This window comes from Candidatus Vallotia laricis (genome assembly GCF_020541325.1).
Lineage (GTDB): Bacteria > Pseudomonadota > Gammaproteobacteria > Burkholderiales > Burkholderiaceae > Mycetohabitans > Mycetohabitans laricis.
Genome location: NZ_CP047399.1, coordinates 115,344 through 230,686, shown reverse-complemented (window position 1 = coordinate 230,686; position 115,343 = coordinate 115,344). Strand labels below are relative to the sequence as shown.

The 115,343-nt window shown below is 43.7% G+C and carries 68 protein-coding genes, 4 tRNA genes, 3 rRNA genes and 8 pseudogenes (2 of these 83 cut by a window edge); 26 read left to right on the top strand and 57 right to left on the bottom strand.

Annotated elements, in window-relative coordinates:
* The 6 genes and pseudogenes from edd to GKR41_RS01000 form a co-directional block, all read right to left on the bottom strand.
* Positions 1-443, bottom strand: partial view of a phosphogluconate dehydratase gene (gene edd, locus GKR41_RS01025; RefSeq protein ID WP_226809994.1) — the 5' portion only. It extends 1,375 nt beyond the left edge of the window; 443 of the gene's 1,818 nt are visible here — the first part of the coding sequence; it begins with the start codon at positions 441-443; the stop codon falls past the left edge of the window.
* Between the two features lie 1,062 nt (positions 444-1,505).
* Positions 1,506-2,777 (bottom strand): glutamate-5-semialdehyde dehydrogenase, encoded by a 1,272-nt coding sequence (locus GKR41_RS01020; RefSeq protein ID WP_226809992.1) that lies wholly within the window; start codon positions 2,775-2,777, stop codon positions 1,506-1,508.
* 134 nt (positions 2,778-2,911) lie between these two features.
* Positions 2,912-4,024, bottom strand: a complete 1,113-nt coding sequence (gene holA / locus GKR41_RS01015) for a DNA polymerase III subunit delta (RefSeq protein WP_226809990.1) — start codon at positions 4,022-4,024, stop codon at positions 2,912-2,914.
* 531 nt (positions 4,025-4,555) lie between these two features.
* On the bottom strand, positions 4,556-7,144 hold the full coding sequence (gene leuS / locus GKR41_RS01010) for a leucine--tRNA ligase (RefSeq protein ID WP_226809988.1): 2,589 nt from the start codon (positions 7,142-7,144) through the stop codon (positions 4,556-4,558).
* Positions 7,145-7,639: 495 nt separating this feature from the next.
* Positions 7,640-8,437 carry a 4-hydroxy-tetrahydrodipicolinate reductase gene (gene dapB, locus GKR41_RS01005; protein WP_226810209.1) on the bottom strand — a complete coding sequence of 266 codons (798 nt, stop codon included), beginning with the start codon at positions 8,435-8,437 and terminating at the stop codon, positions 7,640-7,642.
* Positions 8,438-8,550: 113 nt separating this feature from the next.
* Positions 8,551-9,012 (bottom strand): annotated as a pseudogene (locus GKR41_RS01000) (outer membrane protein assembly factor BamE); the annotation flags it as partial.
* A gap of 121 nt (positions 9,013-9,133) precedes the next feature.
* Between GKR41_RS01000 and fur the strand changes: the two are divergent.
* A complete protein-coding gene (gene fur / locus GKR41_RS00995) occupies positions 9,134-9,634 on the top strand; it encodes a ferric iron uptake transcriptional regulator (protein ID WP_226809986.1) in 501 nt (166 codons plus the stop codon).
* A gap of 936 nt (positions 9,635-10,570) precedes the next feature.
* Here fur and gap read toward each other — a convergent pair.
* The 4 genes and pseudogenes from gap to GKR41_RS00975 form a co-directional block, all read right to left on the bottom strand.
* On the bottom strand, positions 10,571-11,581 hold the full coding sequence (gene gap / locus GKR41_RS00990) for a type I glyceraldehyde-3-phosphate dehydrogenase (protein ID WP_226809984.1): 1,011 nt from the start codon (positions 11,579-11,581) through the stop codon (positions 10,571-10,573).
* A 56-nt stretch (positions 11,582-11,637) separates the two neighbouring features.
* Positions 11,638-13,671 carry a transketolase gene (tkt, locus tag GKR41_RS00985; RefSeq protein WP_226809983.1) on the bottom strand — a complete coding sequence of 678 codons (2,034 nt, stop codon included), beginning with the start codon at positions 13,669-13,671 and terminating at the stop codon, positions 11,638-11,640.
* 596 nt (positions 13,672-14,267) lie between these two features.
* Positions 14,268-14,678, bottom strand: a pseudogene (locus tag GKR41_RS00980) (barstar family protein); the annotation flags it as partial.
* A gap of 864 nt (positions 14,679-15,542) precedes the next feature.
* Positions 15,543-17,867 (bottom strand): NADP-dependent malic enzyme, encoded by a 2,325-nt coding sequence (locus GKR41_RS00975; RefSeq protein ID WP_226809981.1) that lies wholly within the window; start codon positions 17,865-17,867, stop codon positions 15,543-15,545.
* Positions 17,868-18,030: 163 nt separating this feature from the next.
* Between GKR41_RS00975 and thiL the strand changes: the two genes are divergently transcribed.
* Together thiL and GKR41_RS00965 are read left to right on the top strand one after the other, a co-directional pair.
* Complete coding sequence (thiL, locus tag GKR41_RS00970; protein ID WP_226810208.1) at positions 18,031-19,056, top strand: thiamine-phosphate kinase; 1,026 nt, start codon at positions 18,031-18,033, stop codon at positions 19,054-19,056.
* The gene (locus tag GKR41_RS00965; protein ID WP_226809979.1) at positions 19,046-19,615 is read left to right on the top strand and encodes a phosphatidylglycerophosphatase A family protein; all 570 of its coding nucleotides are present in this window, start codon (positions 19,046-19,048) and stop codon (positions 19,613-19,615) included. Before thiL ends, GKR41_RS00965 begins: the two co-directional genes overlap by 11 nt.
* A gap of 193 nt (positions 19,616-19,808) precedes the next feature.
* Here GKR41_RS00965 and pyrF read toward each other — a convergent pair whose 3' ends face one another.
* Positions 19,809-20,624 carry an orotidine-5'-phosphate decarboxylase gene (pyrF, locus tag GKR41_RS00960; RefSeq protein WP_226810207.1) on the bottom strand — a complete coding sequence of 272 codons (816 nt, stop codon included), beginning with the start codon at positions 20,622-20,624 and terminating at the stop codon, positions 19,809-19,811.
* Positions 20,625-21,108: 484 nt separating this feature from the next.
* Positions 21,109-23,091, bottom strand: coding sequence for a ribonuclease catalytic domain-containing protein (locus GKR41_RS00955; RefSeq protein WP_226809978.1), 1,983 nt, complete (start codon positions 23,089-23,091; stop codon positions 21,109-21,111).
* Positions 23,092-25,506: 2,415 nt separating this feature from the next.
* Here GKR41_RS00955 and accB point away from each other — a divergent pair.
* The 4 genes from accB to GKR41_RS00935 all read left to right on the top strand — a co-directional run bounded on the left by accB (position 25,507) and on the right by GKR41_RS00935 (position 30,140).
* A complete protein-coding gene (gene accB, locus GKR41_RS00950; RefSeq protein WP_226809976.1) occupies positions 25,507-25,974 on the top strand; it encodes an acetyl-CoA carboxylase biotin carboxyl carrier protein in 468 nt (155 codons plus the stop codon).
* Between the two features lie 15 nt (positions 25,975-25,989).
* Positions 25,990-27,336 carry an acetyl-CoA carboxylase biotin carboxylase subunit gene (accC, locus tag GKR41_RS00945; RefSeq protein ID WP_226809974.1) on the top strand — a complete coding sequence of 449 codons (1,347 nt, stop codon included), beginning with the start codon at positions 25,990-25,992 and terminating at the stop codon, positions 27,334-27,336.
* 24 nt (positions 27,337-27,360) lie between these two features.
* Complete coding sequence (gene prmA / locus GKR41_RS00940; protein WP_226809972.1) at positions 27,361-28,293, top strand: 50S ribosomal protein L11 methyltransferase; 933 nt, start codon at positions 27,361-27,363, stop codon at positions 28,291-28,293.
* Positions 28,294-29,201: 908 nt separating this feature from the next.
* A complete protein-coding gene (locus GKR41_RS00935; RefSeq protein WP_226809971.1) occupies positions 29,202-30,140 on the top strand; it encodes a carbohydrate kinase family protein in 939 nt (312 codons plus the stop codon).
* A gap of 451 nt (positions 30,141-30,591) precedes the next feature.
* Here GKR41_RS00935 and GKR41_RS00930 read toward each other — a convergent pair whose 3' ends face one another.
* From GKR41_RS00930 to GKR41_RS00920, 3 genes are all read right to left on the bottom strand, one after another.
* On the bottom strand, positions 30,592-30,798 hold the full coding sequence (locus GKR41_RS00930) for a hypothetical protein (protein WP_226809969.1): 207 nt from the start codon (positions 30,796-30,798) through the stop codon (positions 30,592-30,594).
* 359 nt (positions 30,799-31,157) lie between these two features.
* Entirely contained in the window at positions 31,158-32,246 is a 1,089-nt protein-coding gene (locus GKR41_RS00925; RefSeq protein WP_226810206.1) for a ribonucleotide-diphosphate reductase subunit beta, read from the bottom strand.
* Positions 32,247-32,681: 435 nt separating this feature from the next.
* Positions 32,682-35,591, bottom strand: a complete 2,910-nt coding sequence (locus GKR41_RS00920; RefSeq protein WP_420885660.1) for a ribonucleoside-diphosphate reductase subunit alpha — start codon at positions 35,589-35,591, stop codon at positions 32,682-32,684.
* Positions 35,592-37,181: 1,590 nt separating this feature from the next.
* Here GKR41_RS00920 and ffh point away from each other — a divergent pair.
* Entirely contained in the window at positions 37,182-38,549 is a 1,368-nt protein-coding gene (ffh, locus tag GKR41_RS00915; RefSeq protein ID WP_226809967.1) for a signal recognition particle protein, read from the top strand.
* Positions 38,550-38,714: 165 nt separating this feature from the next.
* Here ffh and GKR41_RS00910 read toward each other — a convergent pair whose 3' ends face one another.
* Both GKR41_RS00910 and GKR41_RS00905 read right to left on the bottom strand, forming a co-directional pair.
* The gene (locus GKR41_RS00910; RefSeq protein WP_226809966.1) at positions 38,715-39,311 is read right to left on the bottom strand and encodes a MarC family protein; all 597 of its coding nucleotides are present in this window, start codon (positions 39,309-39,311) and stop codon (positions 38,715-38,717) included.
* 11 nt (positions 39,312-39,322) lie between these two features.
* On the bottom strand, positions 39,323-41,059 hold the full coding sequence (locus tag GKR41_RS00905) for a proline--tRNA ligase (RefSeq protein WP_226809965.1): 1,737 nt from the start codon (positions 41,057-41,059) through the stop codon (positions 39,323-39,325).
* A 114-nt stretch (positions 41,060-41,173) separates the two neighbouring features.
* Between GKR41_RS00905 and GKR41_RS00900 the strand changes: the two are divergent.
* Positions 41,174-41,644, top strand: a pseudogene (locus tag GKR41_RS00900) (RNA pyrophosphohydrolase); the annotation flags it as partial.
* 618 nt (positions 41,645-42,262) lie between these two features.
* On the opposite strand, the pseudogene proB reads toward GKR41_RS00900, so the two are convergent.
* From proB to rplU, 4 genes and pseudogenes are all read right to left on the bottom strand, one after another.
* Positions 42,263-43,382, bottom strand: a pseudogene (gene proB / locus GKR41_RS00895) (glutamate 5-kinase).
* An 89-nt stretch (positions 43,383-43,471) separates the two neighbouring features.
* Positions 43,472-44,557: an Obg family GTPase CgtA gene (cgtA, locus tag GKR41_RS00890; RefSeq protein ID WP_226809964.1), complete on the bottom strand. Its 1,086-nt coding sequence runs from the start codon at positions 44,555-44,557 to the stop codon at positions 43,472-43,474.
* Between the two features lie 187 nt (positions 44,558-44,744).
* Positions 44,745-45,005, bottom strand: a complete 261-nt coding sequence (gene rpmA, locus GKR41_RS00885; RefSeq protein WP_226809963.1) for a 50S ribosomal protein L27 — start codon at positions 45,003-45,005, stop codon at positions 44,745-44,747.
* Between the two features lie 19 nt (positions 45,006-45,024).
* Positions 45,025-45,336 carry a 50S ribosomal protein L21 gene (gene rplU / locus GKR41_RS00880; protein WP_226809962.1) on the bottom strand — a complete coding sequence of 104 codons (312 nt, stop codon included), beginning with the start codon at positions 45,334-45,336 and terminating at the stop codon, positions 45,025-45,027.
* Positions 45,337-46,595: 1,259 nt separating this feature from the next.
* On the opposite strand from rplU, the gene GKR41_RS00875 reads away from it, so the two are divergent.
* The 5 genes from GKR41_RS00875 (at position 46,596) to GKR41_RS00855 (ending at position 51,625) form a co-directional block, all read left to right on the top strand.
* Positions 46,596-46,672, top strand: a tRNA-Pro gene (locus GKR41_RS00875).
* 623 nt (positions 46,673-47,295) lie between these two features.
* Positions 47,296-48,609 carry an HlyC/CorC family transporter gene (locus GKR41_RS00870; RefSeq protein ID WP_226809961.1) on the top strand — a complete coding sequence of 438 codons (1,314 nt, stop codon included), beginning with the start codon at positions 47,296-47,298 and terminating at the stop codon, positions 48,607-48,609.
* A gap of 1,319 nt (positions 48,610-49,928) precedes the next feature.
* Positions 49,929-50,531, top strand: coding sequence for a dephospho-CoA kinase (coaE, locus tag GKR41_RS00865; protein ID WP_226809960.1), 603 nt, complete (start codon positions 49,929-49,931; stop codon positions 50,529-50,531).
* A 145-nt stretch (positions 50,532-50,676) separates the two neighbouring features.
* Positions 50,677-51,432 (top strand): cell division protein ZapD, encoded by a 756-nt coding sequence (gene zapD / locus GKR41_RS00860; protein ID WP_226809958.1) that lies wholly within the window; start codon positions 50,677-50,679, stop codon positions 51,430-51,432.
* Positions 51,433-51,457: 25 nt separating this feature from the next.
* A complete protein-coding gene (locus tag GKR41_RS00855) occupies positions 51,458-51,625 on the top strand; it encodes a DNA gyrase inhibitor YacG (protein ID WP_226810205.1) in 168 nt (55 codons plus the stop codon).
* Positions 51,626-51,655: 30 nt separating this feature from the next.
* On the opposite strand, the gene GKR41_RS00850 is transcribed toward GKR41_RS00855, so the two are convergent.
* On the bottom strand, positions 51,656-52,126 hold the full coding sequence (locus GKR41_RS00850) for an NUDIX domain-containing protein (protein WP_226809957.1): 471 nt from the start codon (positions 52,124-52,126) through the stop codon (positions 51,656-51,658).
* A 921-nt stretch (positions 52,127-53,047) separates the two neighbouring features.
* Between GKR41_RS00850 and GKR41_RS00845 the strand changes: the two genes are divergently transcribed.
* Entirely contained in the window at positions 53,048-53,281 is a 234-nt protein-coding gene (locus tag GKR41_RS00845) for a hypothetical protein (RefSeq protein WP_226809956.1), read from the top strand.
* Positions 53,282-53,449: 168 nt separating this feature from the next.
* Here GKR41_RS00845 and secA read toward each other — a convergent pair whose 3' ends face one another.
* Positions 53,450-56,242, bottom strand: coding sequence for a preprotein translocase subunit SecA (gene secA / locus GKR41_RS00840; RefSeq protein ID WP_226809955.1), 2,793 nt, complete (start codon positions 56,240-56,242; stop codon positions 53,450-53,452).
* A 263-nt stretch (positions 56,243-56,505) separates the two neighbouring features.
* On the opposite strand from secA, the gene GKR41_RS00835 reads away from it, so the two are divergent.
* Positions 56,506-57,006 (top strand): DciA family protein, encoded by a 501-nt coding sequence (locus GKR41_RS00835; RefSeq protein WP_226809954.1) that lies wholly within the window; start codon positions 56,506-56,508, stop codon positions 57,004-57,006.
* Positions 57,007-57,143: 137 nt separating this feature from the next.
* On the opposite strand, the pseudogene lpxC reads toward GKR41_RS00835, so the two are convergent.
* The 21 genes and pseudogenes from lpxC to GKR41_RS00730 form a co-directional block, all read right to left on the bottom strand.
* A pseudogene (lpxC, locus tag GKR41_RS00830) lies at positions 57,144-57,821 on the bottom strand (UDP-3-O-acyl-N-acetylglucosamine deacetylase); the annotation flags it as partial.
* Between the two features lie 307 nt (positions 57,822-58,128).
* A complete protein-coding gene (gene ftsZ / locus GKR41_RS00825) occupies positions 58,129-59,301 on the bottom strand; it encodes a cell division protein FtsZ (protein WP_226809953.1) in 1,173 nt (390 codons plus the stop codon).
* 105 nt (positions 59,302-59,406) lie between these two features.
* A complete protein-coding gene (ftsA, locus tag GKR41_RS00820; protein ID WP_226809952.1) occupies positions 59,407-60,639 on the bottom strand; it encodes a cell division protein FtsA in 1,233 nt (410 codons plus the stop codon).
* Positions 60,640-60,677: 38 nt separating this feature from the next.
* Positions 60,678-61,433: a cell division protein FtsQ/DivIB gene (locus GKR41_RS00815; protein ID WP_226809951.1), complete on the bottom strand. Its 756-nt coding sequence runs from the start codon at positions 61,431-61,433 to the stop codon at positions 60,678-60,680.
* Positions 61,434-61,449: 16 nt separating this feature from the next.
* Complete coding sequence (locus tag GKR41_RS00810) at positions 61,450-62,391, bottom strand: D-alanine--D-alanine ligase (protein WP_226810204.1); 942 nt, start codon at positions 62,389-62,391, stop codon at positions 61,450-61,452.
* Between the two features lie 2 nt (positions 62,392-62,393).
* On the bottom strand, positions 62,394-63,785 hold the full coding sequence (gene murC, locus GKR41_RS00805; protein ID WP_226810203.1) for a UDP-N-acetylmuramate--L-alanine ligase: 1,392 nt from the start codon (positions 63,783-63,785) through the stop codon (positions 62,394-62,396).
* A gap of 50 nt (positions 63,786-63,835) precedes the next feature.
* Entirely contained in the window at positions 63,836-64,912 is a 1,077-nt protein-coding gene (gene murG, locus GKR41_RS00800) for an undecaprenyldiphospho-muramoylpentapeptide beta-N-acetylglucosaminyltransferase (protein ID WP_226809950.1), read from the bottom strand.
* Positions 64,888-66,084: pseudogene (ftsW, locus tag GKR41_RS00795) on the bottom strand (putative lipid II flippase FtsW); the annotation flags it as partial. The gene murG and the pseudogene ftsW, both read right to left, overlap by 25 nt.
* Positions 66,085-66,133: 49 nt before the next feature.
* Positions 66,134-67,642 carry a UDP-N-acetylmuramoyl-L-alanine--D-glutamate ligase gene (murD, locus tag GKR41_RS00790; protein WP_226810202.1) on the bottom strand — a complete coding sequence of 503 codons (1,509 nt, stop codon included), beginning with the start codon at positions 67,640-67,642 and terminating at the stop codon, positions 66,134-66,136.
* Between the two features lie 14 nt (positions 67,643-67,656).
* Positions 67,657-68,829, bottom strand: coding sequence for a phospho-N-acetylmuramoyl-pentapeptide-transferase (mraY, locus tag GKR41_RS00785; RefSeq protein ID WP_226809949.1), 1,173 nt, complete (start codon positions 68,827-68,829; stop codon positions 67,657-67,659).
* Positions 68,830-68,841: 12 nt separating this feature from the next.
* The gene (locus GKR41_RS00780; protein ID WP_226809948.1) at positions 68,842-70,266 is read right to left on the bottom strand and encodes a UDP-N-acetylmuramoyl-tripeptide--D-alanyl-D-alanine ligase; all 1,425 of its coding nucleotides are present in this window, start codon (positions 70,264-70,266) and stop codon (positions 68,842-68,844) included.
* On the bottom strand, positions 70,263-71,795 hold the full coding sequence (locus GKR41_RS00775) for a UDP-N-acetylmuramoyl-L-alanyl-D-glutamate--2,6-diaminopimelate ligase (protein WP_226809947.1): 1,533 nt from the start codon (positions 71,793-71,795) through the stop codon (positions 70,263-70,265). Before GKR41_RS00775 ends, GKR41_RS00780 begins: the two co-directional genes overlap by 4 nt.
* Positions 71,792-73,564: a peptidoglycan D,D-transpeptidase FtsI family protein gene (locus GKR41_RS00770; protein WP_226809946.1), complete on the bottom strand. Its 1,773-nt coding sequence runs from the start codon at positions 73,562-73,564 to the stop codon at positions 71,792-71,794. Before GKR41_RS00770 ends, GKR41_RS00775 begins: the two co-directional genes overlap by 4 nt.
* Positions 73,564-73,932, bottom strand: coding sequence for a cell division protein FtsL (ftsL, locus tag GKR41_RS00765; RefSeq protein WP_226809945.1), 369 nt, complete (start codon positions 73,930-73,932; stop codon positions 73,564-73,566). Before ftsL ends, GKR41_RS00770 begins: the two co-directional genes overlap by 1 nt.
* 1 nt (position 73,933) lies before the next feature.
* Positions 73,934-74,881 carry a 16S rRNA (cytosine(1402)-N(4))-methyltransferase RsmH gene (gene rsmH, locus GKR41_RS00760; protein ID WP_226809944.1) on the bottom strand — a complete coding sequence of 316 codons (948 nt, stop codon included), beginning with the start codon at positions 74,879-74,881 and terminating at the stop codon, positions 73,934-73,936.
* A gap of 461 nt (positions 74,882-75,342) precedes the next feature.
* Positions 75,343-75,516, bottom strand: a pseudogene (locus GKR41_RS00755) (YihY family inner membrane protein); the annotation flags it as partial.
* A gap of 362 nt (positions 75,517-75,878) precedes the next feature.
* A 5S ribosomal RNA gene (gene rrf / locus GKR41_RS00750) occupies positions 75,879-75,992 on the bottom strand.
* A gap of 90 nt (positions 75,993-76,082) precedes the next feature.
* A 23S ribosomal RNA gene (locus GKR41_RS00745) occupies positions 76,083-78,964 on the bottom strand.
* A 246-nt stretch (positions 78,965-79,210) separates the two neighbouring features.
* Positions 79,211-79,286 (bottom strand) — tRNA-Ala (locus tag GKR41_RS00740).
* A gap of 38 nt (positions 79,287-79,324) precedes the next feature.
* A tRNA-Ile gene (locus tag GKR41_RS00735) sits at positions 79,325-79,401 on the bottom strand.
* Positions 79,402-79,467: 66 nt separating this feature from the next.
* Positions 79,468-80,998, bottom strand: a 16S ribosomal RNA gene (locus GKR41_RS00730).
* Together the 16S, 23S and 5S rRNA genes with 2 tRNA genes alongside form the textbook arrangement of a ribosomal RNA operon.
* A gap of 1,605 nt (positions 80,999-82,603) precedes the next feature.
* Between GKR41_RS00730 and rpe the strand changes: the two genes are divergently transcribed.
* The 5 genes from rpe to ychF all read left to right on the top strand — a co-directional run bounded on the left by rpe (position 82,604) and on the right by ychF (position 91,060).
* Positions 82,604-83,287 carry a ribulose-phosphate 3-epimerase gene (gene rpe / locus GKR41_RS00725; protein WP_226809943.1) on the top strand — a complete coding sequence of 228 codons (684 nt, stop codon included), beginning with the start codon at positions 82,604-82,606 and terminating at the stop codon, positions 83,285-83,287.
* A gap of 1,736 nt (positions 83,288-85,023) precedes the next feature.
* Positions 85,024-86,055 (top strand): anthranilate phosphoribosyltransferase, encoded by a 1,032-nt coding sequence (gene trpD / locus GKR41_RS00720; protein ID WP_226809942.1) that lies wholly within the window; start codon positions 85,024-85,026, stop codon positions 86,053-86,055.
* 16 nt (positions 86,056-86,071) lie between these two features.
* The gene (gene trpC / locus GKR41_RS00715) at positions 86,072-86,869 is read left to right on the top strand and encodes an indole-3-glycerol phosphate synthase TrpC (protein ID WP_226809941.1); all 798 of its coding nucleotides are present in this window, start codon (positions 86,072-86,074) and stop codon (positions 86,867-86,869) included.
* A gap of 482 nt (positions 86,870-87,351) precedes the next feature.
* A complete protein-coding gene (locus GKR41_RS00710) occupies positions 87,352-88,053 on the top strand; it encodes a uracil-DNA glycosylase (RefSeq protein ID WP_226809939.1) in 702 nt (233 codons plus the stop codon).
* 1,912 nt (positions 88,054-89,965) lie between these two features.
* Positions 89,966-91,060, top strand: coding sequence for a redox-regulated ATPase YchF (ychF, locus tag GKR41_RS00705; protein WP_226809938.1), 1,095 nt, complete (start codon positions 89,966-89,968; stop codon positions 91,058-91,060).
* A gap of 719 nt (positions 91,061-91,779) precedes the next feature.
* On the opposite strand, the gene GKR41_RS00700 is transcribed toward ychF, so the two are convergent.
* Complete coding sequence (locus GKR41_RS00700; protein WP_420885667.1) at positions 91,780-93,600, bottom strand: aminopeptidase P family protein; 1,821 nt, start codon at positions 93,598-93,600, stop codon at positions 91,780-91,782.
* Between the two features lie 1,968 nt (positions 93,601-95,568).
* Between GKR41_RS00700 and prfA the strand changes: the two genes are divergently transcribed.
* The 3 genes from prfA to grxD are packed head-to-tail and all read left to right on the top strand — an operon-like array spanning position 95,569 to position 97,960.
* The gene (gene prfA, locus GKR41_RS00695) at positions 95,569-96,651 is read left to right on the top strand and encodes a peptide chain release factor 1 (RefSeq protein ID WP_226810201.1); all 1,083 of its coding nucleotides are present in this window, start codon (positions 95,569-95,571) and stop codon (positions 96,649-96,651) included.
* A 7-nt stretch (positions 96,652-96,658) separates the two neighbouring features.
* Positions 96,659-97,582, top strand: a complete 924-nt coding sequence (locus GKR41_RS00690; protein ID WP_226809935.1) for a HemK/PrmC family methyltransferase — start codon at positions 96,659-96,661, stop codon at positions 97,580-97,582.
* A 42-nt stretch (positions 97,583-97,624) separates the two neighbouring features.
* Positions 97,625-97,960 (top strand): Grx4 family monothiol glutaredoxin, encoded by a 336-nt coding sequence (gene grxD, locus GKR41_RS00685; RefSeq protein WP_226809933.1) that lies wholly within the window; start codon positions 97,625-97,627, stop codon positions 97,958-97,960.
* Between the two features lie 1,209 nt (positions 97,961-99,169).
* On the opposite strand, the gene GKR41_RS00680 is transcribed toward grxD, so the two are convergent.
* Positions 99,170-100,768, bottom strand: a complete 1,599-nt coding sequence (locus GKR41_RS00680; RefSeq protein WP_226809932.1) for an APC family permease — start codon at positions 100,766-100,768, stop codon at positions 99,170-99,172.
* 538 nt (positions 100,769-101,306) lie between these two features.
* Here GKR41_RS00680 and GKR41_RS00675 point away from each other — a divergent pair.
* Positions 101,307-101,510 (top strand): cold-shock protein, encoded by a 204-nt coding sequence (locus GKR41_RS00675; RefSeq protein WP_226809931.1) that lies wholly within the window; start codon positions 101,307-101,309, stop codon positions 101,508-101,510.
* A gap of 1,991 nt (positions 101,511-103,501) precedes the next feature.
* Here the strand turns inward: GKR41_RS00675 and GKR41_RS00670 are convergent.
* The 3 genes from GKR41_RS00670 to GKR41_RS00660 all read right to left on the bottom strand — a co-directional run bounded on the left by GKR41_RS00670 (position 103,502) and on the right by GKR41_RS00660 (position 104,893).
* A tRNA-Thr gene (locus GKR41_RS00670) sits at positions 103,502-103,577 on the bottom strand.
* A gap of 41 nt (positions 103,578-103,618) precedes the next feature.
* Positions 103,619-104,197, bottom strand: coding sequence for a ClpXP protease specificity-enhancing factor (locus GKR41_RS00665; protein ID WP_226809930.1), 579 nt, complete (start codon positions 104,195-104,197; stop codon positions 103,619-103,621).
* A gap of 84 nt (positions 104,198-104,281) precedes the next feature.
* Positions 104,282-104,893, bottom strand: coding sequence for a glutathione S-transferase N-terminal domain-containing protein (locus GKR41_RS00660; protein ID WP_226809929.1), 612 nt, complete (start codon positions 104,891-104,893; stop codon positions 104,282-104,284).
* A 2,552-nt stretch (positions 104,894-107,445) separates the two neighbouring features.
* Between GKR41_RS00660 and GKR41_RS00655 the strand changes: the two are divergent.
* A pseudogene (locus GKR41_RS00655) lies at positions 107,446-108,441 on the top strand (trypsin-like peptidase domain-containing protein); the annotation flags it as partial.
* A 750-nt stretch (positions 108,442-109,191) separates the two neighbouring features.
* Here the strand turns inward: GKR41_RS00655 and GKR41_RS00650 are convergent.
* The 8 genes from GKR41_RS00650 to hisD form a co-directional block, all read right to left on the bottom strand.
* Positions 109,192-109,569, bottom strand: coding sequence for a phosphoribosyl-ATP diphosphatase (locus GKR41_RS00650; RefSeq protein ID WP_226809927.1), 378 nt, complete (start codon positions 109,567-109,569; stop codon positions 109,192-109,194).
* A gap of 17 nt (positions 109,570-109,586) precedes the next feature.
* Positions 109,587-109,988 (bottom strand): phosphoribosyl-AMP cyclohydrolase, encoded by a 402-nt coding sequence (gene hisI, locus GKR41_RS00645; protein ID WP_226809926.1) that lies wholly within the window; start codon positions 109,986-109,988, stop codon positions 109,587-109,589.
* Complete coding sequence (gene hisF, locus GKR41_RS00640) at positions 109,988-110,761, bottom strand: imidazole glycerol phosphate synthase subunit HisF (RefSeq protein WP_226809925.1); 774 nt, start codon at positions 110,759-110,761, stop codon at positions 109,988-109,990. The genes hisI and hisF overlap by 1 nt, the downstream gene beginning before the upstream one ends.
* 50 nt (positions 110,762-110,811) lie before the next feature.
* Positions 110,812-111,588, bottom strand: coding sequence for a 1-(5-phosphoribosyl)-5-[(5-phosphoribosylamino)methylideneamino]imidazole-4-carboxamide isomerase (gene hisA / locus GKR41_RS00635; protein ID WP_226809924.1), 777 nt, complete (start codon positions 111,586-111,588; stop codon positions 110,812-110,814).
* A 139-nt stretch (positions 111,589-111,727) separates the two neighbouring features.
* On the bottom strand, positions 111,728-112,369 hold the full coding sequence (gene hisH / locus GKR41_RS00630) for an imidazole glycerol phosphate synthase subunit HisH (RefSeq protein WP_226809923.1): 642 nt from the start codon (positions 112,367-112,369) through the stop codon (positions 111,728-111,730).
* 330 nt (positions 112,370-112,699) lie between these two features.
* Positions 112,700-113,290 carry an imidazoleglycerol-phosphate dehydratase HisB gene (hisB, locus tag GKR41_RS00625; protein ID WP_226809922.1) on the bottom strand — a complete coding sequence of 197 codons (591 nt, stop codon included), beginning with the start codon at positions 113,288-113,290 and terminating at the stop codon, positions 112,700-112,702.
* 58 nt (positions 113,291-113,348) lie between these two features.
* Positions 113,349-114,419, bottom strand: a complete 1,071-nt coding sequence (gene hisC / locus GKR41_RS00620; RefSeq protein WP_226809921.1) for a histidinol-phosphate transaminase — start codon at positions 114,417-114,419, stop codon at positions 113,349-113,351.
* Positions 114,420-114,456: 37 nt separating this feature from the next.
* Positions 114,457-115,343, bottom strand: the 3' portion of a protein-coding gene (gene hisD / locus GKR41_RS00615; RefSeq protein WP_226809920.1) for a histidinol dehydrogenase. 436 nt of this gene lie beyond the right edge of the window; the window shows 887 of its 1,323 coding nt (coding positions 437-1,323); its start codon lies off the right edge, out of view; it ends in the stop codon at positions 114,457-114,459.

Here is a 115,343-nt window from a genome sequence, read left to right as displayed (position 1 = left end):
AACATATTATGCGTTAATGCAATCGCTGTCGACATCGCAATTGTCTCGCGAGAGAATAATGATAGCTCCATTCCTGCGTTACCTTGCGTGATGCCATCGCACATCGCTGGTACACCACCAGCAAATTGAGCAACCCCCCCCGCTTCGCGGGCAGCTTGTTTTATAACGTCAGCAAAGTTACGGTACGGCGCATGCGCTGATAGCATCTCATTGTAGGCTGACACAATTCCAATATTTGGATGCTGCATTGCTCGGATAGCGATTTTATCTTGTCCCTCAAATCCGGCAGTACCATGAGCTAAATTGGCACAAGATAATACACTACGTGCGGGAAACTGTCCCTGTGCATCTTCGATCCGAGTTAAATAAGCATGCCGCGTTGCCTTACTACGCTCGATGATTCGATCAGTTACATTTGTCAGCCGGGTGTGTAACGAAGTCATGAAAATCGCTCCTGGAAACGGGCAGAACACGCAATGAAGCCAGATAGTCTGTGTCGCTAGATAGACCAGAAGCTTAGACTAGTATTTAGTGTTATTGAGTTTAATGGAAAGTCTAAATAAACTCAATTAGGTTGATTAAAGTTTTCTCATATTTATCGATCTTAGGGCGAATTATAATAGCAATTAGCATTGCTATTATATAATTTTGGTGGATGAGTGTAGTGTCAGCATACACACCTCTAAATAATTCTCGATTTTTCTATATATCTTATTAAGAGAAACTAGCTTATAATTTTGTGCCTCTGCTATGAGCTCTACTACAGAAGATTTCGATAATTTGAAATTAGGATTTCGAAAAATGGCATACAGGCATGTATCTTATTTAATAAGCAATCATTACACACGTTTTAAAGATTCTTAATCGTATCCAACTGTCTTTCGGCTTATAATTGAGTATTCATCAGCATAGACTACATAGAATTCCGAAAAACTGTGTATGAATCTAGTATAAATACCTAAACATTTCTAATACACTATGTGTAAATACAGCCACGTCTATAGATAGCATAGTAGCAACTATGTAATGGAAGTAAGTGTTAAACACTAGCTGCACTTAGATATAAGATAATCTAAGTAGTATAATTCTGATGTCGAGTTTACTAATATTTAGTAAACAGCTAAGCAATGCTACAAGTCCTTACACAAGATTACAACAATCACGCCAAAAAACGACCGCACCAAACAACTCTAAATACTAGAAATTTTCTAAATATTTTATACTGCTGATCAGGGTAACAGTTCGCATATTGCTCTAATATAGAAAACAATATATTATACATTGTACTTTTATACATATATATTATCGTAGATACGATATGTGTATAAAAGCTCTAGAGTAGAAATTAGGTATTATAAATTGCGCTACCAACAGCTACTACCAATAAATATTCGACTACGCAGGCTTGCTTAGAGCGCTATATTTACGACAATCAATAGAAGACCGTATAGTTCTGCAAACTATGAAGCGATTCATATGATATTAAAAATACTCATAGTGCTTTTTTATTGTCGCACTTCACCGTGGCCCAACACGATATATTTTAGTGAAGTTAGCCCTTCAAGTCCGACTGGACCGCGCGCATGTAATTTGTCGTTAGAAATTCCGATTTCTGTACCTAGCCCGTATTCGAAGCCATCAGCGAAGCGTGTTGATGCATTAACTATCACACTTGCTGAATCGACCTCCCTTAGGAACTGCATTGCACGATCATAGTGCTCAGTTACGATCGCATCAGTATGCGCGGAGCCATATACATTAATATGATTAATCGCCGCGTCGATACCATCTACGACTCTAATGGCAAGCACTGGTGCTAAGTATTCTGTGTGCCAATCGGCTTCAGTCGCATCTACAATGGGCCTGATACCGGCATCAGTTAGAATTATACGTGCATCTCTATCCACGCGTAGTTCGACCCCCTTATCCCGATATATCTTGCCAAGCATTGGCAGTATAGTTGGGGCGATCTTCCATCCAATAAGCAGCGTTTCCATCGTATTGCAAGTAGCATACCGATGCGTTTTTGCGTTATCGCATATTTCCAGCGCTTTGCTAATATTAGCGCTCTCGTCCACATAGACGTGGCATATGCCGTCTAGATGCTTAATCATCGGTATTCGGGCTTCATTAATTAATTTTTGGATCAAGCGCTTTCCACCACGTGGTACAATCACGTCGATATAGTCAGTCATTGTAATCAGCTTACTTACTGCTGCCCGATCCGGTGTACAGACTACTTGTACTGCATCTCGAGGTAGACTGCTCATGTGCAGCACTTCGGAGATTAGCATGGAAAGTGCTGTATTAGATGCGATTGCCTCCGATCCACCACGCAGGATTACTGCATTACCAGATTTGAGACATAGTGCGGCCGAATCAATCGTAACATTCGGCCGAGACTCATAAATTATACCAATCACACCTAGCGGTACCCTCATCTGACCAACTTGTATACCCGTGGGACGAGTTCTTATGCCGATAATTTCGCCAATTGGATCAGGAAGCGCCGCAACCTGCCGAACGCTCTCAATCATCGTTGTTAGCACTTTATCCGACAGCGTGAGTCTGTCGATGAAAGCCTCGTCGCGCCCGTGAGCTCGCGCCCGATCGACATCACGCGCATTTGCTTGTTGCAGAGCACTGGATTGTTCCTGGATTGCTAGCGCAATTCGTTCAAGCGTTGCATTCTTAGCGGCTCTCGATATACTAGCGATTGCCCTTGATGCTGCACGTGCTCGCTGACCTAAATCGGTCATGTAGCAGTCAATATTCATTTTTGTGTTCTCGCAGGGCTATATACAATTAGAATTGTAATTGCCTAGTCTACATAAATTTAACCGTTGTGCGGCCTTACGATCAGCTAATCAGCTAATCAGCTATCGTAGCAATGGAATGAGTTCCCGTAGGCTTACGAGCCTATCTTTCGCACAGCGGCAGTATCTATAGCGCCGGGCTGTGCAATCATCATCGCTAGATCAAATAAACCATCCCACGGATCCGCTGGTGGCAGTAATGTATCAGCAGGTTCGATGCTCAGATGCATTGCCCTCGCCACGCTGCACAGCCCTTTAATCTGTCGATCTAGACGTACCGCCAACCACAGTGCCCGCTCAAGCAAAGATTCATTAACGCGTTGCAATGCGAGAGGCATGAGCTTTTCGCACATCTTACAAACGCGATTCTCACGCATCAAGATTGCTAATGATTTTCCGGCAGTCAGCCCCCGCTTAATTCTTATCAGCGCACGAATTTCTTCTACAATAGCCCAAAGAACTAACACCGGCGTCTCACCTGCCCCACGCAATCCATCAAGCATCCGTGATAAGCGGAGCACATTGCCAGAGAGCATTGTCTCGTTGAGACTAAACACATCATAGCGAGCGACGTTAAGCATTACATCCCTCACTTGCTTGAGCGTTAATTCACCGGCTGGATATAGCCAGCCCAGTTTTTGAATTTCTTGATGGGCGGCAAGCAGGTTACCCTCAACCCGCTCGGTGATAAAGTGCAATGTTTGCAGACCTTCATCACCCGGGACAAAGCTTTGTTGCTGTGCTGCGAGCCGTTTAGTAATCCAGTTTGGTAGCTGTGTGCGCTCGATTGTGTCGATACGTACCGCTATGCCAGCTTGAAGTAATGCAGCAAACCATGAGGTCTTTTGCGTTACGACATCTAGCCTCGGTAATGTAATCAATACTAGCGCATCGGGATTGTCTAATGCCGCCAACGTCTTTAATGCCTCACCACTATTTTTGTCTAGCTTTTGAGTCGGAATGCGCAATTCGACTATCTGCCGCTCGCCAAATAACGACATCGATTGCATAGCACCAAGCAGCAAGCTCCAATCAAAACCACGATCGACAGAGAGTATACTTCGCTCAGTAAAAGCGGCCGCGCGGGCTGCGCTACGGATATGTGCTACAGCCTCTTGAACGAGCAACAACTCATCGCCATACACGATGTACAAGCGACCTAACATCTTAGCGAGATGTGACTCTAGAGCATCTATACGAAGTTGCATTAGCCCATATCCAGTTTACCACGGTAAGATCCTATAAGAACTCCTAGTCTAGGTTGGCTAGAGATTATGCTTATGCATTGTAATAGTTAACTCACCAAATCGGTTAGTCACCATATAGTAAATCGCACTTGTATGACTTAGCTAAAACATACTGGTTGGAAGAGCTTATTAGCGATTAAGATAAGCACGGTAGGTATGCACTAACATTATGCTATCCGTTCTTACTAGTTGGTAGGGCGGAGCATGGTTCAGCGCATACGCATTGCGCTGCTCGTCTATATTACGTTGGACTAAGCTAGTGTTGCACTATCCTGAAATCAATAAGATTGCCCGTACCGTCTATACCCTTAACACTCTGTGTTTGACTGTAACTCTTGACAATTTGCTGAATTGAGCTCATCAGCGTAAGTCGCTTAAATGGGCAGCCCCAGTTACTACGCAGCTGGAAAGTATATCGACAAAACAACACTGCTGCTACAAACACGCTGCAGCAACGTGCTAATCTGTATTTAGTTATGTTATAGCATCTCTTCAAAAGACTACATTTACAAGCCGCCCCGGCACGATCACTACTTTCTTTGGCGTTTTTCCTCTAGAAAACTTATTCAGTATCTCATGCGAAAGTACTACCCGCTCTATGATCTCGCGTGGCATGCTGCGCGTTACCTTTAACATACCACGCGTTTTACCGTTAATCTGTAGTACTAGTTTTACTTCGCTTTGTTCTAGTGCCAGTTCATTCACTTTCGGCCATGTTGCGTCTAGTAGCGTACCAAATTGCGTTTCATAACCAAGTTCGTACCACAGTGTAAACGTGACGTGCGGTACTATAGGATATAGTATACGCAACAAAATACCATATCCTTCGTATAGGACATCGGCGCTGATCTCTTTAGCTACCTCCATCGCATTCAGCATTTTCATCGCCGCAGACACGACAGTATTATATTGAAGTCGCTGATAGTCAAAGTCAGCCTGTTTGAGCATGGAATGAATCTCACAGCGCAGTGCTTTGCTCGAGTCTTTCGGGGCTATAGTGTCTAGTACTGGCTGTGTCGTAAACATTGCGTAGTGCACATAGCCGAACGTCCATAATCGATGCAGGAAACGTCGCGCGCCTTCAAGGCCGGCACTAGACCATTCAAGCGACTGCTCTGGCGACGCCGCGAACATTGTAAATAATCGCACGGCATCGGCTCCGTGTAAATCGATTAGCTGCTGCGGATCAACGCCGTTATTCTTCGACTTTGACATTTTTTCAAGGCCGCCCATCTTAACCGGCTGGCCATCGGTATGTAGAACCGCGCTAATCGGACGTCTTTTATCATCATATGACAACGTCACATCTGAGGAATTAAACCATATTTTCTTACCAGACGAATCCTTACGATAGTACGTCTGATCAAGCACCATACCTTGCGTGACTAAATTAGTAGCCGGCTCGGAGAAGTCAGTCAGACCAAGTCCTTGCATTACCTTGGCCCAGAATCGTGAATATAGTAAGTGCAAAATCGCATGCTCAATGCCACCGATATATTGATCCATAGGCATCCAATAGTCGGTACGGGGGTCCACCATTGTGGGTGCATCTGAACATGTATATCGCGAGAAATACCACGCAGAATCGACAAACGTATCCATTGTATCGGTTTCACGCTTTGCCTCGGCGCCACAGCGCGGGCATACGCAGCGCATAAAAATTTCGGACTTGGCTAGTGGATTGCCGCTGCCATCTGGCACCAGGTCTTCAGGTAACAGAACGGGCAAGTCTTGCTCTGGCACTGGTATATCGCCACAGCTTGAGCAATAAATTATTGGGATTGGTGTACCCCAATAGCGCTGCCGCGAAATGCCCCAGTCATGCAACCGGTATATGATTCGTTTGCTACCAAGCCCCCTAACAGAAAGGTCCGCCGTGATAGCTTCAGCCGCTTGATCATAGTTCATACCATCATACTTTCCGCTATCTATAGGGACACTAATACCTCCCTTTCCGCAGAAGTCTTGCGAAGAATATACCACCCTATCTTGCGCTGCCCTGATCCGATTAATGGGTATATGGTACTTCGTAGCGAACTCAAAATCACCTTCATCGTAGATCGGCACACCCATTACTGTGCCTTCGCTATAGTCCATCAACACGTAGTTACAAACCCATACTTCAATATCAGCTCCTGTCAATGGATGTTTAACATAGAAGCCGGTAGGCACTCCTTTCTTCTCTATTGTTAAGATATCAGACTCAGCCACTCTACCGTGCTTACACTCGTCAATAAACGCCTGCAATGCGTATTTGTTTTGTGCTAGTCTCGTGGCGAGCTCGTGCTCAGCAGCGATAGCTAAGAACGTGACGTCCATAATCGTATTTACGTGAGTGGTAAACACGCGCAATAATTGTTGTTGCCCATCAATCTCATATGGGAAACTAATGTTCACGCCATGGCTCTTGCCAATCCAGTTACACTGCATTGTTTTCACGCGCTCAGGCCACCCTAGAAGATCTAGGTCCTGAAGCAATGGCTCCGCGTATTTCGTGATCCGTAGGTAGTACATCGGGATTTGTCGCCTCTGCACTACCGCTCCAGAACGCCATCCACGTCCGTTAACAACTTGCTCGTTAGCTAGTACAGTTTGTTCAATTGGATCCCAATTTACTGTCCCTTCCTTCTTATACGCAATGCCCTTTTCTAGCATTTTGAGGAATAACCATTGGTTCCATTTATAGTAATCTGGCTTACATGTTGTAATTTCACGTGACCAGTCGATCGCTAGTCCCATCGCCCGCATCTGCTTCTTCATGTAAGCGATGTTTTCATATGTCCATTTGGCTGGTGGCACGCCATTGGCAATCGCTGCATTTTCCGCTGGCATCCCAAATGCGTCCCATCCCATGGGCATTAGCACGTTATAACCATGCATGCGTTGGTAACGATATAGCACATCATTAATCGTATAGTTGCGCACATGTCCCATATGCAACTTTCCAGACGGGTATGGCATCATCGAAACGCAATAAAATTTTTTTTTATCGATACGCTCAAAACTACGATAAACATCATCATCTCGCCACGCTTTCTGCGCGGCGGATTCGACATTGGCGGGAACATATTTATCTTGCATAATGGTCGTCCGTAACAGAAAACCTATCGCTTTCTTAATGTAAAGAGCCCGTGTATGCACCTTATATTAAGAAAGCGATAGGTTTTCTGGCATTCGGGTGACAGAGTTTGTCCCTTATCAATACATGTAGACGCACTGCACGGCAGTGCAGTATTAGTCGGCACGAAAGTTATATACGTAATCTATCGTAGATATTGCATAAAGTTAAGGTTGTTGCATGCAGGGCATAGCATGCAACAACTATTGCAATTCAGACTATGAGTCACGAACAGTGTTGTGATAATAAAAAACGTTACTCTTGTAGACGGATAAATACTAGTTTTTGCTGCATGATACAGCTAGCATATCGCGAAATGCACACCCCTATATTAATACCCAAAATCCGATACCCGCGAGCAGCCTGAACATATCAATTTTAAACATCTATCAGCGAAAGTGCTATAAATAGCTCGAACTGATGCTACTGGTAAGGTCAGAAACTTTCTGCATGGAGGGCTAGTGTAAATCTAACACGTCCCACATATCGTATAGCCCTGCCGGACGATCGAATAGAAAACAAGCAGCTTTGACTGCGCCCTGCGCGTATGCAAGGCGACTAGCCGACTTATGCGTAATTTCTATGCGCTCTCCTGTGCCAGCGAACATCACTGTATGATCACCACCGATATCGCCACCTCGAATGACTGAAAACCCAATCGTTGACGGATCACGCTCGCCTATTGTGCCGTGACGTCCGTATAGGGCGCAATCGGCCAAATTACGATCTAATGCGGTTGCAAGTACTTCGCCCATTCGCAAAGCTGTGCCAGATGGTGCATCAACTTTATTTCGGTGATGCGCTTCAATAATTTCAATATCATAGCCTGTAGAAAAATATGCAGCGGCTATTTGTAGTAGCTTTAACGTCACGTTCACACCCATACTCATGTTCGGCGAAAATACAATTCTCAGCGTTCGAGCGGCAGCGACTAACTCAGCTTTCTGAGATTCTGTAAAACCTGTCGTACCTATCACCAGACGTGTGTGATACCGACGAGCTACTTTTAGATGCTCAATCGTACCCTCAGGCCGCGTAAAATCGATCAGCACGTCTGAATCTGCAAGTACACGGTGTATATCGTCGGTGATCTCGAGACCAGTCTCTCGCCCGGTGAAAACGCCAGCATCCTGACCTAGTGAAATAGCACTCGGGCGCTCTAGCGCACCTGATAACATAACTCCTGATGTATTTAGTACCGTTTCAACTAGAATTTTTCCCATACGGCCCGATGCCCCTGCGATAGCAATTCTTATCATTAATCAATCCATTATGCGCCGCGACTTCACGGCATTATCTAGCTTTACAGGCTCTGTTTCTACAGTAAACGTATATCCCCTTAACTACTAAGGTCTTAACTGCCACTTTCTTTGGGGTCTCTGCTGTGATCATCGATTTTATCGATCAAATCACGCTCGGATAGCAAGTTGTTAGCCCCTGTCCAGCTTACTACACGATCATCGACAAAATTTACGACTAGGTCTCTCTGCTCAATAATAGAAGTTTGGCCGCGCTTAAAATAAAACATATAGTCCCAACGGTGGACATGGAAAATATCGGTAAGTAACGGCGTGCCTATAAGGCTACGCACCTCGTCCTTGGACATACCGACGCGTAGCATCGATGCGGCTTCGGCTGATACAAAATTGCCTTGCACAATCGTTATCTGGTATGGAGTAATTAAGTGCGCAATGGATTGTGTAAAACCACCGTATGTCTTACATGCACCAAGTAAAGCTATGCTAGCAAAAACAAGAACGCGAACTACTACTGAAAAGGTTATCGCATGCAATTGTAATTCAGAGGAAAATATTGAACTCTTTTTATCCATAAAACATAACCTAACACTGCTTTGATTGATTTTGGCTGAAAGACACACCCACTCGGACCGAAACACCCCAAAACAGATTACCATTAGGATCTAATATTATATACTCTATAAAGGCCTAGCAATGACCGATCCCGCTGACCTTAAGAATATGGGGCTTAAAGCAACTTTACCGCGCCTAAAGATTTTAGAGATTTTCCAACATGGCTCTATGCGTCATTGGACCGCGGAAGACATCTATCGCAATTTGCTTAATGAAGATCTAGATATTGGCCTGGCAACTGTTTATCGTGTGTTAACGCAGTTCGAGCAAGCCGGTTTGCTTAGGCGTAGTAATTTTGAGTCTAGCAAAGCTATATTCGAGCTTAATGAGGGTACGCACCACGATCATTTGGTATGCTTAGACTGCGGCCGAGTTGAGGAATTTAATGATCCTCAAATAGAATATCGCCAGCAATTAATTGCTAAAGAACGGGGCTTTAAGCTACAGGAACACGCACTCGCGATGTACGGTTTTTGCACAAAAGGATGTAAAAAAGGCAACCAAAATTTAAAAAATTGTAGAGAAGAGCGAGTTAAACCAAGCTACTATATAGCTTGCTTGAAGCGCCTGCAAAAGATATAGTTAGTGATTCATTTTATATAAATAAAACATTCTTATATTGTGGGGTAAAAATCTTCCTTTCTAGCAAAAAGAAAACCCTATACCTTTATAGAAATACTGTATCTAACAAGATATCTAATGATTCGCTGCTCGGTATTTACTATATAGGTTTTTCTAGCCTAACTCATTATAAATCAAATGTTAAAATATAGATTTTACAGCTTTTAGTTTTCCTGTAGAGTGCATAGTAGTAGGAAAACGGAGTATCAAAGCATTTTTCATGCAGAAAATCTGCATGAATATTTTTTCTCGTATAAATAGTAAATACTTAATATATATAAGTAAAGATTATTTACATAATATCTAATTTTTTTAACTATTATTAAGCAGAATTTAATTCTGATTAACTAGAATTTAATTTCATTAAGCTATATTAGATTTAGAAAAAATACACTACCTGATACCGATTTTAGGAGATTTAGATAAGTGATACTTATAAAGTATTACAAAACTCTGATAGCCGTTTAACTAGCACTATATTTTTAGTAAAGTATCTGAATTAATCAATACTACTTAGCTAAGTAGTATTGATTAATTCAGTGAAAAAACTGCATAGAAATTTAAATTAGTTAAAAAATATTCTTAGGAATCCTGTCTTTGTCTTAATTATGATAAATATCACGTTGTGTTCAGGTAATATTTGAACACAACGTGATATTTATCTATTCGATAACATAATTAAAATAATGTGACTTTATAAGAAAGCCATCCTGATAAGTAAAGAATTTGCAATTTCATGTGCAAAAGCTTCGATTTTAAAAAATGTCAACTATCACTCAATCCCCTATGCTAAAAATCTAACCTCGTCCTATGGGCTTTCTTTTTTGCCCGGAAGCAGTTGCTTTTAAATTTGATAAAAAATTGACGCAATTTAAAAAAGCTTTATTTTATATGTTATTACTTAGCATTAGCCAATGCCACCGTTGTATCAAGCATCCTATTCGAGAAACCCCATTCATTATCGTACCAGCTTGAAACTTTTACGAGACGGCCTGATACCTTGGTAAGAGTTGCGTCGAATATCGAGGATGCTGGGTTGTGATTAAAGTCAATCGATACCAACGGTGCAGTGCTGTAGTCGAGAATACCATTGAGCGACCCCTCCGCCGCTTCTTTTAGAATCTTATTTACTTCATCTACATGAGTATCTCGTGAGGCAATAAACGATAGATCAACAATAGACACGTTAATTGTTGGCACACGTACAGCGTAGCCATCTAGCTTACCGTTAAGTTCTGGAAGCACTAGCCCGACAGCTGCGGCGGCGCCGGTTTTAGTCGGGATCATGCTATGAGTAGCTGAGCGAGCACGACGCAGATCCTCATGGTGCACATCAGTTAACACTTGGTCATTTGTGTACGCATGAATTGTCGTCATTAAGCCGTTTTCAATGCCAATCTTGTCCTGTAGTGGCTTAACCATTGGTACAATACAATTTGTCGTGCACGAAGCATTTGAGATAACTGTATCTGTCGATTTCAGTGCCTGGTGGTTGATACCATAAACAATTGTTGCATCGATATCTTTTCCGCCGGGTGCGGAGATGATAACCTTCTTCGCGCCACACTTTAAGTGTGTAGCTGCTTTCTCCTTCGAAGTGAAGAAACCAGTACACTCTAGTACAACATCGATGTCGAGATCAGCCCATGGTAGCCCAACTAAATTACGGTCTGTAAGCACACGAATATGATCGCCGTTAACTATCATATAGTCCCCATCAACCGCAACACTACCCATGAATTTGCCGTGGGCAGTGTCATACTTGGTTAGATGCGCGTTGGTTTTAATATTACCGAGATCGTTAATCGCCACGATCTCTATGTCATGTTTCTTGTTACCCTCATAATGGGCTCGTAGCGTATTGCGTCCAATACGGCCATAACCGTTAATCGCAACGCGAATCGTCATATTTATCTCCTCATAGGTACGTGCGGCACGCGCTCGTCACTTTATATTTCTTCAGCTTAATCTAATACTGACTTTACAGTTTTGATAATGTTATCGATCGTAAAACCAAAATTCTTAAATAATACGCCGGCAGGCGCCGATTCGCCAAACGTATTAATTCCAATGACGCCACCCTCGATTCCTACGTATTTATGCCAAAACGCTGTAACACCAGCCTCGATTGCTACTCGTGCCACGCCACGCGGCAGTACATGCTCGCGCCATTCAGTCTCTTGTCGGTCAAATACAGTAGATGATGGCATTGATACAACACGAGTGCTAATGCCTAAGCGAGCGAGCGGCTTAACGGAATTCATCGCGAGTTCCACCTCAGAACCTGTTGAGATTAGAAGCACTTTACGAGCCATGATATCGTTATTCCAGTCGTGTAATACATACCCGCCTCGCGCGACTGAAGCGATCTGATCATGAGTTCGCGGGAAGAATGTTAGGTTTTGCCGACTAAAGATCAACGATGATGGCCCGTGACGCTCGACCGCCTGCGTCCAAGCCACCGCAGTTTCTACTGAGTCAGCGGGGCGCCATACCTCCATGTTTGGGATTAGGCGAAGACACGATATGTGCTCGATAGACTGGTGCGTCGGGCCATCCTCGCCTAGTCCGATCGAATCGTGTGTAAACACAAAAATCGATCGAGTTCTCATCATCGATGCCATCCTTAATGCGTTTCGGCTGTAATCTGAGAAGATTAGGAATGTGCTTCCAAAAGGCAAGTAGCCCCCATGCAGGGCAATACCATTGATTGCAGCGCTCATGCAAAACTCACGCACACCATAATTGACATGATTGCCCCATTCTAGCAGCTTTAGGTTGCTTTCGCAGCGGGCGCGTACTGCCTTACTGGCTTTCCAATAAGTCAAAGTTGAACTAGCAAGATCAGCCGAACCACCAAGCAGTTCTGGCAGCGCCGAAGCTAGCACCTCGATTGCTTGCTGCGACGCTTTACGAGTCGCGACTGCTTCGGCTCGCTCGTTGACATCGGCAATTAGCTGCTGTGCTGCATCGGCCCAATGTGCAGGAAGTCGTCCAGCAATGCGACGCTCAAACTCGGCCGACTGCTTTGGATACTTCGAACGATATACAGCGAAGCTCCTATTCCACTCACACTCAGCCTTAGCACCTGCGTTTTTTGCATTCCACAATGTATAAACATCTGGAGGAATTACAAAAGACTCGGTGTCCCAACCGATCGCTAGGCGTGCTGCGGCAATCTCGATATCACCTAGTGGCGCGCCATGTACACCGTGACTGCCAGCCTTGTTTGGCGCCCCTCGACCTATAACTGTACGGCAACAAATTAGCGTTGGTTTATTCGATTTCTTTGCGATACGGATAACTGTATCAATTTCCTCTACATCATGGCCATCGACCGAACGGATTACATTCCATCCATAGGCTTCGAAGCGCTTTGGCGTATCGTCGGCAAACCAATGCTTTACCTCCCCATCAATCGAAATACCATTATCGTCATATAATACAATCAGCTTCGACAACCCAAGTGTACCTGCTAGCGAGCAGGCCTCATGCGAGATCCCCTCCATTAGGCATCCGTCTCCGACGAATACATACGTGTAATGGTTAACAATCTTCACATCAGGTTGATTAAATTCAGCCGCCAATAGCGCTTCTGCTAGCGCCATACCTACCGCATTAGCTAATCCCTGACCTAATGGCCCAGTAGTCGTCTCCACACCCGGTGTTATTCCTACCTCTGGATGGCCCGGCGTCCTCGAATGCAATTGCCTAAAACGCTTCAACTCGTCCATCGGCAAATCATAGCCACTTAGATGTAGCAACGCATACAACAACATCGACCCATGTCCATTGGATAGAACGAACCGATCCCGGTCTACCCAATGCGGATTAACTGGATTATGTCGCAGATGACGTTGCCATAGTGCTACAGCAATTTCGGCCATTCCCATGGGCATTCCAGGATGGCCGGAATTTGCTTGCTGCACAGCATCCATAGATAGCGCACGGATTGCATTAGCCATCATGCTGGTCTTTGTAGGGGGCTGGGTTGTCATATCGTGTCTAGACGCAGGAAAAAACAAGGCCTCGCGGGGCGCAGGAGATTATATAGGGACATATCATGAGAATTTTCCTGCACAGTACATCATTTTAACAGACAGTTTTATCAAGGCTAATCGGATAGACACAGCAATAGCGTACTGATAATGCATTTATACCTATATTCATGTTTGTGCTCTAGCACTCACTAATCCCAAAACATGTGGATACCCTATACGCCTTCTCAAGAGTCGCGCTTGCAGGGTATGCAAATTTTTTATAGACCGAGACGTTACAGCATAGACGGAATACTAAGACGCAGTCATATCTAACTTTATACAACCTAATGTCTATAGCTTACGGCGCCCCGTAAGCGGCAATCTTTTATTGTCTGTAATAGCAAAACATATTGCTTTGAGAATCAAGCATAGTAAATAATGCAACCGTGCTGGCGATCTAGCAAAACTACGTTTATGTCAATCATGATGCTACGCAATAAGACGATTAGCTCACTATCTCTTTTACGCTAGCAGTCACCGCTGTGATAACTAAGCAATAAAAATTCAGTTAGCGTAACTGACTAATAATCGTATGCATTCAAGCTAAATCAGAATTAGGAAAACGAATAGAACACACGGAAATGGATCCTCCGTTCCCCCCAAAATTCAGCAGCTTCTCGAAATACATCAAGCAACGTTTCCCGGGCTTCTTTATCGAACTTCTGTGTTGCTGGCAAACCCTCAAGAACAATTACGAAACCAGGTTGCGGTCCTGCCTTGTGTAAAACATTCGTCAGACAGTCATATAGTCCATCGTAGTTTTTTCCTAGTTGTTTCGGGAAAAAAAATGATGTCGAAATTGATTCGAGCACTTCCGCTTTCGTCTTGGCAACTGAACAATTTGCATATAGGAAATGGTGACCCAACCGGGCCGCTTCACCAACCAACTCCGGCATACGGAACGCACGGATCGATTGCACGATGTTCGTGCGCACCGTCTTGAAAAGACTCATGTTCCCTCTATTAGGCAGCAGCGCGCCGACATACAGCGCTGCTCACTTCAGCGTTTTTTAGCGCAGTACGCTGCCAAACAATCTGTAATTGTTTGGCATAAAAATACACTCACGACCCTTTGCGAATACGTGTTACTACTTATCACAAATTTATTTGAAAAATATGTAATGGTCACTAGTAAAATAGAAATAATATTTGCCGGTATAATTCGGTACTCTTTCGCAGGCAATTTTTACCCAACGAGAATCTGCATGGCGTTTTGCTGTGTACTATATAGCACTATAGTGCTGACCCCGGGGTGCTGATTGACTCGAAAACCGAATATATTACTGAGCCTGATAAGCTGGAAACAAGTGCAATGGCAACGCATATTGTGCGCCTTACACATGCTATTGGAACCAAGTTAGGTGGACAGTAACGGAATAGTCACAAAATACACCGTAATACTGCTACCTCATTGTCTGCTTCTCAGTTCGAGAAACAGACAATGAGGTATTTAATAATTTAAGGTTATCCTGAATCACCTTAATAATCAATGGTGTTAGACAACTGCTAGGCTCATTTTTAATATAAAGCTTGCAGTCTATTGTGACTCAAGTGTCTATACAGACATCTAAATTTAGCTAATCGACACTATTATCACGCATTAGATTGCGTCCGGAATATTTCCTTTATAGCATCCGGACGCAATGAGATTAAAGGTATAAGAGTACACTTTGTTTTTTGCGCGAATCACAGGATTATAAGAAAAAGGTTTCCATACAAATCCTAGACTGATTACCTCATTTTTTAATGTATTCTTTTATTTATTTAGATCCGATACGGGCACGCTCCTATATGTTATATGCCGCGCTGTAGTGACCAAACTAGTCTCGCTAATCACGGTTTATTATGCTCTCAAACTGGTTGCTAGCTGCAGCCGCATCAGCAACCAGTAGCGCCGTCATATTCACGATGCGACGTACAGTCGCGGACTCGGTTAATACGTGCACTGGTTTTGCTGATCCTAGCAGAATTGGCCCGATTGCAATATTATTTCCTGCCGTAGTCTTAAGCAAATTATATGAAATATTAGCTGCATCAATATTAGGTAGGATCAACAGGTTTGCTTCGCCATCAAGCATTACCTCTGGTAGATCGCACTTGCACCGACCTGCATTGAGCGCGACATCACCATGCATTTCACCATCGATCTGTAATTGTGGTGCATGTTTTTTCAGTAACGCTAGCGTGTCACGCATCTTCTTAGCGCTTGGCGCGTTGCTTGAACCAAAATTAGAGTGAGACAACAGAGCAATCTTCGGCTCAATACCAAAACGACGCACCTCATCAGCAGCCATTAACGTGATCTCGACTAGTTCTTCTGGAGTTGGGTCAACATTTACGTGAGTATCAACAAGGAAGATCTGTCTACTTGGCAACACTAGGCAATTCATCGCCGCGTAGACAGAGCATCCCGCGCGCTTTCCAATAACCTGGTCGATAAAGTGCAAGTGCCGGTGCGTGGTCGAAATCGTGCCGCAGATCATCCCGTCAGCTTCGCCCTTAAGCAATAGCATTGAGCCGATTAGCGTTGTTCTCCGCCGCATTTCGACCTTTGCTAGCTGCCGCGTCATGCCTTTGCGCGCCATCATATTAAAATATGTCTGCCAGAAATCTCGATAACGCTTATCGTGGCTAGTATTAACGATCGTGAAATCCTCCCCAGCTATAAGGCGCAGCCCGTAGCGAGCAATACGTTGCTCGATTATAGCCGGTCGGCCGATTAAGATAGGCTGAGCTAACTGCTCATCCACTACAATTTGTGCTGCTCGTAGAATACGCTCCTCCTCCCCCTCGGCGAACACAATGCGCTTATTGTTCGTACTAATCCCTCGCGCGATTTGGAAAATTGGCTTCATCGCCGTACCGCTGTGATACACGAATTTCTGAAGATGTTGCTTGTAAGCTTCCATATCTTCAATTGGCCGCGTTGCGACTCGACAATTCATTGCAGCCTGTACTACTGCTGGTGCAACTTTTATAATTAGTCTTGGATCGAACGGTTTTGGAATCAGGTACTCGGGACCAAAGGTCATATCTTGGATCCCATATGCTGTCGTCACAATATCGCTTTGCTCTTGGCGTGTTAGTTCAGCAATCGCGTTGACTGCAGCTATTTCCATCTCTTTAGTGATTGTAGTCGCACCAGCATCAAGTGCGCCACGAAAAATGAAAGGAAAACATAAAACATTATTGACTTGGTTCGGATAATCTGCTCGTCCAGTTGCCAGAATTGCATCTGGACGCACCTGGAGTGCAACCTCCGGTAAGATTTCGGGCGTCGGATTAGCTAGCGCTAGGATCAGAGGACGGGCCGCCATTTTCTTCACCATATCTGGCTTGAGCACGCCAGCGGCAGACAAACCAAGAAATACGTCCGCACCACCAATGACATCGGATAATGTGCGAGCATTGGTGATCTGCTTAAACAGCGCTTTTTCTGAATCCATTAGCTCTGTGCGGCCTTCGTAGACAACACCAGCTAGATCTGTAACAAATATGTTCTCGCGCTTTAGCCCCATATCAAGTAGTAAATTCAAGCATGCTAATGCCGCGGCACCAGCTCCGGAAGCTACAACCTTCACCTCGCCGATCAGTTTTTCGACGATCTTTAACCCGTTCGTCACGGCCGCAGCAACTACAATCGCGGTACCATGCTGATCGTCATGAAATACTGGTATCTTCATTCGCTTACGGCACTCGCGTTCGATTGTAAAGCAATCGGGTGCCTTAATATCCTCCAGGTTAATACCCCCGAAAGTCGGCTCTAGAGAGGCAATGACTTCGATCAGCTTTTTTGGGTCTTTCTCATTTAGTTCAATATCAAATACATCGATACCAGCAAACTTTTTAAAAAGTACGGCTTTACCTTCCATTACCGGCTTAGCTGCAAGCGGGCCAATATCACCTAGACCGAGAACGGCTGTACCGTTCGATATTACGCCTACTAAATTACTGCGTGCAGTGAAACGCGACACGTTGAGGGGATCGGCGACGATCTCTTCGCACGCAGCCGCGACGCCTGGAGAATAGGCCAGGGCGAGGTCGCGCTGATTAGTAATCTGCTTAGTGGGCATGATAGATATCTTCCCTGGTGTCGGGAATTCGTGATAATCAAGCGCGGCTTCGCGTAACTTACTATTGGTTGATGTCAACATAATGGTCTGTCAGTGCGGATTAGAATGCGTGTTTAGCCGCATTGTAACGTTACTAGCCAACCCTCAACGGGTACTTTCAATATCCGCAGTAGTGACAATACTATGCGACTATGGCGCGCACGACGTAGTGCGCATCCTTATTATGCAAGCTTCGTCCCGCATTATGCCGACATTTTTATCTGAATTCAGCCTTATTGATCGCTATTCTGCTCAGCGAAGGCAACCACGCCATGCAGCCGTACTAGGAATTGGAGACGATTGCGCTTTGCTTGCTGGGCGACCAGATCACGAATTGGCAGTGTCTACCGATATGCTTCTCGAAGGATGCCATTTCTTCTCTGACGTCCCTCCAGAAACACTAGGACATAAAGCGTTAGCGGTTAACTTATCAGATCTAGCGGCTATGGGAGCTGAACCACGAGCGTTCACATTAGCACTAGCACTGCCGGATGTAAGCGCGTCACGCCAGGACTGGCTCGATGAATTTGTGCACGGTTTATTCGCGCTAGCGGATCGCTATGGCTGCGAGTTGGTGGGCGGAGATACTACTGCGGGACCCCTGAATATCTGTATCACCGTGTTTGGTGACGTACCCTGTGGCCAAGCGTTACGCCGCGATGCTGCCCAGCCTGGCGATGATATCTGGGTATCCGGCGAGCTGGGTAACGCGCGCCTAGCACTAGGTGCACTGCGCGGCGAATGGCCGCTCGCTCCAGATGAATTACCTGCATTACGTTATGCTCTTCAAATGCCAGAGCCGCGTATTGCTCTCGGCATGGAGCTAAGAGGTGTTGCGCATGCGGCGCTTGATTTGTCCGATGGGTTAGCCGGAGATTTGTCACATATTTTAGAGCGTTCTAAGGTAGCGGCGCGTGTAGATGTCGACTCACTGCCACGCTCATCTACACTGCGTGCGCAACCCCTGTCGATTCAATATCAATGCGCCGTTGAAGGTGGTGATGACTACGAGCTATGTTTCACGGCGCCGCCCAGTCGCCGTGACACGCTGCTTGCACTTATTCCACGCATTGGCGTGCCGCTTACGCGGATAGGTACAATACACAACCTTGCTGACTCAGCCGAAGGCAATACCAGCGTGATTAACGCGCACAAAGCGCATTGGTTCGATGGGTCCGGATTTCCAATTAGCACAACCTGGCGCAGTTTTGATCATTTCAATGAAGAATGACTCCTCCCACCCTAATCCATATCAGACGCGCAGAGCGCTCGTGATTCAGTCCGATGCTGATGCAAAACCACGCTCAAGCGCTACTATGCGATTCATGTTGTCCCATCCTTTACACGTGTTATCATTTGGTTTTGGCAGTGGACTATCACAGGTAATTCCGGGTACAATAGGAACTATATTTGGATGGATATTGTTTATCGTATTAAATCCTTACCTAAGCGTTCTGCAGTGGTGGGTACTGATTGCCATTAGCTTTGCCACTGGGTGCGGTTTTACCGGCTTCACAGCACGACATATGGGCGAGAAAGATCCGGGTGCTGTAGTTTGGGACGAAATTGTTGCAATTTGGGTAGTCATGCTACTTGTAATGCCCACAAACTGTATTTACCAACTCGGCGCTTTTCTGGTGTTTCGCTTATTCGACATAGTTAAGCCACCACCAATCCGCTATTTTCATAGAAGGTTATCGGGTAGTTTTGGCATCATGTTCGATGACATCATTGCGGCACTCTTCACGCTCAGTGTCATGACGCTAGTACACTCTCTCAATATTAAGTAATATTGAGAGGTTAGCTGACTAAAAGTTCCTTTTACTAAAAACACATATTGACGTTTTGAGAAACGTGCAGCTTATGATTATCATTCCAGTTGTCGTCGAGTAATAGCGGCTATAAGCATATCCGCTATCAGAATAGGTAGCCTATTATACTTGAGCTATCGTACGAAAAAGTACTGGAAATCCGTCAGCTTAGTTAGCGGTAAGCGTTAATCGTGTTACGCATGTCGCATGCAGCATCAGCTGCAGAGCATGCGAAGTCCTCACCATTACCAGCGTATAAAATCGCGCGCGACGAGTTGATGATCATGCCAGTGCCATTAGCTATGCGACCCGCATTAACTGCTGCCTTAATATTACCGCCTTGCACACCAATTCCGGGGATCAGTAGTGGCATTACATCGACAAGCTGGCGGACCGCATGAATTTCCTTTGAAAAAGTTGCGCCTACGACGAGCCCAAGCTGTCCGCTTGTATTCCATTCCTCGGCAGCAAGTGCCGCGATATGCTGATATAGAGGTCTCCCCCCAATATTAAGAAGCTGCAAGTCCGAGCCACCTGGATTCGACGTTCGGCATAAAATCATTACACCCTTATCCTGATACGCAATATACGGTTTAATCGAGTCGAACCCCATATAAGGATTGACTGTTACTGCATCGGCTTGATATCGCTCAAATACTTCACGCGCATACTGCTCGGCAGTGCTACCGATATCGCCACGCTTAGCGTCGAGTACTACTGGCAGACCCGGATGACGTAAGTGAATATGCGCGATTAATGCCTCGAGTTGATCTTCTGCTCTATGCGCAGAGAAATAGGCGATCTGCGGCTTAAATGAGCTAGCATATGGCGCAGTGGCATCAACGATATCGCGGCAGAACATGAATATTGCATCATCATAGCCAGATAGATGCGGTGGAAAGAGCGATGGCTCAGGGTCAAGCCCAACGCATAGCAATGATTGTGTGCGCTGCCAAGAGCCCTCAAGGGTGGTAATAAAAGACATGATTAGGTTTGCAAAAAAGTATCATAAAAAGTTTTTTCCCGAGAAATAGTATTGCTACGGTGAATTATATTCTGTCATAAGACAGAATATCTAATTACAGTTCCCACTAGATCTCGCAGTACTGATCATCCTGTTTTTAGCTATCATCATTCATTCCAGCGTCAATGTATTGACATAGATTTTGTGTGAACTTTTTTCTTAAAAGATATATGCGCCGTCACCCGTATATAATAAATGCCGTTACCTCATTTAACTAAAGCTAACTAAAGCATCAAGAAAATTCCCACTGATAGATCTTATCGCGAGATATAAATAAGTTATGCGTTATCTGCTAAGTAATTCTTGACCGACAGAGTAATATACCTATAAGCTTGCATTTAAGCCTATTCTAGAATAGAATATCAACTGCACCTCCAATCAGACTGCAGTCAGTCACAATACCTTTTTAAGTCTCTAGATACAGGCATGGGACGAAAAGATTATTTCATCACCTCGCCGCCGCCTCCACAGCGGTTCCGCTATTCGTGTCTAACGAGACATCTATATTCTTATGCGTCTCGTCACTACACGTGATGCTCTGCACATCTAGCACCTTGATAAGTCTGCATAACGCCTCAACACGCAATTCATCAATCGTTATTACCTCGATTAGCACACGCACTCCTCGAGCATGCACCCCCAATCCTGGAACGTGTAAAAGCAGCGGTACTTCCTCGAGTCGTACAGTGTCGTCTTTAACGACAGTAGCTGTTACCCGGTCCCGACATTCTTGCTTTAGCCAGCGCAGACACCAAAAATGTTCCATACACCGCTGATGGTCAGCATAGGCTACATAGGTTTCGTCAAAATTTCGAACTATCGCGTATAGTTCTGCGTCTTTCGGCTTGAAAGGAGCAGCTAACTTTGCTGTTATTCCATGTTGTACACACGCTAAAATCTGCCACTGATTAACTAAGTCAACATACCGACGAAGCGGTGAAGTACTCCACGCATACTGCACAACCCCCAGCCCTTCGTGCGGTGCTGGCGTAGTCTGCATTCTCGTTCGATGCGGGCCGAACGCGCGCTGTGCGCGATAGATACCCGGAACACCATATGCATGTAGAAACGCACCCCAATGGCTGTTAGCTAAAATTGCAAGTTCAGCAACGATTAGATTCAGTGGCGAACTGCGGCGACGTGGTGTAATGTTAACGTGCTCGCCGTAGATATGAAAGCTGTAATCAAGATTGTGCGGTACCTCGCGCCTAAGACCGTAGCCGATACGTGCTCTCTGACGTTGCTCGTAAAGCGATTTAACAAAAGGCCAGAGCACCTCTATTTCATACTTATGCGGGTAGTCGTGGGTACCGTCCTGTAGCGTTTGCTCAGTAATAATCTCATCTAACACGTTATGTCGCAGATTACTGAGAATATATACGCGCTCAACTACCGTCTCGGATATTACGATATCCTGTGTAGAGGTGTCGATAATCAAGTATAGTGATACCGCTGGCCGCAATCCACCTTCCTTTAGGGTAAATGTTCCGACGAAATTATCTGGCAACATAGTGATCTTTCTGCCCGGCATGTAGACTGTTGACAGTCGAGCACGGGCGATCATATCCACAGCATCGCCGTTCTCGATCCCTAGCGCAGGTGCTGCGATATGAATCCCAATTCTAGCGTGATTTCCTGAGAGACGTTGCACTGAAAAAGCGTCGTCTATCTCGGTGGTAGACATATCGTCGACGGAAAATGCTTGCACGCCCATCGCCTCACTTAGATCTTCTGGCAGTGGACTAACGTTCAATGCAGGGAAACCAGTACCATGTGGGAAATATTCAGACAAGAACTGCGCTTCGTGCAACTCGCGTGCTGATTGGATACCACCGACGTCCAACATCAGCTGCGCTGCTGACTTACCTAATGACAGCGCAGCTGCCTCTAACACTTTGTATTCAATCGAATTTTTATCTGCACGCGTGAGCAAACTAAGCACTTTTCCATCAAAAGCAGAGGGTAGTCTGCCGGCCTTTAGCTCATTCTCATACCGCTGCTGGATAAGAGATTGTTGTCTCCGCCGCTCAAGCGCTATGATTGCCATTTTTAACTGCTCTTCAGGCGCACGCTGGTACTGTCCTCGCCCCTTACGTCGGAAGTAGATTGGCGAGCTATGCATGCAAAGTACTAGTGCACTCTTTTGCACAGGATCTGGCGTACCACCGAAATACTCATTAGCTAGGTCGAGGAAAAAGAACTTATCTAACGGAGAAATTTCCCACAAGAAATCTAGATCGATTTCCTTTGATACCGCATCAGCCTGTTGAATTAGATCAGCGGCGCTCGGGTTGTTAAACTCAATAAGCACGTCCTTACTCTTAACCTTAGCGCGACGCCCACTCAGTAACTCGACCTGAAACGTATCACCATGTTGGTTCAATACCGTTCCAACCTTAAGGCCACCGGATTCCTCAAAAAAAACATTCACTCAGCACCCTCAAAACAAAAAAGCCGTATGCACTGTCTAAGGACCTGGTTCTACTCCTCTACAGGTCAGCGCTTAGTAGGCAGAAGATGCTACAAAACTTAAGGGCGTTATTTAATTACGTTATAAAGTTACTGATTAAATAATAACTCGAAATTAAATAATACCTTGCAAGTCGCGGGGTCGAATCGACCTGAAGACCTGAAACACACGATAACCTATAGAGAGAGTGCGGCTCGAAAATAATCGACTCCCTTCATGCTACAACGACTGTCCGCCTAGATACACCCATAGTGGTACTTTGATATCCAATATCAGTTGGATATCATAATCAATTAATTATGTTTAGGCAGATAGGTAAAAACCTATCAGGTAAATCACTATATCTCAATCTACTACAGGTGCTCATTAAAGCCACCGAATAAAGCCACCAAACGAGTTGCTTGATTAGCGTGATCATCTTATGTAGCGCCGGGTCCAACTTGGACACTATAGTGCATTAAAATCGCCCGACTCGGCTCCAAACCGAAACTTATACTTGTTCTTGTAAGGACATACTACAGTTGCATACCAGGCCAGTGTTCACTAAATTCACTGAAGCTTGCTGTAAACTGCATCTTCATCATGTACAATTTTATTGTTTTTAAGTGCTCATTAATCAAAAAAAATATAGGTTTGCTTGCCTTTATATGAGAAATTACATCACATTTCGCAGCTTGATAGACAATAGAATTTTCAGTACAGTAGCACATTTATTCTCTTACTTTGTCACTTGGAGGAAAGTGGTAAAGTAAGACCATTTACAGAAAATGTTTATCTATTGGAGTCACTTTATCAATTGGCAGCGCCAGCTATCAATCTTCACGCTAACCGCCCGCTGACGGCTCAGAATGCGCGGAAGCATGGAAAGAACCGGTCGATAAAAAATTAGTGATCAATATTACATAAAATCCGTGCTATTTTAGAGAAATTTACACAATTGAACTCAAGAGCACCTAAAAATCAGTATTCAACAGATAAAACGCTTAAGTATTAAAGAATGCATCACAGATTAAGAAATCAAGCCTTCAGGATTTTTCGTAAACCACAGAAATATATTTCTATGCAATGGTAGTTAGGTAAAGCAGTGGCAAAGTTTCCGCTGAATAGCCGCTAAGAAAGAAATACTCAGAATATCTGTCATTGCTACATAATAATATGTAGCTATCGCACCTAGTGCGGTTTCGCAAAACCGTACTAAACCAAATAACATATTACATATAACTTAAATTGCTACTTAACTAGCGTCGTAAGCAACGTAACGCGGTTAGTATCCATCTGTCTATCTATGCAGATTTTCTAAAAAATGAGCACATAGTATCTATCTGGGTTGGTACTTCATGTGGGTAAATAGACGCAGTAGATACTAAAAAAGCCCATAGCTCGCGAGAGCAATGATTTCTCCTACCCAAATTAGCTTATTCACTTGAATTTGGTAGGAAGCTAGTATCGAAGTCAAGTTGTCTCAGTAAGCTTCGTGGCGTGTTCCTGTGCATCCTTCATATATGAGGGTATATCCATACCATCCCAATTTTAACTCAGTTATATAAACTAAAGCGTGTGCTTCGGGATGTTGGTCTCAATTGAAAATAAAGCACATGTAATTCTCACTCATATAATAAACGATTAACTCATCCGACGGCGGCCTCGGCTATCAGAGACTTATTCGACAATTCAGCAACCGAAATAGTAGGTTGTTGTTCGTTATAGCAATCGATCAGGTAAACACGTAAGCTGCTTGAACTGAATGATTTCTTAGAAAATTATGGGGGTTTGCGTAGTTACCGACTGTTTTCTCAAAAAAATTCGATGCCTTCATACTTTATATCAGCAGCAAAAAAATCGCAATTTCGCAGTAAAAAACTCTCATAAGTTTTCGCATCGAGTCGTAAGCGGCTCTTATCTACATCTACTCAGCACCGCGATCTATAGTTGTGCTATTTGTAGTTAGTATGATACCCACACAAGTCAGGTTAGCACTAGTAGAGAAAAACCACCCCCTGCATGGACGGTGAATTGACTCCGGCACAATCATGACGGCGAGAGTATTATAAGCTGTCACCCCGGCTCCGTGATAAAAGATAGCTTGATGCTAATCAGCCTACTGCTTTTAGGTATATCAGTATTGCAATTTTTGACGCAATCAACACTTCTTTTGCTTTGCCTAAACATGCGTTGATATGAGGCTTTCCCACAGCGTCGTATTTTTCAGACTTAGCAGAAAGCGTGAGATGCAGAATTGACTAATGAAGATCTTTTATAAGCTGGATTTCACACTGGAGCGCCAAGAGAGTTCGCATTGATGTTTTTTTCGCATAAAACTACACTTTTACCATTCTAGGTATGGACAGAGCGCCATATAAAATTTGGGGACTCCGAATGGATCTACGCAAACTTAAAACCTTGATCGACCTAGTATCCGAGTCTAGCATCTCAGAACTTGAAGTCACCGAAAACGAAGGAAAAGTCCGGATTGTTAAGAACGCACCACCGGTCTATTTTCCCCAGGCACAATATACAGCTGCACCGAAAATAATAGGAGCGACCGGAATTCAAGATACTGCTGTGTCAGTTGAGTCCGGCACAGTTTCAAATACTATTACTTTATCGCGGGATCATGTGATTACCTCACCGATGGTCGGCACATTTTACCGGGCACCGTCACCAGGAGGTGATTCATATGTACAAATAGGTGAGTCGATTAAAGCAGGCCAAATAGTTTGCATTATTGAAGCCATGAAACTACTTAACGAGATCGAATCCGACAAGACAGGCATGGTCAAAGAAATCCTTGCTGAAAATGGCCAGGCTGTTGAATATGGTCAACCTCTATTTGTAATTGACTAATAGGTCACTCTGCTAATGTTTGAGAAAATACTCATCGCTAATCGCGGAGAAATTGCATTGCGCATTCAGCGAGCATGCCGCGAACTTAGGGTTAAAACGGTTGTTATTTATTCCGAGGTCGATAAAGAAGCAAAGTATGTGCGCCTTGCTGACGAAGCAGTCTGCATTGGTCCAGCCCCATCAAACCTGAGCTATCTCAACATGCCAGCACTTATTAGTGCAGCAGAAGTAACCGATGCTGAGGCGATTCATCCGGGCTATGGCTTCCTATCTGAGAACGCTGATTTTGCGGAACGGGTTGAACAATCTGGCTTCACGTTTATTGGACCACGTCCCGAGACCATCCGCCTCATGGGAGATAAAGTGAGTGCTAAACAAACAATGATTAAGACGGGAGTTCCGTGTGTCCCGGGTTCAGAAGGCGCTTTACCAGACGCCCCAAAAGAGATCATCAAGATTGCGCGCTCGATTGGTTATCCAGTTATTATCAAAGCTGCCGGCGGTGGTGGTGGGCGTGGTATGCGAGTCGTACATACGGAAGCGGCACTTGTCAACGCAGTCAACATGACACGTGAAGAGGCAGCCCGCGCTTTCGATAACCCTAAAGTCTATATGGAAAAATTCCTGGAGAATCCTAGACATATCGAGATCCAGGTACTAGCTGACTCGTTTAAAAGCGCAATCTGGCTTGGTGAACGCGACTGCTCGATGCAGAGGCGCCATCAAAAAATAATCGAAGAAGCGCCAGCACCTCATATCGCACGTAGGTTCATCGACCGGATTGGCAATCGTTGTGCTGAAGCATGCAAAAAAATGGGCTACTTGGGTGCTGGCACGTTTGAGTTTCTGTATGAGAATGACGAATTTCACTTTATTGAAATGAATACTCGGATCCAGGTTGAGCACCCGGTGACCGAGCTAATCACAGGCGTAGATATTGTTCAGGAGCAAATCCGTATCGCTGCAGGTGAAAAACTATCGATACGACAACGTGATATTACATTTCGCGGTTATGCAATTGAATGTCGAATCAACGCGGAAGATCCATTCAAGTTCACACCATCGCCAGGACGAATCACATCATGGCACGCGCCAGGTGGACCAGGCATTCGAGTAGACTCACATGCGTATAATGGTTACTATGTACCGCCCAACTATGATTCAATGATCGGGAAAATTATTGCGTACGGCACAACTCGTGAACAGGCGATTAACCGGATGCGTATTGCATTATCTGAAGTGGTGGTCGAGGGTATTCAGACGAATATTCCATTGCACCGGGAATTAATTCTAGACGCCAAGTTTATCCAGGGTGGTACGAGCATTCATCATCTTGAAAATAAATTGGCCACTAAGCAGTAAGTCCCCTAAATAGGCTCAATAGACATGAGCTATCGCGAAGTTGTCGTAGAAGTTGATCGCAATAGCGCCGAGTCCTTATCAGACGCGTTACTCGAGCTTGGCGTATTATCAGTCTGCATCGAAGATGCAGATTCAGAAACGCCGTATGAACAAGCGCTATTCGATGAATCCGGACTCATATCGGGTCAGGTTGTATGGATGCACTCACGGGTGATTGCGATGCTAGGGTCGAAGCAGGATCCCACTATTTTATTAGTAGCTGCTGCGAATAAGGCCGAAATGCCTATGCTGCCGGCTTTCACTACCCGCAACGTTCACGAACAAGATTGGCTTAAACTAATACAAACTCACTTAAAGCCAATCCATATTGGCCAGAAAATCTGGGTTGTGCCAACATGGCACGATGCGCCAAAGCAGGACGCTGTAGTATTGAAACTCGATCCGGGGCTCGCTTTTGGTACCGGAAGACATCCGACTACGCGCTTATGCATGGAATGGATCGAGCAGCACGTTCAGGCTGGAAATTCTCTACTCGACTATGGATGTGGCTCTGGTATCCTGTCGATACTCGCATGCAAATGTGGTGCCTCACCAGTTGTGGGTGTCGATATTGATCCACAGGCGATTGAATTAACTCAGCGTAACAGTAAGCATAATCATGTCGAGATCACGTATAAATTCCCCCATGAGTGCCCAGCAAACAAATTCGATATAGTTGTTGCTAATATACTGTCTAATCCGCTGAAACTCATGGCTTCCATTCTAGCCTCTAAGGTAAAGCCAGGAGGAAGACTTGCACTATCCGGTATACTAACATGCCAGGTAGACGCAGTCGTGGCAGCCTACGCAAGTTATATACATCTTTCCATATGGTGCGAACGGGAAGGGTGGGTTTGCTTAGCCGGGTGTCGGCCTAAAGAGTTAATTAGCATTACAGATAGAGGCCAAATAGATTAACTGGTGTACGTGGTTTGCGAGTTCAATAGTAATCTGCGAACCTAGAGTTCGCTACTAACCCACCACTTTTCGGCTTTAGTACCACCTGCCAGAGCGTACCAGCCAATTATCGTGCTAGAGCTTAGCGCATTATGATTATAATAAGGCTATTTTAACGATGCGAGGCGGAATGGCTCTAATTACTAATTGATGGCAGAATTGTAAATAGATCATGGTCTAACCTGGGAGACACTAAGCCTATTTACTGAGAGCCGTTATTTTAATAACGGCCTTAAAAGTGCACACCCTAGTTATCTCGCTTATTCTAACTATATGATTTATTGCGCGAATTACTTCGCAGTAATATAGCCTCAGAAGAGGCGCTCATTTATATTCAGTCAATAATATTGATAGAACACCGCAATAGAACAAACCCCACCACAAAAACCGTACCGTAACACTGCTTAAGTTATATCCGTGTATCCAGTTCTAGAATCACAATGGAGCGTATAAAACACGCTAGTTCAATAAATCAGAACGAAAGCTGTAATGATAATTAAGACTTGCTTAGTTCGTAGTAAAGCTTGACACAATTGAAAAATATGACAACAGCCTAACGTTCTGTAACTAGTAAACTTGCTAGACAACCCAGGTGTACATAACCCCTTTAGAATTGTACTGATAACACATACCCCCCCCTATTGGGCTGGATAAGAGCGCAATAAACAAGTATCGGAAATTTTGCTTCAAATTACGGCGCAATACCTGTTGCACATAGAATAAACTCTATACCGTTCCTGGCGTGGGAGGCCCATCAATAGGGGGGGTGGGGGGTGAGCTATGCATCGACAAACGTATCTGTACCCGGTGCCAGTACGCACCCATACATCAGCGATCCGGCACTGAATCTATCATAAGGAATCACCACTGTGGCTACGCTAATCTGTGGTTCGCTTGCGTACGACAATATCATGATGTTCGAAGGACACTTTCGTGAGCATATCTTACCAGACCAAATTCATATTCTAAACGTAAGCTTTCTTGTTCCATCTATGCACCGTGCATTTGGTGGCTGCGCTGGGAATATCGCATATGGTCTCAAGTTATTAGGGGGCGATCCGCTAATCATGGCAACAGTCGGCGAAATTGACGCTCAGTGCTATTTAGATCGACTCGACTCACTAAGTATACGTCGTGATTGTGTGCGTGTTTTGCCTAACACGCACACGGCACAAGCAATGATAACAACTGACCTAGAAAACAATCAAATCACCGTATTTTATCCTGGGGCTATGTTATTAAGTCACCTAAATCATATTAGCGACGCTCAAAACATCACGCTCGGGATTGTCGCGCCAGATAGCGCAAAAGGTATGTACGAGCACGCGGAACAATTCGCGAAAGCAGATATTCCGTTTATGTTTGATCCAAGCCAAGGTCTGCCAATCCTAAATTGTACTCAGTTGTGCCAAATAATTGAACTTGCGACCTATGTTTCGGTCAATGATTTCGAGGCGAGGCTTTTGAGCAAAAAAACGGGTTGGTCTATAGCTGACATCGCACAGCGCGTAGATGCGTTGATTATCACACGCGGCGCATTGGGAGCGGTGATTTATCACCGAAACAGTATAGAGGCTATTCCAGTCGTACCCGCAGAACGCATTGTTGAACCCACTGGTTGTGGTGATGCTTTTCGCAGTGGCCTACTCTATGGTATTGAAAGCGGACTAGATTGGTCTACTACTGGGCGCTTAGCAAGCCTGATGGGCTCAATTAAAATTGAGCATCAAGGACCGCAAACTTACGCATTAAGTCGAATAGAAATTATTGACCGTTTCGAAGCCGCATTCAACTATCGATTAGAATAATCGATAGTTGAATGTATTAATTAGTAGACAGGTATTTATCACCTTGATGGTTTCTTTTACTCCTCTCGCTTGTAACCCACTTTCTATTTTATGTCTGCTAGATCTCTAATATCTATATACGTTATAGTTACAACGCGCGCAAACAAAAACACTAAAAATCACTGCTATATAAACAGTATATGTTATTGATTAAATCACTGCTAATGACAAAAAACGATGTTTTATATGCCAATAGTGTTAGTCTATTACCAATAGACTAACACCTCCAACAGCCTAAAATCACGATATCGCCCAAGAACATCAACCACTGAATCGCGCATTAATAACCAACAAGGCATGTTATATGAACAGTTCACACTCGGTTGCCATCCGTAAAACAACAGAACACGCGCGATGTGCTAAAAGAAATATCTTAGCCCAGTATAGGATATCTCATTTTTAGACGATCCTACTATGGACGACTTCCAGTTGGGAATGGCCATGCTGCAGCTGGATTTAACACAGTCCTCACTGTCGTATTAGATTGTATAACTGGCATTAACCCAACAGAGGAAGTTTTCCTCTGTTGGGTTTTTTTAACCTGTACTGGCTTCTTTACGGTAATATTCTTAGTCGGCAGCGATTTTTTTTTATTTATTACTTTTTTTGAAGAGAGCATTTTTCTTCCTTTATATTTAAAAGAGTTATAGAACTCTTATCACTTTTTCCCGCGGAAGCTTTCCTTAAACGCAACAACTGAATAGTTATTTTTTAAATATTTACATATTGACAAAAATAATTCATGCTGAAATTGGGTATAAGTTTAGCTAAACAGCTCTTGTATCCTCATCAAGCACAGAAATATTTAAGCCTGAGGCGCTATACTAGTCCAAAACTTTTTGGAAGTTAGTTTTCTAATGCTACTCAAGGTTAAATAGTGTTATTGACCGTCTATTTATATGGAATGCGATATACAGCAACCGTATAAAAAATATTTCCGCTATTAGGCGCGATATACACTAAATCTAACTCAGTATACTACTCCCAACTTAGGGTACCACCAGTCTGATACTCAAACACTCGTGTCTCAAAAAAGTTACGCTCTTTTTTTAAATCAATCATCTCACTCATCCAGGGAAATGGATTTTCCCCACTTGGGAACAATGGTTCTAATCCGATCTGCTGGCAGCGGCGATTGCAGATAAAACGTAAGTAACTTTTAGACATCCCAGCATTTAATCCTAGTACGCCGTTCGGCATTGTATCTTCTGCATATAGACACTCAAGTCTGACCGCATGCTTAAATAAGCCACGAATCTCTTTACAGAATGCCGGAGTCCACAAATCTGGATTTTCAAGTTTTATTTGATTGATCAGGTCGATACCAAAGTTGCAGTGCATTGACTCATCGCGCAGGATATACTGGTACTGCTCAGCAGCACCAGTCATCTTATTCTGTCGACCCAACCCTAGTATTTGTGTGAATCCTACATAGAAGAACAGCCCTTCCATAAGGCATGCGAAAACAATTAAGGACTTTAGAAGCTCTCGATCTGACGCAAGCGTTCCAGTTTTAAATGATGGGTCGGTTAGCGTATATATAAACGGAATCAAAAATTCATCTTTTGCACGGATCGATGGTACCTCACGGTACGCATTAAAGATTTCACCCTCATCTAGGCCAAGCGACTCTACGATATATTGGTATGCATGCGTATGAATAGCCTCCTCGAATGCCTGGCGTAGCAGGAACTGACGGCATTCGGGGGCAGTAATGTGACGATATGTGCCAAGTACGATATTGTTAGCCGCAAGTGAATCAGCTGTGACGAAAAAACCTAAGTTGCGCTTAACAATGCGGCGCTCATCGTCGGTCAACCCGCTTGGATTTTTCCAGAGCGCAATGTCGCGAGACATATCGATTTCCTGTGGCATCCAGTGGTTTGCACAGCCAGCGAGGTACTTTTCCCACGCCCATTTATACTTGAACGGCACAAGCTGATTCACATCCGTCTTACCATTAATAATTCGCTTGTCAGTCGCATTTATGCGATCCCCGGGCAGGAGTTCCGGGGACAAGATAACTGGCGCAATCATGCGATCGATCTTAGCAACATCCATCGCCATCTCAGATGGCGTAGTAGTAGCTTGCGCTTTGTACCCGATAGACGCTTCTACATCTCCGGTAGTTATCTTTTTTCGCACTGTGGGTTGCGGAATATTCGTAGAAATTTCGTCGGCAATCTGGTTATTCCAGTTGGGTATGGGTTTCACTATTAATTTAGATCGGGTTGTGGCAACTTTGCACTATCGATGAAAGGTCTATTGACAAATAATATCATCCTAATAGTCTCTATTAAGACTCTCGTACACACTTGATCTTTAAGGCCTTCATATCACTTCTTTTCTGGATCGGCGAAACAGGTAAACCTCCATTCCTTTTAATTACTGAGCTTTCTATACATGTGACATGTGCAAAAATAATACTTTTCAAGTACCTTACTATAATCTGCATTAGTATAAGCAATTTATTCATAAATACTATCATCTAACACATTAACATTACTGACAGGATTCGCACTCATCAAACCCTACATCGCTAGGACCTAGAATACATACTGGCGTTGCGATCTCATTATGTAATTCTGTATCAATAGGAATACATGTATCGGTATGGCGCAAAGTTGAGCTAGATCGCACTGCATTAAGTACCCCGTGCGCAACCGTTGACTTCTCGACGTGCGTTGCAGCAAGCGTACGTAAGTAGTATGTCGTCTTTAATCCTCGCAGCCAGGCGAGTCTATAAATTTCCTCTAGCTTCTTACCAGAAGCACTAGCCATGTAGATATTTAACGATTGTGCTTGATCGATCCACTTCTGCCGGCGTGCAGCAGCCTCAACGAGCCATTTCGGATCCATTTCGAACGCAGTTGCATATATCTCGCGCAGATCGACTGGAATACGATCAATACGTGCTAGCGATCCATTAAAATACTTTAAATCAGCTACCATCACTTCGTCCCAAAGACCGCGTGATTTTAGGTCTTGTACCAGGTATCCATTGATGACCGTGAATTCACCAGATAAGTTAGACTTTACATATAAGTTTTGGAACGTTGGATCGATACACGCAGATACACCAACAATATTCGAAATTGTTGCGGTCGGGGCTATCGCAACGCAGTTCGAGTTGCGTATACCATATATAGTAATACGCTCTCGTAATGAGGCCCAGTCCATCGTCTCAGATAAATCTACCTCGACATAGCCGCCACGCGAGTCAGCGAGTAGTTTAAGCGTATCTTGCGGGAGAATCCCGCGATCCCATAGTGAACCACGATAAGACAAGTAGCTCCCGCGCTCGATTGCTAGTTCAACGGACGCCCAGTATGCGTAGTAGCAGACAGCTTCCATCGAGCGATCCGCGAATTCCATCGCCTGCTGCGATGCATATGGCACATGTAGCAGGTGCAAACAGTCCTGAAATCCCATGATACCTATCCCAACCGGACGATGCTTTAAATTCGAGTTTCGCGCTTTAGCAACTGCATAGTAGTTAATGTCGATGACATTATCTAGCATGCGCATTGCGATGCTAATCGTGTGCTTTAGCTTATCATGATCTAGTACATAATTGCCGTCTGCGCTATGCTTCATATGTGCCACTAGATTGACCGAGCCTAGATTACAAACAGCAATCTCACTATCGCTTGTATTCAACGTGATTTCAGTGCAGAGGTTCGAGGAATGCACGATACCTACATGCTGCTGTGGTGAGCATATATTGCACGGATCCTTAAATGTAATCCATGGGTGACCAGTCTCGAATAGCATCCCAAGCATCTTACGCCATAGTTGCACAGCTGGAATCTTTTTAAATAACTTTAGTTCGCCGCACGAGGCTTGTTTTTCGTACTCGACATATGCTTGCTCAAACTCAGTACCGAATTTATCATGCAAATCTGAACAGGTAGATGGCGAGAATAGTGTCCAGTCGCCACCCTCAATCACCCGTTTCATGAATAGATCTGGAATCCAGTTTGCGGTATTCATATCATGCGTACGGCGACGATCATCTCCGGTGTTCTTACGCAGCTCGAGAAACTCCTCAATATCTAAATGCCAAGTTTCAAGATATACGCATACCGCGCCCTTGCGCTTGCCACCCTGATTAACTGCTACCGCTGTATCGTTAACAACCTTTAGGAAAGGCACTACTCCCTGTGACTTTCCATTGGTTCCCTTGATATGGGATCCGAGCGCACGCACACGGGTCCAATCATTTCCAAGTCCGCCAGCAAACTTAGATAATAGTGCATTTTCTTTTAGTGCTTCGTATATGCCATCTAGGTCATCCGCAACGGTTGTGAGGTAACACGATGACATTTGTGAGCGGCGCGTTCCGGAATTAAATAGCGTTGGCGTCGAGCTCATGAAATCAAATTTCGATAGTACATTATAAAATGAGATCGCTCTCGCTTCGCGATCGGTCTCGTTTAGCGCGAGACCCATCGCTACTCGCATGAAGAAGGCCTGTGGCATTTCAATGCGATTGCCATTCACGTGCAAAAAATAACGGTCATATAGCGTCTGTAATCCTAGATAGCTGAATTTCAGATCGCGCAACGAATCTAGCGCATCGGCCAGCCTCTGAAGATCGAATTGCAGTAGCTTCTCGTCGAGTAACTCAGCCTCAACGCCTTGATTTAAAAACTGCAAGAAATATTCCCCATATCTCCCCTCCATCTCGGACTGAAACACTTCTTCTCCAAGTACCTCGCGTCGGATTATATGTAACAGTAGCCTTGCGGTAACCTGGCTGTAGGCTGGCTCTCTCTCAATCATTGTGCGCGCAGCAAGGATCGCCGAGTCGTACACCTTCGTCAATGGAACACCGTCATAGAGGTTTTTAATTGTTTCAGTAATTACTAATTCTGCGCTGACTACATCACCAAATCCGTCGCATGCAGCGGTAATCACATTACGTAAGACAGAAAGATCTAGTGGATACATAATGCCGTTGTCGCTTACGCTTAACTTTTCTTGTACAGGCTTGTGTTCTACCTCATACGTACGCTCCGCAGTGCGTTTCTCGCGATATAGTACGTAGGCGCGAGCGACATTATGCTCGCCAGCTCTCATTAGCGCGCGCTCGACCTGATCCTGAATATCCTCTATATGAAATGTTCCGCCATTCGGCCGGCTTCGAAGAAGGGTGAATACAAGACCATTCGTTAAAGTCTCAATCAATTCACGAACACGCGCTGACGTGGCACCCTGGTCTCCAGTAACGGCAAGAAAAGCTTTGCGTACTGCAATCGTAATCTTAGATGGCTCGAACGACATTACACTCCCGTTTCGTCGTATAACTTTATAGCTAGTAAACCTCGTTTGAGGTACCAATGAGCGCGACTCATACTCCGAGGTATTTCTATACGGCAAGCAGGATGCATTATTAGGCTGATTGGACATGGCATTCTCGATAGTTTGCATTGGCAAAACTCCTAATCTTATCTTGTGCAATGGAATCTGTGTTCCTAGAACGAATAGGGCTACTACGGAATATTGCCGTAGTATTTCCCCTAAAAACGATATTAGACAAAAACAAGGTAGCAGAATTACCGTAAATATGGCATCACAAAATACACAATATATAGTGTATTAAATACAAATAAACACTAACTATAGTGTAAATCTATATTAGATTCTACGAATAAATTTGTGGATAGAAACCATACTTTCAGATATGCATAAACAATCGTACACTTTTCGATATAAATCTAGCGATGCCACACACGTGAGCATCTCGGTATAGTCTCACGCATGCATTCATAAAAAACATCGCTGCTGGTATCCTCTACATAGCAACTGATTAGTGGTAATTGAATAGCTGTTACATAACACTCGCATTAGCAGTGAGAAGTATTGTATTAGAGTGCCTCGGACAGCTACTTATTGAAGTCTGCTCATTCGATACTAGTTAAAACTATTACAACACTTTGTAACTTACAACACTAGGCGTACTAGTATGCCGAATGAATTTGCATAGTCAGAGTATGCAGAGAAATTAAGTTAATTAAGATAGCATCCTCAACTTTTACAAGAAGCGAACTATACGATATATACCTTGGTGCTATAGAGACATATAAAAGTTTATGCAATACAACTCAGTTGGTACCACCATTTCGATTCAATCGAATATAGAATTTTGGAACCTAAAGGTTTCGAAACATTGCCGAATAGTATCGCTGCAAATAATGCTCATACCCATACCGCGCTGCGCGCGCGATAACTATATCAAAACATCTTAGTATCAGCATGCCGAATATAACTTTGAAATAAAAAAGAACACTATCTTGTAATTCAGTTTAACAGCTGAGGCGATAAGTTATGCACTAAACTATACACTGCTATTTAACAGAATGTTATAGAATAACAGTGCTCTAACGCTAATAACATAGCAATGTTCAAATCAACGAGATCAGCAGTTTTATACAACCTAAAATACACGCAGAAACTTCCTAATCGTTAATATTAAGATTGTATATAACATGGCAGAAGTATTTATATCTGAGATAGAAAGTCCAGTGCATAATTCAAATCTTATACTACTGAGTAGTACAGTGGTAATGTCACTATAAGCAATTTGTGAATTAGCATCATCGGTAATCGAAAACTAACAGGACGAAAAAAATTTTCCGTGAATATAAATATCTGGACGCGTTATGGAAACAAAAAAGCTAAACTCGATCTTATCGAGCAGTAAGCATAAAATATGTAAACGCACCCTATACGGTGTTAGTACAGAAAATAGTAGAACACAGTGCGCTCCGATAGACTGCCTAAGAGATATCTAATCTAGGATACAGTCAGCAGTCGGTAATTCTAAAGCCATGATATAAAAGATTGGTGCATTCATACAGTACAATATGTGTTGTAATTTAGTTATAACAGCACCCTGCTGTTGACTCTAATTTCTCTACTCTTTATGTGTTTTGATGCGATGCGACTATGATACTTGTTCGGTCTTGAATCGGCCCACGGCAAACCACACATACCCTTATGCTCGACAACCTAACACAACGTATGACGCGCGTCATAAAGACGCTACGCGGCGAAGCTCGACTTACCGAGTCAAACACGCAAGAAATGCTACGTATGGTGCGCCTAGCGCTGCTTGAAGCAGACGTTGCCCTGCCAGTAGTCTGCGAATTTGTTACAAAGATCCGTGAAAAAGCACTCGGTGAGGAGGTAATTAGCAGTTTTACGCCAGGACAGATGCTAGTAAATATTGTTCAACGCGAACTGACCGCATTGATTGGTGGACACTATGATAGCAAGGCTGCTGAACTGCATCTAGCGGTTATACCGCCAGCCGTAATCTTAATCGTGGGCCTTCAGGGCTCCGGTAAAACTACGACGGTCGGAAAGTTGGCTAAACTTCTGCATGAGAAGCAGAACAAGAAGGTCCTCACGGTATCGTGCGATGTATACAGGCCTGCAGCAATTGCACAGCTAAAAATTGTTACCGAGCAAATCGGCGCGGATTTTTTTCCATCTCAACAAGATCAAAACCCACTAGATATTGCACAAGATGCATTAGACTGGGCTAAGCGGCACTATTATGACGTATTGCTTATAGACACAGCAGGCCGGCTTGGTATCGATGATAGAATGATGCAAGAAATCGCTCAGTTAAACGCGAAGCTTAAGCCAGCAGAAGTACTATTCGTTATTGATGCAATGCTCGGTCAAGACGCAATTAATACTGCAAAGTCTTTCAATGACACACTACAGCTTACTGGTATTGTACTAACAAAGCTTGACGGTGACTCGCGCGGGGGGGCGGCGTTGTCAACAAGATATATAACTGGACAACCAATTAAGTTTATTGGTGTGGGTGAAAAGCTTGAAGACCTAGAAATATTCTATCCTGAACGGATAGCCAACAGAATCCTAGGTATGGGAGATATCTTAGGACTAGTAGAGCAGGCAGAGCAAAATGTGGATATACAGTCCACACACAGTCTAGCCGAGAAGGTCAAGAAAGGAGGTGCTTTCGACTTGAATGATTTCCGCGATCAACTAGCACAAATGAAGAAAATAGGGGGCTTATCAATGCTAATAAAAAAATTGCCGGCCCAATTTTATCGGGCTGCCAGCAATACTGATATGTCTCAAGCTGAAAAACACATACGCCGAATGGAAAGCATTATTACGTCGATGACGCCGGCTGAGCGCATAAAACCAGAATTAATCAAAGCAAGCCGGAAGCGCCGCATCGCGAATGGTTCCGGGGTGCAAATACAGGAGGTAAACCGGATGTTAAACCAGTTTGAACAAATGCGGGGCATGATGAAAAAACTGCACAGCGGCAGTTGTCCTAAAATAATGCGCGAAATGATGGGCATATCACCTACGCGTCGCTAAAGCATATCACCTACGCGTCGCTAAACTAAGGTAGCACGTGCCATGCTATCAGATGGCTGTGTTTAATACACATCTTCAACATTGCCATACTACAGGCAATAACTATAACTATTAGTCGGCACGCGCTAGATAGGTGACTCCCCCCCCCCAAACCATATATAACGTCTAAAGCTGTCGTATAAAAATCCGAATACCTTCTAGAACCATCTCTACTGAAATTCCAACTAATACGAGTCCCATTAGCCGCTCAAACGCAGCAACCGTAGGCGCGCCAAGCCATCTCTGGATTTTGTCGGCTAACAGTAGCACAATTGCACACACAGCCATCGTTACGGTAAGCGCACTAATCCATTCAAGCATTTTCCCGGGCGCTTGCGATGTTAGCAGCATGACAGTCGCGATAGCCGAGGGTCCAGCCAGCGCTGGAATTGCAAGAGGCACAATCAGCGGCTCGCCAAGTGGATCGCTCCCGAGAGGACCTTCCGCATGTGGGAAGATCATCCGAAGTGCAATCAAAAATAGTACGATCCCTCCAGCTAAGCGTAGTGAAAGATCTGTTAGGTGCATCATACGCAGGAACGTATGACCAGCGATCATAAATACGAGCAGAATAACGAACGCAATTGCCACCTCACGCAGGATTACCTTTGGGCGCCGCTCTAGCGCAACGTTTCTCAGCACGTTAATGAATAATGGGATATTACCTAACGGATCTGTAATTAGGATCAGCAGGACTGTCGCAGATAGAAAGGTGTATTGCATAGCGTGTCCTGTTAGTGTACCGGTGCCGCACACACCCGCTCGACTACCCAGGGTACTGCCTGTTCAAGCGATAATAGCGTCGGCTCTACATCACGGCGCCCCTGATATTCAACCTTGTTATCCCTAAGACCACGCTCTCCGATCACAAGCCGGTGGGGTACGCCAATCAATTCCCAGTCAACAAACATCACGCCCGGACGCTCACCGCGATCGTCTAGGATTACCTCAATACCTGAGTCGAGTAGTTCTTTGTAGAGTTTATTTGCCTGCTTGCGCACTGAATTGCTGCGCTTATAGTCCATAGGGCATAGTACTAGATGAAATGGCGCAATAGCTTCGGGCCAAATAATGCCGCGCTCGTCAAAGTTCTGCTCAATCGCAGCACTTAGGATCCGCGTGATGCCGATTCCATAGGAACCCATTGTTATCGGTGTTGGCTTTCCATTTTCATCTAGGAATACCGCGCCCATGGATTTTGAGTACTTAATGCCAAGCTGAAATACATGCCCAACCTCTATGCCGCGGCATAGATCTAGATTTCCGCAGCCGTCTGGAGACGGGTCACCTTTTCTTACATTTCGTAAGTCCGCCACTTTTGGTTCAGGCAAGTCTCGACCCCAATTAACTCCTGTCGTGTGATAATTTATCTCGTTCGAGCCGACAACAAAGTCGCTCATATTTGCTACGGTGCGATCGGCTAATATTTTCACTGGTTTTTGTATGTTCAGTGGCCCTAAGTAGCCAGACGGTGCTCCGAACCAATCGACAATTTCTCGCTCAGTAGCGAAGCGATAATTAGCTAGACCAGGTACCTTACTAGCCTTGATTTTGTTGAGTTCATGAGCGCTTTGTAATAGTAGTAACCAAATCGTTGGGTTTGTGCCCTCATTATCTACAGCTAGTACAACCGACTTAGTTATCCGCTCCAATGCAATACCAAGGTAATTGGCTACCTCCTCGCATTTTACTTTGCCTGGTGTGGATTTTTTACTTAGCGGTTCGCTTGGAGCTGCTCGAGAATCGATCGATGATATAGCTTCAGCTGCCTCAATATTAGCAGCATAGTCCGAGCCAGGACAATATACGATGATATCTTCACCAGTTTCGGCGATTACATGGAATTCGTGGGATCCAGTGCCGCCAATCGATCCGTTGTCAGCTGCTACTACTCGAAATGTAAGCCCAAGATGGGTGAAGATTCGAATGTACGCATCATACATCTTCTTGTAGGATAGCTGCAGTCCGGCATAGTCTCGATCAAACGAATATGCATCTTTCATAATAAACTCTCGCCCCCGGATTACTCCGAACCTAGGGCGAATTTCATCGCGGAACTTAGTTTGCACCTGATAAAAATTTATAGGTAACTGTCGGTGGCTCTTAATCTCCCTACGGGCAATATCAGTAACTACCTCCTCATGTGTCGGACCGATAACAAAGTCTCGGTCGTGGCGATCTTTCACGCGCAGCAGTTCAGGACCATATTGTTCCCAGCGGCCAGATTCTCGCCACAATTCAGCCGGCTGCACCGACGGCATTAAAAGCTCTATAGCACCTGCGTAATTCATTTCTTTTCGTACGATTGCTTCTATCTTTCGAATTGAACGCAACCCGATTGGCATATAATTATAGATACCGCCAGCAATACGGCGAATTATCCCCGCCCTAACCATCAATTGGTGACTGACAATCTCGGCATCAGCTGGCGCTTCCTTCAGCGTGCTGATGAAAAAACGCGAAGCTTTCATTCTTGATGGGTTTCCAAAACGAGGGCTCAGGCACTCTCGTCTTTACGTTGAGTCGCACAGCGCCTATGAACTGTTTATAATTAAAGCAATTTTAAAGGATTTTAAGGTGATTGTATGCTGGATTGTGAAGGCTTTCGCCCAAACGTCGGCATCCTCCTCTTGAATTCGCGTAATGAGGTGTTTTGGGGCAAACGACTGCATGAACATTCCTGGCAATTTCCGCAAGGAGGCATTAGGTATGGTGAAACACCCCTGAAAGCGATGTTTCGAGAATTATACGAAGAAACCGGTTTAAGACCGGAGCATGTTAAGGTTATTGGTCGGACACGAGACTGGTTACGTTACGAAGTTCCTAACAAATATATCAGGCGAGAAGTCCGTAGGAATTATCGAGGACAGAAGCAGCTATGGTTTCTATTACGAATGATCGGACGCGACTGCGATATTTGCTTACGTACAACTAATTATCCAGAGTTCGACGCGTGGCGCTGGAATAATTATTGGGTGCCGCTAGATACTGTAATCGAGTTTAAAAGAGATGTATATCAGATGGCTTTAACCGAGCTTTCTCGCTTCCTGCACAAAAAACCCGTTACATCATGCATGTCTCGCGTCATATTATAGATAAAGACCGCTATTTAAAGGCATATGCAGGGGTAATAACGATATCACTTGAGAGAAAGCATGTTCAAATACCAATCATCCTGGTAATATGTAGTACATTCCCTCATTGCAACGTGTCCACTTCCTTCTTATCTATTGCATCTAAGCTTAAGTGGTTAACCTATTCCCCTGCCGTAGTAAAGGAGAAAAGCCCATGCAGCAGGACTTTGTCTGCTTCTTAAATGTATTTAGAGCTAAATTGCGCTAAAACCGACAGGTTTTATTGATATCTAAGATACGACCATGTACTTAGGGATTCTAAAACGATGATGGCTATAGTGCGTATTGTGTCGATGCAAGTACTAGTACTAGTACTATTATCCGGGCATCAGTGAGTGCAGAGGGTAGCTCATCGGAAAACTTAGCTGAACACACATGTAGTGATACGTACTATATTTTATATATGTATACATAATTCACGCAGAATGCCTATTATAAGCGAATTGTCATATCGAGCGATCAATAGAAAACTTCTGGGAAAGCTTAATTCGGTCTTTATGAATTACGAGCCTATAAGCAACCCCTTAAATCTTACTTGCATTATAGAATTACTAGGTTCTCACGATGTATTATTTCTAGATTGAGCATATAACCAAGAATCAAATGAATTTCTGCACTGGAATGGCGCCAAATCATCTGAACTTCGTCACTACTATAGTTTGTCAGCCCACGAGCTACCTTATAGCCTGTTTCATCTAAGCACGTAATTATCTCTCCCCCGGTAAAAATACCTTGCACCTCGACAATGCCGATTGGCAATAAACTCTTCCTATTAAAAGTTAATTTCTCGACTGCGTCTGCATCGATGACTATATAACCGCGATACTTTCATATCGCTTTCTATCCACTGCTTGTTCGGAGCTATGCAAGGAGTCCGTGCAATAAGTTGAGTGCCAATTGGCTCCTCGGCTGCCAGCCGGACTAATATATTTGGCTCTCTACCACTTACAATCACCGTACTTGCACCACTAGATGCTGCATGCTTAGCAGCTAGAATTTTAGATAGCATTCCACCCCGGCCAATTCTTGTGCCAGCGCTACCCGCCATAGTCTCTAACGCTGGATCACCGGCGTTAGCTTCTTGAACCAGCGTTGCAGACGGATCTTGACGTGGATCAGCCGTGTATAGACCGCACTGATCGGTTAGAATGACCAGCACATCCGCTTCAATTAAATTCGTCACTAATGCAGCTAATGTATCATTATCTCCAAACTTAATTTCATCGGTGACAACCGTATCATTCTCATTAATAATCGGCACTACGCCAAGCCCAAGTAAAGTAAGTATCGTCGAACTTGCATTCAGGTAACGTTCGCGATTAGCAAGGTCTGCATGTGTAAGTAGGATCTGCGCTGTTCGGATCGAATATTCGGAAAAACAACTCTCATAGACTTGCACGAGCCCCATTTGGCCGACTGCGGCTGCGGCTTGTTGTTTAGCGATTTCATGTGGACGGCAGTTCCATCCTAGTCGTCGCATCCCTTCCGCAATCGCGCCGGAGCTGACTAACACCACTTCTTTTCCCTGTTGACGTAATTCAGCGATTTGCGCAACCCATTGCCTAATCGCATTATGATCTAGCCCACGCCCATCATTGGTTACTAAGCTCGAGCCTACTTTTAAAACTAGTCGTTTTGCATCAGCAATGATTGAATGCATTGCTCTATCGTCCCCATGTTCCTATTAATAGCATATGACATAGCGCTAACAGTTGCTACGAATCAGTGGCGTGCGCGGTATATTGCCACTCACACCTGCGTGCTAATAGGATAGCACACGTTATCCGACGCCAGTTCTGTAATATTCCGCTTGCATATGGCCAGATCACCGCCCTTTAAGTAGTCGTAGACTGCATAACATAGATTCTTGCAACCCACGCCAGTAAGGGCCGAGATCTGGAATACCAGACCTTGCCAACCAAGCCTCTTAACAAAATCAGATACGCGTAGCTTGCGCTCATGATCTTTATCCATGTCGATTTTGTTTAATACTAACCACCTTGGCTTCTGGTAAAGCGCTTCATCATACTTGCGTAGCTCATTGATGATCCCAATTGCTTCCAAGACTGGATCAACTTCATTGTCGAATGGTACTAGATCAACTAGATGCAGCAATATCCTTGTGCGTTGCAAATGCCGTAGAAACTGGTGTCCTAATCCGGCGCCTTCAGCGGCTCCCCGGATCAACCCAGGAGTATCAGCCACTACAAAGCTCTTTTCGGGTCCAACCCGAACCACCCCAAGATGCGGACTAAGAGTTGTAAACGGATAATTAGCAATCTTCGGTTTCGCACTTGACACGGCTGCGATCAAGGTCGACTTGCCGGCATTGGGCATTCCTAGAAGGCCGACATCGGCTAGCACTCTTAACTCAAGCTTTAGTACACTTCTCTCTCCTGGCTTGCCGTCTGTTTTTTGGCGTGGCGCACGGTTCGTGCTTGATTTGAAGTGTAAGTTTCCGAGGCCTCCATCACCTCCTTTGGCAAGCAGTACACGCTGATCATGCTTAGTTAGGTCGGCGATTAGCCGATCGGTATCTATATCTGTAATTAAGGTACCAACCGGCATCCGTAACGTGAGCCCCCCCCCTTTTTTTCCGTAGCAATCTGAGCCACGTCCGTTTTCGCCGTTGCATGCTTGGTGCTTCTTGGCGTATCTATAGTCAATGAGCGTATTAATATTACGATCAGCGATCGCGTAAACACTGCCACCGCATCCGCCATCACCCCCATCTGGTCCACCAAACGGAATAAACTTCTCTCGGCGCATCGACGCGCTGCCGTCACCGCCGTCTCCGGCAGCAATCTCAATTCTCGCTTCGTCAATGAAGTGCACTCCTACCTACCTCTTTATCTATCGCCCCTAGCCCGCTAATCGGGCCATAGCTATCGCGGTTATATTGGACACTCAAAATTTTTATGATCACCAACCAAAAGGCCCCGAAATTTTCGGGGCCTTTTATAAATACAAATAGCGGTAAGTTGATTTAATTTTCTGTTCGCCGCTCACTAAATCTAGATCTTTAAATAGATGGGTTTACGCTAACAATGTGCTTTTTTGCTACGCCCTTGATCGCAAAACAGACATAACCATCGATTAGAGAAAACAGCGTATGGTCTTTTCCAATCCCAACGTTGTTTCCAGCATGCATCCGAGTACCTCGTTGACGCACAATGATACTACCGGAATGAATGGCCTGCCCCCCGAAAACCTTGACACCGAGTCTTTTGCTTTCGGAATCTCGGCCATTCCGAGAAGAGCCACCCGCTTTTTTATGTGCCATTTATAACCTCTGCTGCGTGTTACGTGCTGATCGCATCGATATGTAATTCGGTGTAATTTTGACGGTGGCCACTATGCTTTTGATAATGCTTTCTGCGCCGTATCTTAAAAATTATAACTTTCTCGTGTCGTTTATGTGCTACCACCGTGGCTCTGACAGAAGCTCCTATGACCAGTGGCAAACCGAATGTAATCGATTTACCCTCGCCTACTGCAAGCACCTGGTCGAGAGTGATCTCAGCACCAATATCTGCTGATATCTGTTCTATTTTCAATTTTTCGCCGGCAGCAACCTTGTACTGCTTTCCACCGGTTTTTACAACCGCGTACATTACTGGACCTCGCTTAAAAACGGTTTAAACCAAACCGCATTTATTTAAATACTCGTTTTTACGCTCTTACTTTTTTGCGCACTATTTTACTTTATCAATATTCTTACGCTGCACGCGTAGAACTTTTTAAGTATATAGAGATTTCTAAGACAGGTCAAAATTCCTTGTAGATCTAACTAAATATAGACAGACTGTGATGTTAATTTATAGTTAAAAACTAGTACAAAATGTAGACGATCACTTTAGTGATTTATAATTTTCCCTACTCACTCTTTTGGTTACGTTATTAAACTTTACTCTAGGGCTAATACGCAAGTTCTAATTGCTAAAGATATATAGAAAGTATATTACGTACTCTGTATAAAACTTGCATTTAAGATGTCTAAGATTGTTTTTATCAATTAGATCGCCGTATATATTATTAACGCTGGTAGCAAGTGCTAGCATGCTTTTTTTACTATTAATTGTTGAGAACGTATGGGAAACTGAAGCAACCAATTGGTATAAGTCAGACGAGATCTCTGCATTTACCTAAAGGCTACGTTGCTCTGTGACGATGTAGTCATCGATTACAACTAAGGAGGGATCAGAAAATAACCAATGAATTACTAAGTAATGTTTCCGGTATATTTATCGGCGGTTTTCTATATTCGTGTGCGTTCTAAATTAGCGCAATAGTTATATAAAAAGCTTGTACGTGATATAGCTCCCGTCTAATTCCACTAATATGATATCAGAAAGCAAAGTATTGCAGTTACTAAATATTGCAGGTAATTCTCTATAAGACAGCAAATCTATTCGAGACGGAAGCTTATTTAGAGCAATTATTACTTGTGCAATACCTGCCATAGAAGCTGATATAGACGAGTTGGGATACGCGACTGGTAATGGAGAGCTAGCTCTGAGACTATGCGGTATGTCAAAGTCATAGTGGAAATGCTGGTGACGACTTACGGAAAGACAAGCCGTACTATCTCTAATCTGTTTAATTGAGCGATGAATAGCTGATTAGTGCAGCTAGACCGTGAGGCAATTAAGCAGGGCGTACCGCGACTCATTCGACACAATTTTATTATTTCTCACTAAGTTAAGTACGTTTGGACTACACCATGCTCTTCGCCAGGGTAAAAGAATAGGCTGTGGCATGAGCTATTCTTTATTTCTAGATTCCCAATGCATAGAATTCCTGCTAGGATATTGCGCTTTCACACAGCCCCCCCCTGACGATCCTAATAAGAAAATAACCAAACAATTTTATTCGGGGTGTAGCTTAGTCTGGTAGAGCGCTACGTTCGGGACGTAGAGGCCAGAGGTTCAAATCCTCTTACCCCGACCAAGATTTAAATCAAAAGCTATTAGCTTATAGAACACCTTAATTACAGAATTTCTGCAATGATGCCGAATTATCAAGAGATTAACCATAATTTTCTAGAAGAATACAGAGTACCCAACTAATTTTAGTTAGGCGGATAAACGGTATTTATTAAGTGATTAGGTAGTGGAGATGCTAAGTTCCTGCTTTGACTAACGATAGAATATATAAACTTTGACTCCGATTATTTAGCGCCCTGTAACCCCTCCCCAAAAAAGAGGGGCTAAAAGCGGCGGTCTAGCAGTGTTAAGAGTCAAAGCTCCCTGCTGTTTCGCACTTAAATGCATATAATAACGATCTGCGTTTAAGTGAAATCCCAGTGTATAGTGTTGGAATTCCATTTGGAAATCTAGGTCATACATAACACCATGCTCTGTATCATCCTGAGAAAAATACTACTCTCTTGCTTGTGTTCCAAACTTAAATGGCTATAGCGCCGCCTTACACGCTCTAATACGTTACAAGCAAAGAAACGAGAGAATACTCGCAGAAATAATCGTCCGTTCGGTCACTATATCGTCGTCGATGACAACGCTCTGATATAGTTAATGTCATCCTGTTTATTAGTCGGAATCCGGCTTTTTTGTGTGGAAACTCTCCCCCTTTGGGCGCAAATCGGCGCCGTAGCTATGTTGCTTCTTATATCAGGATTTTTTTCTATCTCGGAAACTGCGATGATGGCATTGAATCGTCATCGACTGCAGGAGCTGGCAATTAAAAAAGTGATAGGAGCAAAAACAACACAGTGTTTGCTTGCACATACCGATCAGTTACTATGTGTAATCTTAATCGGCAATAATCTGATAAACGTTATTATCCCTGTTCTCACAACATCAATCGCACTGCGCGCGTTCCATAATCATAGCGCAGTACTCTCTATTACCACCGGAATTATTGCATTCCTGATCATCGTATTTACTGAAATTACACCGAAGATTGTTGGTGCAGCTTATCCAGAAAAAATCGCATTGCCGGCAAGTCTTGTCATTAAACCCCTGATGACAATCTCCCGACCTTTAGCCTGGTTCATCAACCTACTAGCTAACAGTATTTTATTCGTTTTACATATCAATATGCAAAAGGGCCGTGATCTACGTATGTCTAACGAAGAATGGCGTAGTGTTATATTGGAATCGGGTAACTTTATACCTAGTAAGCATCGCAGCATTCTACTAAACTTGTTCAATTTGGAGAGCATCTCAGTCGATGATGTTATGATCCCTCGTCAGCGCATCGAAGCACTAGACTTTGATATGCCCCTCGATCAGTTGGTCAAACAGTTAGAAACCTGCTCTCATAATAAGATAGTTGTTTACCGAGGCGATATTGACCGAGTCCTGGGCATGCTTCATGTACGCAAGACTCTTGCCGCCCTACAGAATCAAAAATTAAAGCGCGAAAGATTAGAGGAAGTGCTTGCGGAACCTTATTTCGTTCCAAGCGGCACGCCTGTTTTTCAACAGTTACAGTACTTTCAAGATCATCGGAATCAAATAGCTCTAGTCGTTAATGAATATGGTGAAGTCCAAGGACTTGTAACACTAGCAGATATTATTGAAGAGTTAATTGGTGAGTTCACGACGACATTACCACGTACTGCAAGCGGTGTAGCAGAGGGCTGGAATGCACGGGGGGAATGTATTGTAACGGGCGGTGTCTCGTTGCGAGAGCTAAATCGTCGGCTTAGCTTACGGTTACCGCTTGATGGGCCTAAAACGTTAAATGGGCTAATTTTAGAACGACTAGAAGCCATTCCAGAGGCTGATGTAAGTCTTGTAATTAGCGACACACGCATTCAAGTTATGCAGATTGACAACCAAGCCATTCGTACAGTGAAACTATTCCGACCAAGGCGGTTAAATACCATACATACTATGGTAGTGCGAGAGCACGCCCACTAGAATAGCGAGTTCCTCATCGTTCAATTGCATAGCTTAGGTGCTACGCTCACAGATACTTTAAAAGTATCATCACAGGCTTCCATACAGCTTTCGAAGCTGAGGGATTTATCTAGAAGTTCTCTGGAGTTAACGGGGGGTATTAACTAACTATTAGACAGCCCAAGCTACACACATGCATTTTACAAAGCCAGATAATCAACCAGCGATATGGAACAGCTTTCATTAAATTAAAGCTGTTAGGGACTGTAAATCTACTACTAGCTATGCATGCGCATTATGCGACGGAAATACTATCCCAGCTATCAATAAATATAGCTCTCTTATAAACGCTGTTCTCCTATTCAAACAGCAATAACCTGCTTACACTAAAAAACCAACCTTATCGGCTATCATGCTAGCAGTTACTAGCTACCCCTCACTTGACCTTTGACCGGATTTGTGCGGCTGAGCGATTAAACTATGGTAAATCATGAGGATTATGGCACGTTTTAATATAAGTACGGGATCCTTCATGACTCCATCACAAGATGTGAGTGTTTCTATAATCTACGCTAAAAAGCGATTCTAAAACATAGCCAAATACAGTACCGTATATTGGTATATGGAGTTAACCTACGGGTGTATGATCTATGCTGGATACACCTCTCATCGAAGTAAATATTTATTTGCACAGTCTGCACTAAATGTGCACTCTATTGAACAGCTTGGTATGCTAATTCCCTTGTTCAGAGCAGGCATTATGTGTTATTTATCGAAATAAATAACGTAATATCGTGTTAACTAGATAGCAGTGTGTACCACACACTCGTATCCACTAATATGTGTTCATTTTATTAACGCTTTACGCAACCCTTATCTCCTAGATTAGGGGATTTACTAGTGCTCTCTCGATGCCGTTAGTTGCATGGCAGTACACTTTCGCTAATATGCTGAGATTGATTATTAGTACTTTCTTCTCTGTTGTCGTACACGGAGGGGGTTTCTGCTTAGTCTATGCCTCAGCAGCTATAGTATTGTAATACCTACCCATATACACAACATGTGTATTGCACGAATCTATCTACACTATTCACTAATCGAGTCCGCTATACGCTATTAGCGACCCCCCCCATCTTGCGTCGTTCAGCTCTACTATCTACACTTCCAGCTGTTTTTGTCTTCTACGTCGCTCTGCTAGTAATAAATGCTCTTAATCCGCAAAGATGCTACCCGATTGCTTAGAGAGCTGTTACCGTTTTGTCCGTTTCTAGCTGGATCGGTAGTTTGCTTACGCTGCTCGAGAAGAATCCAAATTTCGACTGATTAAGCAGAGGATAACAATGCTTAAAGTTGGGCTCACCGGCGGAATCGGTAGCGGTAAAACAATCGTCTCCAATGCTTTCGCCACTTACGGCGTATCAATTGTGGACACTGATCTCATTTCGCATCGCATCACTGCGTCAGGTGGCAAAGCGATATCCGGTATTCGATCGCGATTTGGTAGTGCTTTCATAACAACAGAGGGTGCAATGAACCGCGCGCGAATGCGCGCGTTAATATTTAATAATACGCAAGCTAAACAACAGCTGGAGGCGATCTTACATCCACTCATTCGTATCGAGGCAGACTTCGAAATACGAGCGGCGAGCAGCCCATACGTAATCTGTGTAGTGCCGTTACTAGTTGAGGTAGGTAATTATTGGCATAAACGTGTCGATCGCCTTCTTGTTGTGGATTGTGCTGTACAGACTCAGGTTGAGCGCGTGATTCAGCGCAATGGCTTTACGAGAAAACAAGTGCAAGTCATCATTGAATCTCAGGCAACACGACAGACACGGATTGCAGTTGCTGACGACATTCTTATCAATGAGACTGATATTATCGATCCGATTTTGCCTAAAATAGCATTGTTGCATCAGCGCTATTTGTATTTAGCGCGCTAAGGTGCTCCACTATAGATCAGCATTTTAGAGGCTATACAGCATGCTGGCTAAATTTACGAATGTTTGCTACAGAGATTTAGTCGCATTAGAATAATATGATTACTTCCGTCGCTGTTCTATATTCTAAAGTGAAAGGCGCTTACGTTTGATTCTATACGAGTATCCGCTTAATGAGCGCATCCGAACACTATTGCGCCTCGAAGATCTATTCGATCGCTTTACATTCTTCTTGGCGCAAGAAGACCCGAGAGAACACCATGTCGCCCTGACTACACTCTTCGAGATCGCCGAAGTAACTAGCCGTAGCGAGTTGAAGTCGGATCTAATGAAGGAGCTGGAACGCCAGCGCCAAATCTTGACACCTTTTCGCGGCAGCCCTGGGATTAAACAGGATGCGCTAGAGATAATCCTCACGCAAATCGAGCAAACTCTAGCTAGTCTTACCCAGATGCAAGGCAAAACGGGTCAACATCTAGCTGAGAATGAATGGCTCGCTAGCATCCGAAGTCGATCTATCATTCCCGGCGCAACTTGCCGCTTCGATTTACCCGCATATTACGCATGGCAGCGTCGTACTGCAGAAGAACGCCAAACGGATATTATAAAATGGGCGATGCCGTTGATGCCACTGCGCGATGCAATAGTGATCATCCTGCGGCTCGCTCGTGAATCGGGGCAATTTACACAGGTTATCGCGCTGGGGGGGAGTTATCAGAAAATGTTATCGGGAAAGATCTATCAATTAATGCGAGTACGTGTAGTGCCAAACCTCTGCGTTATTCCAGAGGCTAGCGCTAACAAATATATGTTATGGGTACGTTTTACGGAGCAGGAGGGAGACTTGCGTCCGAGAACTGTTGAGGTTGATGTGCCATTCCAGCTATCACTATGCACACTATAAAATGGACAATCAAATCTCTTTAAATATGATGACTATAGTTAACTGCCCAACTTGGGGCAGGGGAGTAGAAGGGAAAACAGAAAACCAGTTCCGCCCTTTTTGTTCCGAACGTTGCAAGCAAATAGATTTCGGAGCTTGGGCAATTGGAAAATACAAAATCAGCGGCAGCGATCAGCTAGCTGATCACCCTTAAATTCAACTAAGATTCAACTTAGATTTAGCTCTAAATCTGTTTAGCAACAAGCCAATCGATCATCGTCAAAACTCCAGGTAAAAGCGGTGTAATATTGACAGGTGGTGCCTGCCAGATAAATTCTTGTCCTTCCCGACTGTGCAAATCACCATTCCACTCGATTATTTTGCAGAAGAATAGCCGGGCGTAAATGTGTGGGTAATTATATTCTAGAACCCGGCAGCGAACGCTGTTAGTAATCGTAATACCGAGCTCTTCATATAGCTCTCTGGCTAATGCGTCTTCAACACTTTCACCTAATTTTAGTTTACCACCTGGAAATTCCCAGTAGCCTTCGTATGGCTTTCCGGAAGGTCGTCGTGTGAGTAAGAAGTGATTATTTTTATTAAGTATTATGCCAACGGCCGTCTCTGTGACTTTTCGCTTATGAAGGGTATTGGTAGAAGAGTATACCTGCGATACGGCAGACTGTCCGTCTGTATGCGAGGAGGTTATAGTCATTACTCTTGATTATATACACTAGGGTTTCCCTACGAATAGCTATACCGGTTCGGGGTAGATCCTTCAAACTCTATGAACTCTGCTTCATAATCAAATACTGTCTAGAGTTATTTCAGAATTTTATAGCTGGCCTCGACTTTTCCTCGATATAAGTCATATAATAGTCTTTAATAAAAATAGTCTTTAATAAAAATTGACCGATACTTAGCGTAGTAATCGGCTTTTAATCGTTTGAGAGGTACTTTCTTACGTCTCATAAATTATTAAGCTATTAAGTGCAATTCTTTTTCATAGGTATGCAAATACTTCCACTCATTATAAGTTAGGAACGATAATTCAAATTGATAGAGATGTAATTATGTGATAAGTCCAAAGTCAAGATGCTTGTCTGTGCATCTCTGCTCGTCAATGTATACGTATCAAAATTTCACTTTGACTACCCCTCCTCTTCGCGATAATTTCGCTGACGGATACCAGCTTTAAATAACTTACTAGTCATTTAAATATAGTCAATATTTTACATCCAAATTGAAATACAGAACAACCAATGAACTCTAGGATGCGGCTTAGATTCAGATTGAACGCATAGCATTTTACGCTAACAGCGATCGACTAATCGCGTAAGCTACTCTCTTACACTCCGCAACATCGCACCCCCCTCAACACGAACCGTTATAAATTTCGCTGCCTCTTCTCTATCGCGCACGATCAGCTGTGCAAGAGTCTATATGAGCTATATCAATCATTGAGCAGAGCGCAGTATGCGGCACTTTACGCAGATGTGGTGGCAACCGTTGATTGAGCAGTCCCTATAATGATAAAGGGATCATTGTTTATGGTAATTAGCTATTAAATAGGCTACCTCGATATAGCCTTGATCTGTGTATCGGTCATTAAAATTAACTACGCTACCTCATACTAATGTGCTGGCGCAAGTCGTGCGAGAGCCAAGTCAATCTGACCGGAGTCGCTCATCGGTGGTATCTCAAGGATAATACCGGTAAAGGCTGGTCGGTACAGATACGTAAATGCGCTAATTCCGCACAACTCTCGCGGGCATACGCTAGACTAGACCTACTTGCCGGTCCTAGAATTTGCGCTGCCGGTATTCACAAAGAGCCCCCCCCCCAATCTCTACGAAATTGCCGCGCGTAAACGTAATAGTTTGCGTCACATAGTGACTGGTATGAGGCAGAAGCATTTATAGTAAACACGTCAGACGCAGTTGCATCCCTATTGCATCCCTATCAATAGCGGTTACTAGTACATCTTTATATTTGGTTGATAAATATAAGCTTTTCTGACCACAAAGAAGCGAGTCTCTCACGAGATACTACCATGGCACTGTTTATATTTTTTGCCACTGCCACACGAGCACCGATCGTTACGACCAACCTTCGGGTAGGAGCTGTAGCGAGTAGCTATCGCCGATTCACTGGTGCTGGAGTCTGATAAGGAATCGGGGCTTATATTATCCATATGCGCAGCTAATAATACACGTGATTCTAGATTAGCGTCTTGATTCGCTACATGGCCTACCCTCCCACCCCCCTTATACTGCTCAGCAGACACCCCTAGTTGTTCCACTGTTCGAATTTTTACATTCATCACGGTATGCGTAATCTCGTGCTTGACTGCGTTCAGCATTTCCGCAAAAAGCTCGAATGCCTCAAGCTTATATTCCTGCTTTGGATTTTTCTGCGCATAGCCACGTAAATGGATACCCTGACGCAGATGCTCCAGCGCAGCTAGGTGCTCGCGCCAATGAGAGTCTAGCGTATATAGTATTACCGAACGCTCAAAATTACTAAACGCCTCACGACCGACCTGCATAACCTTAGTTATATATACCTCATCACTCGCTGCAATCACTGCTTCAAGTACTTCGTCGGCTTCCATCGCATCTATCTTGCTTGCGATCTCTTGTAATATAGGATCAGGCAACCACTCGTTACGTAACGCTTCCTCAAGCGCCCGAATATCCCACTGCTCCTCTATACTACCGGATGGTACGTATACACGCACAAGATGTGTAAGCACACTATGCCGCATAGCGGTGATTGTCTCGCGAACCTCCTTCGCCTCTAACAATTCATTACGCTGTTGATAAATCACCTGACGTTGCTCATTAGCAACGTCATCATACTCGAGTAACTGCTTACGGATATCGAAGTTACGAGCCTCGACCTTTCGTTGTGCTGATTCAATTGAGCGTGTTACAATTCTAGACTCGATTGCTTCACCCTCTGGAATTTTTAGACAATTCATAATTGCACGGACTCGATCTCCAGCAAAAATGCGTAGCAAAGGATCCTCAAGCGATAGGTAGAAGCGTGATGACCCAGGATCGCTCTGACGACCAGCCCGACCCCGTAACTGGTTGTCGATCCGACGAGATTCGTGCCGTTCAGTACCAATAATATGCAGGCCACCAGCTGTTTTAACTTGTTCGTGCAGCATCCGCCATTCGTCGTATATCTTCCCTATCCGACGTCGCTTTTCTGCATCACTGATCGACGTATTCGATTCGATCAGTGATGCTTGTTTATCTGGATTTCCGCCAAGCACGATATCAGTGCCACGGCCAGCCATATTAGTAGCAATTGTAATGTGCCTCGGGCGACCCGCCTCAGCGACAATTGCTGCTTCACGAGCATGCTGCTTCGCGTTAAGTACCTCGTGCGGCAGCTTTATTTGTTTAAGCAATCGCGCTAGTAGTTCAGAATTTTCAATTGAAGTGGTTCCTACTAGCACTGGCTGTCCGCGCTTGTAACAATCTCGGATATCGCGGATTACTGCATCATATCGTTCCTGCGAGATTTTATAAATCTGGTCCTGGTGATCTGTTCGCCTGGACGGTTGGTTCGTTGGAATTATAATAGTCTCAAGTCCATAAATCTCATGGAACTCGTATGCCTCAGTATCAGCTGTTCCAGTCATTCCGGATAGCTTAGTGTACATTCGGAAGTAATTCTGAAATGTGATCGACGCAAGAGTTTGGTTCTCCGCTTGAATTTTTACATGCTCTTTGGCTTCTATGGCCTGGTGGAGGCCATCTGACCAGCGGCGTCCCGGCATCAAGCGTCCAGTAAACTCATCAACGATAACCACCTCGTGGTTCTGCATAACATAGTGCTGATCGCGAAAGAATAGTGTATGAGCACGCAGCGCCGCATACACATGATGCATTAGCGTGATATTTTGTGATGCATAAAGACTCTCACCATCATTAATAAGATCCCATTCAGCTAAAAGTCGCTCGGCTTTCTCATGACCTGATTCCGTTAGGAATACTGAGCGTGTTTTTTCGTCCAGCGTGTAATCACCCGGCTTCTCGATTCCACTACCATCCGCTTTTTCCTCGCCGATTTGGCGCTCTAGAAATGGCGGCAAGGAATTTATCCGAATATATAGATTCGTGTGATCTTCAGCTTGCCCCGAAATAATCAGCGGCGTACGTGCCTCGTCGATCAGGATTGAATCAACCTCGTCGACAATCGCGAAATTTAACGTGCGTTGCACACGCTCATTAACCTCGTAGACCATATTATCGCGTAGATAGTCGAACCCGAATTCATTATTCGTACCATATGTGATATCTGACGTGTAAGCCTCCCTCTTTTGGCTGTGTCCCATTTGCAAGAGATTTATACCAACAGATAAGCCAAGGAAGTTATAAAGCTGGCGCATCCACTCTGCATCGCGCCTTGCAAGATAGTCATTGACTGTTACCACATGCACGCCACACCCTGATAATGCATTCAGATACGCTGCTAGCGTAGCTACCAGCGTCTTTCCTTCGCCAGTGCGCATTTCGGCAATCTTTCCATAGTGCAGAGCCATTCCTCCAATAAGCTGTACGTCGAAGTGCCTCATTTTCAGCACGCGTCGGCTAGCTTCTCGACACACAGCAAACGCCTCAGGCAATAGTTTATTAAGTAACTCGCCAGTCGCTACGCGCTGCCTAAATTCGTCGGTTTTCGCGCGTAATTGCTCGTCCGTCATCTTTTCAATCCGCATCTCCAGCGAATTAATTATTGCGACAGTCTTTTGATACTGCTTGATTAACCGCTGATTGCGGCTACCAAAAATCTTTTTCAGAAAACCATGGGTCATCAGATCGGGATCTCGAGTTGATACGCGGCACAGAATCGGCGTAGCCCGTTAGCGCACGGCGGTTTCAAAGCTATGTTTATTAAATGCACGGGTACAATTTTAGCATTACCATGCTAAAAACATTTTCGACTTAGCGTGCTCAGTTATAAACTCATGCTCGCTAAGGGAGGAATATCGCGCAGAATCGGCTAACAACAGATACAATATTGTAGATACATCAGTTTTTAAACGGCCATGATCTATGACTTCTCTAAACAAATTCTATGAATCGCCATTCGCGCCACTATTTGCTAGGCAAGCAGTTTGTTCTTACGCCACTCATTAAATTAATGTCGTCTAGCTCTGAGCTGGCTGCTCTTCAAACCGGAATACAGCAGGTCTCGAAGCTGGAAACAGCGCTAAAATCCGTACTGCCTAGTTATCTAGCTAGTCATGTTTATACACCTCCAATTAAAAACCGAGCACTTACCATTTTTGCAGCCCATAGTGCCTTAGCTACCCGGCTTCGTCATTTAGAGCCAACAATGCTAGCCAAACTACAGCAACGCGGTTTTGCACTACTAGCTATCAAGATACGCGTATGTCCGAAGGCGCAATCTTCTACGTTAAAGATTAAGCAAGCTCGGGTTTCATCAGCTGGCGCAGATTGTCTTTGGCAGCTAGCTAATACATTAGAGTCCTCGCCACTGCAGCAGGCCATTAGTCGCATGGCACATAGACATATAAGCCACCGCCCTAATAATATTCGCCCCGATCAGACTTAATCAAAGCGAATATTATTATGGAATATCGACCATAGTTTGTATATTGCTGCACTCTACAGTCTCATACGCACTTAATAGACGCTATCAGATAAATACTAGCTTGTAGATCTACAGGAAAACTGTAGCACCTCTGCTTTCTAGTTACAAAATGTAATAACCTTATATGCATTTGCATGAGTAAGTAATTTGCACAATAGCGTATTGTTTAAGCCATGACTAGACTTGTAAGCAGTATATGTTGCTAACCGGATAGCCTCCTATATACAGACAGATCTCCTATAGCATCTAGCATTTATGTTTTATGAACCTGTTGTCATGGCGCAGGCCCTCGTTATTCAGAACACGATATTTGTCGAGTATAGTTGGCGTTATTTATACTTCTACCTTGAACTAATCCTATAATTCTTGCATCATTTCGACTTAGTGCAAAATCCGAATGTAGGGCACGCGCAATCTTACGTATATAGGATGTATCCTCGAAATCGATTCCTAATTCCTGTCTAGTCTTATCTACCCCCGGGTGACACAAACAGATTGTAAACTTTAGTTTTAAACCTAAGTAGGCTCCAGCCTAGCAAGCTTATTGCTAATATGTACCTCAACAGACTGAGTGACCCTGCTAAACTTCTTAGCGGTATCTTGTTTGTCAATTCCAGCCGACTGGAGTAAAAATACAAACGATGATGCACTACCATCCATAATTGGGATTTCCTCGGCCGTTACTTCTACATATAGATTATCAATTCCGAGATCTGTACACGCAGACATCAGGTGCTCAACAGTCGACACCTCGTTCCGTCTTTTTCTATTACCGAATACCGAAATTAGCAATAGCTAGACACGGTGTCACCTTAAGGCTAATACCCGCTGCTTTTACTATCGATTTAATGGTCTGCTGCTTAACATTTTCTTAACTTTTAGTGGGTTATTAAATAAATTTTAAATTCTTAGCTTTTAAGCTGTGCAACTTAAAACTTTAGTTTTCATTATTAGTATGAAGAAACTATTTATTATTAGTATTTTTATATATGTTTAATGACAAAGCTAATTTTCGGGGTATTTTATGGATATTTAGACTAGCGATCATTATTCGTATAATGCCTCCATCGCCGGGTTAACTGATTAGCAAGCTTGCTTGCGTAAAAATGCTGGAATATCGTATGTATCTACACCCTTTTCTTGTAATGCTTGCACATGCGATGCAGCAGCCTCCCGCGAGTTGCGCCGCACGGTTGTTGAAGAATCTGGCACCCCGTAGTCAGTCGATGGTGCAGTGATCTGATGGTTATCTGTGCCGGTGCGTAGCAGCGTCATCGGAATAGATGACTGCCGTTTGACAGCAGCTCCACGGCCAAGACCTGTCGCTACTACAGTTACTCGTAAGGCATCGCCCATCGTATCATCGTATACTGCGCCGAAAATTACTGTTGCATCATCAGCTGCATAACTTTTGATCGTATTCATTACATCGCGGGTTTCTGATAGACGCAGTGAACGACTTGATGTAATGTTAACTAACACACCTCGCGCTCCAGACAAGTCTACTCCCTCGAGTAGTGGACTGGCTACCGCTTGCTCAGCCGCTAGCCGTGCGCGTTCTTCGCCAGCGACTGTTGCAGTTCCCATCATTGCCTTACCCTGCTCTCCCATTACGGTTTTAACGTCTTCAAAGTCTACATTTACTAGGCCATCAACATTAATAATCTCAGCAATACCAGCTACTGCGTTATGCAATACGTCGTCAGCGCACTGAAAACATTTATCCATTTCAGCGTCATCACCCATCACGTCGAACAGCTTATCGTTAAGTACGACAATGAGCGAGTCGACATGCGACTCAAGATCCTCTGCGCCCGTCTCAGCAGTTCTCATACGTTTGCTACCCTCAAACTCAAATGGCTTGCTGACGACGCCAACCGTTAGGATTCCGATCTCCTTGGCAATTTGAGCAACTACAGGCGCGGCACCGGTACCCGTGCCACCGCCCATGCCCGCTGTAATAAATACCATATTTGCGCCGTGTAACGCATCGGAAATCAGTTCTCTTGCCTCTTCCGCAGCAGCATGCCCCATGTCAGGTTTTGCTCCAGCTCCGAGACCAGTCTTACCAAGTTGAATTACAGATGGCGCCTTAGATCGATTTAGCGCTTGGGCATCAGTATTCATTACGATGAAATCAACACCTTGTACACCGCGATTGATCATATGTTGGACAGCATTACCACCGGCGCCACCAACCCCGACGACCTTAATGACCGTTCCATTGGTTTCGGTTTCTAGCATTTCGAATTTCATTAATGTCTCTGTTAAGTATTAAGTAACTTCGCACTACGTTATACGATGGTGGAATTAAAAAATTTTTTTGTGTATCCATTACCATCAGTATGTTGCGAAACAACTTTAAAAATTACCTAAAAACCAGTCCTTCATTCGGGCCCACATCTGTACTGCAGAACCAGACTGTGCAGCTATCTTGCGTCCCCGCATACGCTGCAAACTCCCCGCTATTATTAGTCCGATCGCAGTCGAATAGCGGGGATCTCGTACTACGTCCGCCAGTCCACCAGAATACTCTGGTATGCCGATGCGCACTGGTTTAAGCAAGATATTCTCGCCAAGTTCAACCATGCCAGACATCATTGCTGCTCCACCAGTCAATACTACGCCAGAGATAATGAGTTCCTCGTAGCCGGACTCGCGTATGACTTGCTGGACTAGTAAAAAGAGCTCCTCTACACGCGCTTCAATCACCGCGGCTAAAGACTGGCGAGATAGAACCCGAGGGACACGATCGCCCAGACCGGGTATTTCAATCGTTTCGTCTGGACCAGCTAGCGTTTGCTTGACGATCCCGGAGGATATTTTAATATCCTCCGCGTCCGGTGTCGGCGTGCATAATGCCATTGCTATATCACCCGTGATTTGATCACCTGCAACCGGAATTACCGCTGTATAACGGATCGCCCCTTTTCTAAAGATTGCGATATCAGTAGTTCCACTGCCGATATCAACCAGCACTACACCTAGCTCTTTTTCATCTTCTGTTAGCACGGCCAAGCTCGATGCGAGCGGTTGTAAGATGAGGTTATTCATCTGTAGCCCGCAGCAGCGTACACATTTCACAATGTTGTGAGCGGCAGAAATAGCGCCTGTCACAATGTGTATTTTTACTTCCAAGCGGATACCGCTCATGCTAAGTGGATCGCGGACATCCTCTTGTCCGTCAATTATAAATTCCTGCGTTAGGATATGCAGAACCTGCTGATCCGTCGGGATATTAATCGCCTTCGCTGTTTCAATTACACGAGCAATATCTGCTTGCGTGACCTCTTGTTCCTTAATTGCGACCATACCGCTTGAATTAAAGCTGCGGATATGGCTACCAGCAATTCCAGTAAAAACGTTAGTAATCTTACAGTCGGCCATTAGTTCGGCCTCATCGAGCGCATGCCGGATCGATTGAATTGTCGCTTCAATATTAACGACTACCCCCTTTTTTAAACCCCGAGAGTTGCTTTGACCGAGTCCGATTACTTCATAGTGTCCTCCGCCTTTTAGCTCCGCAACAACAACGACTACCTTTGATGTCCCGATGTCAAGGGCAGCCAACAGGTCTTTGTGGTCTTTGCTCATAGCATGTACTTCATTGCGAGTATCGTCGGTTTATTGCCTTATGGCTGCGGATTTTTTGCCTTCGGGTCGTCGAGAATACATCGCATCTCTGTGGCGCGAATTGCGAACCCGTTCGGATATCGCAGATCTACATATTTGATGTTGCTACCCCAGTGCTGAGTGACTACGGGCCAAGCTACTATTAATCTTCGCACGCGGCTAGCTAGCGTATCCTTGTTGCAGTCTCGTCCCAGCTCTATCTGCATCCCATTAGTTAGCCTAATAGTCCAGGCATAGCGCAGCGATAACGTAATTTCCTCGAGCTTTGCACCCAGCGACCCGAACCATTTTTGGAAATCGTAGTATCGGGCTACAACGATACGAACCGACCCTATAGGTCCAGAAAACATAGGTAATTCGGGATCAACTGGATAAGCCGTAAAGATCTCACCATCGACGCTGACGAGCTGATTACTGCCCCATACACCTAGGGGCTTGTATTCTTCAAGCGTGACCGTCAATATATTCGGCCACACGCGACGCACGCTCGCGTGACGCATCCAGGGGATTTGTTCGAATGCGGAGCGTACTTTGTCTAGATCTAGCGTGAAGAAATTACCGTCCAGCTTGCCCAGCATATTCTCTCGCACTATTTTCTGGCTAATATGCTTAATATCACCGCCGATCAGCAACGTGCGTAACACAAAAGCCGGTCTTTGCACTAGCCATAGCCCCCCCCCGGCAAACACGATCGCTAGCAGCGATGCATACAATGCGTTCAAAATTATATTAAGCTGACGGGGATTATTCCACATGTCGACCAGCTAGGCGTTAATCCTTCAGCGTAAGCGCAAGTATATTCACTAGTAGTTCACTGTATGAGATGCCAGCTTTACGAGCCGATTTCGGCATTAATGAATGATTAGTCATGCCGGGGGCAGTGTTAATCTCTAAAAAATATGGGTTGCCATTGCCATCGAGCATTAAGTCAGCTCGCCCCCATCTGGGGCAAGCCAGGATTTCGAACGCGCGGTACGCGAGCTCCGTCAGCCGCCGCTCGTTTGTATCGCTCAATCCACATGGAATCTGGTACTGAGTATTATCCTGAATGTATTTCGCATGATAATCGTAAAAATCACTAGCAGGCACGATCCGAATCAGTGGCAATTGAAGTGAACCAGCGACACATACAGTATATTCACCGCCACCCTCAATGCTTTTCTCTACTAGTACCACTGGATTACGCTGAGCGACTTGAGCTAATGCATACTGCAAGTTATCGGCTTCTCTAACCTTGATTACAGAGATACTAGATCCCTCGGTAGCCGGTTTAACAAACAGCGGCAAACCTAGTTTTGCAATAATCTGCCGTGCTCGCATATCATAATCATTGTTTCTTAATACTATGTCAAACGGCGGCGTTGGGATACCAACCTGCTGCCAAATCAATTTCGTTCGGAACTTATCCATACCTAATGCCGAGCCTAGTACTCCTGGACCGGTATAGCGAATCCCATAAAAATCGAGAGCTGCCTGAATCTGACCATTTTCACCATATCCGCCGTGCAACGCAACAAATGCACGTACGAACCCTTCATCTATAAGCTCTGATAAGGGTCGATCTTTTGGATTAAATAAGTGCGCTTCAATACCAACGTCGCGTAGACCCTGGTGGACTAACAGTCCGGAAGAGAGTGATATGTTGCATTCGGACGACTTGCCACCATAAAGCACCGCCACTTTACCGAACTTTTTTGGATCGATCGTATGAATCATTACACTTTTTGTTCCCGTGTAAGCTGAGCCGGCACACTGCTGATCGAGCCTGCTCCCATCGTTATTACCATATCTCCGTCGGAAACTACTGTCGCTAGTACATCCGGAATTTCATTAATACTGTCGACAAATATCGGTCTAATCCTGCCGGCCCGGTGAATAGCCCGCGCTAGCGCGGGGGCGTCTGCAGCCACAATAGGTGTTTCACCAGCTGCGTAAACCTCAGTCAGCACTAGCTCGTCAACTGTCGAAAGAACCTTCACAAAACCTTCAAAACAATCGCGCGTACGCGTATAGCGGTGTAGCTGAAACACAAGAATCAACCGACGATTTGGGAATGCATCACGCGCTGCACCGATTGTAGCCGCCATCTCAACTGGATGATGGCCATAATCATCAATCAGTAAGTAGGCACCACCACCCGTTAGTGCCACTTCACCATAACGTTGGAAACGCCGGCTTACGCCCCTGAATTCAGCGAGAGCTGATTGGATATCTATATCAGCCACCCCTAGCTTAGTAGCAATTGCAATGGCCGCAAGCGCATTTTGCACATTGTGCACGCCAGGGAGGTTCAACAGGATCTCTAATGGTGGCGCATCGATGCGATGAACAGTAAAATACATCTGGTCTTCTCTAGCACGAACTTGGATTGCACGCACGTCTGCTTCATGCGTAAATCCATAACGAATAATCGGCTTAGAAACAAACGGTAAAATGTCGCGTACATTCGGGTCGTCTATACATAGTACCGCAATACCGTAAAATGGTAGCCGATAGGTAAATTCAATAAACGCCTGCTTAAGCTGAGCGAAATTATGGTTATAGGTATCCATATGGTCGATATCAATGTTCGTAATTACCTCGATTACTGGAAGTAGATTAAGAAACGATGCATCTGACTCATCAGCTTCAGCAACGATAAAATCACCCGTACCAAGTCGTGCATTTGACCCTGTACTAATTAGACACCCACCGATTACGAAAGTTGGATCTAGTCCTCCGGCCACTAGAACGCTGGCTACAAGACTAGTGGTTGTAGTCTTGCCATGCGTGCCGGCAATCGCTATGCCACTCTTAAATCGCATCAACTCAGCAAGCATCATAGCGCGAGGCACAATCGGGATATGCCTACGTCGTGCCTCAAGCACTTCGGGGTTATCGTTGCATACCGCTGTGGAAATAACAACTGCGTCAGCGCCGTCAATGTACTGTGCATTGTGACCGAGCTTGATATCAGCTCTGAGTGCGCGCAACCGATCAGTGACGGCCGATCTGTTGACGTCCGAGCCACTGACCCGATAGCCTAAATTGAGTAGCACTTCAGCGATTCCGCCCATTCCAGAACCACCGATCCCGACAAAGTGGATATGCTTGACAATATGTTTCATTGCTTTCCTTGCGCACGAGACCATGCATGATCCAATTCGAATGCCGTATCTCACGTGATGAGCGACGCACATACTTGCGCAATCGACTCAGCAGAATCGAATGGAGCTAGTTTATGCGCACAGACGGCAAACTGTGCAAGTGAAGCACGCGTCTGGCTTCCAAGCCAACCCGCGAGTTTCTCTGCCGACAGTTCGTTTTCTGGCATTACGCTCGCCGCCCGATGCATAACGAGGAATTCTGCGTTTGCCGCTTGATGGTTGTCGACGGCGAACGGAAATGGTATAAACAGCGCTGCTACGCCTACAGCAGTGATTTCTGATACGGTCATCGCGCCTGCACGACAAATTACCAGGTCAGTTTCAGTATAGGCTTGCGCCATATCTTCGATAAATGAAACTAGTTTGATACCGTTACCCTGTACTAGTCCGGCTTCCTTGTAATATATATGCAATGCTTCAATATGTTTATCGCCGGCCTGATGTACAACATACGGGCGCCGTGATGGATCAAATAATGCTAAAGCATACGGTACTATTTTGTTAAGTGCGGCGGCACCCAGGCTGCCGCCGACCACTAGAATGCGTAACGGTCCAGAGCGTGCTGTGTAGCGTATTTCGGGTGGAGCTGTTAGAGCTAGTTCCGGGCGGATTGGATTGCCGACACAGTGCGCACCAGGTAATACATCCGGAAAGGCAACTAAAACACGGTGCGCTAGCTTAGCTAGAAGTTTGTTGGCTAAGCCGGCAACCGCATTTTGTTCATGCAGTACTAGTGGAATGCGTGTAAGCACCGATATTAAACCAGCCGGAAACGTGATATAGCCGCCCATACCAAGTACAACGTCAGGTCGCACTCGGCGAAGCACAGATCGACTTTCTAGGCATGCGAATAGCAGATTCAGTGGAAAACATATTTTTGTGGTAATATTTTTACCACGTACACTACCAAAATGAACAAACTCTATTGGAATTCTATACTTAGGTACCAGTATTGCTTCCATTCCATACGGATTGCCGAGCCATACGACGCGCCAGCCTTTCGCACGCATCCGTTGCGCAACCACTAGTCCCGGAAAAATATGGCCGCCGGTACCACCAGCCATCACAAGCAGCGTGCATGTTCCCATACCTTGCCTCCGCGCATCAATACTCGATTTTCATAATCTATGCGCATTAAGAGTGCTACCGCTATACAGTTGAGCAGAATTCCGGAGCCACCATAACTAACTAGGGGCAGCGTTAATCCCTTAGTCGGTAGCAGACCGAGGTTTACGCTAATATTTATGAACGCCTGTGCACCGACCCACAAACCAATTCCTTTCGCGACTAATCCGTCAAAATTATGATTGAAGGCGATCGCCTGGCGTCCGATCTCGAACGCACGTCGTGTAATCCAATAAAATAGTAGGATCACAACGACTACACCAATAAAGCCTAGCTCCTCACCAATCACTGCAAGAATAAAGTCAGTATGTGCTTCAGGTAAATAGTTAAGCTTCTCAAGGCCACCTCCCAGACCAACTCCAAACCACTTACCTCGTCCAAATGCGATGAGCGAATGAGTTAGCTGGTATGACTTACCTTGTGCATAGCTTCTTTCCCATGGATTTAGGTACGCAAAAATGCGTTCTCGGCGCCACGGCGAGACCCAAACTAAAATACCTATTGCACCAATGATAGTCAGTGTTAAACTGCCGAACAAGCGTATACACATGCCCCCCAAGAATAATACACCTATTGCAATTACTGCAATGACTATAAAATCTCCCATATCTGGCTCAAGCAGTAGCATCGCGCCAACTACGCACACTATAAGCGTTATCGGCAGAAAACCTCTCATAAACTGGTGCATGTATTTCTGTTTTCGAGCGGTATAGTTAGCGGCATAAATTATTACCGCTAGCTTCATAATTTCCGACGGTTGTATACTAATAATACCTAGATGGATCCAGCGCCGCGCACCGTTCACGCCTTTGCCTAAGTAAGGGATTAAAACGAGCGCCAGTAAAAGTAACGTGACAATAAAGAACCCCGGAGCGCATCTATTCCAGGTCTTAATCGGAATTCGAAATACTACTATTGCCCCGATAACACCACTCATGAGCGATGCAATGTGCCGAATCAGAAAGTGATATGGCATATAAGTTGAGTACTTTGGCGAGTTAGGTAGTGCGATCGACGCTGAATACACCATTACAACTCCAAGCGACAATAGTGTGATCGTTACCCAGAGTAGTGGGTGATCATAGTCACGCATGCGTAATCCTACGGTTCGATTATTTCTAACTTTACTGGTTAATGTTCTTTCGAGGCCTATAGTGTCATCAGCGAACCTAGCTCATCCAAGCTCATATTACCCCTTCTTTCTCGACAACAATGTCTTCGATTTCGCTTCGGAATACCTGCGCGCGATGCACATATCCGGAAAACATATCCAAGCTCGCACACGCAGGAGATAACAGCACTATATCTCCGGGCCGGGCGACAGACGCTGCAGCACGCGTCGCAGACTGCAGACTCAAATGTAGAGCTAATGGAATACCAGTATTAGACAATACTGTATGCAGTACAGGCGCGTCACGTCCAATTAGCATTACAGCTCGGCAATAACGCGCGACTGCTGGTACCAGCGACGTAAAATTTTGGCCCTTACCGTCACCACCGGCGATCAATACAATCGGTTGTGCAAGACCCTCTAGCGCAGCCACGGTTGCGCCGACATTAGTACCCTTACTATCATCAACATAGTCGACTCCAGCGATCGCTCTAATCCATTCAACACGATGTGGTTCACCACGATATTCGCGTAAGATATGCAATAGAGCCGAAACCGGTAAATTAATTGACCGCGCTAAAGCAAGTGCAGCCATTGCATTCACCGCATTATGTAATCCGCGGATGCGTAAGGAATTTACGGGTATAAGTTTATTAATCTCGTACGCGTGTTCGGTGATGTTGCTTAGCCTTTGTGTACGAGGTTCTAATATATTATTAGGCTCGCATGCCTCAACGAGCCAAGCGATTTTCTTCTTATGTTGGATACCGTAGTCTCCAACACTTTGCGGCATCTTTAGTCCAAAGGTTCGATATGATGTAATAGCACTGCTAGATGGTACAAATGCCATCACTTGCGTATCGTCGCGGTTTAGGATTCGCAGCGTTCTCTGCCCAAAAATCCGACCTTTTGCCGTAGCGTAGGTATCGAATTTCTTATGCCAATCCAGATGGTCCTGCGTAATATTGAGTATGGTCGCTGCGTCAGGTTCAAATGTGTACGAGCTTTCTAGTTGAAAGCTCGAAAGCTCGAGTACCCAGACATCAGGCATTTTCCCTGAGTCAAGAGCCTCAGTCATCTTGTCTAGTATTGCTTGATTGATATTTCCAGCTACTGCCACGCTCTTACCGGCACGTTCGCATAGCAGCCCAGTTAGCACTGTAGTTATTGTTTTACCGTTCGTACCGGTAATTGCAAGTATTTTTGGTTGGTAGCCATTTTTTGCTAGCACCCGTAATGACTGCGAAAAAAACTCTAGCTCACCCCAAACCTCAATGCCACGGTTACGAGCTGCGCGAATTAATGGGGCTAAGTCTGTACTATATAGCGATAAACCGGGACTAATGCCAATTAATTCTATACCGTCATCGAGTAATTCTGTACTAAATACACCACTAACAAATTTAGCATTGATACCTAGTTCTACTAATCGGGAAAGATTCGGTGGCGTCGCGCGGGTATCAGCTACGCGCAAACGACAACCATGGCGCGCACACCAGCGAGATATCGCTAGACCCGATTCACCAAGCCCTAGCACGAGTGTCGCTGGACGTTGTCGTTCTCCGAACTTTTCACCGAACATTTTTTCCTCAGTTGCTAGTATCGTATTTTCAGTGTAGATAGACCAAGTAGACACAGCATTAATGTGATAATCCAAAAACGAACGACTACTTGGGTCTCTTTCCATCCGGATAACTCAAAATGGTGGTGCAACGGTGCCATCTTGAAAATGCGACGACCCTCACCATAACGGTGCTTTGTATAGTGGAACCATGTGACCTGCAACATTACCGAGATTGTCTCGGCAACGAATACGCCGCACACAATAAGCAATACAATTTCTTGCCGCACAATCACCGCGATCGTGCCAAGTGCGCCACCAAGTGCGAGCGCACCGACATCTCCCATGAATATCTGAGCAGGGTATGTGTTATACCAAAGAAAGGCGAGTCCTGCGCCACCTATCGCAGCGCAAAAGATAAGTAATTCACCCGCGCCAGGGATATGAGGAAATAAAAAGTACTTTGCATAGATGGAACTGCCGATAACATAAGCAAATATACCGAGCACTGACGCGACTAACACAATAGGCATAATTACTAGTCCATCTAACCCATCTGTCAAATTCACCGCATTGCTTGAACCAACAATCACAAAATAGGTAAATGCAATAAAGCCCCAGACACCGAGTGGATAGCTGATCCCACCAAAAAAGGGGGGTGCCAAGTCTGCCTGAGCTGGAAAACTAATTGCGAAGCCACTACGTACCCACGCCATAAGCAGATCGAACACACGTATATTATTTGCTTCAAACACTGAAAATGCGAGATATACAGCGGCGAATAACCCGATTATTGATTGCCAGAAATACTTTTCGCGCAAAGACAGGCCGCGCGTGTCCTTGTAAATAATCTTACGATAATCGTCACTAACCCCAATCACGCTAAAGCTAAACATAACTAGCATCACAATCCAAATAAAGCGATTTGTTAGATCACCCCATAACAGAATCGACACAGCAATACTCATCAAAATCAGCACTCCACCCATCGTTGGGGTGCCTGACTTGATTAAATGTGTCTGCGGTCCGTTTCTGCGCACAGCTTGACCTATATTTAAAGCAGCAAGCTTTTGGATTATCCCTGGACCACAGAGAAGCCCGGTAAACAGTGCCGTGATAGTTGCCATTAACGCACGAAACGTTAGATAATTAATTATATGAAGATAGCTTATATCGCTTTGAAGCCATTGTGCTAATGCCAATAGCATTGGAAATCCTTTTTAATACACACCCGTTTTAAACGGCATATCGGTTGTAATGGGAATGCTTAAAGCCTGAACCACACGTTCCATATACATAAAACGAGAACCCTTAACAAGGATAGTCGCGCTAGCAGCACAATGCGATGGAACAGCGTCTCCATATAAAAGAGCCGAAACGAGTGCTTCAACTGAATTAAAATGATAGGCATGTTGGCCAAACGCCATGCATGCACTGCGACTTGCATCACCTAGAGCGTACATTACATTGAGCCCGCGATCGCGGGCATAGGTACCAACTTCGCGATGAAAAGCGGGTCCGTTCTTACCGACTTCTCCCATGTCGCCCATCACGAACACGCGTGGCGCTGGCCGCAGAGCTAAAACATCGATTGCTGCGCGCATCGAATCTGGATTTGCATTATAGGTATCATCAATCACCATTGCACCAACCCATGGCATCACCTGTGCGAGCTTGGCCTGCAACCGTCCATCAACTGGCTTAAAAGTTTCAAGCCCACGTCGGATAGCATCTAGTCCAATGCCAGCGGCAAGCGTAGCTGCAGTAGCAGCAAGCGCATTATGCGCGCTTGGCATATGTAACGACACTTCGAACATACCGATTCGTGTTTGTATTTTTAATACACCAGTGTCTGTAATTGTGCCCTGAACTGCTGCATTACTATTAGTACAAGTTTGACGAAGCGTAAAATCTACGATCGGATGACCAGCAGCTGCCGCGCGCCAGATTCTTGCATATGGATCATCAGCAGGAAATATCGCTGTGCCACCCGGAGGAAGCGTATAGAATACACTAGCATGCTCCATAGCAACATTATCAACTGTAGTCATAAATTCTTGATGCTCGCGCTGAGCATTGTTTACAAGCGCGATCGTAGGTCCAGCAATCCGGGCTAGCTGTAGAGTTTCATAGGGGTGGTTAATACCAAGCTCGACTACAGCGAGCCGATGCTGTGGCCTAAGCCGCAATAACGTAAGCGGCAAGCCAATATCATTATTCAGGTTGCCCTGCGTTGAAAGCCACTGCGTGTGATCAAGGGCGGCGCTAAAGATCGATGCGATCATTTCCTTGACTGTGGTTTTCCCATTACTGCCGGTTACGACAATTAGTGGTAATGCAAACCTTCGACGCCAGCCGGCCGCAAGAGCACCGAGTGCATCCCGCGTATCGTTTACACAAATTGCTGGAATATGAAAATTATTTGGGCTGCGTGACACTAACACGGCAGCCACGCCGCGTCGAGATAGCTCCGGCAAGAAATCGTGTGCATCGAAATGAGACCCTTTAAGGGCAACAAATAAGCTTGTCGGCCCACAATTTCGACTGTCAGTTGAAATTTTCTCAAAAGTGATTGTGTTGTCTTCGCCTAATACCGTAGCGCCGTCGATTAGTGCAGCTGCCTCACGTAACGTTAACATAATCACTTGAATCTTACTCGAGTTTGGATGGCGTATGACTCGAGCGCAAGACGTACATAATTCTGATCAGAAAACGGCCACTTTCTACCCATGATTTCTTGTGTTGTCTCATGTCCTTTGCCGGCAATGAGCACAACATCGGCAGCAGCGGCAGTACGAACAGCATCGAGTATCGCGCTAGCGCGATACTCGATGATTCGTATGCGCTCGGGTTCTCGTATTGAACTAATGATTTGACTAATGATTGATAATGGCGGCTCACTACGAGGATTATCACTAGTTACGATAATTCTGTCAGCAAGCCGTTCAGCAATTTCCCCCATTATCGGTCGTTTTACTACGTCTCGGTCACCACCACAGCCGAAGACGCAGACTAACTTTCCCCCTCGCCGAATAGAAACTTGTCGTAATGCGTCGAGCGTTTTTTCCAATGCATCTGGTGTATGCGCGTAGTCGACAATCACAAGTGGCTCACCTATTTTTACGTGCCCACCGAATTTCTGCATTCGGCCATTAACCTGTTCTAGACGAACAATTTGCGATACTGCTGCATCGAATGACACGTCAGCGGCTAGTAGTACACCAAGGACAGCAAGCAAATTAGCGACATTGAATGTACCAATGGTATTTACTTCAAGTTCAGCACGCCCCCAGTCAGATAGCACAGTAAAAGCGGTGCCAGTATTGGTCGCACGGATTGCTGTCGCGTGCAGCGAAGCGTCTCCGTATGCCGAGGTCGAGGCAATACCATACGAAATGACGCGTACTCGTGCGACTAAATGTGCTACTAGCCGTCGCCCAGCCTCATCATCTCGATTGATGACTGCTGCCCGCAAGCCTGGCCAGTCAAATAGCCGTACCTTAGCAGATTCGTACGATGCGAGGTCTTTATGATAGTCGAAATGGTCTTGTGTTAGATTGGTAAACACCGCTATATCAAAGGCAACTCCATTTACGCGCCCCTGGTGTAGTGCATGAGAGGATACCTCCATGGACACCGCGCGTACCCCGCGTGTGCGCAGCACCGAAAGGCTACGGTGTACCTGTAGTGCATCAGGAGTTGTAAACCCGGTGTAAGAAAGTCTCCCAAGCAGTCCGGTTCCTAGCGTACCGCTAATCGCACAAGGGATGCCATTTCCACTAAGCGCAGCAGCGATCCAGTGATTAGTCGTAGTCTTGCCATTAGTACCTGTTACACCTATCATCAGCATGTCGCGACTTGGTTCACCATACCACGCGCTAGCAATATAGCCCGAAAGCCGCCTAAGTTCAGGGACCTCGAGCACTGGCACGCTAATCCAGCCATACTTATTAGTCTGGATTAGAACTGCTGCGGCACCGCGCCGTAATGCATCAACGATATAAGTACGACTATGTGCATAGTCTACTACATACGAGAAGAATGCGTCGCCGGGGCGTACTGCACGACTATCTATATGGAGATGTGCATGTGGCGCAAGATAGAGGTGTAACTGTGCCAGTACATTAGCGGTCGCGTTCTCGATTTGTTCGGGGGTCAGCGCGGATGAGGTCATTGCATGGTATTTTCCGACGCGCCTGCATTCAGGACAAACTTAGAATTTCTGTTAACTATAAGTTTATTCTCTTTTATATCGGGCGGTATATTTAGTAATCGTAGGGTATCTTTAACAATCACCGAAAAGACTGGAGCAGAGACTCGTCCACCAAAGTGACTACCGACTGTCGGCTCATCGATAGACACCGCTACAATAATACGCGGATGCGGTATTGGAGCCATACCGATAAACGACGCTCGATATTTACTGCGATCGTATCCCCATCCTACATGCTTATATGCGGTACCGCTTTTACCGCCAACACGGTAGCCAGGTACCGCTGCCCCGGGAGACGTGCCGCCTGACTGTGTTACGGTCTCTAGCATTAATTGAACCTGTCGAGCCGTGGTGGTTGAAAATATTTGTACGCTTTTAGGCGCATCATTCCCCTTACTCCGGATTAGAGTAAGGGGAATGATGCAACCATCATGCGCAATCGCGGTATATGCTTGACTAAGCTGAAAGAGCGATGCAGATAAGCCATACCCATATGACATTGTTGCCTGCTCGATGCGACGCCATCTCTGCCAGGGATGTAATTGTCCAGTTGCTGCCCCAGGGAAATCTACTTTCGGCGCTTTTCCAAATCCAATACTCGTGTACATATTCCATATTTCCTCAGGCCGCAACCGCATCGAGATCTTTGTTATACCGATATTGCTAGACTTTTGAATAATGCCGCCGACAGTTAAACTTCCAACGTTAGTCTCGTCCGTAATTGTCTCCCCATCCAATGTGAATCGCCCGCTCCCGATATCAATTAAAGTTGTAGGGGACACGCGGTGTAGATCTAGTGCGAGTGATATAGTAAACGGCTTCATGATTGAGCCTGGCTCAAACACGTCAGTTAACACACGATTACGCAACTGTTGGCTGGTAATGTGCGATCGGTCATTTGGGTTGTATGTTGGGTAGTTGACTAGCGCAAGAACTTCGCCTGTCTTCACATCAATGACAATTGCGCTACCAGCTTTCGCCTTAAACTGATTAACCGCTGATTTCAGCTGAGTGAATGCAATATACTGGGTCTTAATATCCAGTGACAACGTTATGTCCAAACCATTACATGGCTTGATTAACTCATCGATATCCTCAATGATATGCCCAATCCGATCTTTAATTACGTGGCGACTGCCCGTAATGCCAGATAACTCCTTCTGGTCTTCTAGCTCAATGCCCTCTTGCCCCTCGTTTTCAACGTTAGTGAATCCGATCATATGCGAGATAATCTCACCTTCTGGATAAAAACGCTTATATTCTGGGCGCGCATATAAGCCAGGGATATTTAGCGCGGCGATCTTTTGAGCTATTTTTAATGGCACCTGTCGTTTTACATAGACAAATGTTTTATCCTGCGATAACTTTTCGCGCAGTTTTTTTTCATTCATTGATAATAGTTTTGAAAGATCGGTTAGTTTATTAGGGCTCAAATTGTAAGGTATGGATTGAGGAATAGCCCAGATCGCCCGCACCGGCACACTTATAGCTAATATTAATCCATTTCGATCCAGAATTTTACCCCGAGTGGCCGGTAACTCTACGGTGCTCTGATAGCGACTTTCACCCTGTTTTCGGTAAAATGCGTTACTTAGTACCTGAATCCAAAATGCACGCGCTACTATTACGATAAATGCAATAAATAAAAGAAATACGACGAGCCTCGAGCGCCATAGAGAGGGGGTTAATGAAAATGGTACGCAATGACGATGATGAGTTAAAATCTTCATTAGGCTGTGTCTGCCCTAATCTCAGGTATCGGGAGACCGTGTTTTACTATTCCTACTTCACCCTCCAGTTGCTGGTAAGGGGGTATCCCGGTCGTATGGATACTCAAATACTGCGTACAACTCAGCACTACTGGCCTCATTTTCAAGTCGGCCATGGCAATACGTACAATACGTACTGTCCTAGATAATAGGCTTTTTTGGTATTGTAATTGTGCACCGTCTAAATGCAGCTCATATTCTTTTGACTGGGCACGCTGAAGATTGATAAATGTCTCGCGCCGTTGGTTCGTTGCGTTCACGACTGACAGCGCACAACTCAGCTCAAAGATAAGCATAACAATAAGTACAAGAAAATTAAGCCGACTCATATCAAACTCGCTCGGCAATACGCATTACAGCAGATCTAGCACGCGGATTAGCTAGAACTTCTGCACCGCTAGCAAAAATACGCCCAAGAATACGTAACGGTGGAATAGGCAAGTCCGCTGCGCGTATCGGCAGGTGGCGGTCTATAACTGGCGCCTGAGCGTTTGATTGAAGGAATCGCTTAACAATGCGATCTTCTAGTGAATGAAAGCTAATAACTACTAAACGACCCCCTTGCTCTAACGACTCTAACGCAGCCTTAAGAACTATCGATAGCTCTGAAAGCTCTTGATTAATGTGAATCCGTATAGCTTGAAAAGTACGAGTAGCCGGGTCCTGGCCTTTCTCACGAGTTTTCACAGTGCGCCCTACGATATTAGCAAGCTCACGTGTACGTTCGAGAGGGCCGAGGTGTTTAGATTTTTCGCGCCGAGCAGAAATCGCCTTTGCGATCCGAACAGCAAACCGTTCTTCCCCGTAATCTCGTATTACCCTGATTAATTCCTCCTCATTCGCATGCGCGAGCCACTCCGCAGCGGACTCTCCACACGTTGGATCCATGCGCATATCTAATGGACCATCATAACGAAAGCTGAAACCTCTCGCTGGATCGTCAATTTGTGGAGATGACACACCTAAATCTAGTAGCACTCCGGATACACGGACATTACCACGCGACGCTAGCACTTCGCGCAATCGCGTAAAGCTACCACGTACGACATCCAGGCGTGGATCAGCAATCTGCTGTGCCACATCAATCGCCTGCGGATCTTTGTCAAATACAATTAATTGTGCAACAGATGCAAGCCGCGCGAGCACTAAGCGAGCATGGTGCCCTCGGCCGAATGTTCCATCAATATAAATTCCATCAGGGCGAGTAATTAGCGCACTGACTGCTTCATCTAACAGAACTGTGCGATGCTGTCTTATCTTATCTATTGATAAAGCCATCCAATACTCTGGAGTTAAAAAAGTAAAGTTTGCAAGTGCGCAAGGCATTTTTTCGCCATTACAGCATGCCCTCTAACGTGTACACTCCCCGAACCCCCCGGGGGGGCACTGTTTATATAAGCAGCATCCTTCACGCCTCTACTTTACCTTGCATACTGATCAGCTATCTTAGAAATCTTGTTCTAGCCACCCGCTATTTTAGGCTTGGAATAGAAATAGACAGTTGGGGGGGGGCGTTGAGTGATGATTTAGGTTTACTTGTGGTAGTAGAGTTTTCAGAGAATGCGTAAGGGAAATTTAAGCTTTTGTATAAAGTGGTTATGCTAATAACTCATAGAATACCCCACATCCTTGTCACTCGATACTGTAATGTACAATACGTCAACTATTTTAGTGCAGCAGCGATCCAGAAAAACATAAAGTTATAATCATTAAGTTAAGTTTTAACTTTAGTGGAATAAGAGTGGAAAAACAGTAAACAACGCAAAAGCTACGGTTGCTAGTGGTACTAGAGATAATACGGTCGTGAATGTAAGACTACCCGCTACTTGCGGGATACGATCTTCAGCACTGCGTTGCGCAATAAAGTGCGCGAGCCGCTTCAGAGCATCTAAATCGATATTAAACTTCGTCAAAGTCTATCTTCCTTACTTGCTGTTTATCTAGACAGCTTTAACGATATTATCGTATTAACAACTAATATAAACATATTAGCCTATACTTTATTGGATTAACTTAAGTCATATAGATTTAAAGCCGGAAGCGACAGAGGTTTAAATAAGTTTACTATTTAGTAGCCTTACTTATAGCGCATTTTAGTTTTTCTATGGCCTAACATACGGGCTAGCCTGCCTATCTTGTATAGGCTATTTGGAGTATGCAACCTGCATGCAACCTTATGAGATACTTACTTCCAGTATCCATCCAATTTTCAGGAGATTTAAAACACGACGCCCGCTTCATTATTTAAAGCGGGCGTCGTGTTTTAAAAAGAAGAGCCTGACAATTACCTACTTTCACACGGGCAATCCGCACTATCATCGGCGTGGAGTCGTTTCACGGTCCTGTTCGGGATGGGTAGGGGTGGGGCCAACTTACTATAGTCATCAGGCAAAAAACTGTTGTTACGCTATAGCGCGTAACTAGTCTGGGGTAAAAGCAGTTAGTAGATAATAGCACAACATCAAAACGGACCAGTTATAGGATCAAGCCTTACGGGCAATTAGTATCGGTTAGCTTAACGCATTACTGCGCTTACACATCCGACCTATCAACGTCCTAGTCTTGAACGACCCTTCAAGGGGATCAAGTCCCCGGGGAAGTCTCATCTTGAGGCAAGTTTCCCGCTTAGATGCTTTCAGCGGTTATCTCTCCCGAACATAGCTACCCGGCGATGCCACGGGCGTGACAACCGGTACACCAGAGGTTCGTCCACTCCGGTCCTCTCGTACTAGGAGCAGCCCCTCTCAAACTTCCAACGCCCACGGCAGATAGGGACCAAACTGTCTCACGACGTTTTAAACCCAGCTCACGTACCTCTTTAAATGGCGAACAGCCATACCCTTGGGACCGGCTACAGCCCCAGGATGAGATGAGCCGACATCGAGGTGCCAAACACCGCCGTCGATATGAACTCTTGGGCGGTATTAGCCTGTTATCCCCAGAGTACCTTTTATCCGTTGAGCGATGGCCCTTCCATACAGAACCACCGGATCACTATGACCTGCTTTCGCACCTGCTTGACTTGTCGGTCTCGCAGTTAAGCACGCTTATGCCATTGCACTATCAGCACGATTTCCGACCGTACTTAGCGTACCTTCGTACTCCTCCGTTACACTTTGGGAGGAGACCGCCCCAGTCAAACTGCCTACCATGCACGGTTCCCGAACCCGCTTCAGGGTCCTAGGTTAGAACCTCAAACAAACCAGGGTGGTATTTCAAGGACAGCTCCATGCGAACTAGCGTTCACACTTCAAAGCCTCCCACCTATCCTACACAGATTTGTTCAAAGTCCAATGCAAAGCTACAGTAAAGGTTCATGGGGTCTTTCCGTCTAGCCGCGGGTAGATTGCATCATCACAAACACTTCAACTTCGCTGAGTCTCGGGAGGAGACAGTGTGGCCATCGTTACGCCATTCGTGCAGGTCGGAACTTACCCGACAAGGAATTTCGCTACCTTAGGACCGTTATAGTTACGGCCGCCGTTTACCGGGACTTCAATCAAGAGCTCGCACCCCATCATTTAATCTTCCGGCACCGGGCAGGCGTCACACCCTATACGTCCACTTTCGTGTTTGCAGAGTGCTGTGTTTTTATTAAACAGTCGCAGCCACCAGTTTATTGCAACCCTTTGACCCTGCTGGCGCTAGCCAGTTAGGCTAATAGGGCGTACCTTATCCCGAAGTTACGGTACCAATTTGCCGAGTTCCTTCTCCCGAGTTCTCTCAAGCGCCTTAGAATACTCATCCCGCCCACCTGTGTCGGTTTGCGGTACGGTCTTGTTAGACTGAAGCTTAGAGGCTTTTCTTGGGACCACTTCTAATTGCTTTGCAGCTTAAAACTGCTCGCCCCACACCCTTGAATTATGTACCCGGATTTGCCAGAGCACCTTCTTTAATGTAGGGACCGGGACTTCCGACACCCGGACAACCTTCCGCGATCCGTCCCCCCATCGCATCTAACAATGGTGCAGGAATATTAACCTGCTTTCCATCAGCTACGCATTTCTGCCTCGCCTTAGGGACCGACTCACCCTACGCCGATGAACGTTGCGTAGGAAACCTTGGGCTTACGGCGAGGAGGCTTTTCACCTCCTTTATCGCTACTCATGTCAGCATTCGCACTTCCGATACCTCCAGCACACTTTTCAGTGTACCTTCGCAGGCTTACGGAACGCTCTCCTACCATACGCACTTACGCACGTATTCGCAGCTTCGGTAATTAGCTTAGCCCCGTTACATCTTCCGCGCAGGACGACTCGATCAGTGAGCTATTACGCTTTCTTTAAAGGATGGCTGCTTCTAAGCCAACCTCCTGACTGTTTTTGCCTTCCCACTTCGTTTCCCACTTAGCTAATTTTAGGGACCTTAGCTGGCGATCTGGGTTGTTTCCCTTTTGACGTCGGACGTTAGCACCCGGCGTCTGTCTCCCGTGATTACACTCTTCGGTATTCGGAGTTTGCTATGACGAAGTAATCCGCAATGGACCCCTCAACCATGACAGTGCTCTACCCCCAAAGGTGATACACGAGGCACTACCTAAATAGTTTTCGGAGAGAACCAGCTATTTCCAAGTTTGTTTGGCCTTTCACCCCTATCCACAGCTCATCCCCTAACTTTTCAACGTTAGTGGGTTCGGTCCTTCAGTGCGTGTTACCGCACCTTCAACCTGGCCATGGATAGATCACTTGGTTTCGGGTCTACGCCCAACAACTTATTGCCCTATTCGGACTCGCTTTCGCTACGCCTCCCCTATCGGTTAAGCTTGCTATTGAACGTAAGTCGCTGACCCATTATACAAAAGGTACGCCGTCACCCTTTACAAGGCTCCGACTGTTTGTATGCATGTGGTTTCAGGATCTATTTCACTCCCCTCTCGGGGTTCTTTTCACCTTTCCCTCACGGTACTAGTTCACTATCGGTCGATCACGAGTATTTAGCCTTGGAGGATGGTCCCCCCATCTTCAGACAAGATTTCACGTGTCCCGTCTTACTTATCGTACCCTTAGTTCCACACTTTAGTTTTTACTTACAAGGCTATCACTTACTGCGGCCGCTTTTTCCAAAGCGTTCAGTTAACTAGAGAGTTACATGGTACAGGCTGATCCCATTTCGCTCGCCACTACTCTGGGAATCTCGGTTGATTTTTTTTCCTACGGCTACTTAGATGTTTCAGTTCGCCGCGTTCGCTTCACATGATCTATAGATTCAATCACGGATGACCTATGTAGGTCGGGTTACCCCATTCAGACATCTGCGGATTATAGCTTGTTTACCAGCTCCCCGCAGCTTTTCGCAGGCTACTACGTCTTTCTTCGCTTGTGATCGCCAAGGCATCCACCACATGCACTTACTTGCTTGATCCTATAACAAGTCCGTTTTGCAACGAGCAAGTTATGGGTGAGCTTTGTGCTGTGCCATACTTTTTGAGTATTTTGAGTTACTCAAGAAAATAAATTCTCTACCCATCTATTTTTGCATCCATCTCAAGATGCTCTAATAGATATACTGCTTTTTCCAGATTTTTAAAGAACGTTACAGCTAACAAAAAATTCTTGATACACAGATTTAATTACTAATACTCAAACTTGAATACTTGCAATTAAACAGTGGTGGAGGCAGACGGAATCGAACCGACGACCCCCTGCGTGCAAAGCAGGTGCTCTCCCAGCTGAGCTATGCCCCCAAGCTTCTTGGGTTTGATATTTATTTGCTAGACACGCATGGTGGGTCCGGTTGGATTTGAACCAACGACCCCCGCCTTATCAAGACGGTGCTCTAACCGACTGAGCTACAGACCCTTTGTCTGTCCCCCGTGACTTTACAGCCGATAAGTGTGGGTACTTGCAGATAGACATTTTCTCTAGAAAGGAGGTGATCCAGCCGCACCTTCCGATACGGCTACCTTGTTACGACTTCACCCCAGTCATGAATCCTACCGTGGTAACCGTCTTCCTTGCGGTTAGACTAGCCACTTCTGGTAAAACCCACTCCCATGGTGTGACGGGCGGTGTGTACAAGACCCGGGAACGTATTCACCGCGACATGCTGATCCGCGATTACTAGCGATTCCAGCTTCATGCAGTCGAGTTGCAGACTACAATCCGGACTACGATCGGTTTTCTGGGATTAGCTCCCCCTCGCGGGTTGGCAACCCTCTGTTCCGACCATTGTATGACGTGTGAAGCCCTACCCATAAGGGCCATGAGGACTTGACGTCATCCCCACCTTCCTCCGGCTTGTCACCGGCAGTTTCCTTAGAGTGCTCTTGCGTAGCAACTAGGGACAAGGGTTGCGCTCGTTGCGGGACTTAACCCAACATCTCACGACACGAGCTGACGACAGCCATGCAGCACCTGTGCGCCGATTCTCTTTCAAGCACCTCTACTTCTCAGTAGAGTTTCGACCATGTCAAGGGTAGGTAAGGTTTTTCGCGTTGCATCGAATTAATCCACATCATCCACCGCTTGTGCGGGTCCCCGTCAATTCCTTTGAGTTTTAATCTTGCGACCGTACTCCCCAGGCGGTCAACTTCACGCGTTAGCTACGTTACTAAGGAAATAAATCCCCAACAACTAGTTGACATTGTTTAGGGCGTGGACTACCAGGGTATCTAATCCTGTTTGCTCCCCACGCTTTCGTGCATGAGCGTCAGTATTGACCCAGGAGGCTGCCTTCGCCATTGGTATTCCTCCACATCTCTACGCATTTCACTGCTACACGTGGAATTCTACCTCCCTCTGCCATACTCTAGACTGCCAGTCACCTATGCAGTTCCCGGGTTAAGCCCGGGGATTTCACATTGGTCTTAGCAAACCACCTGCGCACGCTTTACGCCCAGTAATTCCGATTAACGCTCGCACCCTACGTATTACCGCGGCTGCTGGCACGTAGTTAGCCGGTGCTTATTCTTCCGGTACCGTCATCCAATTTAGGTATTAACTAAATTGCTTTCTTTCCGGACAAAAGTGCTTTACAACCCGAGGGCCTTCTTCACACACGCGGCATTGCTGGATCAGGGTTTCCCCCATTGTCCAAAATTCCCCACTGCTGCCTCCCGTAGGAGTCTGGGCCGTGTCTCAGTCCCAGTGTGGCTGACCGTCCTCTCAGACCAGCTACAGATCGTCGCCTTGGTAAGCCTTTACCCTACCAACTAGCTAATCTGCCATCGGCCGCTCTTTGAGCGCGAGGCCCGAAGGTCCCCCGCTTTTCTCTTGAGAGTGTATGCGGTATTAATTCGGCTTTCGCCGGGCTATCCCCCACTCTAAGACACGTTCCGATGTATTACTCACCCGTTCGCCACTCGCCGCCAGGCCGAAGCCCGCGTTGCCGTTCGACTTGCATGTGTAAGGCATGCCGCCAGCGTTTAATCTGAGCCAGGATCAAACTCTTTAGTTTAAACCTGTTACTTATTTAAGCTTTTTAAGCTTTGTCGCTCAACCCAAAACATTGACAAGTTTTTTAAAACTTGTTTTTTATTTTGCATGAGACTTGATGATTTTCTTTGATTTTCTACACCCAGTGTAGAACATAGGGTGTAGCTAGTCTAGCCATCAAGTACCCACACTTATCGGCTGTTACTTTTTTAAAGAACGTTGTACTGAGCTTACTTTAGCTCAGTTATTTGAGCTAAAGTACTCTCGACACTTTGCCATAGTATTAGCAAAGAACTAACATTCTCAATGTAATGCTGCGAAACGTCAAGAGCTTTCTTAAAAACTTTCTTAAAAATCTTATTAGGCTCTTTGGGGCATAATTATTTATTATCTTCCTGTATAACGCTATTTATATCACAAATTTAGTGACTTACTATCTTTAATTAATCCCAAAATTAGAGTCGATACTCTCTTTTTCTGAGTCTTCGGAAACATTTGAAGTTAGAGCATTGAGATGCAAAAGTCAATAAGTTTTTATACGGAAGTATATCAAACTTTTTGCTGAATAGTCTTATTTAGTATCCTGTACTTTTGGTTAATACTTTGTTTTGGGTAAATTTATAAAATTTAGCTAAGCATAAGTCTGTCGTTTTTATCTTCATGCTTCTACAAAAGTCCATTGATTTCCTCATGCCGCACGATTCGGGTATTATATATAGGTACTCAGCACACCTTTGTGAAAAGTATTACAGAAAAGAATAAGGGTATGAGTTTATATATGATCAGGAGATGCTTCATAATCATTTACTTCAGCCCCCCACCCCTACTCCTAAATTCCTATATGAATTTTTATGCCAACAAAATCTATTATTCTAAAAATAATTATCATATTTGAATTGTTACCGCTTACCGGTAGCTATTACTCACAATTGAAGTGCCATTACTGATCGAATTGCTTATATGTAGCCTGTTTACTCTGTAACTTTGCTTCTGTAAGGCGAGATTGATATTCTGCAGCGCGTTTTGCTAGATAGTATTTAGTATTGATCTAGGTGCCGTAAGTGTTTAGCAGAACATACTTTCCCCAGCTGCGCACAGGCACTTATTCCATACATCATGGATCAGCGTTAGTTATAGTAACGGTGTAACCATGTATTTAAATCATTTTCTTGGTCACGAGAATAACGAACACAAGAAGATTTTATAATGTCTAATCTTCTAATTTTCTAGCATTACTGTCTATTCAATGAGATAAAATCATCCATGAACTTCTTGTCTAACACTGCATATTATCATATATGGGCAGCATATGTTGACGATAATCTATAGTGTACTTACACACTAGATATTTGATTCAGACTTACTCGATCTTTGATTTATTTAAAGAATGTGCTATGAAGACAAAAAATAATTTATGTAAAACATATCTATGTCTAAATATTTCACTTTTTTGATATACATCAATATAATTATCCACGATGCGCTATAGTTTTATATTAATATGCTGTAACGCTAACGTAGCCTAAAAACTCATATAATAGATATTAATTAATATTCTAGTATAATTACGTGGCACTCATGCGAGTAATACTTTATTTACCTTCAGCACCCGCTAGCGAATTCTGAGATGATCTTTCGCATTGCTCCAAGCATTCTTTCAGCTGACTTTGCACGCCTTGGCGAGGAAGTGCGTAATGTTATCGCCGCCGGCGGCGACTTGATTCACTTTGATGTAATGGATAACCATTATGTTCCTAACTTGACAATTGGCCCAATGGTATGCAAGGCTATCCGCCCACACATTAGGGTACCAATTGATGTCCATCTAATGGTGCGTCCAGTGGATCGCCTTATTCCGGATTTCGCAAGAGCAGGCGCGGACGTGATCAGTTTCCACCCCGAAGCATCTGAACATGTCGATCGTACCCTATCTCTTATCCGAGATCACGGTTGCAAAGCGGGATTAGCATTCAATCCCACTACCTCATTGAACTACCTAGATCAGGCGATGAGTCGCATCGATTTGGTTCTAATCATGCTCGTAAATCCCGGGTTCAGTGGACAGTTATTTATTCCAGAAGTACTGAATAAACTGCGCGATGCGCGGCAGCGCATTAACATATATTCAGCGCGGACAGGTCGCCAGATTCATCTGGAAGTTGACGGCGGCGTAAAATCTAGCAATATTGCGCAGATTGCAGAAGCCGGTGCTGATACATTTGTCGCTGGTTCGGCAATCTTTAATCAATCAGATTATCAGCAAGTAATCTACGAGATGCGATGCGCACTAGTGTCACTGAATGAAAAATGAATCACCCCTCGAGAAGTCAGTTATCGACATCAAAAACTTTAACCGCCATTTATTTTGACCAGTTTATAAAACCTTATTGCGCACGAAGCAATATCCCAGAAATTAGGGCTACTGGGTAGCGTGCAAGAGAGATATAAGTTATTGATCCTTCAAAGCGACCGATGCGTGTTCATCGCATAGTCTTTTCGGTACTCAAAATAGCAATTTTTGGGCTAGCATACATTCATTCTACACTACTCCGGTCTAGAGCGATACTTTAGCTGAAATGTAATACGCCTTGTCAAAAATCTGATTTTGATAAAAAGGTGATGATGATCATAGTCAACTTGACAGATAGATTTATATTAATATACATCCTTGGGTATATATTAGAGTTATTATAAATACGCCTACACGCCTGCTGCACAAATCCACTGAATCTCTGATTATACCGGGGACTGAGTGCATCGACGTCTAGCATGTAAATCGACTGTTTCAGTGTAATGCATAAAATCAACTAATATATTTCTATGTAGCAGATTCGAAACCACTCCAGGACTATGTCTATAGTACCTATATGGATCTAAAGTTCACGATGTCAACCGAGGTGACCGGCTGTGGTGACTGACACCTTTGGGTGGTACCATATTGGTGGTAATCTTGTACCTAAATCAAAATTAGTAAAATAAAAATAAAATGTATGCCATATTGTGCGCTGCATGGCAATTACAAGACATATCTAGAATTACAAGACATATCTAGATATAGATCTTACACAGCTCTGCCTGTATTAATGACCTGATTAAACTTGATTAAGTAAGTTAGAAACAATGGGATTTAGCACGACACAAAAAACTAATCCGCGTTATTTAGGTCGACAAGGTTGTGCATAAGACTTAATACTTATTAAAAATAAACTCACACATTATACTGAGTCTCTTATTTCAAATATTACTGGTTTGTTATCTAAGTTGATCTCACCTAGCGGTGAAATGTCATTGTAGCCCATCTACTTATTTTGTTGCCATACTAGCTCTTGCTGTCCTAGTGGTAAGGTTACAACTCTTCCAGTACCGCAGTGGGGATTTCCGATGATAGTAATAACTAAATACCACTATATCACACCTAAACTACTCATCTATTATCTTGCCTTTAAAATGGCAGCTACTTTCTCTTACCCATCATGGAGTAACATTTATGTTTTATTTCGCTTGCATTGTATAACCTAGTATTCAGAAGGTTCGAAAAATGACGGTTGCATGCAATGATTTTTGGTTTATAAAAAGTCTATTAGGTATTGTATATTGCTATATGATCGATAACTGTAATGCGTAGACTCATCACCTCGTCTAGTATTTTTCTGCATTAAATAGAAAGTTTGAGCCTACTGAAATAACAAAAGCGGCGCGAAAGACTCGCAGTATACTTAACCATCACATCTCGCGAGCCAAGACAATATCTTGTAGCATAGTCAGTGCCAAAATTAAGACCGATTACGGCATATATTGCCCGATTGGCCGGAGATCTTTGCATACACCAACGATCGAGAAATCATGGGCTTGCGATGCAAGAGGCTGCCGTTAGGTGTGCAAAGTTTCACCTAGAGTTAATCCTATATAAGCAGGGCATTGCCCCTATGGATGCTTGCATTGCTTAAAGCCGCACTGTTGTGCTACTTCCTGATGCACCGCCCCCCAAGTACGGGGCGATGTCCTTGTGGCCGCAGATCACCAGTCTAACCCCGCACGGAGAAATGGATGTCAATCACCCCACAGGAAGCACTGCAGCGCACCATTGAGCACCGCGAGATCTTCCATCACGAGATGTTGCACCTAATGCGAATGATCATACGTGGAGAAATGTCACCGATCATGGTGTCCGCTATTATTACCGGGCTTCGCGTAAAAAAGGAGACAATCGGAGAAATTACCGCAGCGGCAATCGTCATGCGTGAGTTTTCTAATCACGTTCAGATATCCAATAACCAACACTTTGTCGATATCGTAGGCACTGGTGGTGATAGCTCGCAAACTTTTAATATTTCTACAGCAACAATGTTTGTAACTGCTGCAGCGGGCGCAAAAGTCGCTAAGCATGGAAATCGTGGCGTATCGTCTAAGTTCGGAAGCGCAGACGTGCTCGAGGCACTCGGCGTTAACATTAATTTAACGCCGGAAGAGGTGTCGCAGTCTATCGAAACGACCGGTATGGGCTTCATGTTCGCGCCGAACTACCATCCAGCGCTGAAAAACGTCGCATCTATTCGGCGAGAAATGGGGGCGCGAACGATTTTTAATATACTGGGACCATTAACTAATCCAGCTGGAACGCCAAATCAACTACAAGGAGTATTTCATCAAGATTTAGTTGGTATTCAAGTCCGAGTGATGCAACGGCTTGGCGCAAACCATGTGCTAGTCGTTTACGGATGTGATGGGATGGACGAGGTATCACTTGGCGCGCCGACACAGGTCGGCGAGTTACGCAATGGCCAGGTATATGAATACAAGATTCATCCCGAGGATTTTGGCTTGCAAATGGCATCAAATCGCTCCCTCAAAGTCTCGAATGCGGATGAATCAAAAACAATGCTGCTCAGCGCACTGAACAATATACCGGGCATAGCCAGAGAAATTGTTACGCTTAATGCCGGTACTGCGCTGTATACCGCTAATGTTACCCCTTCGATTAAAGAGGGAATTAATAAAGCACGTGAGGCAATTATCAGTGGAGCTGCTCGTGCAAAGGTAGATGCGCTTGTCCGCTTCACCCAGCAGTTAAGTTATTAAAACAAATAGTACTATCATGACTGATATTCTCAATCGCATTATTGCAGTTAAGCGCGATGAGATTCGTGCTGCCCAAGTAAGTGCGTCCCTAGAAGAATTAAAACTCAACGCTTACGTTCGTCGCGGCGAACTACGCGATTTTACTGCGGCGTTACGTGCCAAGCACGCGATGGAACAGCCAGCAATCATCGCTGAGCTAAAAAAAGCCAGCCCCTCTAAGGGAGAGTTACGTAGTACCTTCGCGCCAGCAGACATTGCCCGATCATATGAGCAGCATGGCGCCGCATGCTTGTCGGTACTGACCGATCAAAAGTTTTTCCAGGGAAGCACGCGCCATCTCCAGCTGGCTCGAGACGCTTGCACCCTGCCTGTGCTGCGCAAGGACTTTATTATCGACTCATATCAAGTGCTAGAATCGTGTGCAATAGGCGCTGATTGCATTCTATTAATCGTTTCTGCCTTAGACTCAGTGCAGATAAGAGAGCTAGAGGAATACGCATATTCACTGGGTCTTGCAGTATTAGTAGAGGTGCACAACGCAGACGAACTGGATGTAGCTTTAACGCTTAAGACACCTCTAATCGGCATTAACAATCGTAATCTGCATACATTTTCCGTTACGCTGGATACTACACTGAGCCTTCTCGATAGGATTCCAGATGAGCGTATCGTGGTAACTGAGTCGGGAATATTTACACGTATTGATGCGGAGCGAATGCGTGCTGCTGGCGTTCATACCTTCCTTATCGGCGAAGCATTGATGCGTGAAGACAACCCTGGTACAGCTCTCGCTAATATTTTTTCGAACTACTAGGTATATGAAAAAATGTTCTTTAAAGCTTAATTAAATATACTCGCAAGTCGCGACTACCTATAGCCCTTTTTCGTGGCTACGATAGTTGAATCCGTTACACTTACTTTATTCTACTTCCATGAACCTATGAGCTAATTATAGTCATCTAAGTTTAGCGGCGTTAGTGGTTATGAGTGTGTAAATAGAGCCGTATTAAGTGAGATACTTAAACTCGACGCACTGCCCGCTATATATATCGACATTCCTGTTCATTTATTGTGCGGTTATTAACCTATCCGTTATAACGGATTCACTAAATGGTCACAGGACGATTTACTAAGCATCGGAAAACAGTAAGCTATACTCTTATATCGGAATATCTTACCTTGCCATTGCTACTTTATCGCGATAATAGCTTCTATATTTATCGAATTTATCGACTCACCAACACCATCTTCTAAGTTCATGATGGTATAACTATCCTAGTTAACTCTCTACTTTGAATGGCACTAGCCCTCGAACAACAATTTAATTGTCTTCCATCAGCGTGGCACAGATACTTAGCGCCGTTTATCGGTAGTTTGATATACGCACGTTTGTGCGATTTTGTGGACCGCGAACGCAGCAGTGGAAAGATAGTGTATCCAAGCGATGTATTCCGATCGTTACATTTAACGTCTCCGGACGAGGTCCGGGTAATCATATTAGGTCAAGATCCCTATCACGGCGAAGATAATGGCATACCACAAGCTCACGGACTAGCATTCTCCGTTCCACGAGGTGTCCGCCCCCCCCCGTCATTACGCAATATTTTTAAAGAAAACGCCGCTACTTTTAACCATGCGATTCCACGCCATGGCTGCCTAGATTACTGGGCTTGGCAGGGGGTTCTACTGCTTAATACAGTACTAACTGTTGAGCGAAATCGCGCAGCTAGCCATGCGAGGCAAGGTTGGGAGCAATGCACGGACACACTGATCGAGCACTTTTCTATGCAGCACGAAAGCCTAGTGTTTATGTTGTGGGGCTCATATGCGCAATCAAAAAAAAAGTTAGTACAAGGCCCTAGTCATTGTATTCTAGAAGCACCACATCCGTCACCGCTATCAGCGCATCGCGGTTTCCTTGGTTGTCGTCACTTCGCGCTTACGAATGAGTATCTACGCTATGCTGGTCGTGCGCCAGTCGATTGGCGCATACCCTAATCCGCCTACATTGCACTCTGTTTATTTTTCTTGATTATCCAATAAAATTTTTAAGCCTTAAGGCTCGGATAAATATGGGATTTTAAAAGTACCTGCAGATGCTATTGGCAGAGCACTGGGGTTTATTACTACTCTCAACTATGATATACACTCCCTGCCCGTACAGAAAAACAATATAAACAGTGGCACTACAAAGGTTGCCGCACTAAATAAGATTATCAGTTAATGTACAACCTATGCGCAATAGTGCACTATTAAATCTGGGATGCGCCACCTAATCATAGCTTTCAATAAGTGGTCTACTGCTATTAGCAGACCCTTATTCTGCTAACGCTAGTTTAGCGTTGCATGATGAGAGCAATTAATACATCTGGCAGCGTATCTTGCTTATTATATTATCTTTAGATAAGAGTTTTTGTATCAGAAAATAAACGCTTTTGGTTTTTTAGTTCCGTTAGATACCATCTATAAATAAGAAGTCGTGCCTGTTGGGTGGCACTGCTATTTTATGCTTATGATGACTTTCGATAGTATATCTATGCTGAAATAGGCAAGTTAAAAGCCGAGTAATCAACTATAGTACTAAAAGCGTATCACGACAATTATGCTCTATGCATTATAGACTGCTCCCAGATAATATGCATCGCAATCCCAAAAAAGTCGCAGTCTCATAGAGATATAAGAGATTTATCTCCGACTAGTTTGTAATATTAGCATGACAGCATAGCGTATGAATTTGCCTATCAGGTAATTGCTAAACATTCAAATTAGCAGCATAAACTACTAACGGTCTAGCTTTGCATTTGCTAAGGCGAGGCTTACTAGAACAAATAGAAAGCTCCCGTCACTTTAAGGTGATAGAAGAACAAATCAAATTTACTCAATATATAAATAGATATTAGCCGGATAAATAGAAACTTTGCAAGTTTCTTGGTAGCGCGTTATTGTACTAGCTATACTAGAGAACTAATGTCTATCGAGGGGTATTGATATGCATTATTCATTTTCACTGGGTTTTTATAAGGCGAAGCTAGTATCAAGTAGATTATTCAGCAGTCAATAATTAACCTTAAAATCTTAATAAATCTTTGGTATATGTGTATGTTAAAATAAGAAAACTACGCACTGCAGATTTTATAAATTTAGATCAGTGAAATAAAATAGATTACTGGCATCCCTATATACCAAAAGCACCGCTAAGATAGACAGTCATGTATTATTGCGACCCCAATGTTACAAGTTCCTGGAGCCAGACTTTTAATAAGCATAAAAACCTCTGCAGCCTATCTATCGTGATAATCAGCTTCTGAATATCCACTATCGTGAATGATCATAACATCTAAGTGGCGTTAAATTTCCAAGACTATGAAATAGTTATTTGTAGTTCACTACCTCTAGTAACGTTGCAACATTATGAATGTCTAAAATTACCCCCCCTGTCTGCACACTAATAAACGAACAGAGAAAAGTCTAGGAGCATTTGTAGCCAAGCATTTTACATTCCATATAATAGTAGATTATTTAAATAAAATATTTATCGCTATTGAAGTGCAATACTTCGTGCTTATGTATTATTTAGGGTCTTTGTAGAAAATATTGATTTATCTAGTAGAAACTCTCAGCCCAACCTAACCTAAAAGGTTAATTCTCTTCTTATCAAAATCTTACTGAGCATGAGAAAATTCTCTAAAGTCATCAACTGTCGTTTATATTCCCTCATAAAAGGGACTGTAAAACACAAAGCGGGTTCCACTCGAAAGAGTTGAAATTATTATCAATAAAGCTAGGATATAGGATAGTATTTTAATCTGTGTAGTTGATTCTAGTTTCGACTTTTTAATATTTCTAAGTAAAGCTGATTTCGATAAAAAGCTTTTACTTGTGTGCTACATGTTATTCGCAAAAGTTTTCTATGAGTCTCAAATGCGGCATTATCGGCTTACCTAACGTCGGCAAGTCCACCCTCTTTAACGCACTTACTAAGGCAGGTATTCCTACTGAGAACTATCCATTTTGCACTATCACACCGAATGTTGGTGTAGTCGAGGTACCAGATCCGCGGCTCGATGCTTTAGCACAGATTGTAAGGCCTGAGCGCATCCGGCCGGCAGTCGTTGAGTTCGTCGATATTGCTGGGCTTGTCGCAGGCGCCAGCAAGGGCGCTGGTCTCGGTAATCAATTCCTTTCTAATATCCGCGCAATGAATGCGATCGCGCATGTAGTTCGCTGCTTTGATGACGATCATATAATTCACGTCTCCGGAAAAGTAGATCCGCTAGCGGATATTGAAGTTATTCATACCGAACTAGCATTAGCTGATCTATCGACTGTCGAGAAAGCACTTTCGCGCCATGCAAAAATAACAGGATCGTCTAATAATAAGGATGTATCTAAGATAGCTGCTGTGCTAGAGAAAGTGCGTGCGCAGCTAGACGAGGTACGTTTAGTTCGTTTGATGGAACTTTCCGATAACGAACGCGCATTAATTAAGCCATTTTGCCTAATTACCGCAAAGCCGATGATGTATGTTACTAACATCCATGAGGATGGTTTCGAGAATAATAAGCACCTTGATACGGTTCGTAGCTATGCAGAAAAAGAGGGCTCGTCAGTCATTTCCGTTTGTGCCTCTATCGAAGCGGAAATTGCTGCGTTACCGAAGAATGAAAAAAGCATTTTTTTAACCGATATGGGCATGTCTGAGTCTGGACTAGATCGTGTGATCCGGGCAGGCTTTAAGCTGCTTGGGCTACAGACATTCTTTACAGCTGGTTTTAAAGAGGTACGTGCCTGGACTATCTATGCTGGTGATACCGCAAAGCGTGCAGCTAGCATTATTCATACGGACTTTGAACGTAGATTCATCCGAGCTCAGACAATTTCGTACGATGATTACATAGTCTATAAAGGAGAACAAGGCGCGAAAGAGGCAGGCAAAATGCGAGCCGAAGGAAAAGAGTATCTTGTGCAGGATGGGGATGTGTGCAACTTTCTGTTAAGCACTTAAAAATGCCGGGACTAGCACGCAATATTGCAAATATTGCTTCTCTTAAAACTACGTGATTGATTTATACGCAGTCTATTTTAACATAAGCCTTAAGCTATGCTGTGATGAATATGCATAGATTTTTAGCACTTGTTTAGTCGAGCGTCTCAGCATCAATGAATATTAGAACTCTAGAAAGAGCTTGGTTAGCTAACGGCTCCATAATTATCTATTAGATATAGTACAACCAGTAATTCACGGAATCATCAAGACGAAGGTATAACAGCCGAGTCTTTTTATGGTGTGCAGATAAATAGCTAGACTTATTGTGCTCAATATACTTGTTTATATAGTTAAACGGCTCTATAAAAATTAGAGCTGTTGTTCGTTAGCTACTAACGAACAAATATTCAGCAGAATAGGGCATTATGGATTTTCTGTTACGAACAATAGTTGAATACAAACTGTCGAAAATCTGCTCGAAATAACTTCTTTTTCTAAAAACTATTTAAAATCCGAGTAGTAGAGTATTTCGTGCGTCACAGATATTCCGTCATAATCCTATTAGTGATAGTAATTGCTCGTTAGCGAAATTTTCTTACTAGGTTGCTACATACACTATAATGTTTAACAATGACTCTGAATGAATATTGTTCAATAACTATCACTCGGCTATGTAAAGTCAGCGAGCATAGATATCGCCAAAATGAACTTGATTACTTCTGGTGCTGACTTAAGGTTCAAATTGCCTCAGTACGTGTTTCGATCCACGATTTAGAGTCTCCACTTAAATGTGGGCCAACTCTCTTACGCACCTGTACATGATAATCGTTTAGCCAGGATATTTCATCTACACGTAGCAAAGAGCGATCGATACAGCGAATATCGATTGGGCATAGTGTTAGCGTTTCAAAGCAGAGGAATTCGCCGAACTCAGTCGTACGAATAGGCCAATTCAGCAGTAGGTTCTCAATACGGACACCCCATCTACCTGGACGGTATATGCCAGGCTCGTTTGAGGTAATCATGCCTTTTTCCATCGCCATGTGGCACTCTGGCGATACATGATGCGAAATCATCTGCGGCCCTTCGTGCACATTTAAAAAATAGCCGACCCCATGACCAGTTCCGTGACCAAAGTCGATATATGCGTCCCAAATTGGTGCTCGCGCTATAGCGTCTAGCATAGGTGAGCAGATACCACGAGGAAATTTCATGCGAGACAGCGCAATCATACCCTTAAGTACTAACGTAAAATCGTGTTTCTGTTTAGCACTAATCTGACCCACCGGTACAACGCGTGTAACATCGGTAGTGCCACCTAGATACTGTCCGCCAGAGTCGATCAACAGTAGACCGTCGCCTTTGATTAAGGCATGCGACTTTGGTGTCGCACGATAGTGCGGCATCGCGCCATTGGCGTTAAAAGCAGCAATTGTCGGAAAGCTAAGACACATGAAATCGAGCCGGCGCGCTCGCGCTTCAGTAAGTTTTTCGTCGATCGTCAACTCAGTGATATGCTCACGCCCAAGAGCCTGCTCGAGCCACGCAAAAAATTCCGCGAGCGCTACACCATCTTGCTCCATGGTCGCTCGCACATGCATGACTTCCGATTCTGTTTTGCAGGACTTTGCAAAAATTGACGGATTTACCATTTCAACTAATCTTACACCAGGGTGTACAGCTCGCATTAGTCCACATGTTACACGGCGGGGGTCGATTAGTAGTCTGCTTCCGGGTGAAATCTCTGCTAACTCTGCCAATGCGTTTCCGTATGAGGCAACACGTATACTATCCTGTGCTAGTTTATTGCGCAACGGCGTATCGATCTTGCCATCAGGTGTGTACAGTGTCACATGTTGTAGACCAATCAATGCATGTGCGACGAATGTGGGACTATAACTTATATCGGTACCGCGAAGATTGAAAATCCATGCAATATCATCTAAGGTGGAAACAAAATGCCACTGCGCATCTTTGTCACGCATTATGCTCCGTATTTGATCGAGCTTTTGTATGCGTGCTACCGGCGCGTAGAAGTAATCGTGCTCATACACTGGTAGTCTGGGTAGAACTGGTCGTTCTTCCCAGATTAGTTCGAGCAGGTCCACATCTAGATGCAGTTGCATGTTATGAGCCTGCAGTGCAACTTGCAGGACACGCGAATCGGATAGATTTAGCGTTCTGCCATCTACGCCAACCTGAGCACCAGCTGCCATATGTGTAACGAGCCAGTCTATGTAATATAATTCTTGCCCAGCTGACATTTTTATCAGCTCAATATCGCTGTCAGCTAGTTCTACAGCAGCTTGCACCCAGTATCGGCTATCGGTCCAAAGTCCAGCAAAATTAGACGTTACAACTAACAAACCAGATGAGCCAGTAAAGCCAGACAACCATGTGCAGCCTTGCCAGAATTGCGGTAAGTATTCAGATAAATGTGGATCGGCAGACAGAATGATATATGCGTCTAGATTAGCGTGTTTCATCGCATATCGCAGCTGTGCTAGCTTTTCATAGGAAGTGGGTACCTGATCGTCAGTAGGTTGTCGGGTATTTATTGAGCTCACTATCGTGAAAAATATAATCTAAATTAGACGATCTTAGGATCATCATACGCTGAGCACATACGTCTCTTGTACGAGCAGCGTGCCTTCTTGTGCAACGCTAGCACGATATACTTTATTTTAACCAGAACCGCAGTCAGCACTGCTAACAATAAACACGGGCATGCCGGATATCGGCATGCTGAATATAAAAGCTATTATAATTATTAGACGAGGTCTTAAATCTCGACACCAAAAAACAGTGTACTAATTCAATCTATTGGCATAAGGTTATATACTGTCGTATTCGTCTAATGAATATTACGGTAGACATTTCGTGCTGGATGTGAATCATGAGTGGTTTTTCTGATTTTAATCAGTATCAGATAAACGGCGAATAATCTTTAATTACAACAAGTCCGGTTAATTCTGGCCTCGAGATTAGAAAGGTGATGCGCACTATAAAGTAGATGCAATTCTAACATTAAAAATAGCTTTTTTATTTTAGATAATGATCTAATCCTAGTTTAGATATCAATACAAAGTTATGAGATGCTGTCTACATAGGGCGACTAGCTAATATCCATTAGTATACTTTATAACTACCTCGTCGCATCTCTAAATGCGCTTCTTGTAATGCCAGAGATCATCACTCCGTCACTAATCGAAATCTCGTCAGTTAGTGAGATGGGAAGATGAGTGGTGCTAGTAATAATTACTACCAAAAACGATCTATATGGTAGATCAACGTCTATAAAATAGCGAAAAGCGATATTATTAGTCGTGGACTATCACACAAGGGGTGCTTTTATAACTGAAGATCCCGCAATTTGATGACCGACATGCTTCACTTGATAGAAAAAACCTTGGTTACTCACATTTTCTATCTAGGATAAAAATGTGAGTCAGCCACAATATATACTAACTTTACTTTTATTTTAGCGAGTGTTAGTTAATTACTATAAATCAAATGAGAAGATGCGCACGTCCTTTCGGTACTGGGCGCACTCTCATATGCCGTATGTAGGTAAGAAATACTAACTGAATTATGATATCGACGACCTATATCTGGACTTAAGTCCGATACCGCTTAACCGATGAGAATATGGTAGTAAACATGTAATCTCGCGGTTTTCGAGCTCTTGCCAGATTCTACTTGAGTCGCCTATTCCGCATACTTATACTCTGTTTCAATACGAAGAAAGAAGTCCATCGCGCGATATAAGTGGTATTCGGTCTAGATTCTAGATTTCAGAGTGCTAATCGAAGCTTAGATTTTATAAAGAGGACAAACTCAATTTCATACCGCGCGAAAGCGGTACATAGCCCATAAAGTACTAATCAGATAGAGATCAATGTATATTCGGTATTGATGGTTTCGATAGAAATATCGCTTGAATATAAAATGTTTAAAGATATTGCTAGTCAATTCGTATTGTTTATCTATGTCAGCGAGGAGCTATGTGCCATGCATCTTTCATATAGAATCTATATAAGCCGATTGTTAATAACCATACAGTAAAGTACGGTAAAAGCTTGATAGACACTTTATCGCTAAAGCAATTATAGTTGCTGGCTACCTTTTATTTCCACAAGCTCAATAGTATCTCTCGTGTACAACGTCTATTATCCTAATTATTGTCATAGTGTCCTTGAGCCCATAGTCAATATACGAAAAAATTAGCCAAAGTTAATTATTAGATGGTTAAACGGCATAAAATGAACTCGTACATAGGAATGCTGGTGTTTGTCAGTAGATCTATCGGCAGCGCTTAAGATGCTATCGGAGTGCTAATTAAAAAGTTTTCTCATGGCCCGCTAATACATGCAGTGATCTACATGTCCACGGTAATTGCGACATACTGATTAATCTGATGCCGAGTTTTACCGGTACGCAGCCCCCCCCTTGAGTATTCGTAACAGATAAGCATATTTTGTTTTCTATTGAATGTGACTCTGTTTGCACCTTTTCTGGATGTGCTGATGAAACCAAATATGCAGAGTAAGTTAGAGCAGCTAACTAAGCGGCTGCCAGAATGGAATGAATTACTGTCACGTAAAGATATCGTGTCCGATGTCGAGAAATACAGTAAGCTAGCCCGTGAGCACGCTGAGCTCGTTCTAGTAGTTGAGCAATACACAAAGTGGAGGTCCGCTTGCAACGATGAGGCAACCGCACAGGAACTTCTAGATGATCCGTCGATGCGGGAGTTTGCAGAGGATGAACTTAGTGCGGCACGAAGCCGAATTGATCAACTAGAGCACGATTTACAGAAAATGCTGCTGCCGAAGAATCCGAACGACGAGCGCAACATCTTCGTGGAAATCCGAGCAGGTACCGGCGGTGAGGAGAGCGCACTCTTTGCTGGTGATCTTCTTCGCATGTATCTACGGTATGCAGAACGCCATCGCTGGAATGTTGAGATGATATCAGAGAGTACTTCGGACCTAGGTGGTTACAAGGAAGTAATTATTCGAATTATTGGTCAAGATGTCTATTCTCGGCTTAAATTCGAGTCAGGTGGGCATCGTGTTCAGCGTGTTCCGGCCACTGAAACGCAGGGACGGATTCACACTTCAGCCTGCACAATTGCTGTGATGCCAGAAGCGAATGAGCTCACCGAGATCGCGCTTAATCCTGCCGATCTTCGGATTGATACATTTAGGGCGTCCGGAGCCGGCGGCCAGCATATTAATAAGACTGATTCAGCAGTACGCATTACACATATTCCAAGCGGAATTGTGGTGGAATGCCAAGACGATCGTTCACAACACAAAAATAAGGACCGCGCGCTGAAAGTGCTAGCAGCCCGCATTAAAGATAAGCAATACCAGGAACAGCATTCAAAGGAGGCTGCCACGCGTAAAAGCCTTATAGGATCGGGTGATCGATCTGCGCGCATTCGGACTTATAACTTTCCACAGGGCCGATTAACCGATCATAGAATTAACCTGACCCTGTATAAGCTGGAACAGATTATGGATGGTGATTTAGATACGCTTATTAATGCGCTCGTCTCTGAACATCAGGCCGAGCTTCTCTCTACGATGGGCGAAACCCACTAATCTCATCATGAGTTGCGTCGCGAAATTGCTGGGATCTTCGCCGCTCACCCCACTAGAAGCTCGTATTTTGCTCTCTTATGTGCTAAATTGGCCCCGCACCGCGCTAATCACTCGTGCCAATGAATTACTGCCTAACGACTTGTCAGAACGCTTTCTAGCGTTGCAAGCACAACGTATCTCAGGCAAGCCAATCGCGCAACTAGTAGGTTCGCGTGAATTCTTTGGGCTTGACTTTGACGTAACGCGGCACGTACTAATCCCGCGCCCAGAGACAGAACTATTAGTCGAGTGTGTACTAGATGCGGTACAAAAAATTTCTCTTCCTCGCATACTTGATCTTGGTACTGGCAGCGGAGCAATCGCGATCGCGATTGCTTATGCGCGACCAGATGCACAGATAGTTGCTACTGATTGTTGTACTGATGCGTTAAATATTGCATGCCGCAACGCGAAGCGCTTGCTTGGCGATGCAGCACTTATGCTACCTCCACCAAGGTTGGCTAATCATCATCACTCTGTTTTTTCGAGTCACCCAACACAATCCCGACTTACATTATGCTGTGGCGATTGGTTCAAAGCGCTTAATAAATCGTATTTCTCTGTTCCGGTGCAATTTGATGTTATTGTCAGTAATCCACCTTATATCAGTATATTAGACCCTCACCTCTGTGAAGGTGACTTACTCTTCGAGCCGCTAGATGCTCTGACCGACTATGCAGATGGGCTTAGTGCAATTCGTACGATCATCGCTAGCTCCGTAACATGGCTAGCGCCCGGTGGCAAGATATGGATAGAACACGGGCATAATCAAGCGAAAGAAGTGCGTTCTCTGCTTAATACATACGGACTTTATTCAATACACTCAGTACGGGATCTAGCTGGCATCGAACGCGTTACTGGTGGTAGTGTAAGCAGACCATACGACAAATGAAGCAGAAAAAAATTCTCTATCATAATTAAATAAAGGTTATTTATGGATACGCAAGAGCGCATTAAGAAAATCATCGGCGATTATCGAGTTGGGTTATTTATGAAAGGTACCGAACAATTTCCAATGTGTGGTTTTTCTGGTCGGGCTATCCAGATCTTAAAAGCGTGCGGCATTAATTCAATACATACAGTTAATGTTTTAGAGGACGAAGAAATGCGGCAGGGTATTAAAATATTTTCGAACTGGCCTACAATTCCCCAGTTGTATGTAAACGGCGAATTCATTGGTGGCTTAGATATTATGATTGAATTGTATCAATCTGGAGAATTACAACAACTATTTGCTAATGCATGCACGTCGTCTCGACACGACAGCTAATTTGCTCAATGCTAGAGTGTTCCACGGTGCCGATTAGCTCCGATGTTCTTCGTTCATTGCGAAAATAGACAGCGTGGAAAGCCATCTAATTATTTCTTCTGTCGGCTGGCTCTCAATATACTGAGGGCTATTAACGATAACACGTGCAACAGTTAGTGAATCACTATAATCCTCGCGATATCAAACCAACCCGAGCCAGCTGCCTATTTTTTAGATGACGATATGATCGTACGCTATGCTTTTTTCGATGAAAACGATGGCTAGAATTGCTTATAGACTATCGGAAATAACCTGATGTAATTATTTTGATTGCTCGGGTTGCTGCCATTAGCCATAACAATAGTATCTACTTGCTCTAATAGTTTAAGAAGCGCCGCTGAATGAATATCTACGCAAATAACAGAAATTTATAGCCACCTCATAATATAAAAGAGATTAATAGTGAGATAATATTTTCCTAGATATATTCTGGTTCAGAGTAAAACTCTTTCTATCGTAGAAGGAACCCGAGACGTATTTAAATAAATAATTATTAAAATATAATCTACCTCTCATTTTCTCCCTGTTATATACGTTTTAAGTTCACTAAAAGTCATAGAAAGTTATAAATAGTAGTTATCGTGGCCTACATGTCTTCTTCTGTATCAGCAAGCTGCTGAAGTAGATTAGATGCAGGTAATGGGCTTTTATGCAGAGTATAAAGTGTACGGCTCTGTAACTGTTCTCTTAGCTGAGAATATTTTTAGTCAGATGTTAGATATTAATAGACATGCTGAAATTATTGCATAATGTTGCATTGATCGGTACTTAGATTTTTTCGTGATATAGGCATTATCAACAAATTAGAACAAATTATATGCTGTAAATAGCATATCTAATAACTAAAAACCCGTACACAACCTACATACCGGCGCATTTCACTAGATAGGTACACTAACCTAAGTAGTTCAATCATCTAATAATAACAAGCGATTTATCGTATCTATATTTTTAAGTGAAAAGAATTTTTAGCACATTTTTAATGAAATTTATAAAGTATATGGGCGAGATCTTTACATACAAATAATATACAATTCTCACCTAGAAGGTGAAAATTGTATATTATTTTGTTAGCGCATAGAAAATACGTAACAGTATCTCAGCTACTAGTAGCTTAAGCTAACAGATATGCATCGGTACCAATCTATGTTGATACCGATGTTCCATCAGTCAAATCTCGACGTCATCGAGGATTTTCTCTCGCCGCTCTCGCTCATCTAAGTATGCAGTGCGCCAGCCACTAGATACCCCCCACTGATAAAAACCGAGAGAAATTACCGTGACGACTACCATATCCCAGCCATAAGAGATATAGTCAAGTCCACCAAATGGCTTACTACCAATGTACGATAGCCCGCCCATCACTGGTAGGTAAATAATCATCCACCAAGCTGAACGACAATCTTTAGAAAATCCTTTCCAGTGCGCTTTAGCTTGATAGTAGAAGAAAACCGGAAGCGCGACAACCATAAGCAAAATAATTTCGCCTGTTAACGGCCATTTTGCCCAGTATAAGATTAGCGATGCGCAGACAAATGCAAACGGCGCAATCAAGCTCATACCAGGGATGCGCAGTGGCCGCGCAATGTCGCCGCTAGTGCGACGCAAGGCCATCAAACTAATGGGTCCCGTGAGGTATGAGATTACTGTAGCAACAGAAATTACCGCTGCCAATGAACTCCAACCACGGAAAAAGAACAGGAATATAAACGCAACAATTAGGTTAAACCACATCGCAGGTCGTGGCACTCCATAGAGTGGATGAACGCTACTAAAAATTTTTGGCAATGTATTATTACGCTCCATCGCGTAAATCATCCTAGTCGTCGTAGCCATATAAGTGGTACCGGTACCACTAGGACTCACGAACGCATCGACATACAGTAACATGGCAAGCCAATTTAAATTTAGGGAAAGAGCGAGCTCAGCAAACGGTGAACTAAAATTCAATTTATCCCAGCCCCTAGTAACACCTTCTGGATCAATGGTGCCAATGTAAGCGATCTGAAGCAGCACATAAATAACCAAAGCAATTAAGATTGATCCGACTACGGCAAACGGCACGCTCCGATCCGGATTGCGTGCCTCACCCGCTAGATTCACTGGGCTCTGAAACCCATTGAAGGAAAATACAATACCACTAGTAGCTACAGCGGTCAGAACTGCCGACCAACCATACGGCGCAAACTGATCAGTTGCACTCATCAAAAAGTTCTCAGTATGAAAACTCGTTAGAACAAGACCTAAAATAGTAACGCCTGGAATCAAAAACTTGAAAAGTGTAATTGCCGAGTTAGCGTGTGCAAATAGTTTTACGCCCCAATAATTTAATAGGAAATACACAATTACAAGTACAGCCGACAGTAAGAGCCCCGGTAAAGTAAGCTCACCATGCACAAATAGTGCATGGGTCCAATCATAAGGCCATGAGCTCATATATTGAATTGATGCTTCTGCCTCAATCGGTATCACAGAAACGATGGCAATCCAATTGGCCCACGCGCTGATGAAACCAACCAATGATCCATGGGAATAGCGGGCATAACGGACCATGCCGCCAGACTCCGGAAACATCGCACCGAGTTCCGCATAGGTTAGAGCAATCGCAAGAATCACAACTGCCCCAATTACCCATGCAATAATTGCTGCAGGCCCTGCAATTTTTGCTGCCTTCCAGGCCCCAAAGAGCCAGCCTGACCCGATAATCGAGCCTAAGCCGGTCAACAGCAGCGCGAATGGGCTAATGTTTCGCTTGATCGAACTATCCACAACATCTCCTAGGAACATGAACGCGCTTTGCCGTTATATCGCGGCTGGCTAGCACGTATCGTGAATACGCCTCATACGCCAGTTACAACTGGCGCGAAGTTTAATAGTGGCACCTTTCTAACTGGCTATCAGTTATAAATCGGCAAACATGGGATGATGACTCGACGAAATGCGCGTCGAACTAACCAGCCGACGATCGGTTAATATAAACCGCCAGTATCGGCGGGGCGAGATCGCTATTTACACCAATTTTAAATGCAGATGCGGACCGTTACATGAAAACAGCAAAAAAAGCACGATTCGATACTCCCCATAATAGAGGCGTATCTAAAGAAACTGCTAAATTTAAGAAAAATCATTGGCTGGGTCTGATATTTCACAATATAATTATGCTTGCAAGATTTCAAGCGGCAAGTGTTGGTGGTTGTACATCTGTATGTAGTCCCTTGCAACGGTACTCCGGTTGTTCCTCTCAACCTTCCTTGATTTTCGTGCGCTATCGGGCTTGAGCCCTTATTCATTTTTAAGGATTTGTTTTATGGAAACCGGAACCGTCAAGTGGTTCAACGACGCCAAAGGTTTTGGCTTTATTACGCCGGATAGCGGCGGCGAAGATCTATTTGCGCATTTCTCAGAAGTGCGCATGGATGGCTTCAAAACCCTTCAAGAAAATCAAAAAGTTACATATGAAGTAAAAACAGGCCCCAAGGGTAAACAAGCGGCCAATATTCGGGCAGCGTAAGTTCCTCCAACTCGTGTGATACGCTACAGCTACCCTTTGCTCTATGCAAAAAGTAGCTGTAGCTATTTTTTCAACAACCCTATGCTAGGAAACACATTTATATCTAGCAAATAGTCAGTTAAACACGGCTTACCATAAACTCTATATCTATGCTAGAAGCAAGGCTTTCCTAACAACTAGGCAAATTTTTCTGTCCGCAAAACACAGGTTTAAGTGTTATCTTAACATCATCAGTCACCTAGTTTTTCAATATTGGCTAAGATCCCCTATAAAAATATTGTAGCCCTACATCAATAATAACTAACTACACTTAATTATTTTATGATTCTAAATTGTATTTAGTAAAGTACTAGATTAAGAGATTAAAGTATTTTCTAAAATCTTACGTCTTTATTTATTTATTTATTAATAAATCTATTTTCGATTAGAATATATACTATAGTGTTTTCATAGATATGAGACTCAGAAATAAACTATCTAGCCAATCATCTTTATATCGTTATTTTTAGTTTAGCAAAGATAGATGATAAAAATCAACTCAATTACCTATTTTATACTTAGAATATAGCTAAGAGTAAGATTTAAAATAGCGCACTAGTTTCGTTTGTAAATTTCCCACTTATGCTATCGCATGAGCAATTATTTAGCGAGTATCCACAAAATACCTCATGTAGTAATGCAGAACTACTCAATCGATCAATTATAATTGATAGCGCATTAAATAGTTCCTAAAATACGTAGGTATTAAAGCGATTTTAATATATGTATATTAAGTTAGCGGAGAATTTAGTCTATTTTAATTTAATAGAACAATGCGTATCAAGCTGCTATTTATAGCAGCTGCTATAAATAGCATTATTAAATTATCTTGTTAGCGTTAAGTAGATATAGTCTTGGAAATGTAAATTGCCTCGCCGGCGGAGTAATAAATCACGACTTTATAAAAATAGCTACGATAAGTGCTTCTATTATCAGCGTAGAAGCTAAGCCTAAATCTGCCAAGCAAAACGCTCATGTTAAACTAAATCTAGTTTATAAGCGCAATAGATGAACTATCTACTATAGTGATAGTTCGAGTTAAAGTAGATGCGGTGTTCAATATAAATTAATGGGATATATTTGTTGACTTCTTACATTGTTACACATACATATAGTATGTATGTGTAACAATAAATAATCTTTAGATTATTAGTCTCTCTAAACTATCAATAATAGAATAACCTATAAAAGGTACAGTAAACGACGATCGTTTACTTTAAGTAAACATAATTATAGTTTATTTATAGTTCTATTTTTTAGATAGAAAAATATTTAATGTAACTATTAGAGTTTATAAAATAAACTATAATTCTATCTTTAGAAAGAACAGTTCTCTTTATATTCTTGTTAAAGATTTTTGGTAATTTAATCCGACATAGTCATATAATAACTGTATTTATCATTACACTAGTGATTTTCTATAAATCAGAAAAATTTATTAAAAATTCCGAATCTTTAAAAGATGTCTAATGTTTATTATTTAATTTTCAATAATGTTTAAAAAATAAACTAGGTACATGCAAGAATTTTTAATTCTACCAAATTAGATGAAAATTAATTTTTATATCAAATTACTATAAATATATATAAAAAGTATTAAGAATTTTTTCTTCTAATATGAAAATAACAGTCGACGTTTAGCTATTTGAGCCGTAAATATGACTTATTAGCTTCTTCTGATCTACTTTTTAGGTAATTTAGATAAGGCATCTATTTTGCATAGTTCTTGGTCTCTTGAAAAATCTTAATATAGTATATAGTATATTCCGATATCTCTAAGAATATGAAAGGGTGCTAAATTTTCGTTTTAATTACTGCAGGAAAGAAAAAACGATTTTTAAGTGTAAATCTACATTAAAAGAATAATTAATAGATATGTAAACTTTTTCTTTATGCTGTACAAGCAACCTTATAAAATAAAAAACAAGTTTTAAGTTGAATGAAGAAAATATTGGTGCCGGCTGCAGGACTCGAACCAGCTACCTGTTGATTACAAATCAACTGCTCTACCAGATGAGCTAAGCCGGCGTAGGGCTAAGTGTACTACAACATCGGTGCGCGATAAAAGATCACTTAATTACTTTTAGATGTTTACGCCCCCGTACCATGTTTTTCTGACTAGTATTTGCAGCAGCTACATCATCGGAATCTGATATACGCTCTATTTGTATTTCTTTGGCATTTTGCAATGGCAAGATCCGCATCTCTACAGCTGGTTTTTTTATCTCGTCTTTTTGGAGCTGGTGCTTATATAATAAGCCTTGATTTTCATTCGGAGTCATTGCGCAGTACTGATTTCCTGTAAGTGATGAAAATGCCGCCTCGCCTTCGATGGGCTTATCTGTTACTGTTGCGAACGCTATTCCTTGCCTATTTTCGTGTGCATAAATCGCTAGGACATTATTGACTGGAACTATTATTTTATAAGATTTACCAGAGAAACGTGTCAGAAATGTAATCGAGTCATTTCCTATTTGCAAGTTGTTAGTCGCATTAAAGCTAATATTGAGAATAATTTCATGATTATGCATGAACTGCTGAGGAACGCGTGTGTGGTTATCGACTTTCACGGCGATATATGGTGTAAATTTATTATCTGTACACCATGCATATAGTGCGCGCAATAAATATGGCTTAATAAGAATCATCTTTTTCCAAACGCTGTGTGTAGTTCTTACCACTCGGGCGCTGTATCTTCGGGCAGTTTAGAAGAGTAGGGCGCCTATCTCTACCTAACGACGCATAACCTTTTCAGATGGCGTCAGCGCTTCAATATAAGCAGCTCGGCTAAAAATACGTTCCGCATATTTCATAAGTGGTGCTGCATTTTTAGATAGTTCTATCCCATATCGCTCAAGGCGCCATAACAATGGCGCAATCGCGACGTCTAGCATTGAGAATCCTTCGCCCAACATGTACTTATTTTTAACGAAAATTGGTGTAAGTTGTGTGAGTCGATCCCGAATCCCTACGCGCGCGCGTTCATGTACTTTATCTGCGATCTTCCCCCTCTCATTCTCGAGCATACTAACATGCACAAATAACTCTTTCTCAAAATTAAGCAAGAATAAGCGTGCACGAGCCCGCTGAACAGGATCGGCCGGCATTAATTGCGGATGAGGGAAGCGCTCGTCGATATACTCATTAATAATGTTCGACTCGTATAAGATTAGATCGCGCTCCACAAGAATAGGTACCTGTCCGTATGGATTCATCACTGATATATCCTCCTGTTTTTTAAAAAGATCAACATCGCGGATCTCAAAATCCATGCCTTTTTCGAATAGTACTAATCGGCAACGCTGAGAAAATGGACAGGTAGTTCCGGAATACAAAACCATCATTTTTTACTTTCCTTGAAAAACTAAAAGGGTGAGGCGGCAAAGAAGCGTTTTATACTTATCCCCTCGGCTCTACCTACAATCGCTAATTGTATATTTACTTGACTAGTATATAAGCTTGAGTTCCTTATTCTATAAAGTTAAAATGCTGAGAAACAGTGAGAGCCATATTTTATGTAATCGTGCGTTTTGTTAGTCGTCTAATACAAAGCGATGATGCTAATTAACCAGTTTAGTAAGGTTATTACACTTATAAGATACTTTACTATTGCTAGTATCTTTAATAAATTTTGAGTCTTACTACTACGTAGTAACCGCAGTACATATCAACAAATTTAAAAGCACGAGTTGTACTGCGCCTCAGCTCATCTAGGTCGCCAGAGAGCATATAGAGGTATGTATAGAGCTTGCTGATACTTGTTCGCTCCAAGTAGGTATCTGTTAGCAAGACACGCATTTAACTATTACTACGTTCTTATCGTTCACGCTAATATTATTGCATTTGTGATGCAGCTTAAAACTTACGTATTTATGCGGCTGCTTCAAGCAGCATAGACTAATGCGAGTTAGCGGCCTACTAAAAATGAAAATGTATAAGCTGTTGAGCCTTAACTAATTACAGTCATAGTTGGAAATTTAAACTGGGTGCTACAAAGAGAGTGTCTAGAGGGAGGACAACGAAGATTCCATAAGAAAAATACGGACGATAGATGCAAACTTGACTAGAATCAGATTAGGCTACTATAGAGGAAAATAAACGATAACAACACACTAGAACTTTAGTTGAATTCCAGCTATTCCAGAATTACTGGTACGAACCGCAACTAACTAGTTTTTTACTTTACTACGGGTTTTAATTAATCCATGACTATGATTATCATAACATAATTTTTGAAATTTTCCGTCATTAAATTCTATATTTAATAGACTAGTGAATCTACCTAAAATAGCATATTTTAGTCATAGTCTCGTGTTTATCTATCAAAATTTACTGAATGCTATTATCAGAATTTAATCAGTTAAATATAAATAAGCGGTGCAATATAAAATAACTACATAATGCTATTAACTATCATTAGTTGAGATACAAAAATTAATAAAATTTGCAGAATAACCCTACATTATTTAGACTGTTTATCTATCTAGCATCTCGCTCATGAATGCTTCAATTAATATTGCATTTATAATTCACCATAGAAATGGCTGGAGGATACTAGTAGGATTAAAAAATTAGAAAACTAAATTTATCGCATCTAGCGTAGATTATTTTAAATAAAAATATATAAAGACGGTGAGTAATTTAAAAAAATGTTTTTATAAAAAATTTTTTATCGTAATAAACTTTTATAATTTGACAAATTGATTCGAATGTCTAAACATAAAAGACTTTTAAAGTTATGCTACTTAGCTTGACGTACTTACAAGAATCTTGTATTCAAGATACCACTATAAGAGATACCACTATAAGTCTTATGATTTAGTGAAATTCTGGTACTTTAGCTAATTGCTCTTATGGTAGATAGGAATACGGATGCTATTTATGGGGGGCATTCTATTCTGCTAAATTTTCTATACAAATGTTTAGCGAAAATTTATACAATACATACTCTATTATTAATCTCCGCTTAATAAGAATTAAGAAATTGATATTACTTGAAACCTACGCAATAGTGCATCTTACTTGCGCATCCCGCTTATACATTGAAACGCGATGGGATATTTTCAATACTGACAGCGTGATCTGCGGTAACTAATCACTCTATCGGAATATTATAGAATTCAACTATTCACTCATAACTTTTATAGATGATTAAAAGTGATTTATCAGATTAAGATCAATATAGCCTTTTAGCTAGTTTATAGATACTGATAAACATATATTTTAAGCGTAAACCATTAATTACGTAATGGTAATCCGAAAAATATACTATACCGCTCTTTTTGTCTTAGACGGATCACGGTAGCCTAAATTATATGAGTATAATAGCTAAGATTGTAGCTTTACGCTTGAATATGTATTATTTTTTAATTCCCTGATTAAACATCCATCCGTAATAGGTGGTAGATTAATCTAATAAATTAACTTTAAATTATAAGGTAAAATTACCTAATCTTGTAGATTACATTATTTTTAGAATTTTTTCTTTTAAAAATGCTTGTTATGCACGAGCATACTGTGCTCTCAATTCGATTTAAGATCGATTCCGAGCACATCGGGTATGAGCGATCAGGATGGTAATATCCTTCTCAATACGGAGATAACCGTTAAAATCGAGAACTATCGAGATAGTAGTTTTCAAAAACTATAAATTTTCAATACAACTCATTCAAATTCCTTGTTATCCCCCCTATGTTATCCTTTATAAGTTCTCATGCTTAGACGCTTTTGTCTGTTCTTCGCGCAAGCGGTAACGATACTGCTTGCGTTGATGTTTGTTTTCAAAACTTTAAGGCCGTACTGGGTACGAAGTGAAAAAGATATAGTAGGGCATAAGCTTTCGCCACTAATTCCCGTGCCAAAGGAGGTTACCCTTGAGGGTCGAAGACAACTAGTTACATCATACGCAGATGCCGCTCAGCATGCGATGCCGGCTGTAGTAAACGTATTTTCCATCAAAGATAACTCTCATCTATTAGAGCTACGTCCTAATGATCGATTATTTCGCTATCTCTTTAATGAGCATAATTATGAGAGTAAACGTGAACGTCAGGAACCAGCAGACAATCTTGGTTCTGGTGTTATTGTAAGCTCAGATGGCTATATTTTAACAAATCAACATGTAGTAGATGGTGCTGATGAGATTAAAGTAGCGCTGGCTGATGGGCGCATGGCAAACGCGAAAATAATCGGGGTAGATCCAGAAACGGATATAGCAGTCTTAAAAATCACTTTATCTAATTTGCCAATAATCACGCTCGGACGGATAGAAAATGCCCGCGTCGGCGACGTGGTACTAGCGATCGGAAATCCATTTGGAGTCGGTCAAACAGTAACAATGGGCATTATTAGCGCGCTCGGACGCAATCACTTAGGAATTAACACGTTCGAGAACTTTATTCAGACAGATGCACCAATCAATCCAGGCAATTCTGGTGGCGCATTAGTCGACGTAAACGGAAATTTGCTCGGCATCAATACCGCAATATATTCCCGCAGCGGCGGTTCTCTAGGAATAGGTTTTGCTATTCCCATATCAACAGCCCGCAATGTGCTTGATAGCATCATCAGAACAGGAACAGTTATGCGTGGTTGGATCGGCGTCGAACTACAAGAAGTAAATCCAGAAATAACAAAATTACTTAGTTTACCGCAAAAATCAGGCGTACTTGTGTCGGGAATGCTACGGGGTGGGCCCGCAGATAAAGCCGGTATCAAGCCAGGAGATATTCTCATGAAAGTAAACGGTGAAAATATTACAGATACAGCAAGTCTGCTCAACGCAATCGCACTGATTAAGCCTGGAACGGTCGCTAGGATGCACCTGTGGCATAAGTCGCGAGAAATAAACGTCAACGTGACAATTGGTAAGCGTCTATCACCGCCCAAGTAGACTGTTAAACTATTGATATAATTAGTGATTACTAATTATAGTGATGTCAAACATCCCCTGAATAATACACAACTAGCTAAAGCTACTATTTTCTCTTTTTGGCTTTAGTGTTTTTGCGGACTACCTATTCCCAACAATGCCCAACAATTAAGTCACAATAACGCCGAGTCTATGTATCAGAAATTAGTGGATCACAAAAATAAATAACAGAAAATTTTGTACACGATCTTTATGGAAGGAGATAGTGTAAACATAAATAATGACATTCAGCAGTTTTTTTCAATCTTTATTATCTATAAGATATGGATTTATAATTATAATCGTAGAGATTATAATTAGTGTTGAGAGCTTTGTACTACATAAGTATAAGAATTGTACCGTTAATAATTAACTAACGTGTTTAATGAGTATTCTGTATAGACATATAACTTAGTGATTAAGTATAAATCTTTGACTTATAGTTTTCCCTACTCAGACTTCTTTACAGAAATTACATCTTATTTAACAAAAATTATATAAAAAGACATTCCTTAAGTTAAAGTTAATTATGCATAGAAAATAAAATTTTTTTCTTCAGACTGGATGTGTACTTTACGTACACTTTCCCTAAATCTCTTATAAAATGATCATTGATCTAAATTATTAATTTAATTAGAAAATATATTAGTTGAAGCTAATATATTATTATAGATTTATTGTATCTTACAAACTATTTTTATACCGCCCCGCAGCAGTACTGCATGCTTTATTTCACTTACGTAGAGCCTTTTCTTCAATGCCCGATAGGCCTGCGCGGCGTTTCAGTTCGGCCAATACATTATTAGGTCCTACACCATAGTAGGACAACATAATAAGACTGTGAAACCATAGATCGGCCATTTCTTTTACCAATGCTGTACTTGAGCTATTATGAGAAGCATCTTTTGCTGCCATTACAACTTCAATAGCTTCTTCACCAACCTTTTTTAGAATTGCATCGGCGCCTTTATTGCAAAGTTGTGCAACATAAGAGTCTTTAGGATCTCCTGCTTTTCGGCTGTCGATTATCGCGGCAAGATATACAAGAATATCGTGTCGAGCATAGTTTTCGTCCCATAGACTATGGGCATCAACTGCTTCGTTTATCATAGGTTTGATATCATAGGTCATAGATAAATGCTCTCAGGATTTTTCAAGATAGGATCGATTGATATCCAGTCACCTTTATTTAGAAAACCCTCGAATTTCCAAAAAAAACACGAATGCCGACCAGTATGACAAGCAATATCAGATACCTGCTCCACCCTCAAAAGCACCACATCCCTGTCACAGTCTAGCCGTACTTCACGCACATGTTGTAGATGACCAGACACTTCGCCTTTGAACCAAAGCTTGTTTCGCGAGCGAGAAAAGTAAACGGCACGTTTCAGTTCGATCGTCTTGATTAATGCTTCGCGGTTCATCCACGCGACCATCAATATATCGTTACTTGACGATTGCTGTACGACTGCAGGGACTAAGCCGTTCGTGTCCCATTTTACTTTATTCAACCAGTTTTTGCTGCTCATTATTTCCTCACCGAAATACCACGTTCAGCCATAAATCGCTTTGCGTCGCCAACTGTATATTTACCATAGTGAAAAATACTAGCAGCTAATACAGCATCTGCATGGCCATCAGTAATCCCATCAGCTAGATGTTGTAGAGAACCAACACCCCCAGAGGCGATAACTGGTACTGGCACTGTCTTGGATACCAAGCGCGTGAGCGCTAGATCAAATCCACTTTTAGTGCCATCCCGGTCCATGCTGGTTAGCAAAATCTCTCCAGCGCCAAATTCTGCCATTTGATATGCCCACTGTATAGCGTCAAGACCAGTTGATTTGCGGCCGCTATGCGTAAAGACTTCCCAACGTAGCTTTTTATGCGTAGTACCAACCTGCTTTGCATCAATCGCGACGACGATACACTGAGAACCGTAGCGCTCACTTGCCTCGCGCACAAACTGCGGATTAGTTACTGCAGCGGAATTTACGCTTACTTTGTCTGCGCCTGCGTTAAGCAATCGGCGTATATCCTCAACGGTACGCACGCCCCCGCCAACTGTCAGCGGAATAAATACTTGCGCGGCAACCGACTCAATGATTGGGAGGATTAGATCTCGCTCGTCAGATGTTGCCGTAATATCTAGAAATGTAAGTTCGTCGGCTCTCTGTTCGTCATAGCGACGTGCGATCTCAATTGGATCACCAGCATCTCGCAGCTTAATAAAATTAACGCCCTTGACCACACGTCCCGAGGATACATCAAGACATGGAATAACCCGCTTGGGTAAAGCCATAAAAGTAAATGCAAAAAAATGAAATGTATATGCTTAGCATAATAGCATTGCTATTGTGCTATACTCGATGCTATTTTTGGCACTATACTCATGCATAGTGAATCAGCAAAATTTTGTGCAGCTATGAAATCGAGCTCTCCAGAATAAATTGCGCGCCCACAAATTACCCCTTTAACCCCACTGCTTTTAACGGCGCATAGCGCATCGATATCGGCTAGATTTGACAGACCTCCGCTAGCGATTACTGGAATCTTAAGCGCTTGCGCGATACGTACAGTTGCTTGAATATTAATTCCCTGTAACATACCGTCGCGACCGATATCAGTATAGATAATCTCTTCAACACCATAGCCTTCAACTTGGCGCGCTAAGTCAACTACCTCGTACTCAGTCAACTGGCTCCAGCCATCCGTAGCTACTTTACCATCTTTTGCGTCCAGACCAACGATGATATGGCCGCCAAACTCATTACACGCATCACGCAGGAATCCTGGATTCTTGACAGTAGCGGTACCGATAATAACGTATGATAACCCATCGTCTAAGTATTGCTCGATCGTATTAAGGGCTCGAATCCCTCCGCCAAGCTGCACCGGAACTTCATTACCGATTTCGGTGATAATTGATCTAATAGCCTCTTTATTAGTTGGGTCACCAGAGAATGCAGCGTTTAGATCAACTAGATGTAATCGACGTGCACCATTATTAACCCAATGGCGAGCCATAGCCGCTGGGTCATCGGAAAATACCGTCAACTCATTTATATTGCCTTGTTTTAGACGAACACATTGGCCGTCATTTAGATCGATGGCCGGGATAAGCAACATAATTATAGGGGTTCAGTATAGAATTGGGAATTATTGTACCCCGTACTAAGCGACAGTGTAATAGTACACTTTAGCTGGTTTAGTATAGGTTCGCGGAAGTCTTGGCTAATTTTTTTAGTACCAGTACCCAAGCGCTAAATTATGGATTCCACCGGATAAAATTTTGATACAGCTGTAATCCTGCTTCTGCACTTTTTTCAGGATGAAACTGTGTGGCAAAAATGTTATCCCGTGCCACTGCAGACATAAACGGTATGCCATATAAAGTTTCCCCTACCGTATCAGACATATCGCTAGGTACTACATAATAGCTATGTACGAAATAAAAGAAGCTATTATCAGCGATTCTATTCCACATCGGATGTGATAAGGTTTGCCGTACCCGGTTCCAACCCATATGCGGTACCTTAAAACGTGAGCCGTCATCTTGTAGCTTGCCATCCAGCTGAAAACGCATGCACTTTCCGCTTAACACGCCCAGGCTTTTTGTATCGGCTTCTTCGCTGCAGTCAAAGAGCATTTGCTCTCCCACGCAGACGCCTAGTATTGGTTTAGTACGAGCCGCATCTAGCACTGCCTCCTGAAGACCGGAAGTAGATAAGAACATCATACAATCGCGCATTGCCCCCTGGCCGGGAAGCACAACGCGATCTGCTGCTCGTACTTTGTGCGCGGTCCTAACTACTTCCACGTTTGCTTCCGGTGCTACGCGTAATATAGCTAGAAAAACTGAGCGCAGGTTGCCCATCCCATAGTCAATAATCGCTATTGAGGTTTTCATACAGATAAGATTATGGTACGTATCTTTACAAGCGTAATGGTGGAACCTATCTAGACTATATGTCTACTGCCTGTATAGTGTATTTAGTATATTCAAACAAACCGGACTAGTGGCGTAATTTATTCGGTTATATTTCGGTTATATCCTAGATAACGCATTTGCCAAGTGAAGCTAATGCGAGTAATCATATAGATTATTAGTATCAATGCAATGCTGTTAGTGTATTCTTTTTCCACCGCACACTATTTTATAGTTAGTCTTAAGAGACAGTGTGTAATTAACTAGGTCTTCGCAAACACCTAGGCTTCAGTTAATTAATAAGGCCACACTCTACAGTAGAGTGCCTTTAGTCGACGGTATCTGACCCACTAAACGCTCATCGCTCTCAATAGCCATTCGTAGCGCCCGACCAAATGCCTTAAATATAGTTTCGATTTGATGATGCGCGTTCATGCCACGTAAGTTATCAATATGTAGCGTGACACTAGCATGGTTGACGAAGCCACGAAAAAACTCGCTTGTTAGATCAACGTCAAAATTACCGACACGGGCGCGTGTAAATGGTATATGAAAATCTAGTCCTGGACGTCCAGAAAAATCAATTACAACACGAGATAATGCTTCGTCGAGCAGTACGTACGCGTAACCGTAGCGGCGTATACCCTTGCGATCAGAGATTGCCTTGGAAACAGCTTGGCCTAATGTAATACCGATATCCTCGACCGTATGGTGATCATCGATATGCAGATCACCGACTGCGTCAACCTCAAGATCGAGTAAGCTATGGCAAGCAACTTGATCGAGCATGTGATCAAAAAATGATATTCCTGTGCTTAATTTCCTTTGACCTGTTCCATCCAGATTTACCTTAATCCGGATCTGCGTTTCGTGTGTGTTACGCACGACTTCCGCAATACGCATAGATATTCCTAAAAATGTAAAAATGGGGGTGGTGGAGTGTATATCGATTAGAGTATTATTAGTGTAGAGTCTTTCTCAGTGTGGCTAGTAATTGTGTATTTTCATCCGGCATGCCAACTGTAATCCGAAGGCATTCGGCTAGTAATGGATGCATTTTACTCACGTTTTTGATCAAAATCCGTTCGCCGATCAGTGCGTCAAATACTGCTGTAGCATCTAAAACACGCACTAGTAGGAAATTTGCCGCACTTGGAAACACATGAGCGCCTGATAGCTCCCCGATCGCTTCTGCAAGTCGCGATCGCTCTTTTCGCGACTTAGCAGCTTGCGCCTCGAGCACATCCAGGTGATCGAGCATAAAATCTAGCGTCGTTTGCGTTAGCACATTAATATTGTATGGAGGACGCACCTTATCGAATTCGTTAATCCAGGATGGCAAACCAACCAGATAGCCAAGTCGGATACCGGCCAAACCCGATTTAGAGACAGTACGCATAACCACTACATTATCGAACTCACTAATTCGAGACATCCAGGTGCTTTGCGCGAATAGTTGATATGCCTCATCGATAACTACTAGAGAACGATTGGCCGCACGAATGATCCGTTCGATATCCGCATTATTAAACAGCGTTCCAGTTGGATTATTTGGGTAAGCCAGATAAACTACCGCAGGCTGATACGCAGTAATAGCTTTCAACATTGCTACCATGTTTAGTGTCAAATCAACGTTTAAAGGCACACCAACGAATTCTACATGGGCAAGTTTAGCTGACATAGAATACATTACAAATCCAGGCGCTGGCGCTAAGATTTTAGCACCTGATTTCGAGCACGCGGTTGCAATCATATTAATTAATTCATCCGAGCCGTTGCCTAGCAGCACGTCGCAATCAGCTGGTATCTGCAGAGAGAATTTTAGCTTATCTAACAACGAGCGTGGATGCGGAATAGGATAGCGGTTTAGTGCAACCTGTGCAAGGCGCTTGCTAAGTTGATCCGGAAGTGGCCAGGGTAGAGCGTAGGGGTTTTCCATCGCATCCAGTTTAATAAATCCAGTAGCATCCGGTATCGGATAGCTTGTTATTTCTAATATATCTGCACGAATAACGTCTCGGAGTATTGTCATAGTCTAGTATTGAAAATTTCCTGCTCCGTTGGCGAAATTAGTTTCGGGTCTTCATCCGATACTCGGCGCTAAGTGCATGGGCATGAAGTCCCTCGCCATACGCGAGTTCTGCGGCAATTTTACCCAGAGTTTGTGCTCCTGTGTGGCTTACCTCAATTATGCTGGAGCGCTTAAGAAAGTCATATACGCCTAATGAAGACGAAAAACGAGCAGTACGGGAAGTTGGCAGCACATGGTTCGGGCCTGCAGAATAATCACCGAGGCTCTCGCTTGTGTAGCGGCCCAGGAAAATTGCGCCAGCATGTCGAATATGCTGCGCCCATTTATGGGGCTCTCTCGCTGATACCTCTAGATGCTCTGGCGCGATATCGTTAGCAATCTCGCACGCTTCATCCATATCCCGAACCTTAATCAATGCACCACGATTTTGCAGCGAATGAACAATTACATCCCGCCGCGGCATTGTTAGAATTAACTGATTCATTGCTGCCTCGACACGACTGATAAACACGGCGTTTGGACACAATAGAATAGACTGCGCGAGTTCATCGTGCTCTGCCTGCGAAAATAAATCCATTGCGATCCAATGCGGATTCGTAGTGCCATCGCATAATACTAAGATCTCCGATGGACCTGCGATCATATCAACACCAACTGTACCAAATACCCGTTTTTTGGCAGCGGAGACATAGGCATTTCCCGGACCCGCAATTTTATCTACAGCTGGGATGCTATTCGTGCCGTATGCGAGTGCACCAATGGCCTGAGCACCCCCGATACTGAATACCCGATCTACACCACCAAGTAGTGCGGCGGCCAATACAAGGTTATTGACTACGCCATCCGGGGTCGGTACTACCATTACGATTTCGCGTACTCCAGCCACGCGCGCCGGAATCGAGTTCATTAATACAGACGATGGAT

What these genes read in the sequence shown, in the direction of transcription:
- GKR41_RS01020 (WP_226809992.1), bottom strand. Translation starts at nt 2,777, where the DNA reads ATGAATATTGACTGCTACATGACCGATTTAGGTCAGCGAGCACGTGCA.
- holA (WP_226809990.1), bottom strand. Translation starts at nt 4,024, where the DNA reads ATGCAACTTCGTATAGATGCTCTAGAGTCACATCTCGCTAAGATGTTA.
- leuS (WP_226809988.1), bottom strand. Translation starts at nt 7,144, where the DNA reads ATGCAAGATAAATATGTTCCCGCCAATGTCGAATCCGCCGCGCAGAAA.
- fur (WP_226809986.1), top strand. Translation starts at nt 9,134, where the DNA reads ATGACCGATCCCGCTGACCTTAAGAATATGGGGCTTAAAGCAACTTTA.
- gap (WP_226809984.1), bottom strand. Translation starts at nt 11,581, where the DNA reads ATGACGATTCGCGTTGCGATTAACGGTTATGGCCGTATTGGACGCAAT.
- tkt (WP_226809983.1), bottom strand. Translation starts at nt 13,671, where the DNA reads ATGACAACCCAGCCCCCTACAAAGACCAGCATGATGGCTAATGCAATC.
- GKR41_RS00975 (WP_226809981.1), bottom strand. Translation starts at nt 17,867, where the DNA reads ATGTTGACATCAACCAATAGTAAGTTACGCGAAGCCGCGCTTGATTAT.
- thiL (WP_226810208.1), top strand. Translation starts at nt 18,031, where the DNA reads ATGCCGACATTTTTATCTGAATTCAGCCTTATTGATCGCTATTCTGCT.
- GKR41_RS00965 (WP_226809979.1), top strand. Translation starts at nt 19,046, where the DNA reads ATGAAGAATGACTCCTCCCACCCTAATCCATATCAGACGCGCAGAGCG.
- accB (WP_226809976.1), top strand. Translation starts at nt 25,507, where the DNA reads ATGGATCTACGCAAACTTAAAACCTTGATCGACCTAGTATCCGAGTCT.
- accC (WP_226809974.1), top strand. Translation starts at nt 25,990, where the DNA reads ATGTTTGAGAAAATACTCATCGCTAATCGCGGAGAAATTGCATTGCGC.
- prmA (WP_226809972.1), top strand. Translation starts at nt 27,361, where the DNA reads ATGAGCTATCGCGAAGTTGTCGTAGAAGTTGATCGCAATAGCGCCGAG.
- GKR41_RS00930 (WP_226809969.1), bottom strand. Translation starts at nt 30,798, where the DNA reads ATGCTCTCTTCAAAAAAAGTAATAAATAAAAAAAAATCGCTGCCGACT.
- GKR41_RS00925 (WP_226810206.1), bottom strand. Translation starts at nt 32,246, where the DNA reads ATGGCGATGGATGTTGCTAAGATCGATCGCATGATTGCGCCAGTTATC.
- GKR41_RS00920 (WP_420885660.1), bottom strand. Translation starts at nt 35,591, where the DNA reads ATGTCCAATCAGCCTAATAATGCATCCTGCTTGCCGTATAGAAATACC.
- ffh (WP_226809967.1), top strand. Translation starts at nt 37,182, where the DNA reads ATGCTCGACAACCTAACACAACGTATGACGCGCGTCATAAAGACGCTA.
- GKR41_RS00910 (WP_226809966.1), bottom strand. Translation starts at nt 39,311, where the DNA reads ATGCAATACACCTTTCTATCTGCGACAGTCCTGCTGATCCTAATTACA.
- GKR41_RS00905 (WP_226809965.1), bottom strand. Translation starts at nt 41,059, where the DNA reads ATGAAAGCTTCGCGTTTTTTCATCAGCACGCTGAAGGAAGCGCCAGCT.
- rpmA (WP_226809963.1), bottom strand. Translation starts at nt 45,005, where the DNA reads ATGGCACATAAAAAAGCGGGTGGCTCTTCTCGGAATGGCCGAGATTCC.
- rplU (WP_226809962.1), bottom strand. Translation starts at nt 45,336, where the DNA reads ATGTACGCGGTTGTAAAAACCGGTGGAAAGCAGTACAAGGTTGCTGCC.
- coaE (WP_226809960.1), top strand. Translation starts at nt 49,929, where the DNA reads ATGCTTAAAGTTGGGCTCACCGGCGGAATCGGTAGCGGTAAAACAATC.
- GKR41_RS00855 (WP_226810205.1), top strand. Translation starts at nt 51,458, where the DNA reads ATGATGACTATAGTTAACTGCCCAACTTGGGGCAGGGGAGTAGAAGGG.
- GKR41_RS00850 (WP_226809957.1), bottom strand. Translation starts at nt 52,126, where the DNA reads ATGACTATAACCTCCTCGCATACAGACGGACAGTCTGCCGTATCGCAG.
- GKR41_RS00845 (WP_226809956.1), top strand. Translation starts at nt 53,048, where the DNA reads ATGTGCTGGCGCAAGTCGTGCGAGAGCCAAGTCAATCTGACCGGAGTC.
- secA (WP_226809955.1), bottom strand. Translation starts at nt 56,242, where the DNA reads ATGACCCATGGTTTTCTGAAAAAGATTTTTGGTAGCCGCAATCAGCGG.
- GKR41_RS00835 (WP_226809954.1), top strand. Translation starts at nt 56,506, where the DNA reads ATGAATCGCCATTCGCGCCACTATTTGCTAGGCAAGCAGTTTGTTCTT.
- ftsZ (WP_226809953.1), bottom strand. Translation starts at nt 59,301, where the DNA reads ATGAAATTCGAAATGCTAGAAACCGAAACCAATGGAACGGTCATTAAG.
- ftsA (WP_226809952.1), bottom strand. Translation starts at nt 60,639, where the DNA reads ATGAGCAAAGACCACAAAGACCTGTTGGCTGCCCTTGACATCGGGACA.
- GKR41_RS00815 (WP_226809951.1), bottom strand. Translation starts at nt 61,433, where the DNA reads ATGTGGAATAATCCCCGTCAGCTTAATATAATTTTGAACGCATTGTAT.
- murC (WP_226810203.1), bottom strand. Translation starts at nt 63,785, where the DNA reads ATGAAACATATTGTCAAGCATATCCACTTTGTCGGGATCGGTGGTTCT.
- murG (WP_226809950.1), bottom strand. Translation starts at nt 64,912, where the DNA reads ATGGGAACATGCACGCTGCTTGTGATGGCTGGTGGTACCGGCGGCCAT.
- murD (WP_226810202.1), bottom strand. Translation starts at nt 67,642, where the DNA reads ATGTTCGGTGAAAAGTTCGGAGAACGACAACGTCCAGCGACACTCGTG.
- mraY (WP_226809949.1), bottom strand. Translation starts at nt 68,829, where the DNA reads ATGCTATTGGCATTAGCACAATGGCTTCAAAGCGATATAAGCTATCTT.
- GKR41_RS00775 (WP_226809947.1), bottom strand. Translation starts at nt 71,795, where the DNA reads ATGACCTCATCCGCGCTGACCCCCGAACAAATCGAGAACGCGACCGCT.
- GKR41_RS00770 (WP_226809946.1), bottom strand. Translation starts at nt 73,564, where the DNA reads ATGAAGATTTTAACTCATCATCGTCATTGCGTACCATTTTCATTAACC.
- ftsL (WP_226809945.1), bottom strand. Translation starts at nt 73,932, where the DNA reads ATGAGTCGGCTTAATTTTCTTGTACTTATTGTTATGCTTATCTTTGAG.
- rsmH (WP_226809944.1), bottom strand. Translation starts at nt 74,881, where the DNA reads ATGGCTTTATCAATAGATAAGATAAGACAGCATCGCACAGTTCTGTTA.
- rpe (WP_226809943.1), top strand. Translation starts at nt 82,604, where the DNA reads ATGATCTTTCGCATTGCTCCAAGCATTCTTTCAGCTGACTTTGCACGC.
- trpD (WP_226809942.1), top strand. Translation starts at nt 85,024, where the DNA reads ATGTCAATCACCCCACAGGAAGCACTGCAGCGCACCATTGAGCACCGC.
- trpC (WP_226809941.1), top strand. Translation starts at nt 86,072, where the DNA reads ATGACTGATATTCTCAATCGCATTATTGCAGTTAAGCGCGATGAGATT.
- GKR41_RS00710 (WP_226809939.1), top strand. Translation starts at nt 87,352, where the DNA reads ATGGCACTAGCCCTCGAACAACAATTTAATTGTCTTCCATCAGCGTGG.
- ychF (WP_226809938.1), top strand. Translation starts at nt 89,966, where the DNA reads ATGAGTCTCAAATGCGGCATTATCGGCTTACCTAACGTCGGCAAGTCC.
- prfA (WP_226810201.1), top strand. Translation starts at nt 95,569, where the DNA reads ATGAAACCAAATATGCAGAGTAAGTTAGAGCAGCTAACTAAGCGGCTG.
- GKR41_RS00690 (WP_226809935.1), top strand. Translation starts at nt 96,659, where the DNA reads ATGAGTTGCGTCGCGAAATTGCTGGGATCTTCGCCGCTCACCCCACTA.
- grxD (WP_226809933.1), top strand. Translation starts at nt 97,625, where the DNA reads ATGGATACGCAAGAGCGCATTAAGAAAATCATCGGCGATTATCGAGTT.
- GKR41_RS00675 (WP_226809931.1), top strand. Translation starts at nt 101,307, where the DNA reads ATGGAAACCGGAACCGTCAAGTGGTTCAACGACGCCAAAGGTTTTGGC.
- GKR41_RS00665 (WP_226809930.1), bottom strand. Translation starts at nt 104,197, where the DNA reads ATGATTCTTATTAAGCCATATTTATTGCGCGCACTATATGCATGGTGT.
- GKR41_RS00660 (WP_226809929.1), bottom strand. Translation starts at nt 104,893, where the DNA reads ATGATGGTTTTGTATTCCGGAACTACCTGTCCATTTTCTCAGCGTTGC.
- GKR41_RS00650 (WP_226809927.1), bottom strand. Translation starts at nt 109,569, where the DNA reads ATGATAAACGAAGCAGTTGATGCCCATAGTCTATGGGACGAAAACTAT.
- hisI (WP_226809926.1), bottom strand. Translation starts at nt 109,988, where the DNA reads ATGAGCAGCAAAAACTGGTTGAATAAAGTAAAATGGGACACGAACGGC.
- hisF (WP_226809925.1), bottom strand. Translation starts at nt 110,761, where the DNA reads ATGGCTTTACCCAAGCGGGTTATTCCATGTCTTGATGTATCCTCGGGA.
- hisA (WP_226809924.1), bottom strand. Translation starts at nt 111,588, where the DNA reads ATGTTGCTTATCCCGGCCATCGATCTAAATGACGGCCAATGTGTTCGT.
- hisH (WP_226809923.1), bottom strand. Translation starts at nt 112,369, where the DNA reads ATGAAAACCTCAATAGCGATTATTGACTATGGGATGGGCAACCTGCGC.
- hisB (WP_226809922.1), bottom strand. Translation starts at nt 113,290, where the DNA reads ATGCGTATTGCGGAAGTCGTGCGTAACACACACGAAACGCAGATCCGG.
- hisC (WP_226809921.1), bottom strand. Translation starts at nt 114,419, where the DNA reads ATGACAATACTCCGAGACGTTATTCGTGCAGATATATTAGAAATAACA.